We start from the raw sequence: 112876 nt of genomic DNA, 5'->3' as shown, positions 1-112876 counted from the left end.
GACCCACTTCCACGCCGACCACGTCGCCGGGTTGCCCGGAGTGCTGCGCGGGCGTGCGGTCGGGGCGATCGAGACGACGGGGTTGGAGGAACCGGTGGACCAGGTCGAGTTCGTACGGAAGGAGGCGGCTGCTCGGCACATCCCGCTCACCCGTGCCGTCGCCGGGGAGGAGCGGCGCACCGGGCCTTTGTCCTGGCGGGTGTTGTGGCCGCCGCCGCCCGGGGCGCCGACCCCGGACGGGCCGAACGACGCCAGCGTCACCCTGCTCGTCCGGTCGGGCGGACTGCGCGTCCTGCTCCTCGGCGATCTCGAACCCCCGGCCCAGCAGGCGCTGTTGAGATCGCCGGAGGGGGCGTCGGTGGCCGGCGTGGACGTGTTGAAAGTCGCTCATCACGGGTCGGCGTACCAGGATCCGGAGTTGATACGCGCGGTGGCGCCACGGCTCGCGCTGATCTCCGTCGGCGCGGACAACACGTACGGCCACCCGGCCCCCAGCACGGTCGCGGCGTTGAACGCCCTCGGCGCGGTGGTGCTGCGGACCGACCGGGACGGGGCGTTGGCGGTCACGGGGACGGGCGAGGAGGTGCGGGTGGCGAGAGACTGAGGGCATGGACTCCGTGCAGATCGATGCCTATCTCCGCCGGCTGGGATTCGAGCGTCCGGCGAGTGCCGGCGGTTCCGCTGCCGGCCTCGCCGTCGATCCCGGCGATGGACCCGCCGCGGGACCGGTCGGCGAACCCACCGTCGACCTGTTGCGCGATCTGCATCTGCGGCATCTGCGGGCCGTGCCGTTCGAGAACCTCTCGGTTCATCTCGGCGAGGAGATCGTGCTGGAGGAGGCGCGGTTGGTGGAGAAGATCGTGGGGGCTCGGCGGGGCGGGTTCTGCTACGAACTGAACGGGGCGTTCGGGGCGTTGCTCACCGCGCTCGGCTTCGAGGTCACGTTGCTGGCGGCGCGGGTGCACGGGGGCGAGGGGCGGCTCGGGATCCCGTACGACCATCTCGCGCTGAAGGTGCGGACGGTGGACGGCAGCGAGTGGCTGGCCGACGTCGGGTTCGGGGCGCACAGCCACTATCCGCTGGCGTTCGGGGAGCGGGGGGAGCAGGCGGATCCCGGGGGCGTGTTCCGGATCGTCGGGGCGGACGGGGACGCGGACGCGAGCGCGGGCGCGGACACGGACGGGGGCGCGGAGGCGGAGGGGCAGGGGCAGGCGGAGGGGGCGGCGGGGGAGGGGGTGGGGGCGGGGGAAAGGACAGACCTGGACGTCGTCCGAGGCGGCGAGGCCCAGTACCGCATCGAAGTGCGGCCGCGCGTGCTCCGGGACTTTGTCGCCGGGGCCTGGTGGCACAGCACCTCGCCGGCCTCGCACTTCACGCGGTCGCTCGTGTGCTCGCGGGTCACGGAGGACGGCGGGAGGATCACGCTCAGTGGGCGCACCTTCAAGGTGACGGGCGGGGACGGGGCTCGGGAGGAGCGGGAGTTGGGTACGGACGAGGAGGTGCTGGCGGTCTACCGGGAGCGGTTCGGGATCGAGCTCGACTGTGTGCCAACTGTGCGGAAAACCGACCAGTATGGCTAATTCCCGTGATGTGGTCCTGAGTTGCCTCGAAAGCCGCATCGGTGATCGAATGCATCTTCGGCAACAGTGATGTCGAGGCGTGCAGAGGTGGCGTTGATGTTCGGCCGTGGGCGTGGAAACCGTACGAACCGGGTGCAGCGGTCGAGTCCCCTGGCGGCGGTGCAGACTCCGCCGAGTGCCGGGGTGCTGAGCTGTCGGGTGCTCGATCCGGTCAACGAGCCGGTGCGGCATGCGGAGTTCGCGGTGAGCGACGCGCAGGGGCGCAAGGTGGTGTGCGGGGAGACGGATCCCTTCGGGGCGTTCGTGACCACGGTGCCGGCGGGGGAGTACCGGCTCGCGGTGTCGGCCGAGGGGTACACGCCGTACCGGGCGAGTGCGACCGTCGCGGAGAGCACGCTCGCCTCGTTCGGCGATGTGACCCTCCAGTTGGCGCAGCCCCTGGAGCTGCCGGCGGTCGGTGACTGGGACATCGAGCCGGCGCACTCCTCGATCGCCTTCACCGCGCGGCACATCGGGCTCGCGCGGGTCCACGGGCGGTTCAACACCTTCGCCGGGGCGATACGGATCGCCGAGCCGGTGGGGCAGTCGGCGATGCATGTGGTGATCGACGCGTCGTCCATCGACACCAATGTGCGGATGCGCGACGACCATCTGCGGTCGGCGGACTTCCTGGACGTGGCCCGTTTCCCGACGCTGGAGTTCTACAGCGAGCGGTGTGTGCACAAGGGCGGCAACCGGTGGGCCGTCACCGGGGCGCTGACGCTGCACGGGGTCACGCGCACGGTCACGCTCGACACGGAGTATCTCGGCCTCGGCAACGGGATGGAGGGCGAGGTGCGTGGGGCTTTCCGGGCCACGACCGAGCTGCACCGCGACGACTTCACGGTGAGTTGGCAGACGATGCTGGCGCGGGGGATCGCGGTGGTGGGGCCGAGCATCCGGATCGAGCTGGACGTGCAGATCGTGCGCAAGGGCTGACGGGCGCGGGCGCACATGCGGTGGCGGGCAGAATGGGCCCGTGAGCGATGTGAGACATGTGCTGGTGCTGCCCGATCGTGATGCCGCCGAGGAGGCGGTGCGGGCGCTGGGGGAGCGGTTCGCGGTCACCGAGGAGCCGCGGTTGGTGCGGGACGCGCTGGCCGGTGAGGACGATGCCGAGGACGCGCAGTGGCTGGTGGTGCTGCGGGACGAGGCAGGACGGCTGGATCCGGCGGAGTTGGACGCGTTCGCCGGGGAGTGGGACGGCTGGCGCGAGGAGCCGTAGGCCTGCCGGCGGTGGCGGGTGGCAGCGGCCGTGACGGTGGCGGTGGCGGTGACTGTGGCCGTGGCAGTGGCCGTGACGGTGGTGGAGGTCGCTGACGCGGTCCGCCGAGGGTGGTCGGCCGGCGTTGTCAGTGCCGCGTGCCATGCTTGTCGCAATGGCCAGGAAGACTGCTGAAGACGACCCTCTCGCCCCGGTGACGCTTGCCGTGGGCCAGGAGGACCTCCTGCTCGACCGTGCCGTGCAGGAGGTGGTGGCCGCCGCCAAGGCCGCCGACGCCGACACGGACGTACGTGACCTCACCTCGGACCAGGTGCAGCCCGGCACGCTCGCCGAGTTGACCAGTCCGTCGCTCTTCGCGGAGCGCAAGGTCGTGGTCGTACGCAACGCGCAGGATCTGTCCGCCGACACGATCAAGGATGTGAAGGGGTATCTCGGGGCGCCCGCCGAGGAGATCACCCTGGTGCTGCTGCACGCGGGCGGAGTGAAGGGCAAGGGGCTGCTCGATGCCGCGCGCAAGGCGGGGGCGCGGGAGGTGGCCTGTCCGAAGATGACCAAGCCGGCGGATCGGCTGGCCTTCGTGCGGAGCGAGTTCCGGGCCACGGGGCGGTCGGCCACGCCCGAGGCCTGCCAGGCGCTCGTTGATTCGATTGGGAGCGATCTGCGGGAGCTGGCGGCCGCGGTCTCTCAGTTGGTCTCCGACATCGAGGGGACGATCGACGAGGCGGTCGTCGGGCGGTACTACACGGGGCGTGCCGAGGCGTCGAGTTTCACCGTCGCCGATCGGGCGGTGGAGGGGCGGGCGGCCGAGGCGTTGGAGGCGTTGCGGTGGTCGTTGTCGACCGGGGTCGCGCCGGTGTTGATCACCAGTGCGTTGGCCCAGGGCGTGCGGGCGATCGGGAAGCTGTCGTCCGCTCGGGGTGGGCGGCCGGCCGATCTGGCGCGGGAGTTGGGGATGCCGCCGTGGAAGATCGACCGGGTCCGGCAGCAGATGCGGGGGTGGACGCCGGACGGGGTGTCCGTCGCGTTGCGGGCGGTGGCCGATGCGGATGCGGGGGTCAAGGGGGGCGGGGACGATCCTGAGTACGCGTTGGAGAAGGCGGTCGTGATCATCGCGCGGGCGGCTCGGTCGCGCGGCCGGTAGTTTTCGCCCCCGCCGCCCCTACCCGTCCCATCCCAGGGGCGCTGCCCCTTCGACCCCGCCGGGGCTGCGCCCCGGACCCCGATCGGCCCTGAAGGGGCCTCGTCCTCAAACGCCGGACGGGCTGAAAAACCAAAGACCAAGGCCAAAGACCAAGGCCAAAGACCAAGGCCCGAGACCAGGCGCGCGGCGCAGTCGTCGGCCCGCCTCGGCGCATGCCGAAGGCCCCGGCCTGTCGCCCGGGGAAGGGCGAAAGCCGGGGCCTTCGGGATCAAGCTGGTGGATTCCGCGCCCGCGTGGCGAACGCAGTCGTGCGCGGTATCCGTAGGTGCCGGTCGGGGGCGGGAGAGAGGGCCCGCCCGGGTCCTTCCGGTGTTCACATCAATGTGTCAGCCCTTGAGGGCAACGACCTTCGAAGCAAGCGCCGACTTCTTGTTGGCGGCCTGGTTCTTGTGGATGACGCCCTTGGAGACGGCCTTGTCGAGCGCACGCGCGGCAGCGCGCTGCAGCTCGGTGGCCTTCTCGACGTCACCCGCGGCAGCAGCCTCACGGGCCTTGCGGACCGCGGTCTTGAGGGAGGACTTCACGGCCTTGTTGCGCAGCCGGGCCTTCTCGTTGGTCTTGATCCGCTTGATCTGGGACTTGATGTTCGCCACGAATGAGCCTTTTCAGGTTCAGGCACGGGACCGCGAGGGCCTCGTGCCAGGTGATTTCTTTGGGTGTGTCCCGTGCTGAGAGGGCATGAGACACAGCTGCCAACGTTACCAGGGGCCCACCGGATGGCCCAAACCGGTCGCAGGTCCCCGCCCGTGGGACCATGGAGCCTACGTATCGATCCGACCCGAGGCACAAGGCGCCTCAAGAGACAGGACCCTGCGTGCCCGCGACCCCTGACATTGTGCCCGCGCCGAGCCGTACCGCCCCGGCTCTGATCCGCAATTTCTGCATCATCGCGCACATCGACCACGGCAAGTCCACCTTGGCCGACCGGATGCTCCAGCTGACCGGTGTGGTCGAGCAGCGACAGATGCGCGCTCAGTACCTCGACCGTATGGACATCGAGCGCGAGCGCGGCATCACGATCAAGTCCCAGGCGGTGCGTCTGCCCTGGGCCCCCACCGAGGGGCCCGACAAGGGCACCACGCACATCCTCAACATGATCGACACCCCGGGGCACGTCGACTTCACCTACGAGGTCTCGCGGTCGCTGGCCGCGTGCGAGGGGACCGTTCTCCTCGTCGACGCCGCCCAGGGCATCGAGGCCCAGACTCTCGCCAACCTCTACCTGGCGATGGAGAACGACCTCACGATCATCCCCGTACTCAACAAGATCGACCTGCCGGCCGCCCAGCCGGAGAAGTTCGCCGAGGAGCTGGCGAACCTGGTCGGCTGCGATCCCGACGACGTGCTCAAGGTCTCCGCCAAGACCGGGCTCGGGGTCGACGCGCTGCTCAACCGGGCGGTGCGGGACATCCCGGCGCCGGTCGGTGTCGCCGACGCGCCCGCCCGGGCGATGATCTTCGACTCGGTGTACGACTCCTACCGGGGCGTCGTCACGTATGTACGTGTCATCGACGGGCAGCTCAACAAGCGTGAGCGGATCCGGATGATGTCCACCGGCGCCACCCACGAGCTGCTGGAGATCGGCACCAACTCGCCGGAGATGCTCGGCGCCGACGGGCTCGGGGTCGGCGAGGTCGGCTATCTGATCACCGGTGTGAAGGACGTCCGCCAGTCCAAGGTCGGTGACACGATCACCACCCTGCACAACGGCGCGACCGAGGCGCTGGGCGGGTACAAGGACCCCAAGCCGATGGTCTTCTCGGGCCTGTATCCGCTGGACGGGTCCGACTACCCGGAGCTGCGCGAGGCCCTCGACAAGCTCCAGCTCAACGATGCCGCGCTCGTCTACGAGCCGGAGACCTCCGCCGCCCTCGGCTTCGGCTTCCGCGTCGGCTTCCTCGGGCTGCTGCACCTGGACGTGGTCCGGGAGCGGCTGGAGCGCGAGTTCGGGCTCGACCTGATCGCGACCGCGCCCAACGTGGTCTACCGCGTCGACATGGAGGACGGCAGCGAGCACGTCGTCACCAACCCGAGCGAGTTCCCCGAGGGGAAGATCGACAAGGTCTTCGAGCCCGTCGTCCGCGCGACGATCCTGGCGCCGTCGGAGTTCATCGGCTCGATCATGGAGCTGTGCCAGACCCGGCGCGGCACCCTGCTCGGGATGGACTACCTGTCGGAGGACCGGGTCGAGATCCGGTACACGCTCCCGCTCGCGGAGATCGTCTTCGACTTCTTCGACCAGCTGAAGTCCAAGACCAGGGGGTACGCCTCGCTCGACTACGAGCCCACCGGCGAGGTGGACTCCAGTCTGGTCAAGGTGGACATCCTGCTGCACGGCGACAAGGTCGACGCGTTCTCGGCGATCACGCACAAGGACGCGGCGTACGCGTACGGCGTGCGGCTGGTCGCCAAGCTGCGCGAGCTGATCCCGCGGCAGGCCTTCGAGGTGCCCATCCAGGCCGCCATCGGCTCCCGGGTGATCGCCCGCGAGACCATCCGCGCCATCCGCAAGGACGTCCTCGCCAAGTGCTACGGCGGCGACATCTCCCGTAAGCGCAAGCTGCTGGAGAAGCAGAAGGAGGGCAAGAAGCGGATGAAGATGGTGGGTTCCGTGGAAGTTCCGCAGGAGGCCTTCATCGCCGTGCTGTCCAGCGACGAGAACGCGGGATCGGGCAAGGGCAAGAAATAGTCCCGTGCCGTACCGATTTCCCGGGCCCGTCGCGCTGCCGCGCGGCGGGCCCGGTGTCGTCGGTCGGTGGACCGGGCGTCGCTCCTGGTGGGAAGTGGCTGTCCGCCGCCCCTTACGCGGTGGCCGGTCGCGCTTTACTCTGATCCCCTGCTCGATAGTTACTCGCGAGTTAAACAACAGCCGCACTTGAGCCAGCCGCCGCACTGTCGCGGGCCCGGAGGATGTCGTGAGCGACACACAGACCCTGATCGAGAACCGTCCGCCGAGCGTGGCGACCCTCTTCCTGGAGCGCGTTTCGGCCACACCGGACGCCGAGGCGTACCGCTACCCCGTACCGCCGGCCGCCGGCGAGGGCCCGGACGACTGGAAGTCGCTGACCTGGGCCCAGGCCGCCGAGCGCGTCTACGCCATCGCGGCCGGCCTGATCGAGCTGGGCGTCCAGCCGGAGCAGCGCGTCGCGCTCGCCTCCTCGACCCGCGTCGAGTGGATCCTCGCCGACCTGGGCATCCTGTGCGCGGGCGCCGCCACGACCACCGTCTATCCGCAGACCAACGAGGACGAGTCGGCGTTCATCCTCGCCGACTCCGACAGCCGGGTGCTGATCGCGGAGGACGCGGCGCAGCTGGCCAAGGCGGTCGCCAGGCGCGCCGAGCTGCCCGACCTGACGCACGTGATCGTGATCGACCCGACCGGCGTCGAGTCCGGTGACTGGGTGCTCACCCTCGCCGAGCTGGAGCAGCGCGGCGCCGAGCACCTGGAGAAGAACCCCGACCTGATCAAGGAGCGGGTCGGCGCGATCACCAAGGACCAGCTGGCCACCCTGATCTACACCTCCGGCACCACGGGCCGCCCCAAGGGCGTCCGGCTTCCGCACGACAACTGGTCGTACATGGCGAAGGCCATCGCCGCGACCGGGCTGATCAGCGGTGAGGACGTGCAGTACCTGTGGCTGCCGCTCGCGCACGTCTTCGGCAAGGTGCTCACGTCCGGGCAGATCGAGGTCGGGCACGTCACCGCCGTCGACGGCCGCGTCGACAAGATCATCGAGAATCTGCCGGTCGTGAAGCCGACGTACATGGCGGCCGTCCCGCGGATCTTCGAGAAGGTCTACAACGGGGTCGCCGCGAAGGCCCGGGCGGGCGGCGGCGCCAAGTACAAGATCTTCCAGTGGGCCTCCGAGGTCGCCCGCGAGTACGCCAAGGCCGCCCAGGACAACTTCCGGCGCACCGGCACGGCCTCGGTCCCCTTCGGGCTCGGCGCCAAGCACAAGGTCGCCGACGCGCTCGTCTTCGCCAAGATCCGCGAGGCCTTCGGCGGCAACCTGCGCGCCTGCGTCTCCGGCTCGGCCGCGCTCGCGCCCGACATCGGCTACTTCTTCGCCGGCGCCGGCATCCACATCCTGGAGGGCTACGGCCTGACCGAGTCCTCGGCGGCCTCCTTCGTGAACCCCGGCGAGGCGTACCGCACCGGCACGGTCGGCAAGCCGCTGCCCGGCACGGAGGTCCGCATCGCGGAGGACGGGGAGATCCTGCTGCGCGGGCCCGGCATCATGGAGGGCTACCACGGGCTGCCCGAGAAGACCGCCGAGGTGCTGGAGTCGGACGGCTGGTTCCACACCGGCGACATCGGTGAGCTCTCGCCCGACGGCTACCTGCGCATCACGGACCGCAAGAAGGACCTCATCAAGACGTCGGGCGGCAAGTACATCGCGCCCGCCGAGGTGGAGGGGCAGTTCAAGGCGGTGTGCCCGTACGTCTCCAACATCCTCGTGCACGGCGCCGACCGGAACTTCTGCACCGCGCTGATCGCCCTCGACGAGCCGTCCATTCTGGAGTGGGCCAAGGAGAACGGCCTGGAGGGCAAGTCCTACGCCGAGGTGGTGGCCGCGCCCGCGACCGTCGCCATGGTCGAGGGTTACGTCAAGGAACTCAACGAGGGTCTCCAGCGCTGGCAGACCATCAAGAAGTTCCGCCTCCTGCCGCGCGACCTCGACATCGAGCACGGGGAGATCACGCCCAGCCTGAAGCTGAAGCGGCCTGTTGTGGAGCGGGAGTACAAGGCCCTCATCGACGAGATGTACGCGGGCTCTCGCGAGGCGTAGCGGAGAAAGGGGCGGGGGCTGTTCGGCGGCTGACGGTTCGTCGTGGCTGGTCGCGCAGTTCCCCGCGCCCCTGGGTCAGTTGGGGCGGCCTCTGCCCAGAAGGTGCCGCAGCTCCCTTACGTGGGCGCGTAGCGTCGGCACGTCGAGCGGTTCGCCGACCTCCAACTGGCGCTCCAACTCCGCCAGTTGGGCGTTCGCCCTGGTGTAGTCGGCCTGTTCCTGGGCCAACAGCCGCTCCAGCTGCACGTTCTTGCGGTGCAGGTCCAGGAACACGTTGACCTTGGCCCTGAGGACCCATGGGTCGAAGGGCTTGGTCAAGTAGTCGGCGGCTCCCGTGGCGTAGCCGCGGAAGGCGTAGCCGGAGTCGTCCTCCGCGCCGGTCAGGAAGATGATCGGGACGTCCTTGGTCTGGTCGAGCCGCTTGATGTTCGCGGCGGTCTCGAAGCCGTCCATGCCGGGCATCCGGACGTCGAGCAGCACGAGGGCGAACTGCTGGCGCAGCAGCGCCTTCATCGCCTCCTCGCCCGAACGCGCCCGGACGATCGGCTCGTTGAGGGACCCCAGGACGGCCTCCAGCGCGATCAGGTTGTCCTCCATGTCGTCGACGAGGAGGATGCTGGCGCGCTCTTCGGTCGTTGCCTCAGCGCTCATGGTGACTGTGCCTCATTCGGTGTCCGGCGGGACCGTGGCTTCCCCTGTCGTGCCCGGTCCCGGTGCGACGGTCTCCGGGACGGCATCGGCCACTGCCTCGTCCGTGCCCTCCGGATCGAGGAGCGCGCAGACGACGGTGAGCAGTTGGTCGACGTCCACCGGCTTCGGTACGTAGTCGTTGGCGCCCCGCGCGATGGACTTCTCGCGGTCTCCCGGCATCGCCTTCGCGGTCAGCGCGACGATGGGCAGGCCGGTCCAGCGGGGGGCGCGGCGGATGGCGGCGATGGTCTCGTAGCCGTCCATCTCCGGCATCATGATGTCCATCAGGACGAGTTCGACGTCCGGGTTGCGCTCCAGCGTCTCGATGCCCTCGCGGCCGTTCTCCGCGTAGAGGACCGGCATGCCGACGCGGCCCAGGACATGGGTGAGGGCGAAGACGTTGCGGATGTCGTCGTCGACGATCAACACCCGCCTGCCGGGCAGCACTTGGCCGGCCCGGCCCGCCTTCCACGCCTCCAGTTTGGTGGGCGCCGGCCACGAGTCGTCGGGGTCGTGCGTGGCCTGGAACGGCTCGGCCGAGAGCTGTTGCGGCACCGGCACCGCCGGGTCCTCCGGGGTCGCCACGGTCGCCGGATGGCCGGGGGTGACGACGGGGACGTACAGCGTGAAGGTGGAGCCCTGGCCGGGGCGGCTCTCGGCGATGATGCGGCCGCCCAGCAGGCCCGCGATCTCGCGGCTGATGGACAGGCCCAGGCCGGTGCCGCCGTACTTGCGGTTGGTGGTGCCGTCGGCCTGCTGGAACGCCTCGAAGATCACCGGGAGTTTCTCGGCGGCGATGCCGATGCCGGTGTCGGTGACCGCGAAGGAGATGACGTCACCGCTGTCGCGCACGTAGCGGTGCTCGGGGTCCTTGATCCGGGTCACCCGCAGCTCGACCCGGCCGGTCGCGGTGAACTTGATCGCGTTGGAGAGCAGGTTGCGCAGGATCTGCTGGAGGCGCTGTTCGTCCGAGTGCATCTCGCGCGGTACGTCCTCGCCGACGGCCACCTCGAAGGCGAGCCCCCGGTCGAGGGTGAGCGGGCGGAAGGTGGCGTGGACGTAGTCGAGCAGCTTGATCAGCGGCAGCTTCTTCGGGCGTACGTCCATCCGGCCGGCCTCGATCTTCGACAGGTCGAGGATGTCGTTGATCAGTTGGAGGAGGTCCGAGCCGGAGCGGTGGATGGTGGTGGCGAACTGGACCTCCTGGTCGGTGAGATGGCCGTCGGGGTTGTCGGAGAGCAGGCGGGCCAGGATGAGCAGGGAGTTCAGCGGGGTGCGCAGCTCGTGCGACATGTTCGCCAGGAACTCCGACTTGTACTGGGAGCTGGTGGCCAACAGGGCCGCCTTCTCCTCCAGTTCGGCGTTCGAGCGCTGCAACTCCGCCTGCTGTTTCTGGAGTTCGTCCGAGCGTTCCTGGAGCTGCATGGCCAGGCGCTGGGACTCGCCGAGCAGGGACTCGGTGCGCGAGTTGGCGATGATGGTGTTGATCGCGACGCCGATGGTGTTCACGAACTGGTCGAAGAAGGCCAGGTGGACGTCGGAGAAGCGGGAGAAGGAGGCCAGCTCGATCACGCCGAGCAGCTTGTCCTCGAAGAGGATCGGGATGATCACGACGCTGGCCGGTGCGGCCTCGCCCAGCCCGCTGTTGATCTTGATGTAGTCCGGCGGGGCCTCCTCCACCAGGATCCGCTTCTTCTCGCGGGCCGCCTGGCGGACCAGTCCGTGCACCGGCATGCCGCCGGTGTCGACGGTCGCGCCCTGCGCCGACCCGTAACCGGCGATGAACGCCAGCCCCTTCGTGGGAACGGCGGTGTGCAGGGCCGCGCCGTCCTCGTCCGGGTCGGCCAGGAAGAACGCACCGTACTGGGCGTTCACCAGCGGCGTCAGCTCGCGCAGGATCAGGTCGGCGACCTCCATCAGGTCGCGGTGGCCCTGCATCAGCGCGGCGAGGCGGGCCAGGTTGGACTCCAGCCAGTCCTTCGCGCGGGTCGTCTCGCGGAGGTTGGCCACCATCAGGTTGATGTTGTCCTTCAGCTCGGCGACCTCGCCCTGCGTCTCCACCGTGATCGAGCGGGACATGTCGCCCTGCGCCACCGCGGAGGCGACCTCGGCGATCGCGCGGACCTGGGTGGTCAGGTTCGACGCGAGTTCGTTCACGTTCGTCGTCAGGCGCTTCCAGGTGCCGTACACGCCCTCCACCCGTGCCTGGCCGCCGAGTTGGCCCTCGGAGCCGACCTCGCGGGCCACCCGGGTGACCTCGGAGGAGAAGGAGGACAGCGTGTCGACCATCGTGTTGATGGCGGTCTTCAGCTCCAGGATCTCGCCGCGGGCGTCCACGTCGATCTTCTTCGACAGGTCGCCGTTGGCCACGGCCGTGGTGACCTGGGCGATGTTCCGTACCTGTGAAGTCAGGTTGTCGGCCATGTAGTTGACGTTGTCCGTGAGGTCCCGCCACACGCCGGAGACGCCCAACACCTGGGCCCGGCCGCCCAGTCGGCCGTCGGTGCCGACCTCGCGGGCCACGCGCGTCACCTCGTCGGCGAAGGCCCGCAGCTGCTCCACCATCGTGTTGACGGTGTCCTTCAGCTCCAGGATCTCGCCACGCGCGTCGACCGTGATCTTCTTCGAGAGGTCGCCGTTGGCCACGGCGGTGGTGACCTGGGCGATGTTCCGGACCTGCGAAGTCAGGTTCAGGGCCATGAAGTTGACGTTGTCGGTGAGGTCCTTCCAGACGCCGGAGACCCCGCGCACCTGTGCCTGTCCGCCGAGGTTGCCTTCGGTGCCGACCTCGCGGGCGACGCGGGTGACCTCGTCGGCGAAGGCGGAGAGCTGGTCCACCATCGTGTTGATCGTGGACTTCAGCTCCAGGATCTCGCCCTTCGCCTCGACCGTGATCTTCTTGCCGAGGTCGCCCTGGGCCACGGCGGTGGAGACGAGGGCGATGTTGCGGACCTGCGACGTCAGGTTGTCCGCCATGAAGTTGACGTTGTCGGTGAGGTCCTTCCAGACGCCGGAGACCCCCCGCACCTGGGCCCGCCCGCCGAGGTTGCCTTCGGTGCCGACCTCGCGGGCGACCCTCGTCACCTCGTCGGCGAACGCGGAGAGCTGGTCCACCATCGTGTTGATGGTCGACTTCAGCTCCAGGATCTCGCCCTTCGCGTCCACGGTGATCTTCTGCGACAGGTCGCCGTTGGCGACGGCGGTCGTCACCTGGGCGATGTTGCGGACCTGCGAGGTCAGGTTCGAGGCCATGAAGTTGACGTTGTCGGTGAGGTCCTTCCAGACCCCGGAGACACCCCGCACCTGGGCCCGGCCGCCCAACTGCCCCTCGGTGCCCACCTCGCGGGCCACGCGCGTCACCTCGTCGGCGAACGCGGACAGCTGGTCCACCATCGTGTTCACGGTCAGCTTCAGTTCGAGCAGCTCACCGGTGGCCTCGACGGTCACCGTCCGGGTCAGGTCGCCGCGCGCCACCGCCGTCGTCACCAGGGCGATGTCCCGCACCTGCGCGGTCAGCCGGGACGCCATCGTGTTGACCGCTTCGGTCACATCGCGCCAACTGCCGGACAGACCCGTCACCTTGGCCCGGCCGCCGAGCCGCCCCTCCGTGCCCACCTCGCGCGCGACCCGCGTCACCTCGCCGGTGAACAGCGACAGCTGGTCCACCATCTTGTTCACGGCCCGGCCAAGGCGCCGCAGATCACCGCGCAACTGCCTGCTGCCGTCGTGCAGATCGACCCGCTGGGTCAGATCGCCGCCGGCCACCGCGTCCAGCACGCGCGTGGCGTTGGCCGCCGGCGCCACCAGGGCGTCGAGGAGCTGGTTCACGTCGTTGACCCGGGAGGTCCAGGCGCCCTGCCCCGGACTGGCGCTGACCCGCTCGTCGAGCCGTCCGTGCCGCACCAGCTCCCGCTTGACCCGCTGCACCTCGGAGTTGAAGTGGGTGCTGCGGTCGATGATCTGGTTGAAGGCGGCGGTCAGTTCGGCCACCAGCCCCTGGCCGGTCTCCGGCACCTTGGTGAAGTCACCGTCCCGGGCCGCGATCATCGCGGCGAGCAGCGGGCGCAGCTCCGATGCTCGAAGTTGCTCCGGTTTGTGACCGTCTTCGAGCACACGTGTACCACTGTTCTCACTCATGGCGGCCCACTTCGGTAACTCGGCGCTTATGGGCGTGGCCAGTCTGTCACTCTGTCGGCGTCTACTGAGGTGTATTCGTGCGAACCGTTCCGGGAGCTGTCGATGGGGGCCATTCCGACGCAACGGGAGACCGCCTTCCGCGCCTCCGATGCGCCCGCGCACGGGAGCGCGGAGGGGCGCGGGAGCGTGGAGCAGCGCGGAGGCGTGGAGCAGCGCCCGGGCGGTGTGCGCCCGCGCGCGCAGAAATCCGCCGCGCTCCCCGGCAGTCCTCTCGCGCCCGGCACCGCCCGCGCGATCGTGCGCGCTGCGCTCACCGAATGGGCCGAGGTCGCCCTGCCCGGCACCGAGCACCTCACCGACCGGCTCGCCGACGACGCCGTGGTCGTGGTCAGCGAGCTGGTCACCAACGCCGTCGTGCACGCCGGCACCGACGTCGAGGTGGCCTGCCGGATGGAGGAGGCGAACGGTGACGTCGTCGTCGAGGTCTGCGACCACCACCCCTCCCGCGCGCCCCGCGACACGGACGCCTCCCACGCACCCCGCGACACGGACCAGCGGGAGCCGCACGAGGCCCCGGAGCACGGCCGCGGACTGCGCCTGGTCGCCACCCTCGCCGAGTCCTGGGGCGTCACCTACCGCAGGGGCGCCAAGACGGTCTGGGCGCGGCTGTCCGCCGAGGGCACCACGGCCGCGGACGGCATCGAGGAGTACACCGGCCGGCACGCCGTGACCCACGGCCTCGACGCCGCCGAGATCCTCGCCCCCGAACCCCTGCGCGCCGAGTACGACCGCGAGTGGCTGGACCGCGGCGCCCTGTCCTTCCTCGCCGAGGCCTCCGACCTGCTGGCCGGACAGCTCGACGAGAACCTCGTCGCCGCCCTCGCCGGCCAGCTGATCGTGCCGCGGCTCGCCGACTGGTGCGCGGTCTGGCTGGAGGACGAGGCCACCGGACGCGGCGGCTGGGCGGACGGCAGCGGCGGCACCGGACTGCGGCTCGCCCGCGTCTGGCACGGCAGCGAGAACCGCATCGAGGAACTGCGCCGGGCCCTGGAGAAGGACCCGCCGCACCCCGCCGACGCCTCCCGGCCGGGACCCGCCGGCTACCCCTGGCCCGAGGGTGCGCTGGGCCCGCACGGCACGGCACTCGCGTACCGGCTGATCGCGGGCGGCCGGCCGCTCGGCACGCTCGTCATCGGGCGGTCCGGACTCCTGCGCTTCCCCGACGAGGTCACCGGGCTGATCGAGGACCTCAGCCGCCGGGTCGCGCTCGCCGTCGGCGCGGCCCGCCAGTACGCCCGCCAGGCCACCATCAGCCGGGTCCTGCAACGCGGCCTGCTGCCCGTCGCCGTCGCCGAGATCCCCGGCGTGCACAGCGCCCTCGTCTACGAGCCCTGCGACAAGGGCGGCCCCAGCGGCGACTTCTACGACCTCTTCCCGGCCGGCGACGGCCGCTGGTGCTTCGCCGTCGGGGACGTCCAGGGCAAGGGCCCCGAGGCCGCCGTCGTCATCGGCCTGGCCCGCCCCTGGCTGCGGCTGCTGGCCCGCGAGGGCTACCGCGTCGCCGACGTCCTGGACCGCCTCAACCGCCTCCTCCTCGACGACGCCACGGAGGCCGCGGACGCTGCCGCGCGGGCCCTCGTACGCCCGCCGGCCCCCGGCGACGGCCCGCAGACCCGCTTCCTGTCCCTCCTCTACGGCGAACTGGCACCCTTCGACGGCGGAGTGCGCTGCACCCTCGCCTCCGCCGGACACCCCCTCCCGCTGCTCCTCGGCCCCGACGGCACCGTGGTCACGGCCGCGCGCCCGCAGACGCTCCTCGGCGTCATCGAGGACGAGACGTACACCAGCGAGACCTTCGAACTGCGCCCCGGCGACACCCTGCTCTGCGTCACCGACGGCGTGACCGAACGGCGGTCGGGACCCCGCCAGTTCGACGACGCCGACGGCCTCGCGACGGCGTTCGCCGGCTGCGCGGGACTGAGCGCCGAGCTGATCGCGGAGCGCATCCGCCGCCTGGTCCACGAGTTCGGCGGCAAGCCACCGGAGGACGACCTCGCGCTGCTGGTCCTCCAGGCGGAACAGGCCTGAGCAGCGTAGAGGAAGTCCTACCGGAAACGGCCGGGCGAGGACCGGGCCGCCGTGCTGGACAATGGAACGCATGCCTTCCGCACTCCCCGACGGTGAACCGGTCCCCGACGACGGCGCCCTCCCGCAGGCCGCGCTGGCCGGCGCCGCCGACCGCCCCCTCGGGTTCTATCTGCACGTCCCGTACTGCGCGACCCGCTGCGGCTACTGCGACTTCAACACCTACACCGCGACCGAGCTGCGCGGCACCGGCGGCGTCCTCGCCTCCCGCGACAACTACGCCGACACCCTGATCGACGAGATCCGCCTGGCCCGCAAGGTGCTGGGCGACGACCCGCGCCCGGTGCGCACGGTGTTCGTCGGGGGCGGCACCCCGACCCTGCTGGCCGCCGACGATCTCGTACGGATGCTGGGCGCGGTCCGCGACGAGTTCGGCCTCGCGCCCGACGCGGAGATCACCACGGAGGCGAACCCGGAGTCCGTCGACCCGCGATATCTGGCCACCCTCCGCGCGGGCGGCTTCAACCGGATCTCCTTCGGCATGCAGAGCGCGAAGCAGCACGTACTCAAGATCCTGGACCGCACCCACACCCCCGGCCGCCCCGAGGCCTGCGTCGCGGAGGCCCGCGCGGCGGGCTTCGAGCACGTCAACCTCGACCTGATCTACGGCACCCCCGGCGAGTCCGACGACGACTGGCGGGCGTCCCTGGAGGCGGCCCTGGGCGCCGGCCCCGACCACGTCAGCGCGTACGCCCTGATCGTCGAGGAAGGCACCCAGCTGGCCCGCCGGATCCGCCGCGGCGAGGTCCCGATGACCGACGACGACGTCCACGCGGACCGCTATCTGATCGCGGAGGACATGCTCTCCGCCGCCGGTTTCGACTGGTACGAGGTCTCCAACTGGGCCACCTCCGACGCCGGCCGCTGCCTCCACAACGAGCTGTACTGGCGCGGCGCCGACTGGTGGGGCGCGGGCCCCGGCGCCCACTCCCACGTGGGCGGGGTGCGCTGGTGGAACGTGAAACACCCGGGCGCGTACGCGGCGGCCCTGGCGGCGGGACGATCGCCGGGCGCGGGCCGCGAGCTCCTCTCGGACGAGGACCGGCGGGTGGAGCGCATCCTGCTGGAACTGCGCCTGCGCGAGGGCGTACCGCTGTCGCTGCTGCACGAGGAGGGCCTGAAGGCCGCACACCGGGCGCTCGCGGACGGGCTGCTCCAGGAGGGCCCGTACGCGGAGGAGCGGGCGGTGCTGACGCTGCGGGGGCGGTTGTTGGCTGACGCGGTGGTGCGGGACCTGGTGGACTGAACCGTCGGGGTGCTCGGCGGTCAGTCGCCGGGTGCCGTGACGAAGTCGATCAGTTCCTCCACCCGTCCCAGCAGCTCCGGCTCCAGGTCCTTGTACGACCGCACCCGGCCCAGGATCGCCTGCCAGGCCGCACCGGTGTTTTCCGGCCAGCCGAGGGCTCGGCACACGCCCGTCTTCCAGTCCTGGCCGTGCGGGATCCGGGGCCAGGCCTCGATGCCGAGGGAGGACGGTTTCACGGCCTCCCAGATGTCGATGTACGGGTGGCCGACGACCAGGGCGTGCTCGCTCGTCACCGCCTGGGCGATACGCCACTCTTTGGTGCCGGGCACCAGGTGGTCCACCAGGATGCCGAGCCGGGCGTCGGGTCCCGGGCCGAACTCGTCCACGATGGCGGGCAGATCGTCCACGCCCTCCAGGTACTCCACGACCACGCCCTCCACGCGCAGGTCGTCGCCCCACACCCGCTCGACCAGTTCCGCGTCGTGCCGCCCCTCGACGTAGATGCGCCCGGCACGCGCCACACGCGCGCGTGCGCTCGGCACGGCGACCGAACCGGATGCCGTGCGGGAAGGACGGGCGGGGCCCGAGGCGGGGCGTACGAGGGTCACCACGCGGCCCTCCAGGAGGAACCCGCGCGGCTCCAGCGGGAAGACCCGGTGCTTGCCGAAGCGGTCCTCCAGGGTCACCGTGCCCGCCTCGCAGCGGATCACCGCGCCGCAGAAACCGGTGCCGGGCTCCTCCACGACCAGTCCGGCCTCCGCCGCGACCTCGGGGACGGGCTTCGGCTTCTTCCACGGCGGGGTCAGATCGGCGGAGTACTGGCGCATTCGGATGACGATAGGAGAAGCGGCCCGGTCACCGTCACGACACGCCGAAACGGGCCGCCAACGCGTCTCGCTGCCCCCGCACGAACCCCGCGTCCACCACCGCCCCGTGCCCCGGCACGTACAGCGCGTCCTCGCCGCCGAGGTCGAGCAGGCGGTCGAGGGCGGCGGGCCAGTGGGACGGTACGGCGTCGGGGCCCGCCTGGGGTTCGCCGGACTCCTCGACCAGGTCGCCGCAGAACAGCACCGCGGGGGAGTCGGGCAGGGCAGGGACGAGGACCGCGAGGTCGTGGGCCGTGTGGCCGGGGCCGACGTTCGCCAGCAGGACCTGGCGGCCGTCGCCCAGGTCGAGCGTCCACTCGCCGGAGACCTGGTGGCGCGGCGCGACGAGGGTGTCCGCGGCCTCGGTCGCCGCCCGCTCGTCCAGCCCGTTGCGCACCGCGTCCGCCCGCAGCTCCTCGCGCGCGTGGACGGACATCACGTCCAGGCCCACCGCGCCGAAGACCTCCGCGCCCGCGAACGCCGCCGCCCCGAAGACATGGTCGAAATGCGGGTGCGTGAGCGCGAGATGAGTCACACGGTGGCCGGCGAGCGCCTGCGCGCGCGTCCGCAGCAGCGCGCCCTCCGCCAGGCTCGACCCCGAGTCGATCACGAGCGCCGTGCCGTCCCCGACGACCAGCCCCGCCGTGCAGTCCCAGCCGGGCAGCCGGCACCGGCCGACACCCGCCGCCAGCCGCTCCCACCCCAGCTCTTCCCAAGTCACCGTCATACGGCGACGCTAGCTCTACGGGGTCGCTCCGCAGGCCGTCCTTGCCCGGGGAGTACCCCTCCGCCGTACACTGGCCGGGGAATGCTGGCACTCGGCTGGACAGAGTGCCAGGCGAAGCGCCCAGGGGACGAGTTCGGGAGGTGTGCGCGATGTTGAGTGAACGACGGCTCCAGGTGCTGCGCGCCATCGTCCAGGACTATGTCGGCACCGAGGAGCCGGTCGGGTCGAAGGCCCTCACCGAGCGGCACAACCTCGGCGTCTCCCCGGCGACGGTGCGCAACGACATGGCGGCCCTGGAGGACGAGGGCTTCATCGCCCAGCCGCACACCAGCGCCGGGCGCATCCCCACCGACAAGGGCTACCGGCTGTTCGTCGACAAGCTCGCCGGCGTCAAGCCGATGAGCGGCCCCGAGCGGCGCGCCATCCAGAACTTCCTGGACGGCGCCGTGGACCTCGACGACGTCGTGGCCCGCACGGTACGGCTGCTCGCGCAGCTCACCCGGCAGGTCGCCGTCGTGCAGTACCCCTCGCTGACCCGCTCGACCGTGCGCCACGTGGAGCTGCTCGCACTGGCTCCGGCCCGGCTGATGCTGGTGCTGATCACGGACACCGGCCGGGTCGAGCAGCGCATGGTGGACTGCCCGGCGCCCTTCGGGGAGACCTCGCTCGCGGATCTGCGGGCGCGGCTCAACAGCACGGTCGCGGGCCGCCGGTTCTCGGACGTCCCCCGGCTCGTGGAGGACCTCCCCGACGCCTTCGACGTCGAGGACCGCGGCACGGTCTCGACGGTGCTCTCCACCCTCCTGGAGACACTCGTCGAGGAGAACGAGGAGCGGCTGGTGATCGGCGGAACGGCCAATCTCACCCGTTTCGGACATGACTTCCCCCTCACCATCCGCCCCGTTCTGGAGGCCTTGGAGGAACATGTCGTACTCCTCAAGTTGCTTGGCGAGGCAGGGGATTCGGGCATGACCGTACGCATCGGTCACGAGAACGCCTACGAGGGACTCAACTCCACTTCCGTGGTGTCGGTGGGCTACGGTTCGGGCGGCGAGGCAGTCGCCAAGCTCGGCGTGGTCGGACCGACCCGCATGGATTACCCGGGAACGATGGGAGCGGTACGCGCAGTGGCACGGTACGTCGGACAGATCCTGGCGGAGTCGTAAGTGGCCACGGACTACTACGCCGTTCTCGGCGTGCGCCGCGACGCGTCGCAGGATGAGATCAAGAAGGCGTTCCGTCGGCTCGCGCGCGAGCTGCACCCGGACGTCAACCCGGATCCGAAGACCCAGGAGCGGTTCAAGGAGATCAACGCCGCCTACGAGGTGTTGTCGGACCCGCAGAAGAAGCAGGTCTACGACCTCGGCGGCGACCCGCTCTCGCAGGCCGGCGGCGGTGCCGGCGGCTTCGGCGCGGGCGGCTTCGGGAACTTCTCGGACATCATGGACGCTTTCTTCGGCACGGCCTCGCAGCGCGGCCCGCGCTCGCGGACCCGCCGGGGCCAGGACGCCATGATCCGGCTGGACATCGAGCTGGACGAGGCGGCCTTCGGCACCACGAAGGACATCCAGGTCGACACGGCGATCGTCTGCACCACCTGCAACGGTGAGGGCGCGGCGCCGGGGACCTCGGCCCAGACCTGTGACATGTGCCGCGGTCGCGGCGAGGTGTCCCAGGTCACCCGGTCCTTCCTCGGTCAGGTCATGACCTCCCGCCCCTGCCCCCAGTGCCAGGGCTTCGGCACGGTCGTACCGACCCCGTGCCCGGAGTGCGCGGGCGACGGCCGGATCCGCTCGCGGCGCACGCTGACGGTCAAGATCCCGGCCGGCGTCGACAACGGCACCCGGATCCAGCTCGCGGGCGAGGGCGAGGTCGGCCCCGGCGGCGGCCCCGCCGGCGACCTGTACGTGGAGATCCACGAGCTGCCGCACGCGATGTTCCAGCGGCGCGGTGACGACCTGCACTGCACGGTGACCCTCCCGATGACCGCGGCCTCCCTCGGCACGAAGGTGCCGCTGGAGACGCTGGACGGTCTGGAGGAGGTCGACATCAGGCCCGGCACCCAGTCCGGCCAGTCGATCCCGCTGCACGGCCGCGGCGTCACGCATCTGCGCGGCGGCGGCCGGGGCGACCTCATCGTGCACGTCGAGGTCATGACCCCGAGCAAGCTGGACCCGGAGCAGGAACGCCTGCTGCGCGAACTGGCCCAACTGCGCGGCGAGGAGCGGCCCACGGGGCAGTTCCAGCCGGGGCAGCAGGGGTTGTTCTCGCGGTTGAAGGACGCGTTCAACGGTCGGTGACGGGTTGCCGGGGGTTGTCGCCCCCGGACTCCGTACCGGCGGGAAATGGCCACCGACATCCCGCCGGTGCCGTGAGATGCCGTAGGCCTATGCCCTGCCGAAGGCCGATTCGGACTTGTTCGGAGGACGTGACAACATGCCGTCATGTCCTCCGCACTGACCGATCTCTTCCCTCACCCGATCGTGCAGGCGCCCATGGCGGGCGGCGTCTCCGTGCCGCGGCTCGCCGCCGCCGTGTCCGAGGCCGGCGGGCTGGGGTTCCTCGCCGCCGGGTACAAGACGGCCGACGGCATGTACCAGGAGATCAAGCAGATCCGAGGGCTCACGAACCGTCCCTTCGGCGTGAACCTGTTCATGCCGCAGCCGGACAACGCCGACCCCGGCGCCGTCGAGATCTACGCCCACCAGCTGGCCGGCGAGGCCGCCTGGTACGAGACCGAGCTCGGCGATCCGGACAGCGGCCGGGACGACGCCTACGACTCCAAGCTCGCGGTGCTGCTCGACAACCCGGTGGCGGTGGTCTCCTTCCACTTCGGCATCCCGAGCCGGGATGTGCTGGACTCGCTGCGCCGGGCCGGCACCTTCACCGTGGTCACCGTGACCACCGCCGAGGAGGCCCTCGCGGTGGAGCGGGCCGGCGCCGACGCGGTGATCGCGCAGGGCGTGGAGGCCGGCGGCCACCAGGGCACCCACCGGGACATCCCGGAGAACGACGGCTCCGGCATCGGCGTGCTCTCCCTGGTCGCCCAGGTCCGCGAGACCGTCACCCTGCCGATCCTCGCCGCCGGCGGCATCATGCGCGGCGGCCAGATCGCCTCCGTCCTCGCGGCGGGCGCGAGCGCGGCCCAGCTCGGCACGGCGTTCCTCGCCACCGCCGAGTCCGGCGCCGCCGCCGTCCACAAGCAGGCGCTGACCAACCCCCTGTTCGCCCGTACGCAACTGACCCGCGCCTTCTCCGGCCGCCCCGCCCGCGGCCTGGTCAACCGCTTCATGCGCGAGCACGGCCCCTACGCCCCCGCCGCCTACCCGCAGGTCCACCACCTCACCTCGCCGCTGCGCAAGGCCGCCGCCAAGGCCGGGGACGCGCAGGGCATGGCGCTGTGGGCGGGACAGGGCCACCGCATGGCCCGCGAACTCCCCGCCGGACAGCTGGTGGAGGTCCTGGCCGCCGAACTCGACTCGGCGAAGACAGCGTTGTCGGGCAAGGGCGGCTTCCGGTGACCGCGCCGGTGTTCGTGGTCGACTCCCTGGAGGGCGTGGGCCCCGGGTCGGTCGTCGAGGTGACCGGTCCCGAGGGACGGCACGCGGTTTCGGTACGACGGCTGCAGCCCGGCGAGGACGTGGTGCTGACCGACGGTCTGGGCCGGGGCGCGGCCGGTGCGGTCCTGCGCACCGAGGGCAAGGACCGGCTCCTCGTCGAGCCCTCCGACTTCCCGGTGGAACCCGAACCCACCCCCCGTATCACCGTCGTCCAGGCCCTGCCCAAGGGCGACCGCGGCGAGCTGGCCGTCGAGACGATGACCGAGACCGGCGTCGACGCGATCGTCCCCTGGGCCGCCGCCCGCTGCATCACCCAGTGGAAGGGCGAGCGCGGCCTCAAGGCCCTCGCCAAGTGGCGGGCCACCGCCCGCGAGGCCGGCAAGCAGTCCCGCCGGCTGCGCTTCCCGGAGGTCGCGGACGCGGCGACGACCGCCCAGGTTGTCGCACTTCTCGCCAAAGCCGACTTCGCCGCCGTCCTGCACGAGGACCGCGCCTACCCCAGCGACCCGCTGGCCACCGCCGAACTCCCCGCCACGGGCGAGATCGTGCTGGTCGTCGGCCCCGAAGGCGGTGTCTCTCCCGAGGAGTTGACGCGCTTCGAGGAGGCCGGCGCGAAGGCCTACCGCCTCGGGCGTAGCGTGCTGCGTACCTCGACCGCGGGCACCGCGGCGACGGCCCTGCTCCTCGGCCGCACCGGCCGCTGGTCCTGAACGTCCTCCCGGGGGAACCCATGGAACTCGCCCAAGTCCGCCTCCTCGTCACCGACTTCGCCGCCTGCTACCGCTTCTACGCCGAAGTCCTCGGCCTGAAGCCGCAGTCGGGCGCGACCGAGGGCCCGTACGAGAAGTTCAGCCCGGCCACCGGTTCGGCGGGCATCGCCCTCCAGGACCGCGCCATGATGGCCGAAGTCCTGGGCGAACTCGGCGACTCGGCCACCGGCCACCGCTCCCTCGTCGTCCTGCGTGTCGACAACCTCGACACCTACTGCGCCCAGATCACCGAGCGCGGCGCCACCCTCCTGCACGGCCCCGCCCCCTTCACCGACCGGATGCGCGTCGCCCATCTCAAGGACCCCGAGGGCAATCTGGTGGAACTTCAGGAGTGGTTGCTGCTGCGCGGCTGACGGCCACCGGGCGGATGTTCGGACCCGGAAGGTTGTCGTTGTGCCTCCCAAGGTGACCACATGCGGTCTACCGTGGTGCCGTGCCAAGTGGCAGGCTGCCCTCCATGGGGGCATTGAGGCGGATTTGGCTTCGGCCGCGCGGACCGCGGGTGCTGGCCGTGGCCGGGCTCGTGGTGCTCGGTGTCGGCGGGGCCGTCGGGTGCGATCCCAACGGGCTGAGCACGGCGGCGGTGGCGTACACGACCGACCAGACCGCGACCAAGGAGCTGGAGCGGAAGAACGTCGACGTCCAGTGGCTCAGCTGCACCGCCAACTACGGCAACGACAAGGCCTACACGCCCGGGAAGTCGACACCCGAGGCGAGCGAGACGACCGTCGCCAACGTGGACTGCCAGGGCGAGACCAAGGACGGCCGGAAGATCACCGTCACCGGGACGGTCACCCGCGCGGTCAACGGCTCCTGCGTACGCGGTCAGTTGGTCGCCAAGGTGGGCGGCAAGGAGTGGTTCCGGGTGAACGGCCTCGGCAACTGCAACGCCACCCCGTCCCCGGTCAACCCGCCCGCCACCTACCAGCAACCCGGCGAACCCACGGTCACGGTGACGGTCACCCGGACGATCTACTGCCAGGGCGACCCCAGTTGCTGGCCCGTCGAGGGCAAGTGACCCGGTCGGACAGTCCGTGGCCAAGTGATCCAAACCCCTGTGCCCGGTGAGCGCGACTGCATAGAGTGATCGGGTGACACAGCCCGCGGCCCACGCCTATCTCCGGTATCCGCATCTGCACGGCGACTCGGTGGCGTTCACCGCCGAGGACGATGTGTGGCTCGCGCCCCTCGACGGTGGTCGGGCCTGGCGGGTCAGTGCCGACAACGTGCCGGTCAACCATCCGCGCATCTCGCCGGACGGGACGACCGTCGCCTGGACGTCCGGCCGGGACGGCGCGCCCGAGGTGCATGTCGCGCCGGTCGACGGCGGCCCCGCCAAACGCCTTACGCACTGGGGGAGTTCGCGTACCCAGGTGCGCGGTTGGACCCCGGACGGAGAGGTGCTCGCGATCAGCGCGCAGGGTCAGGCGAGCCTGCGCCGCAGCTGGGCGCGGGCCGTCCCGCTGGACGGCGGACCGGCCGCCACCCTGCCGTACGGGCCGGTCGGCGATGTGGCCTTCGGGCCGTCCACCGTGCTGCTGTCCGCGCCGATGGGCCGCGAGGCCGCCTGGTGGAAGCGGTACCGGGGCGGTACGGCGGGCAAGTTGTGGATCGATCCGGACGGCGACGGTGAATTCGTGCGCCTGCACGAGGAGTTGGACGGGAATCTGGAGACCCCCGTGTGGGTGGGGGACCGGATCGCCTTCCTCTCCGACCACGAGGGTGTCGGTGCCGTCTACTCCTCCCTCGCCGACGGGTCCGACCTGCGCCGCCACACACCCGTCGACGGCTTCTACGCACGGCACTTGGCGGGCGACGGCGGCCGACTCGTCTACTCCAGCGTCGGCGAGCTGTGGGTCCTCGACGACCTCGACGGCGCCGAACCCCGCCGCCTCGACATCCGGCTCGGCGGCCCGCGCGTCGACCTCCAGCCCTTCCCCGTGAACGCGGCCCGCTGGTTCGGCTCCGCCCACCCCGACCACACCGCCCGCGGCAGCGCGGTCGCCGTCCGCGGCGCCGTGCACTGGGTCACCCACCGCGCGGGCCCCGCCCGCGCGCTCGCCGCCGAACCCGGCGTACGGGCCCGCCTGCCGCGCACCTTCCGCGCCGACGGCGAGGAGCACGTCGTCTGGGTGACCGACGCCGAGGGCGACGACGCCCTGGAGTTCGCCCCCGCGACCGGCAGCGCCCCCGGCGCCACCCCGCGCCGGCTCGCCGCGGGACAGCTCGGCCGGGTCCTCGACCTCGCCGTGGCGCCCGACGGCAGCCGGGTCGCCGTCGCCGCGCACGACGGACGCGTCCTGCTCGTCGAGCGGGACAGCGGCGAGGTCCGGGAGATCGACCGCAGCCCCGACGGGAACGTGTCAGGCCTGGTCTTCTCGCCCGACTCCGGCTGGCTCGCCTGGTCCCACCCCGGCCCGCGCCCGCTGCGCCAGCTCCGGCTCGCCAACACCACCGACCTCTCGGTCACCGAGGCCACCCCGCTCCGCTTCCGCGACTACTCGCCGGTCTTCACCCTCGACGGCAAGCACCTCGCCTTCCTCTCGGCGCGCTCCTTCGACCCGGTCTACGACGAGCACGTCTTCGATCTGGCCTTCGTCGGCGGCTCCCGCCCGCACCTGATCACGCTGGCCGCGACGACCCCGTCCCCGTTCGGGCCGCAGCGCCACGGCCGGCCCTTCGAGGCCCCGGACAAGGACGAGACGCCCGACAGCGAGGGCGCCCCCAGCACCCGTATCGACCTCGAAGGGCTCGCCGACCGGATCGTGCCGTTCCCGGTCGAGGCCGCCCGCTACTCCACCCTGCGCGCAGCCAAGGACGGCGTGCTGTGGCTGCGCCACCCGGTGCGCGGTGTCCTCGGCGCCTCCCGGGCCACCCCGGACGACCCCGACCCGCGGACCGCGCTGGAACGGTACGACCTGGTCCAGCAGCGCATCGAGCACCTCGCCTCGGACGCCGACCACCTCACGGTCAGCGGCGACGGCAAGCGGGTCCTGCTGTGGACCGACGGCAAGCTCAAGGTCGTCCCCAGCGACCGGCGCGCCTCCGGCGACGACGACAGCGACACGAACATCACCGTCGACCTCAGCCGCGTCCGCCAGACCGTCGACCCGGCCGCCGAGTGGCGCCAGATGTACGACGAGACCGGCCGCCTCATGCGGGACAACTTCTGGCGCCCCGACCTGGGTGGCGTCGACTGGGCCGGCGTCCTGGACCGCTACCGCCCCGTCCTGGACCGGGTCGCCACCCACGACGACCTCGTCGACCTCCTGTGGGAGGTGCAGGGCGAGCTGGGCACCTCGCACGCCTACGTCACCGCGCGCGGCGGCCACGGCGACGGCGAGCGCCAGGGCCTGCTCGGTGCCGACATCTCCCGTCACGAGGACGGCAGTTGGCGCGTCGACCGGGTCCTGCCCGCCGAGACCTCCGACCCCGACGCCCGCTCCCCGCTGGCCGCACCCGGCGTGGCGGTCCGCGCGGGGGACGCGATCGTCGCCGTGGCGGGCCGCCCCGTGGACCCGATCACCGGCCCGGGCCCCCTCCTGGTCGGCACGGCGGGCAAACCGATCGAGCTGACGATCCTCCCGTCGGGCGGCGGCGACCAGCGCCACGCGGTCGTGGTCCCGGTCTCGGACGAGGAACCCCTCCGCTACCACGCCTGGGTCGCCGACCGCCGCGCCTACGTCCACGAACACTCCGCCGGCCGCCTCGGCTACCTCCACGTCCCCGACATGCAGGCCCCCGGCTGGGCCCAGATCCACCGCGACCTCCGGATCGAGGTGGCTCGCGAGGGCCTCGTCGTCGACATCCGCGAGAACCGCGGCGGCCACACCTCCCAACTGGTCATCGAGAAACTGGCCCGCCGCATCGTCGGCTGGGACGTCCCCCGCGGCGTCCGCCCCTACAGCTACCCCGAGGACGCCCCCCGCGGCCCCGTCGTCGCCATCGCCAACGAGTTCTCCGGCTCCGACGGCGACATCGTCAACGCCGCGATCAAGGCCCTCGGCATCGGCCCGGTCGTGGGCACCCGCACCTGGGGCGGAGTCATCGGCATCGACAACCGATACAACCTGGTCGACGGCACCCGAGTGACCCAGCCCAAGTTCGCTTTCTGGCTTGAGGGTTACGGGTGGGGCGTGGAGAACCACGGCGTGGACCCGGACGTGGAGGTCGTGCAGAGGCCTCAGGATTACGCGGCGGGCAGGGACCCCCAACTGGACGAGGCAATCCGCTTGGCCCTTGAGTCACTGGAGACCAGCCCGGCCAAAACCCCGCCCGCTTTGCCCACCTAAAGGGGCGCGGGGAACTGCGCGACCAGCCACAACGCACGCGCACCCGACAACGCTACGATGCCCCCATATTCGATCAATCTGTGCGAGGAGCGGCCACATGCCAGGGGACCCTCAAGACGACTGCCTGTTCTGCAAGATCGCCGCAGGACAGATCCCGGCCACCATCGTCCGTGAGACACAGACCACCGTCGCGTTCCGGGACATCAACCCCCAGGCCCCCACCCACGTACTGGTCATCCCCAAGGCCCACTACGAGAACGCCGCCGAACTGGCCACCGCCGAACCGACGGTCGCCGCCGACGTACTGCGCGAGGCCGGCGAAATCGCCGCCGAGGAGAAGCTCGACAGCTATCGCCTCGTGTTCAACACCGGCACCGGCGTAGGCCAGACCGTCTTCCACGCCCACGCCCACATCCTGGGCGGCCGAGGCATGACCTGGCCCCCCGGCTAGGTCGCCAAGTCGCCATGTCCGTACGCGAACTCGTGGTCCTCGGCACAGCCAGCCAGGTCCCCACCCGCCACCGCAACCACAACGGCTACCTCCTCCGCTGGGACGCCGAAGGCATCCTCTTCGACCCCGGCGAGGGCACCCAGCGCCAGATGCTCCGCGCGGGCGTCGCCGCGCACGACCTCAACCGGATCTGCGTGACGCACTTCCACGGCGATCACTCCCTCGGTCTCGCCGGCGTCATCCAGCGCATCAACCTGGACCGGGTCCCGCACGAGATCACCGCGCACTACCCGCGCTCGGGGCAGCACTTCTTCGACCGCCTGCGCTACTCCACCGCCTACCGCGAGACGGTCGGCATCACGGAGGCCCCCGTGGACGCGGACGGCGTACTCGTCACCACACCCTCGTACACCCTGGAAGCCCGCAAGCTGTCCCACCCCGTCGAGTCCTACGGCTACCGCCTCACCGAACCCGACGGCCGCCGCATGCTCCCCGACCGCCTCGCCGAGCACGGCATCAAGGGCCCGGACGTGGGCCGTATCCAGCGCGAGGGATCGGTCGGCGGCGTCTCCCTCGCCGAGGTCAGCGAGACGCGCCGCGGCCAGCGCTTCGCGTTCGTCATGGACACCCGTCTCTGCGACGGCGTCCACGCCCTCGCGGAGGGCTGCGACATGCTGGTCATCGAGTCGACGTTCCTCGACGCGGACGAGCAACTCGCCGTGGACCACGGTCACTTGACCGCGGGGCAGGCGGCGGAGGTGGCGCGCGAGGCCGGCGTACGGCATCTGGTCCTCACCCACTTCAGCCAGCGCTACTCCGACCCCGACGAGTTCGAGCGGCAGGCACGGGCGGCGGGCTACGAGGGGGAGCTGACCGTGGCGCACGATCTGCTGCGGGTGCCGGTTCCGAAACGGCGATAAAACACCCGTACGATACTTCGATGCCTCTCCCCAAAGCCGAACTGCACCTGCACATCGAAGGCACCCTGGAGCCGGAGCTCGCCTTCGCGCTCGCCGCCCGCAACGGTGTCGCGCTGCCCTACGCGGACACCGAGGAACTGCGCAAGGCGTATCTCTTCGACGACCTCCAGACCTTCCTGAACCTCTACTACGAGCTGATGGCCGTCCTGCGCACCGAGCGGGACTTCGAGGACCTGGCGAACGCCTATCTCGCCCGCGCCGCCGCGCAGGGCGTACGGCACGCGGAGATCTTCTTCGACCCGCAGGCGCACCTCGCGCGGGGCGTGGACATGGGCACGGTGGTGAACGGCCTGTGGCGGGCGCTGGGGAGCAGCGAGGCGCAGCACGGCGTCTCCACCCGCCTCATCCTGTGCTTCCTGCGCGACCAGTCCGCCGAGTCGGCCATGGAGACGCTGGAGGCCGCGAAGCCGTACCTCGACCGGATCGTCGGCATCGGCCTCGACTCGGCGGAGGTCGGCCACCCGCCGGTGAAGTTCCGCGAGGTCTACGAGGCCGCCGCGGCCCTCGGTCTACGACGGGTCGCGCACGCCGGTGAGGAGGGTCCGCCGGAGTACATCACCGAGGCCCTTGACGTCCTCGGCGTCGAGCGGATCGACCACGGGCTGCGCTGCATGGAGGACGAGACACTCGTCGCCCGCCTGGTCCGGGACCGGGTCCCGCTGACCCTGTGCCCGCTGTCCAACGTGCGGCTGCGCGCGGTGGACGTCCTGGCCGAGCACCCGCTGCCCGCCATGCTGGACGCGGGTCTGCTCTGCACGGTCAACTCCGACGACCCCGCCTACTTCGGCGGCTACGCGGGCGACAACTTCGACGCGGTGCGCTCGGCGCTGGGTCTGAGCGAGGACCGGTTGCGCGAACTGGCCCGCAACTCGTTCGTCGCGTCCTTCCTGGAGGACGACGAGGAGCTGCGGGCGCGGTACCTGGCCGAGGTCGACGCGTACGAGTTCTAGTCGTACGAGTTCTAGGCGGCCGGTGTCGTGTCGTACGCGTGCGGGACGGGCGTGTCCACGGAGATCGTCTCCACGGGGATCTCCACGACCGGCAGTTGACGCCTGCCGAAGCCCAGCGCGACCGCGGTCATCGGTACGGCGATCACCAGCAGCCCGACGGCCAGGATCGCCCCCATCGCCGGGAACCCGGCCCGCGCGGCCAGCACGCTCCCCGTCAGCGGTCCCGCCGCCGTCCCGAGCGAGGACGCCGAGCCGACCAGGACGGCCCAGCGTCCGCGTGGGTCGAGGGAGGCGGCGAGGCCGATGACGTAGGACAGGACGACCGGGTAGAGCAGGTTCCAGGCGATCTCGCCGGTCGCGAAGGTCGTCAGGTCGGTCGCGGACGCGCTCAGCAGGATGCAGAGCGCGATGACGGCCGTACCGGCGCCGATGGGCAGCGCGCGGCCCAGGCGGGGGCCGAGGGCGCCCGCGACCGTCACGCCGAACAGGCCCGCGCCGAGCGCCACGGCGAAGACCGCGCCGACGGTGGTCTCCGTCAACCGCGCCTGGTCCAGGCCGATCCGGCCGCTGACGCCCCACAGGGAGTTCTGCACGAGGGACCAGCAGGGCATGGTGACGGCGAGGAGCAGTCCGGCGCGGAAGTGCGGGAGGCGGCTGCCGTCGAGCACGGCGTGGGTGGTCGCCGTGCGGAGCGGGAGGCGGCCGGTGAGCGGCCAGACGAGCAGTGCGGTGAGAGCGATCGCGGCGAGTGGCTGGCCGTGGCCCGGGCCGAGGTGCGGGACCGTCAGATAGACCGCGCCGGCGAGCGCGGAGACGCCGAGCAGGCCGACCGTGGTGGTGCGGTGCGGGTCGGGCTGGGCGGCGATGCCGGTGGCGGCGACCGTGGTGGCCGTACCGGAGCCGAAGCCGCCGACCAGCGCGCCCAGGACGACCGCGGGGACGGCGGTGGTGAGGGCGGCGGTGCCGTAGCCGAGGACGGCGAGGGCGAGGCCGATGCGGGCGAGGGTGCGGGGGCCCACGCGGTCGACGCGGGAGGCGAGCACGAAGCCGGCGGCGGCCGAGCTCAGCAGCAGGGCGCTGCCGAGGGCGCCGGCCTGCGTGGCGCTCAGCGGCAGCCCGGAGTCCAGGCGGCCGACGGTGGTCGGGAGGAGGTAGGGAGCGAGGTACCCGGCCGTGAAAAGGGCGACGAGGGGCCAGGCGATGGTGCGGGGGGCGAACACGGGCGTTCCCAGGGCATGCGAAAGAAGCGGCTCATGAAGGGGGTTGGGCGCAGGCCGTCGACGGACAGGAACGCGCGAGGAATTTGTATCAAGCACGCGGTTCCGGAAAGAAGCCCGGGATGTGTGATGTGGCGCACGTTGCGTTTGGGGCGGGGGAGGTCGGGTAGCAGAGAGCGACGCCGAGGTGAACTTAGCCTGTCCGACCAGGGCTAACGCCAGTGCACCGCGCCTCCCGCGCCCGGGGTCGCCGACTCGATCTTCTCCCTGATCTCCCGCATGACCGTCACGATCCGCTCCTCGTGCTCGGTCGTCAGCCGGGCCACCGGCACCGCGCAGCTGATCGCGTCCTGGGCCGGGGTGTCGTAGCGCAGCGCGAAGCCGAAGCCGACGATGCCGAGGACGCCCTCCTCGCGGTCGATCGAGTAGCCGCGGGCGCGGATCAGGGCGAGGTCGGAGGCCAGGGACTCACGGGTGGTGCGGGTGTTGGGCGTGAGGGCCTCGTACGGGCCCTCGGGCAGGTCCTCGTCCGGGCGCTGGGCCAGCAGCGCCTTGCCCAGCGCGCCCACGTGCGCCGGCAGCCGCCGCCCGACCCGCAGGATCGTGCGCAGGTACTCGTGCGACTCCCGGGTCGCGAGATACGCCACGTCCCACCCGTCGAGGCGCCCCATGTGGATCGTCTCGCCGAGCGCCACGGAGGCCTCGTCGAGATACGGGCGTACGGCACGCACGCGCGGGTCGGAGTCGAGGTAGGTGGTGCCGGTGAGCAGCGCGTGGATGCCGATGCCGTAGAGCGAGCCGGTGACGTCGGTACGCACCCAGCCGCGGCTGATCAGGGTCTGGAGCAGCGCGTACATCGAGCTGCGCGGCACGCCCAGCTCGTCGGCGAGCTCCTGGAGTCGCGCGGGACGGTCGCCGCGCGCGGCGAGCAGTTCGAGCAGCTCGACCGTGCGGGCGGCGGACTTCACCTCGCGGACGCCACCGGGCTCTGACATGCGCCGATGGTAGCGAGCGTGAGCGCCCCATTGACGGTCGTGGTTCGCGTATCTAATCTCTGTCTTCATACGTGGATAACGTCTACATGGGGAGATGGCCTCAGGTGCCTAAGGTGAACGGCGCGACGGAGACCGTGGTGCGCAGGCTGCGGGACGGGATGACGGGCGGTGTGCTCTCCTTCCCGCTCACCTCCTTCCACGAGGACGGCTCGCTCGACCCGGACGGCTTCCGCGCCCATGTGGCGGCGCAGATCGCCGCCGCACCCGGCGCCGTCTTCCCGGCCTGCGGCACCGGCGAGTTCTTCTCGCTGGACGAGGACGAGTACCGCACGGTCGTCGCCGTCACCGTCGAGGAGGCGGCCGGCCGCCTGCCCGTGGTCGCCGGCGTCGGCTACGGCTGGGCGCAGGCCGTACGGTTCGCGCGCATCGCCGAGGAGGCGGGAGCCGACGCCCTCCTGGTCCTGCCGCACTACCTCGTCGCCGCCCCGCAGGACGGACTGGTCGCGCAGCTGGAGCAGATCGCCGCCCGCACCTCGCTGCCGCTCATCGCCTACCAGCGCGGCCAGGTCGCCTTCGGGATGGACGCGTTCCGGCGGATCACGCGGATCCCCGGCGTCATCGGCCTCAAGGACGGCCACAGCGACCTCGACCGCCTCCAGCGCCTCACCCTGGCCGCCCCGGAGGACTTCCTCTTCTTCAACGGCGCCTCCACCGCCGAGATCCAGGCCCGCGCCTACGCCACTGTCGGCGTCCCCGCCTACTCCTCCGCCGTGCACGCCTTCGCCCCCGAGATCGCGAACGCCTTCTTCGCCGCCCTGAGCGCCGGCGACGACGGCACGGTCGACAAGCTGCTGCGCGACTTCTACGTCCCGCTCGTCGAACTCCGCGACCGGGTACCGGGATACGCGGTCTCGCTGGTCAAGGCGGCGGCCCGACTGCGCGGCCGGCCCGTCGGTCCCGTCCGCGCCCCGCTCACCGACCCCTCGGCCGCCGACCTGGCCGACCTCAAGGCCCTCCTCGCCGCCGGCCTCGACCTCGTAGGAGCCGCCCTGTGAACCTCACCATCACCGACGTCCGGCTCACGCCGATCCTGATCGCCGACCCGCCCCTGCTCAACACACAGGGCGTGCACCAGCCGTACACCCCCCGGCTGATCGTCGAGGTGGAGACGGCCGACGGGGTCACCGGCGTCGGCGAGACGTACGGCGACACCAAGTACCTGGAGCTGGCCCGGCCGTTCGCCGAGAAACTGAAGGGCCGTCAGGTCACGGATCTGAACGGGCTGTTCACGATCGCCGACGAGGTCTCCGTGGACGACTCCCGGGTCTCCGCTCAGGTCGACGTCGGCGGGCTGCGCGGGGTCCAGACCGCCGACAAGCTGCGCCTGTCCGTCGTCTCCGGCTTCGAGGTCGCCTGCCTCGACGCCCTCGGCAAGACCCTCGGCCTGCCCGTGCACGCGCTGCTCGGGGGCAAGGTGCGGGACGCCGTCGAGTACAGCGCGTACCTGTTCTACAAGTGGGCCGACCATCCGGCGGGCGTGGCCTGCGAGAAGGACGACTGGGGGGCCGCGGTCGATCCGGCGGGGGTCGTCGAGCAGGCGCGGAAGTTCAAGGAGCGGTACGGGTTCACCTCGTTCAAGCTCAAGGGCGGGGTCTTCCCGCCGGACGAGGAGATCGCCGCCGTACGGGCGTTGGCCGAGGCCTTCCCCGGACATCCGCTGCGGCTCGACCCCAACGGCGCCTGGTCCGTGGCGACTTCGCTCAAGGTGGCGCAGGAGGTGGGCGACCTCCTGGAGTACCTGGAGGACCCGGCCCTCGGTACGCCGGCCATGGCCGAGGTGTCGGCAGGGACCGGCGTCCCGCTCGCCACCAACATGTGCGTGACGACCTTCGCCGAGATCAGGGAGGCGTTCTCGCGGGACGCCGTCCAGGTCGTCCTCTCCGACCACCACTACTGGGGCGGCCTGCGCAACACCCAGCAACTCGCCGCCGTCTGCGCGACGTTCGGCGTCGGGGTGTCCATGCACTCCAACACGCACCTGGGGATCAGCCTGGCCGCGATGACCCATGTCGCGTCCACCGTCCCCAACCTCCACCACGCCTGCGACTCCCACTACCCCTGGCAGTCCGAGGACGTCCTCACCGAGCGCCTCACCTTCGTGGGCGGCAAGGTCACCGTCTCCGACGCGCCCGGCCTCGGCGTCCAACTCGACCACAACAAGCTGGAGTTGCTCCATCGGCGGTGGCTCGACGACGACGGGTCGCTGCGCGAGCGGGACGACGCGGCGGCGATGCGGGTCGCGGAACCGGGGTGGGAGACGCCGAGCGTGCCTCGCTGGTAGGCACGGGCGGCGGTCGGGGCGGGGCGGCCGGATCCGGACGCGGGCGGCGGCCGGGCGCCAACGCGGTGACGGCGCGGCGGCACGCGGTGGACCTGCGGCTCCCGTCCCCGGCGCGACCCACGGGCGGGCCTGCTGCGACGGCCGGTTGTCGGTGGTGTGGTGCACACTGGCCTGATCCGCACCATGTCAGGGAGTGCACCGTGATCGCGCCCAATGGGAAGGGACCCTCGCCCGTCACCTCGGGACCGCAGTGTCAGGCCGAGGTCGACCCGCTGGCCGCCGTGCGCGCACCGGACGATCCCCCCTGGGACGTGTACCTCACGGGCACGGTCTTCCTCGACATCGTCTTCACGGGTCTGGAGACCGCCCCGGTGCGCGGGACCGAGTCCTGGGCGCGCGGGATGGGGTCGAGCCCCGGCGGCGTCGCCAACATGGCCACCGCCCTGGCCCGCCTGGGCCTGCGCACGTCCCTCGCCGCGGCCTTCGGCGACGACCACTACGGGGAGTACTGCTGGGACGCCCTGGAGCAGGGCGAGCACATCGACCTCTCCACCTCCCGCACGGTTCCCGGCTGGCACTCCCCGGTCACCGTCTCCATGGCCTACGAGGGCGAGCGCACGATGGTCTCCCACGGCCACGAGCCGCCCTCCGAGGCCGTGGCCGTCGCCAAGACCGGCGTCCTGGACAACCCGCCCCGCGCGCGTGCCGCCGTCGCCTCCCTCACGCCCGGCGAGCACGCCCCCTGGATCGCCGAGGCCGCGCGCCGGGGCACCCGCGTCTTCGCCGACGTCGGCTGGGACGAGACCGGCGCCTGGGACCTGGCGGGCCTGCCCGACCTCGAACACTGCGAGGCCTTCCTGCCGAACGCGGAGGAGGCCATGCGCTACACGGGCGCCAAGTCCCCGCGCGCCGCCGCCCACGCCCTCACCGAACACGTGCCGCTCGCGGTGGTGACCCTCGGCGCGGAGGGCGCCTACGCGGTCGACCGGCGGACCGGCGAGACCGCCGAGGTGCCCGCCATCGCCGTGGAGGCCCTCGACCCCACCGGCGCCGGTGACGTCTTCGTGGCCGGCTTCGTCACCGGCACCCTGGCCGACTGGCCGCTCGCGGACCGCCTCGCCTTCGCGGGCCTCACGGCGGCGCTGTCCGTCCAGGAGTTCGGCGGCTCGCTCTCGGCGCCCGGCTGGTCCGAGATCGCGGCCTGGTGGCGCAAGGTCCAGTCCGTCGAGGCCCAGGACCCGACGGCCCTCCAGCGGTACGCCTTCCTGGAGACCCTCCTCCCGGAGGCGGCGGCGAGACCCTGGCCGCTGCGCCGGGCGGTGCCGACGATCGGCTTCGGCAGATCGACCTGACCGTTCAGGACGCGGAGGATCGGCCCCTCAGCGCTCCTCGGCCCGCCCCAGTACCTCGCTGACCTGCTCATGGACCACCTCGCGCACCTGCGCCGGCAGTGACCCCAGCGCCGTACCGTCCAGCGCCTCCAGGACCGCCTCCGTGCCGGTGTCGCACGGAACGGACTCGCTGATCACCTCGTACCCCTCCCGCACGGCGACCCGCAGCAGGGGGCGTGTGCCCGTGGGGGCGTGGACCGCGGAGGCGACCACGTAGGGCGGGGGGCCGCCCGCCGCCTCGGGGAGCTTGCGGTAGCCGCTGGCGACCGGGGCGCGCCAGTGCAGGCTCAGGAGGAGGGGCTGCTTGGCCAGCAGCTCGGCCAGGTCCGTGCGGACCGGGCCCTCCGGTGTCAGGACCAGGGCGCGGGCGCCCAGCACCAGGGCCGCGGGCAGCAGACACCGCAGCGTGCTGCCGACGATGTTCCCGCCCACCGTCGCGGTCCGCCGCACGGCCCCCGTGCCTATCCCGGCCGCCGCCCGCCGCAGCACCTCCGGCACCCGCTCGTCGACCTGGTGCAGCAGCACCGCCGCCCCCAGCTCCTCGGCGCCGAGGACGTTCGCCTCCGGCACCTCGCGCAGGGACACGGCCTGTTCCGGGAAGCCGTCCCGTTGCCAGCCCGCCCACACGAGGGTGGCACCACCGACGGGTATCGCCCCCTCGGTCAGGCACCGCTGTGCCTCGGACACGGACGTGGGCAGACGCAGGAGCACGGCCTACCTTCTTTCTCCGGACGGGCGAGACGGGCGTCGCCGTCTTCGAACGCGTGTAGCGGCGCACGAATAGTGGTGACGGAGCGCATTCTTCCCACGCGCGGGGGGAGCATGCAGGGCTCATCGCTTCACACAGGGCGCCCACACCCGCGAAAAGCCCTACGGCGTTGTCAGTGCACCGACGTACTCTTGGAACCGCGAGGCCGCCCTCAGCTACGCGGCCGTGACGAGGAGGAATCGCAGGCCTACAGAGCCGGCCCATGACTCAGACACCCACAGCTCCCACCCCCGCGCAGGGGCAGGCCAGAGCACAGTTCACGGTCCCTGCCCAGCACCCGATGGTCACCGTGCTGGGTTCCGGCGACGCCCTCCTGCGCGTGATCGAGAAGGCCTTCCCGGCGGCCGACATCCACGTCCGGGGCAATGAGATCAACGCGGTCGGCGACGCCGGTGAAGTCGCCCTCGTCCAGCGCCTGTTCGACGAGATGATGCTGGTGCTCCGCACGGGCCAGCCGATGACGGAGGACGCAGTGGAACGCTCGATCGCCATGCTGAGGGCGAGCGAGAACGGGAAGAGCGACGGCCAGGAGACCCCGGCCGAGGTCCTGACGCAGAACATCCTGTCCTCGCGCGGCCGCACCATCCGCCCCAAGACCCTGAACCAGAAGCGGTACGTCGACGCGATCGACAAGCACACGATCGTCTTCGGCATCGGTCCGGCCGGCACCGGCAAGACCTACCTCGCCATGGCCAAGGCGGTGCAGGCCCTGCAGGCCAAGCAGGTCACCCGCATCATCCTCACCCGCCCCGCGGTCGAGGCGGGCGAGCGGCTCGGCTTCCTGCCGGGCACGCTCTACGAGAAGATCGACCCCTACCTGCGCCCGCTGTACGACGCGCTGCACGACATGCTGGACCCGGAGTCGATCCCGAAGCTGATGGCCGCGGGCACGATCGAGGTCGCCCCGCTGGCGTACATGCGCGGCCGTACGCTCAACGACGCCTTCATCATCCTGGACGAGGCCCAGAACACGAGCCCCGAGCAGATGAAGATGTTCCTCACCCGGCTCGGCTTCGAGTCGAAGATCGTGATCACCGGTGACGTGACGCAGGTCGACCTGCCGAGCGGCACCAAGAGCGGTCTGCGCCAGGTGCAGGACATCCTCGAAGGGGTCGACGACGTCCACTTCTCGCGGCTGTCGTCGCAGGATGTCGTACGGCACAAGCTGGTCGGCCGTATCGTCGACGCGTACGAGAAGTACGACAGCGAGAACGGTACGGAGAACGGCACCCACAAGGGCGCCCGTAACAAGCGGAAGTAGACCAGCACGACCATGTCGATCGACGTCAACAACGAGTCCGGAACCGAGGTCGACGAGCAGGCGATCCTCGACATCGCCCGCTACGCGCTCGCGCGGATGCGTATCCACCCGCTCTCCGAGCTCTCGGTGATCGTCGTGGACGACGACGCCATGGAGCAGCTGCACATCCAGTGGATGGACCTGCCGGGGCCGACCGACGTGATGTCGTTCCCGATGGACGAGCTGCGTCCGCCGGCGAAGGACGACGAGGAGCCGGTGGCGGGGCTGCTCGGGGACATCGTGCTGTGTCCCGAGGTCGCCAAGAAGCAGGGCGAGGAAGCGCCGACACAGCACTCCATGGACGAGGAGCTCCAACTGCTCACCGTCCATGGGGTGTTGCACCTGCTGGGTTACGACCACGAGGAGCCGGACGAGAAGGCCGAGATGTTCGGTCTGCAGGCCGCCATCGTGGACGGCTGGCGTGCGGAGAAGGGCATGACCGGCCCCTCTCCGGCTCCGACCGTCTCATGAGCCCGCAGATCGTCGCGGGCGCCGTCGCGCTGGTCGTCGTCGCCTGGCTCGCCGCCTGCGCGGAGGCGGGCCTCGCGCGCGTGTCCAGCTTCCGCGCCGAGGAGGCCGTCAAGTCCGGCCGCCGGGGCAGCGCGAAGCTGGCGCAGGTCGCGGCCGACCCGACCCGCTATCTGAACGTCGCCCTGCTGGTCCGCGTGGCCTGCGAGATGGCGGCCGCCGCGCTGGTGACGTACGCCTGTCTCCAGGAGTTCTCCGGCACCACCGAGGCCCTCCTGGTCGCGATCGGCGTGATGGTCCTGGTGTCGTACGTGGCCGTCGGGGTCTCCCCGCGCACCATCGGCCGCCAGCATCCGCTGAACACGGCAACCGCGGCCGCGTACGTACTGGTGCCGCTCGCCCGGATCATGGGGCCGGTCCCGTACCTGCTGATCCTCATCGGCAACGCGCTCACCCCCGGCAAGGGGTTCCGCCGCGGTCCCTTCGCCTCCGAGGCGGAGCTGCGCGCGCTGGTCGACCTCGCCGAGAAGGAGTCGCTGATCGAGGACGACGAGCGCCGCATGGTGCACTCGGTCTTCGAGCTGGGCGACACGCTCGTACGGGAGGTCATGGTCCCGCGGACCGACCTCGTCGTCATCGAGCGCTACAAGACGATCCGTCAGGCCCTCACCCTCGCCCTGCGGTCGGGTTTCTCGCGCATCCCGGTGACCGGGGAGAGCGAGGACGACATCGTCGGGATCGTGTACCTGAAGGACCTGGCCCGCAAGACGCACATCAGCCGGGACGCGGAGAGCGAACTGGTGTCGACGGCCATGCGCCCCGCCGCCTTCGTGCCCGACACGAAGAACGCGGGCGATCTGCTGCGCGAGATGCAGCAGGACCGCAATCACGTCGCCGTCGTCATCGACGAGTACGGCGGCACGGCCGGCATCGTCACCATCGAGGACATCCTGGAGGAGATCGTCGGCGAGATCACGGACGAGTACGACCGTGAACTCCCGCCGGTCGAGGAGCTCGGCGACGACCGCTACCGCGTCACGGCCCGCCTCGACATCACCGACCTCGGCGAGCTGTACGGCCTGGAGGAGTACGACGACGAGGACGTGGAGACCGTCGGCGGCCTCCTCGCCAAGGCCCTGGGCCGAGTGCCCATCGCGGGCGCGTCCAGCGTGGTCGAGCTGCCGGACGGACGTGAACTGCGCCTGACCGCCGAGGACTCGGCCGGCCGCCGCAACAAGATCGTCACGGTCCTGGTGGAGCCGGTGGACCCGGCCGACACCGAGGCGAAACCGAAGGAGTGACGGGGGAGTGGGGCGGAGGTGACGGAGGCCGACGAGGGACCGGTGGCCCGGATGCGGGTGACCAACAGCGGTACGGCGATGCTGGAGCTGATCCTGGAGCCGTACGGCAGCGACCACTGGCTGAAGCCCGGCGAGACGTTCGTGGTGGTGACGTACGGCTTCGAGGACAGCGAGCCCTTCGAGGTCGAGCACGAGCCGGCGACGGTGACGGTCAACCTCGGCGGCCACGGCTGTGTGACCGACCTGCACGGCGTCGAGATCGACTGCGCCCACGGGCGACCGGAGAGGAAACGACCGCATGACCCCCGACGAACTGCGTGGCTTCTGTCTCTCCTTCAACGCCGCGGTTGAGGACTTCCCCTTCACCCCCGAGACGTCCGTCTTCAAGGTGCTCGGGAAGCTGTTCGCGCTGACCCGCCTCGACGGCAGTCCGCTGACCGTGAATCTCAAGTGCGACCCCGAGGACGCGGTGCGGCTGCGGGAGGAGTACCCCGGGCTGATCATCCCCGGGTATCACATGAACAAGCGGCACTGGAACACGGTCACGGTCGACGGCGAGCTCCCGGACCGGGTGGTCCGGGAGCTGGTGGAGGACTCGTACGACCTGGTGGTGGCCGGTCTACCGCGCGCCGAGCGGCTCCGCCTCGACCGCCCCTGAGCGGGTCCGCAGGCCCAGCGCGACCAGCGCGGCGGCGGCCAGCACGATCACCGAGTCGATCGCCAGGACCGTGTGCACACCGGACAGCAGGTCGTCCGAGGTGGTGGCGAGGACGCCCAGGAGCGGGATGCCGACGGTGAGGCCGATCTGCTGGGTGGAGGTGACCAGGCCGGTGGCCAGGCCCTGTTCCTCGTCCGGGACGCCCGAGGTGACGGTGACGCCGTAGGAGATGATCGCGCCCAGGTGGCACATGCTGGCCAGCGAGACGGCGGTCGTGGCGAGCCAGACCGACCAGGTGTGGGCGTTCAGCCCCAGCAGGGCGGCGACCAGCGCGCCCTGGCCGGCCAGCGAGAGGGCGAGGGTGCGGCGGGCGCCGAGCCGGCCGATGACCTTCGGGGCGTACGCGCCCGCCACCGCCGACAGCACGCCCTGGACGCCGAAGACCAGGCCCGTCTCGAAGGCGGACAGGCCGAGGACCTCCTGGAAGTACAGGGTCAGCACGAAGACGACCGTCGACATCATCGAGAAGGTGACCAGGCCGCCGATGTTGCCCCACGCCACCGTGCGGCGGCGCAGCATCGGAAGCGAGACCAGGGGCTGGGCGGTACGGGACTCGACGGCCACGAACGCGGTCAGCAGCAGGACGCCCGCGACGAGGGTGACGATGACGTCCGCGCCGCCGAAGCCGCGGTCGGCGGCCGTGGACAGGGCGTAGATCAGGGCGAGCAGGCCCGCGGTGACGGTGATCGCGCCGGGGATGTCCAGGCGCGGACGGTCGGGGGTGCGGGACTCGGGGAGCAGGCCGGGGGCCAGCGGCAGGACGATCAGGGCGAAGAGGGAGAGCAGGCCCATCGTCGAGCGCCAGCCGAGCGCGTCGGTCAGCACACCGCCGGCCACCATGCCGACGGTGAAGCCCAGCGAGAGCAGGGTGCCGGAGATGCCCAGGGCGCGGTCGCGGGCCGGGCCCTCCGGGAAGGTCGTCGTCAGCAGGGACATGCCGGTCGGCACGATCGCCGCCGCGCCCAGCCCCTGCAGTGCCCGCCCGGCCAGGAAGGACGCCGGGTCCCAGGCGAAGGTGGCGAGCACCGAGGCGGCGCCGAACAGCGCGAGCCCGGTCAGGAACAGTCTGCGGCGGCCGTAGAGGTCGCCGATGCGGCCGAAGAGCAGCAGGAACCCGCCGGACGGGAGCGCGAACGCCGTCACCGCCCACTGCAGGGCCGAGGTGCTCATGCCCAGGTCCGGGCCGAGGACCGGCAGGGCGACGTTGAGGACGGAGAAGTCGAGGGCGACCATGAACTGGGCCGCGCACAGGACGAACAGAACGAGCTTGTCCCGCGTGGACAGCCGGGGAGTGCCGTGCGAAGGGGTGGACGGAGTGGTCGGGGTCGTGGTCTCGATCGCCATGGCAAGAGCATCGGGCGGCCGGAATAAGCGTGGGGAGTCGGAACTTATCGTGGTGGTGGCACCACCAGACAGAGGGGGATCTGTACGTGGCTGAGGACGTGGGCAGGAGCCATCGGCGGACCGAGTTGCGCGAGTTCCTGATGAGCAGGCGGGCCCGGGTGAGTCCGGCCGAGGCGGGACTGCCCGACGGCGGCGCCCGGCGCCGTACCCCGGGGCTGCGCCGCGAGGAGGTCGCGGTGCTGGCCGGCGTGGGTGCCTCCTGGTACCAGTGGCTGGAGCAGGGCCGGGACATCTCGGTCTCCCCGCAGGTCCTGGACGCGGTGGCCCGGGTGCTGCGGCTGAGCGGCACCGAGCGCCGGCATCTGTACGTACTGGCCGGACTGAACCCGCCCGTGCCCGAAGTGGCCCCGGAGAAGCGGGACATGTGCGAGGGACTGCGCCGGCTGATCGACACGTGGATGCCGTATCCGGCGCACATCATGGACGCGTACTACAACTGCGTGCAGTACAACGCGGCCGCCGCGATCGTGCTCGGCATGCGGCAGGAGGGCACGCAGAACTGCCTCGTCGACTTCTTCACCGACCCGCTGTACCGGTCCCGCTCCAAGAGCTGGGAGAAGAACGCGCGGACGGTCGTCGCGCAGTTCCGGGCGGCCTCCTCGGCGCGGCCCGACGACGAGGGGTACCAGGAGCTGCTGGACCGACTGCACGCGGACAGCCCGGAGTTCGCCGCGCTGTGGGCGGAGCGGGACATCGAGGACGCCGGGCAGATCCGCAAGGAACTGGACCATCCGCTGGCCGGACTGCTGGTCGTGGAGTCGACGGCGATGCGGGTGCCGGCCCGCCCCGACCTGACGATCGTGCTGCACACCCCGCTGGACGAGGCGAACACCGCGGCCAAGCTGGAGTGGCTGGCCTCCCCGCAGGCGCGGCGCGGGGCGATGTACCCCGTGGCGGGCTGACGCGAGCCGCCCCGGGTGACGCGGGTACCCCGTGGCCGGGTGGCGAGGGCGGCTCTTCGTATGCTCTGGGCATGACCGACAGCAACGCGCTCGACCCCGAGGACCGCAAGATCGTCACCCTGGCCCGCTCCGCGCGGGCCCGCAACGGTGTGCCCGAGGGGGCGGCCGTACGGGACGACACCGGCCGTACGTATGTCGCCGGGACCGTCGAGCTTCGGTCACTGAAGCTGAGCGCGCTGCGCACCGCGGTGGCGATGGCGGTGGCTTCCGGGGCGAAGTCGCTGGAGGCGGCGGCGGTCGTCACGGAGGCCGACGCGGTGCCGGAGGAGGATCTCGCGGCCGTGGCTGACCTGGGCGGAGCCGGGACGCCCGTACTGCTGGCCGGACCAGACGGCACCGTGCGCAGCACCGCGACCGCAGGCTGAAAATCGCTCTTTTCAGAGTCGGCCGGAATTCAACCTTGCCGCCTCCGTGTCTCTCACGCATCAATGGAACCGTCAGTTCCGACGGACCGTCAGATTCCGGCGACAGCTCCACCACCCCCCACTCGGCGCCCCGCACCGCGCCCCGCCGACGGCCCGTTCGGACCTCTCCCATCCATCCCCACATGGCAATTCCCGCACGGGAAGGGAGCCGGATCCCCATGAACGGCAAACGAATCAGTACAGGTGCGGCGATGGCGGTAGGGGCCCTCGCGGCCGCTTCGCTCGCGTTCGCGCCCAGCGCCCTCGCCGTCACCCCGCAGGAGGCGACGATCAACGCCGACTGCGGCATCTTCGGCGGTGGCCAGGCCACGCTCACAGCCACCCAGGACGGCACGGCGGCCACCATCACCGTCACGTCCGCGATCACCGCTCCGATCGCCCTGTCGGAGGACTCCATCTCCTCCACGCTCACCCTGGTGAACGCGAGCGGCGGCACCACCGCCTTCACCGGTACGGAGAACCCGGCGATGGCCACCGGCGACCCCGTCACCGTCGGCCCGCTCAACGGCACCGTGGCCTCCGGCGACAGCCTGGAGGCGTTCGGCGGCTCGCTGCAGATGACCATCTTCGGCATCAACGTCACGTGTACGGCGACCGCGGCGCAGTCGCCGGGGCCGTTCGTGTTCGACTGATGTAGTTCCTTGATGAGCCGTCAGTTCCTGTGCTCCATACAGGAACTGACGGCTCATCAGTTCGTTTCGGCGTCTCCATTGACTTCTCACGCGATCCGCACATCAATGCCCCCAGCGAGCACAGAGAAGAGGGGGCACACCCATGGGTTCGCACAACCGAAGACGCCGCTGGGCGTCACTGCTCGCGGGAACCGCACTCGCGGTGACCGCGGGCGGCGCGCTGGCCTGTCCGGCCGGCGCAGCGGGTACGAACGTGGACTTCGGCACGCACTGCATCCCGCCCGCCATCGCCGGCATCCCGCCGATCGACGGCACCACCACCGCCAACGTCTCGGTGGACAACACCAGCCCGAAGGTCGGCGACACCCTCACGGTGACCTACACCGTGGTCAAGCCGGCCGCCAACAACCCGACGGCCATCGCCCTGCCGGCCGACATCATGACGCCCACCGGAAAGGTCACCCTCGGCGGCGCGCAGACCGGTTCCGTGACCGTCACCGGGCCCAAGAAGAACGACCCGGTGCCCGGCAACGGGGCCTTCCCGTCGTTCTCCATGACCGGCACCTTCACGGTCACCGCGCCCGGCGCGATCACCCTCTCGCCCGGCGACTACAACATCCACACCAGCTACATCCTGGAGCTGGACACCCCCTGCACGGTGATCACCCCGCCCGCGCCGGTCTCCCAGACCGTCACCGCGACGGACGCCAATCCCACCAACAACCGTGCCATCTCGCTGGGTTCGGCCTCCGGGAACCCCGGTGACAGTGTCACCGTGAGCGGCACCGACTTCACGCCGGGCGCGACCGTCACCCTGGCCGGGCGCTCCGGGTCCACCCAGACCGCGGACACGGCGACCGTCACCGCCGGCAGCAACGGCGCCTTCAGCGGCTCACTCGTCGTCAACGACAAGACGACGACCGGGATCGTGGCCTACGAGGGCAGCGCGTGGAACGCCGAGAAGGGCGCGGGACCCGCGGCCTACCTCGTCAACGACACGACACCCGTGCCGGACGGCAGCCAGAAGCTGACCACGACCGTGAAGGCGGGGACGCTGTCGATGTCCCAGGCCGGCGACTCCGTGGCACTCTCGGCGGTCGACTTCGGTCAGGGCGGGGCCTCCACCGGGGCCCTGAACGCCGTCACCGTCAAGGACTACCGCGGCGGCCCCGCGGGCTGGTCCCTGACCGGCAAGGTCACCGACTTCACCGGTCCCGGCGCCAAGATCGATGCCGGGAAGCTGAGTTGGAACCCTGCCTGCGCCACCAAGGCGGGCAGTCCCAGCACCTGCCAGGCCGGTTCCGCCGGCTCGGTGGGCCTCTCGGGCGCGACCCTCGCGGCGGCTCCCGACGGGACGGTCACCGGCGGTGAGTTCACCGTCGACGCCGGACTGTCGCTGGACGTACCGGCGTTCACGCCTCCGGGCTCGTACTCCGGAGTCCTGACGCTCACGCTCAGCTGACGGCAAGGGCGTCCGCACCCGCCCGCCCCACTCCCTCCCGTCCTTCTTCTCGTCCTTCTGCTTGTCCTTCTTCTTGTCCATGGTCTCGTCCGTGGGGGTCCGCACCCATGCGCAAGCTGTACGTCCTCCTCCTGGGCCTCCTGCTCGCCTGGCAGGCCGCGCCCGCGCACGCCGCCGACAACGGCAGCTGGTCCGTCTATCCCGTCTCCTCGGCCGTCGCCGCGCGGCCCTACTTCTATCTCTCCGCCGATCCCGGGCAGACCATCGACGACAAGGTGGTCGTCGCCAACAAGACGGGGAAGCCGCTGACCTTCCGGCTGTACGCGGCCGACGCCTACAACACCGCCCGCGACGGCGGGTTCGCGGTGCGCACGGTCGACGAGAAGCAGCGGGGCGTGGGGGCCTGGGCGAAGCCCGCGAAGACCCGGGTCACCGTGCCGGCCCACAAGACGGTCACCGTCCCCTTCACGCTGACGGTGCCCGAGGGTGCCGAACCGGGCGACCACCCGGGCGCGTTGGTCGCGCTGGACGAGCGGATCGACAAGGGCGACGGATCACTGGCCCTGGGTGTGCAACGCGCCGTCGCCGCCCGGGTGTACCTCCGGGTGGGTGGGCCGACCCTCCCCGCGCTCGCCGTCGAGAACGTCCGCGTCACCCACCACCAGCCACTGGTACCGGGGTTGGGGGACAGCGACGCGACGATCTCCTACACCCTCCGCAACACTGGCAACGTCACCCTCGATCCGAAGGTGACGCTCAAGGCGCAGGGCCTCTTCGGCCGTACGCTCCTGTCCCGCGGTCTGACCCGGATCCCCGCCGAACTGCTGCCAGGGCAGAGCGTGAAGCTCAGCGAGCCGTGGAAGGGCGCACCCCAACTCGACTGGGGGGACGTCACGTTGACCGCGAGCGCACCGGGTACGCGGCAGTCGGGGAGCGCCTCGTTCTTCGCGCTGCCCTGGCTCGCGGCGGCGCTGCTGCTGGCCGTGGGGTTCGTGGGCGGAGTACTGGCGGTCAGAGCGCGTCGGGACCGCGCTCACCCGTCCGCACGCGTACGACCGTCTCGACCGGCATCGCCCACACCTTCCCGTCCCCGATCTTCCCCGTCCGCGCGGCTTTGACGACCGCCTCCAGAACGGACTCCGCGTCGGCGTCCTCGACGACCACCTCGATCCGGACCTTCGGTACGAGGTCGACCTGGTACTCGGCGCCCCGGTAGACCTCGGTGTGGCCGCGCTGACGGCCGTACCCGCTGGCCTCGGTCACGGTCAGACCGTGCACGCCGAGCTCCCGCAGGGCGGTCTTCACCTCGTCGAGGCGGTGCGGCTTCACGATCGCGGTGATGAGCTTCATGGCGCGCACCATACGGCCCGGGCCGGTCCGTCCCGGGCCCCGGGTGCACGCTTGTACGGCGTGGGCTCGTGGATCAGGGAGAATGGGCGCCATGAGCGTTCGCACCCAGTCATCCGAGCAGCCGGCCGAGTCCGCCCACCGCGCCGGCTTCGCCTGCTTCGTGGGCCGCCCCAACGCGGGCAAGTCCACCCTTACGAACGCTCTGGTCGGCCAGAAGGTCGCGATCACCGCGAACCAGCCGCAGACCACGCGGCACACGGTACGCGGGATCGTGCACCGGCCCGACGCCCAGCTGATCCTGGTCGACACCCCGGGGCTGCACAAGCCGCGCACGCTGCTGGGCCAGCGGCTCAACGACGTCGTGCGCACCACCTGGGCCGAGGTCGACGTGATCGGCTTCTGCCTGCCGGCGAACGAGAAGCTCGGCCCCGGTGACCGCTTCATCGCGAAGGAACTGGCGGGGATCAAGAAGACCCCGAAGGTCGCCATCGTCACGAAGACGGACCTCGTCGACTCCAAGACCCTCGCCGAGCAGCTCATCGCCATCGACCAGCTCGGCAAGGAGCTCGGCTTCGAGTGGGCGGAGATCGTGCCGGTCTCGGCGGTCGCGGACCAGCAGGTCGACCTGCTCGCCGACCTCCTCGTCCCCCTCCTCCCGGAGGGCCCGGCCCTCTACCCCGAGGGCGACCTCACCGACGAGCCCGAGCAGGTCATGATCGCGGAGCTGATCCGCGAGGCCGCGCTGGAGGGCGTCCGCGACGAGCTGCCGCACTCCATCGCCGTCGTCGTCGAGGAGATGCTCCCCCGCGAGGACCGCCCCGCCGACAAGCCCCTCCTCGACATCCACGCCTTCGTCTACATCGAGCGCCCCAGCCAGAAGGGCATCATCATCGGCCCGAAGGGCGCCCGCCTGAAGCAGGTGGGCATCAAGTCCCGCAAGCAGATCGAGGCGTTGTTGGGCACGCCGGTCTTCCTGGACCTGCACGTAAAGGTGGCGAAGGACTGGCAACGCGACCCTCGCCAGCTGCGCAAGCTGGGCTTCTAAGCTTCCTCGCCCCCGCCGTCCCCGCCGGCCGTGGGTGACAGATGTCATGCGCGGTGGTGACAACTCCACGTGAGAGCAGGTGACTTGGCACTCCCGGCCGATGGTGCCCCGACGGCAGAGTGAGTGCACGAGGAGCCCTGGCCGTGAGCAGCCGGGGCACCACGGACGAGGAACCACCGGAATCCAGGATCGGGGGCAATACAGATGATGCGTACAGGACTGGCCATCGGCGTCACGGTCGGCGCACTGGTCTTCAGCGGCCTGATGGTCGCGACCGGTTCGGCAACCGCCGCTGATCGGCACGGCACAACCGAACTCGCCGGTCACCACGAGAATGTCGAACCGAGCGGTCACTTCGAACCCGACGGTCACTTCGAGGGGAGCAGCCTTCCCGCAGGGAGCAGCGGCCATGTCGACAGAGGTTGACCGGTCCGGTGCGACGGACGCTCGCGGCCCTCGCCGCGGGGTCGGTTCTCGCCGGCGTCACGCTGACCGGTTGCGGGCTGTCCGACCCGGGCCCCGCGCCGCCGAGCCCGTCCCGTGGACTCACCCGCGCCGAGGAACTGCGGATCTCCGACGCTGAGCAGCGACTGGTCAAGCGCTGCATGAACCGGCTGGGGTTCGCCTACTGGGAGTGGCATCCGCTGACCCTGGAGGAGAGCCGCCCTGTCGGCTACGTCCAGGACGACATCGCCTGGGCGCGCGAGCACGGATACGGCAGCGCCATCGACGCGAAGGCCACCTGGGCGAGACTGCACAATCCCAATGGCTCGTTCCGTCGTTCACTCTCGGGCAAGCGGGCTCAGGCGTACGACGCGGCCCTGGACGGCGGACCGGACACTCCGGTCCTCTCGGCCGAGGTCCCTGGCGGCGGCACCATCCGCCGCCGGGCGGGTGGCTGCGCGAGGGAGGCCGAAGAACGGCTCTACGGAGACATCGAGACCTGGTTCCGCGCGGACAAGGTCGCCGACAACCTCCGCCTCCTCTACGTGCCCGACATGATGCGTGACCAGCTCTTTCAGAAGGCGCTGCGGCGCTGGTCCGCCTGCATGCGCGGGTCGGGCCGCCACTACGACGACCCGGGCGAAGCCCAGGAGACGGCCCGGGAAACGACTCGGGACCTGACCGGCGCGGCTTTCGCGAAGGCGTTCAAGGCCGAGAAGGACATCGCGGTGGCGGATGCGAGCTGCGCCCGCGAGACCTCGCTCAAGTCCGTCGGCCGGGCTCGTGAGGCCCACTACATCGGGCAGTTGAGCAAGCGGTACAGGGACGAGCTGGTCACCCACCGACGCCTTCAATGGCAGGCGCTGGCCCGCGCCGAGAAACTCGTCGGGCCCCGCCCCTGACCTCCGCGGTGACGTGCCGCGGAACAGCACGCCTCGAACGAGGCGAACAACCAGGAGGAAGCATGCGCAAGTTACCCATGTTCGTCGCGACCCTCGGCCTGGTGGCCGTCGGCCTGACGGTGCCGGTGACGACGGCCCAGGCGGGGGAGAAATCCGTACAGGTGGGCGGCTGCGACGACGACTGGCCGGGCCGGACCGGAAAGGTCTACGCATGGGCCGATGTGAACTGCGAGGGCACGCTCCTCGGCGAGGCCCTGGGCGACGACTCGAACTGGGCTGACGGCAGCGGAGCCTTCACCGGCAGCGACAACGACCGAGCGTCCTCGGTGATGAACGCCGGAGTCAGCGGCCCCGGGGTCGAGGACGTGGTCGCGTTCTACCTCAACTCCGGCTACCGGGACAACGACGGCTACGGATGCCTCGCCGCCGGCGAGGCCTACGCGGACAGGCTGACCGACGACTACTACTACCGGCCGGGCGTCGGTCGGACCAACATCACCATCAACGACAGCATCTCGTCCCACCAGTGGGTGTACTCAAGCGGTTGTGCGGCGGCCAGCTGGATCAGCTGACCGAGGCGACACGTGACATCGGGCTCAGCTGCTGCTCGGCGTCATGTCCTGAAGGCCGACCACCCTCAGCAGTCGTAGGCGTTCGTACGACTCCGTTCCCGGGCGGGCCGTGTGGATGACGAGGCGGTGGTGGTCGGAGGCCAGGAGGATCTCGCAGTCGAGTTCCAGGAGGCCCACCAGCGGGTGTTGGAAGCGTTTGGTCGTGGACCGGCGTACCGCCACCTCGTGTTCGTCCCAGAGGGTGGCGAACTCCTCGCTGGACGCCCGTAGTTCGGCTACCAGCGCGGCCGGTTCCGGGTCGTCGGGGCGGGCCGCGGCGACCGCGCGGAGGTCGGCCACGTGGGCGCGGGCGTGGTCGGGGCGGTCCTCCGGAGGGAAGAACGTGCCGCCGTCCGCGTACAGGAAGAAGCGGCGCAGCATGTTGCGCTCCCGGGGCGGACGGGCGAGCGCGTCTCCCGACAGCGCCTTCGACATCGCGTTCTGCGCGAGCAGCTCACCGCAGTCCGTCACCACCATCGCGGGGGTGTCGTGCAGGCGGTCCAGGACCAGGAGGAGGCCCGGGCGGACGTGCGTCGACGGGCTGTCGCGGCGCGGAGGCTCCTCGCCCGCCAGGTGGAACAGGTGGTCGCGTTCGTCGTCCGTCAGGCGCAGGCCGCGTGCCAGGGCCGTCAGCATCTGGCGGGACGGGTGCGGGCCCCGGGACTGTTCCAGGCGGGTGTAGTAGTCCACCGACATGCCCGCCAGCTGCGCCACCTCCTCGCGGCGCAGCCCCGGCGTACGGCGGCGCGGGCCGGCCGTGAGGCCCACGTCCGACGGGTCCAGCCGGGCCCGGCCGCGGCGCAGGAAGTCGGCGAGTTCGGTTCGGTCCACCCCTCCAGCGTGCGGCATGCGGTCCGGCTTATCCAGGGACCGCCGATCCCCCGATCAGCAGGTCTCTCCCGGTCCCGGCCCCGGCGCCGGAGGGTGGTCGGTGACGAGAGGAGCACATCATGCTGACGTTGGTGACAGGCACGACCGGTCAGGTGGGCCGGCGGTTGGTCCCGAGGCTGCTGGACCAGGGCCGGCCGGGGGAGGTGGTACGGGTCCTCGTGCGGGACGCGGCCAGGGGCGAGCGGTTCGCCGAGCTGGGCGCCGAGGTCGTGGTCGGCGACCTGCGCGACGAGGAAGCGCTCGGCAAGGCGGTGGCCGGGGCGGACGCGGTACTGAACGTCGCCGCCTCCTTCCGCGGGGTGCCGGACGAGGAGGCCTGGGCCGTCAACCGGGACGCGGCGGTCGCCCTGGGACGTGCCGCGCTGGCCTCCGGAGTCGAGCGGTTCGTGCAGGTCAGTACGGGGATGGTGTACGGCGTCGGGCGGGGCCGCCCGCTCGTCGAGGAGGACGAGAGCCGGCCCGGCGGCCAGATGTGGGGCGCCTACAACGAGTCGAAGGTGGCGGCGGAGCGGGAACTGCTCGCCCTGGAGGGCATGGACGTGCGCGTCGGCCGACTCCCCTTCGTCTACGGCGAGGGGGACCCGCACCTGGCCAACGCCCTGATGTGGGCCGGGAACTGGGCGCCCGCCCAGCGACTGCAGATGGGTCATCACGCGGACGTCGCCCAGGGCCTGCTGCGGCTGCTGTACGCGCCGGGAGTCGCCGGGCGGATCTACAACATCGCCGACGACGCTCCCGTCACGACGGTCGAGCTGTACCAGCTCAACGGCGTCGACGTACCCGCTGGACTACAGGACAACCCGGACCCCGACCCGTGGTTCGGCATCATGTCCACCCAGCGGATCCGCCGGGATCTGGGCTACCGGCCCATCTATCCGAGCGTCTGGTCCGCCAGGGACGCCGGAGCCCTCTGAAACCGTCGTACCCCGTCGGGGCCCTCAGTCCACGCCCCTGATCCGCCGCACCAGTACCGCCCCCGCCAGCCCGACCACCGCCGCCACCAGGTACAGCATCCGGTAGCCGCCCAGGTACGTCACGATCGGCGCGGCGAGGGCGGGGGCCGCGACCTGGGGCAGGGCGTTCGCCACGTTGATCACGCCGAGGTCCTTGCCCCGGTCCCCGGCCTTCGGCAGGACGTCCGTCATCAGGGCGAAGTCGACCGAGGTGAAGACGCCGAAGCCGATGCCGAGGACCGCCGCCGCGACGATCGCGCCGGGCCAGGTCTGCCAGACCGCGAGCCCGGCCGTCGCCACCGCCATCAGGATCCCGGACCAGATCACGAACGGCTTGCGCCGGCCCAGCCGGTCCGACCACACCCCGCCGACGACGACCGTGGCGAGCAGCGTCAGCCCGTTCACCGCGGTCAGGATCAGCACGCCCTGGTCGGGGTCGTCGTAGTGCAGGCGGTCGCGCAGGTAGTACAGGAGGTAGAGCAGCACCAGCGCGTTGCTGAGGTTGATCAGGAACCGGGTCAGCCACGCCCAGCCCAGATCCGGATACCGGCGCGGGCTCAGCCAGAAGCCCGCGAGGAACGACCGCCACGACCACGGCGGCCGGTCCGACACCGGCAGCCGCAGATCCGGGTACTTCAGGACGTACGGCAGCACGCCCACGACCGTGAACACCGCGCAGGCCGCGTACCCGGCCCCGATGCCCCCGACCACCGTCGCAAGGCCCGTCCCGCCGACCACGCCGAGGATCTGCGCGGCCCCCAACCACCCGCCCACCGACCCGCGTTGGAGCCGGGGCACCCGGTCCGGCACCGCCGCCGTGACCGCCGCGAAGGCCGCGTTCAGGGTCAGCTGGACCAGGCACCAGCCCAGCGCCATCGTCCACACCCCGCCCGCCCCCGCGAGCAGCAGCAGGGACAGCGCGCCGCCCGCCGCCCCGGCCACGATCCACGGCGTACGGCGGCCCCAGCGGCCCGTCGTCCGGTCCGACAGGGCGCCGAAGAACGGGTTGGCGGCGAGCGAGACCAGCGCGCCCGCGCCGGTCACCCAGGCCAGCATCGCCTCCTTGGACATGCCGGAGCCCGGCGCGAAGTCCTTCGCCTGCGAGGCCAGCAGGATCTGCAGCGGGCCGTACCAGCCCACCCAGATCGCCCCGTTGGCGAGCGAGAGGGACACCGTCCAGCCACGCCCGACCCGTTCGACGGGCTCGGCGAGCGCGGCCGGGGAGCCTTGGGAGTCCTGCGAGCGGGAGTTCTGGGAGTCCTCCAAGGGTGCCGTCATCTCTGCGCCTTCTGCGCCCGGAGCAGGTCCTGGAACCACGTGTACGAGGCCTTCGGCGTGCGCACCTGCGTCTCGTAGTCGACGTGCACCAGACCGAAGCGGCGCTGATAGCCCTCCGCCCACTCGAAGTTGTCGAGCAGCGACCAGGCGAAGTAGCCGCGCACGTCCACGCCGGCCGCCACCGCGTCGTGCAGGGCCCGGACATGGCCGTCCAGGTAGGCGATCCGGTCCTGGTCGTCGATGCCCTCGTAGGAGCAGCCGTTCTCGGTGATGACGACCGGCGGGAGGCGGTCGCCGTAGCGCTCACGGAAGCCGGTGAGGAGTTCCGTCAGGCCCCCGGGGACCACGGGCCAGCCGAAGTCGGTCCGCGGGACACCCTCGATCTCCCTTACGGAGAAGGGGAGTTCGGCGGGCATGGTGAGTCCGCCGAACTCGATCTCCGCGCCCTGCGGGGCGCCCACCCGGGTCGGCGCGTAGTAGTTGATGCCGTACCAGTCGAGGGGTTCCGCGATCACCTTCAGGTCCGACTCGACGTCGCCGGGCATCAGGTCGCCGATGCCGTCCGGGTACTGGCCGAGCAGGAGCGGGTCGGAGAAGAGGCGGTTGAGCAGGAGGTCGTAGAACTCCGCCGCCTCCACGTCGGCCGCCTCCTCCGAGGCCGGCCAGGTCGGGCCGTGCGAGTTGGCGATGCCGATGTCGTCCGCACCGGCCGCGCGCAGGGCGCGTACCGCCAGGCCGTGCGCGAGGAGTTGGTGGTGGGCGACCGGGAGCGCGTCGAAGAGCAGCTTCTTTCCCGGCGCGTGGGCGCCCAACGCGTGGCCCAGCAGGGTGTGTTCGGCGGGTTCGTTGAGGGTGATCCACTTCTTCACCCGGTCACCGAGCCGCTCCGCGACGACCGACACGTACTCCGCGAAGTGCGCGGCGGTGTCCCGCTCCAGCCAGTCCCGGGTGACCGGCAGGTCCCAGTGGAAGAGGGTGGGGACCGGGCGTACGCCGGCCGCGCACAGCTCGTCCACGAGACGGTCGTAGAAGTCCAGGCCGCCCGGCGAGTTCACCCTCGGCCAGGAGATGGAGAAGCGGTACGCGTCCACGCCCAGGCCGGCCAGCAGGGCCACGTCCTCGCGGTAGCGGTGGTAGTGGTCGCAGGCCACCGCCGCGGTCGAGCCGTCCTTGATGTGCCCCGGTCCGGCCGTGAAGACATCCCACACCGACGGTTCGCGCTCGTCCACGGCCCCCTCGATCTGGTGCGCCGAAGTCGACACACCCCACAGGAAACCGTCGGGGAACCGAGGGATCGGATGCGCCGCTGCACGCGGATCAGTCGCCATGGGCGGGATCATCCTTACCCCTCGGTAGGGAAGTCAACGCCCCCGCGTGAACTGCCGGTTACGCCCCTCCCCGGGGCCCTCCCTAGGCCCCTTCCTTCAACACCCTGGAGATCAGCTCGCGTTGCTCGTGGGTGAGCCGGGGATCGGCCGCGTACACCGTCTTCCCGTCCACGGTGATCTCGTAGCTGAAGCCGTCCGGCACCCCCAGCGGCCGGCTGCCCCGGCCGCCGGACAGCGCCTGTTGAGCCAGGGCCTGCCATTCGAGGGCATCGGGCCGCCCCGAGGTGTCCACCTCCGCGTGCCGCTCGATGCCCGCGAACCCGCCCGTGCGCCGTACCTGAATACGCATGGGCCCTGTCTAGTACGGACTCACGAAATCCGCACCCCGACCTGCTCCCACGCCTTCGACACGGCCTGGAGCTCCTCGCCCCCGTCGCCGTAACGCTCGCGCGCGGCCTTCGCCGTCAGCCTGGCGAAGTCGGCGAACAGGGCGCTGCTGGTGAGCTCGCCGCCGGTCAGGACGTCGTACCAGACCTGGCCCGCCTTCTCCCAGGCGTTGCCGCCGAGCGCGTTCGCCACCAGGTAGAACGCGTGGTTGGGGATACCGGAGTTGATGTGCACGCCGCCGTTGTCACGCCCGGTGCGGACGTAGTCGTCCATGGTCGCGGGCTGCGGGTCCTTGCCGAGTACGTCGTCGTCGTACGCGCTGCCCGGTTCCTTCATGGAGCGCAGTGCCTTGCCGGTGACGCTCGGGGCGAGCAGGCCCGCGCCGATCAGCCAGTCGGCCTCGGCGGCGGTCTGGCCCAGCGTGTACTGCTTGATGAGCGAGCCGAAGACGTCGGACATCGACTCGTTCAGGGCGCCGGGCTGGCCGTAGTACGTGAGGTTGGCCGTGTACTGGGTGACGCCGTGGGTCAGTTCGTGGCCGATGACGTCGATCGGGATGGTGAAGTCGACGAAGATCTCGCCGTCGCCGTCGCCGAACACCATCTGCTCGCCGTTCCAGAAGGCGTTGTTGTAGCGCTCGTCGAAGTGGACGGTCGCGTCCAGCGGGAGGCCTTCGGCGTCGATCGAGTGGCGTCCGTAGGCCTTGAGGTAGAGCTCGAAGGTGGCGCCGAGGCCGGCGTATGCGCGGTTGACCGTGGCGTCCTGGCCCGGGTCGGCGCCCTCGGCGCGGACTTTGGTGCCGGGGAGGTCGGTGCGGTGTTCGGCGTCGTAGATGGTGCGGAGTGGCTGGTCCGACGCGGCCGTTTCCTGGGGCGTCGGGGCCAGGGAGAACTCGGTGGTGACCCTTCGCCTGCCGCGGAGTTCGCTGTCGCGGATCAAGGTTTGTTGGGCTGGGCCGGAGAGGTTGGGATCGTCGTTCCTGGCCAGGTGGTCGAGGATGTGTGGCGGAACGACGGTGCAGAAGACGGGCTTAAAGCCCCCGTTTGTCGTCATGCTCGGCACCTTGGCACCGCGTTATGCCGGTGTCACTAGCTGCAACCATGATTGGTGAAATATCAGGATGCTCCCGCCGTGGATGGTTGCGCTGTGTTAGGCAGTGCGGCCCGGTGGGGGCTGGTCGCGCAGTTCCCCGCGCCCCTAAAAACACCGCAGTCCCGCATATTGATACAGGGGCGCCTGTTCATGAGAGCTCCGCTAGCATGCTCTGCATCATGCGTTTCGGGCTGCTCCTTCTTAGCTGCCGCGGCGAGGGCCTGTAAGACAGGTCGACTCCCTCCCCGCGGAGCTTGGCGTTGCGTCGTCGGCCGTCCTTCCGGACATCCTGAGGAGCTCCCCGATCATGGTGAATCGCCAGCAGCCCAGCCGTATGCCGATCCACAAGTACGGCCAGTACGAGCAGGTCGACATTCCGGACCGCACGTGGCCCGGCAAGCGCATCACCGCCGCCCCCCGCTGGCTCTCCACCGACCTGCGTGACGGCAACCAGGCCCTGATCGACCCGATGTCGCCCGAGCGCAAGCGCCGGATGTTCGACCAGCTGGTGTCGATGGGCTACAAGGAGATCGAGGTCGGGTTCCCGGCCTCCGGTCAGACCGACTTCGACTTCGTGCGCTCGATCATCGAGGAAGAGGGCGCGATTCCGGACGACGTGACGATCTCCGTGCTGACCCAGGCGCGTGAGGATCTGATCGAGCGGACCGTGGAGTCGCTGAAGGGTGCCAAGCGGGCGACCGTGCATCTGTACAACGCGACCGCGCCCGTCTTCCGGCGTGTGGTCTTCCGTGGGTCCAAGGACGACATCAAGCAGATCGCCGTCGACGGGACGCGGCTGGTGATGGAGTACGCCGAGAAACTGCTGGGCCCCGAGACCGAGTTCGGGTACCAGTACTCGCCGGAGATCTTCACCGACACCGAGCTGGACTTCGCGCTGGAGGTCTGCGAGGCGGTGATGGACGTCTACCAGCCGGGTCCGGGTCGCGAGATCATCCTCAACCTGCCTGCCACGGTGGAGCGTTCGACGCCGTCCACGCACGCGGACCGCTTCGAGTGGATGGGCCGCAACCTGTCCCGCCGCGAGCACGTCTGCATCTCCATCCACCCGCACAACGACCGCGGTACGGCGGTGGCGGCGGCCGAGCTGGCGCTGATGGCCGGCGCCGACCGCGTCGAGGGCTGTCTGTTCGGCCAGGGCGAGCGCACCGGCAACGTCGACCTGGTCACCCTGGGCATGAACCTGTTCTCGCAGGGCGTCGACCCGCAGATCGACTTCTCCGACATCGACGAGATCCGTCGTACGTGGGAGTACTGCAACCAGATGGAGGTCCACCCGCGCCACCCGTACGTGGGCGACCTGGTCTACACGTCCTTCTCCGGCTCCCACCAGGACGCCATCAAGAAGGGCTTCGACGCCATGGAGGCCGACGCGGCCGCGAAGGGCGTCACGGTCGACGACATCGAGTGGGCCGTGCCCTATCTGCCGATCGACCCGAAGGACGTGGGGCGCTCCTACGAGGCCGTCATCCGGGTCAACTCGCAGTCCGGCAAGGGCGGGATCGCGTACGTCCTGAAGAACGACCACAAGCTGGACCTGCCGCGCCGGATGCAGATCGAGTTCTCGAAGCTCATCCAGGCCAAGACGGACGCCGAGGGCGGCGAGGTCACCGGCGGTGCCATCTGGGCGGTGTTCCAGGACGAGTACCTGCCGAACCCGGAGAACCCCTGGGGCCGCATCCAGGTCCGCACCGGCCAGTCGACGACGGACACGGACGGGGTGGACACGCTCACCGTCGAGGCGACCGTCGACGGCGAGGACACCGTCCTGACCGGTAGCGGCAACGGTCCGATCTCGGCCTTCTTCGACGCCCTCCAGTCCGTCGGCGTCGACGTACGCCTGCTGGACTACCAGGAGCACACGCTGGCCGAGGGCGCCTCCGCCCAGGCCGCCTCCTACATCGAGTGCGCGATCGGCGACAAGGTTCTGTGGGGAATCGGGATCGACGCGAACACGACGCGTGCGTCACTGAAGGCCGTCGTGTCCGCCGTCAACCGCGCGACCCGATAGTCACTCTGACCGGCGGTTTCGGGGCCTTGATCGTCGTATACGGCGATCAAGGCCCCGCTTTTTTCGGCCACCCGGACGTGGAGGTCACGGAAAGGTCTCTTCCGGGGTGATGACTACGCCTCATCTATGTGGCTAACATCACGCAGGTGCGGCGATGTTGCCGCGGCATTACGGAGGTGCGACGTGCTGCCAGTACGGGGACGAGACGGCCGTGCTTCCCGGCTTGCCCGGATCCTGGGCACGCGCACCGCGTGGACACCCGTCGGCGACGGGGAGTTCTTCTGCCCCGGCTGCGGGGGCGACCGCAACTACCAGCGGCTGACCGGCCGCCGCCGCTTCATCCTGCTGGGTGTGCCGGTGCTGCCGCGCGGTGAGACCGGGCCGGTCGTGGAGTGCGGCGCCTGCCGCCGCCACTTCGGCACGGACGCCCTCGATCACCCGACCACCACCCGTTTCTCCGCGATGCTCCGCGACGCCGTGCACACCGTCGCCCTGGCGGTCCTCGCCGCGAGCGGCAGCTGCTCCCGTACGGCCCTGGAGGCCGCCGCCGGGACGGTCCGCGCGGCCGGCTTCGACGACTGCACGCAGGAGCAGCTGAACGCGCTCGTGGAGGCGCTGGCCGCCGACACCGGCCGGGTCTACGGCCAGCCGTGCGGTGCCGGACTCGCCATAGAGCTGCACGAGGCCCTCGACCCGCTCGCCCCGCACCTCGCTCCGGTGGGCCGCGAATCGATCCTGCTGCAGGGTGCCCGCATCGCCCTCGCGGACGGTCCCTACACCCCGGCCGAGCGCGAGGTCCTCACGACGGTGGGCGGGGCCCTGACGATCTGCGCGGACGATGTGACCCGGCTCCTGGAGTCGGCGCGCACGCCGTCCTGACGCATTCCGGGGGAGTGGGAGACACCCGTCCGGGCGAACCGCCCGACGCCGTTCGTACGGTCGTCGAGGGCGTCGCCCCGCCGTTCCCAGGGCGGACCGTGGGGATTCCGCAGGCATCGACGCGGGTGTAGTCGCGCGAGCGCGCGCAGGTCGAGATCGCCGACACCGGGGAGCATGTGACGGAAGGTCAGAGTCGCACGGCCCTAGGGAGATCGATGACCATCCTGAGCCGCACCCTTGTCGTCGCCGCGGTCCTCGCGGCCCCCCTCACCGCGACCCCGCACGCCTCCGCGGCCGGCTGTACGTCCTCCGTGCCGTACGTCTCGGGGCAGGGCGGCTACGACACGTACCGGATCCCGGCGGCGGTCACCACCGGGCGGGGCACGGTGCTCGCCTTCGCCGAGGGACGGCGCACCGGCGCGTCCGACACCGGCAACATCGACGTCGTTCTCAAGCGCTCCGCCGACGGCGGCTGCACCTGGGGCTCGCTCCAGGTCGTCACCGAGGGGGACGGGGACACCCGCGGCAACCCGGCGCCGGTGCTCGACCCGCTCACCGGCGCCGTCGTCCTGGTGACGTCCTACAACAGCGGCCTGGTCACCGAGCCGCAGATCATGCGGGGCGAGGTGACGCCCGAGCAGAGCCGCCGGGTGTTCGTGCAGCGCAGCTGGGACGACGGCCGCACCTTCTCCGCGCCGGTCGACATCACGGCCCAGGTCAAGGAGCCGAACTGGCGCTGGTACGCCACCGGGCCCGGCCACGCCGTCGCCCTCGCCAGCGGCCCGCACGCCGGCCGTCTCGTCGTCCCCGCCAACCACTCCGCCGCCCCGCCCGAGGGCTCCACGGACACCGGTCAGGAGCGCAAGTACTACGGCGGCCACGCGATCTACAGCGACGACGGCGGCACCACCTGGCACATCGGCTTCGTCGACTCCTCGTACGAGGGCTACGACAACGCCAACGAGACCAGCGTCACCGAACTCCCGGACGGCAGGCTCTACTTCAGCTCCCGCGACGAGGGCGGCAGCAGCAAGGGCAACCGGCTCGACAGCTACTCCTCCGACGCCGGCCAGACCCTCGACCGCCCCTACCGCCAGCAGCCCACCCTCGGCGATGTGCCGGCCGTCCAGGGCAGTGTCCTCCAACTCCCCGAGCCGGGCGCCCCGTTGCTCTTCTCCGGCCCGTCCGTGCCCACCGCCCGCCAGGCGATGGCGATCTGGCGCAGCACGGACGGCGGCGCGACCTTCACCAAGGCGCTGACCCTGTCGACCCAGCGGGCCGCCTACTCCGACCTGGTGCGGCTCGGCTGGGAGACGGTCGGGCTGCTGTACGAGACGGGTGTGGCGGGTACGTACGAGACGATCGAGTTCCGCCGGCTGCCGACCGACAGCCTCTGAGCGACCCGGGACCTCTCGGCAGCTGGGCGCTACAGCAGTCCGGCCGCCGCCAGGAACTTGCCCACCCGGCGTACCTCCTCCGGCGACAGCGGTACCTGGGGCTCCGCCGTCGCCGGGCAGTCGATGATCCCGCGCAGGTGCAGCGCCGCCTTGAAGGCGCCGAGGGCCGAGGAGCTGCCGCCCATCCGGGCCCGGTCGCCGGCGCCGACCAGGTGGAACAGGGCGCACAGGCGGTCCTGTTCGGCGCGGGCGCGGTCCCAGTCGCGGGCCTGGCAGGCCCGGTGGAGGCGGACGTAGCCGTGCGGGTCGACGTTGGCGAGGCCGGGGACGGCGCCGTGGGCGCCGAGTGCGAGGGCGGAGTCGACGAACAGTTCGGAGCCGGTCAGGACGCTGAAACCGGTGAGGGCGCGGGCGCCGGTGACGACCTCGCGGAAGCCGGCCAGGTCGCCGCTGGAGTCCTTGAGCCCGGCCAGCGTGCCGTCGGCGGCCAGCTCCAGGACCAGGTCCGCGGGCAGCTTGCTGTGGACGGCGACGGGGATGTCGTAGGCGACGACCGGTACCGGACTCGCGGCGGCGATCAGCCGGAAGTGGCGGGCGATCTCGGCGGGGTGCGTGCTCGTGTAGTACGGCGCCGTCACGACCACGGCGTCCGCGCCGGCCGCGGTGACGGACTCGACGTGGTCGAGGACCCTCGGGGTGGTCATGTCGATGACGCCGGCGAGGACCGGGAGCTGCCCGCCCACGTGGCCCACCACCGACTCGACGACCTGTCTGCGCCGCCGGTCGGTCAGGTAGGCCGCCTCCGAGGAGGAGCCGAGCACGAAGAGCGCGTCCACCCCGCCGCCGACCAGATGGTCGACCAGCCTGAGCAGGGAGGGGATGTCCACCTCGCCGTCCGGTGTCAGGGGGGTGCAGACGGGCGGGACGACACCGGTGAGCGGGGTGGGGAAGGTCATCAAGGCTCCCTGGGGTGGTTCTGCCGCACGAGATCGCGGGTCGACTGGTCCTCCTCCACAGGATGGTGGCAGCGGTAGCGGTGTCCGGCCTCCGACGCGGCCGAGAATTCCGGCATTTTGGACATGCACTCCTCGTCGGCCTTCCAGCAGCGGGTGCGGAAGGGGCAGCCGCTCGGCGGCCGGGTGGCCGAGGGGACCGGGCCGGTCAGCGGGATCGGGTCGACGGGGTCGAGCAGTCCGGGCGTGGCCGAGAAGAGCGCGCGGGTGTACGGGTGCCGGGCGCGGTCGGTGACGTCGGCGGCCGGGGCCTCCTCGACGATCCGGCCGAGGTACATGGTGATCACGCGGTCGCTCATCCGCCGTACCGTCTGGATGTCGTGCGAGACGAACACCAGGGCCAGGCCCAGGCGTTCGCGCAGGTCCAGCAGGAGGTTGAGGATCTGGGCGCGCACCGACACGTCCAGGGCGCTGGTCGGCTCGTCGGCCACCACCAGGTCGGGGTCCAGGGCCAGCGCCCGGGCGATCGCGACGCGTTGGCGCTGGCCGCCGGAGAGCTGGCCGGGCAGCGCGTCGGCGACGGACCGGGGCAGACCGACCAGGCCCATCAACTCCCTTACCCGCGCCTCCCGTTGGGCCTTCGTGCCGCGCTCGTGCACGTCCAGCGGGTCGCGCAGGATCTGCCGGATCGGCAGCCGGCGGTTCAGGGCGGTCGAGGGGTCCTGGAAGATCATGCCGACGCCGGACCCGATCGCCGCCCGGCGCTCGCCGTCCGGCATCGACCACAGGTCCCGCCCCCGGAAGGCCACCGACCCGGCCGTCGGCCGCTCCACCCCCACCAGCACCTTGGCCAGCGTCGACTTGCCGCACCCGGACTCCCCGACCACACCGACCGTCTCGCCGGGCGCGACGGACAGATCGGCACCGGTCAGGGCGTAGACCCGGTCCCGGGTGAAGAGCCCGCCGCTGCGGGCCTTGTGCACCACGTGGGCGTCGGACAGCTCGACGATCGCGTTCACTGGGGGGCCTCCGGCGTCGTGCGTCTGATCGGCGGGGGTGTGGTTCACGCCAGAGCCTCCGCCGGGGTCGGTTCGGGGGCCGGGTGGTGGCAGGCCGTGGTGTGGGTCGGGGGGCCCAGCAGGTCGGGGCGGGTGGTGCGGCACAGGTCGCTCGCCAGGGGGCAGCGGTCGGCGAAGCGGCAGCCGGCGGGGAAGTCGGCGGGGGAGGGGACGACGCCCTTGATCTGGGTGAGGCGTTCGGCCGCCGACTCCAGCGAGAGCACGCTGCCGAGCAGGCCGCGCGTGTAGTGGTGGGCCGGTGCCTCCACCAGGTCGGCGGTCACGCCCGTCTCCACGATCTGTCCGCCGTATATCACCACCACCCGGTCGGTGACGTCCGCGACGAGCGCCAGGTCGTGCGAGACGAGGATCAGCGCGAAGCCCAACTCCTCGCGCAGGCGCAGCAGCAGCTGCATCACCTGCGCCTGCACGGTGACGTCGAGCGCGGTGGTCGGCTCGTCGGCGACGATGAGTTTCGGGTCGCGGGACAGGGCCATGGCGATCAGGACGCGCTGGCGCTGGCCGCCGGAGAGTTCGTGCGGGTAGCTGCGCAGGGTGCGGTCGGGGTCGAGGCCGACCAGGCCGAGGAGTTCGGCGGGACTGCGGTGACCGCCGCGGCGGACGACCTGCTTGAGCTGGGCGCGGATCGTCATCGCGGGGTTGAGGGAGGAGAGGGCGTCCTGGTAGATCATCGCCATCTCGTGGCCGAGCAGGCGGCGGCGTACGCGCATCGGCTCGGCCAGCAGATCCCGCTGCTCGAAGCGGACTTGGCCGCGGACGCGGGCGCCCTTGGGCTCCAGGCCCATGATGGTGAGCGCGGTGAGCGACTTGCCGCAGCCCGACTCGCCGACCAGACCCAGGACTTCGCCGGGCTGCACCTCGAAGCTGATGCCGTCGACGATGTCCACGCCGTGGTGCCGGCCCTCGAAGCCGACGGCGAGGTTCTCGACGGCCAGTATCGGCAACTGCCCCTGGGGGAGCGGCCGGGCGCGGGAGCGCAGGCGCTGGGCCGCCGCGGCCAGACCGGGTAGCTCCAGCACCTCGCCGGTGCCGGGCTCGGCGGTCTCGAGGCGGTCCTTGTCCGCGGCCGTGTCTGCGTTCCCGGCCGGGGCGGGTGTCGTCGCCTCGCGCGCCGAGGGCGCCGCCCACGCGTCGGACACGCCCTCGGACAGGACGTTCAGCGACAGGACGGTGATCAGCATCAGCAGCCCGGGGAAGACCGTCGCCCACCAACCGCCGGTCAGCACCATGTTCTTGCCGTCCGCGATGACGCTGCCCCAGGAGGGGTCCGGGGGCCGCACGCCCGCGCCGATGAAGGACAGCGAGGCCTCGAAGACGATCGCCTCGGCGACCTGGACCGTGCAGAACACCAGCACGGGGGCGGCGCAGTTGACCGCCACGTGCCGCAGCACGATGTGCGGGGTCCGCGCGCCGATCACCCGCTCCGCGGTCACGTAGTCCTCGCCGTACTGGTCCAGCACGTTCGCCCGCACGACCCGCGCCACCGGCGGGGTGAACAGGAACGCGATCGCGCAGATCAGTACGGTGATGCCACCGCCGAACACGGCCACCAGGACGGCCGCCAGCGCGATGCCCGGGAACGCCATCACCACGTCCAGACAGCGCATCAGCGTCTCGTCGACGCCCCGGCGCGAGGTCGCCGCGACCGCGCCGAGCACGGCACCCACGACGAGGGCGAGCGCGGTGGCGCCCAGGCCGATCGCCAGCGACCAGCGGGCCCCGTACATCAGCCGGCTCAGCAGGTCCCGGCCGAGGCTGTCCTGGCCCAGCCAGTGTGCGGCGGACGGGTGTCCGGTGCCGTCGACCGGGGCCTGCTGGGCGAGCGGGTCGTCGGGCGCGAGCAGCGGGGCGAACAGCGCCACCAGGACGACGACCGCCAGGAAGCAGACGGCGACCTTCGACAGCGGCGGCAGCCGGCGCCAGCCGCGCAGCCGGACGCCGGGCCGGGAGAGCGCGTCGGCCAGGCCTTTGCGCGTGAACGGGGTGTTCATGTGGCCGCATCCCTCAGTCGCGGGTTGACCAGCAGATACAGGACGTCGATGACGAGGTTCACGACGACCAAGCCGATCGCGGTCGTGATCACCACGCCCTGCACGACGGCCGGGTCGCCGTTCTGGACGGCGTCGATCATCAGCTTGCCCATGCCGGGCAGCGCGAAGATCGTCTCGATGACGACCGCGCCGCCCAGCAGATAGCCGACCCGCAGACCGAGCACGGTCAGCGGGTTCATCAGGGCGTTGCGCAGCACGTTGCGGCCGACCACGACATGCGGCGGCAGCCCGCTGCCGATCGCCGTGCGGACGTAGTCCTTGTCCAGCTCCTCCACCACCGACGTCCGTACGATCCGGGTGAGTTGGGCCGCCACCGGCAGCGAGAGCGCCAGCGCCGGGAGCGCCATCGTCTTGAGCCAGCCGGTGACGGAGTCCGCCGGGTTGATGTAGCCGCCGGCCGGGAACCAGCCCCGGTCCACGGCCAGGTACTGGATCATCAGCAGCGCCAGCAGGAAGCCGGGGGCCGCGACGCCGGTCAGCGACACGACGCGGACGATCTGGTCCGGCAGCCGGTCGCGGTAGATCGCCGCGGTCACCCCGCCCAGGAGCGACAGCACGACCGCGATACCCAGGCCCAGGAAGGTCAGTTGGAGGGTGAGCGGCAGCGCGGTGGTGACCTGGTCGAGCACCGGCGCGCGGGTCAGGGTGCTGGTGCCCAGGTCGCCGTGGATCAGGTCGCCCACGAAGTCGACGTAGCGCACGGGCAGCGGGTCGAGCAGGCCGCTGCGCTCGCGGAAGTCGTGCAGCTGCTGCGGGGTGGGGTTCGCGCCCTGGAAGAACGCGGACGCCGGGTCGACGTCCGAGAAGCGCATCACCAGGAACACGAACAGGACGATGCCGAGCATCAGCGGCACGAGCAGCGCGATGCGCCGGACCAGGATCCGTACGACAGCTGTCATGACGTCAGACCCACTTCGCCTGGAGGAAGTTGACGCCCGGGTAGGGCTGCGGCTTTATGCCGGTGAGCTCGTGCGGGTCCCAGGCGGTCATCAACTCGTTGTGGACGACCGGGTAGAGCACGGCCTGTTCGGCGACGACGTCGACGTAGTCCTGGATCATCGTCTTCTTCCGCGCCGGGTCGGACTCCCGGGTGGCCAGGTCCATGTCCCTGAACAGCCGCTTGGCGACCGGGTGTTCGGCCCAGCGGGCGTAGCCCATCCAGAGGTTCTGCGGGCCGTAGTTGTAGTGCATGATCAGGTCGGCGTCGAGGCCGAACTGGTTGGGGTTCGAGGCGGCGGCCACGACCTGGTAGTCCTGCTTCTGGTCCAGCTTGGTGAAGACGGCGGTGGTCTCCTGCGGGGAGAGAGTCGTCTGCACGCCGATCGCGTCCCAGGACGCCTTGATGGTCGGTAGGCAGTCGACGATCCAACTCAGGTTCACCGCGAGGATGTCGACCTTCAGCCCGCTGACCCCGGCGGCCTTCAGCAGCGCCTTCGCCTTCGCGGGGTCGTGGCGGTAGACGGTCTTCGCCGGCCGGTAGGCGGGGTTGCCCTCGTTCAGGAACGACGAGGACGGCTTCCCGTGTCCCTTCAGCGCCACCTGGACGATCGTGTCGGTGTCGATCGCGTAGCGCAGCGCCTGCCGCACCCGCACGTCGTCGAAGGGTTTGTGCCGGGTGTTGAACATCAGGAACAGGTTGTTCATCCCGGCCCCGCCCGCGACCGTCATCCCGCCGTCCCGGAGCCGGGCGATGTTGGCGTACGGGATGTTGTCGGAGATCTGCGCGCCCGCGCTCGCGCCGGAGACCCGGGCCACGCGGGAGGCCGCGTCGACGATCGTCAGCCAGTTCATCTTGTGGAAGGCCGGCCGGCGCGGGCCGTTGTAGGCCTCGAAGGCGGCGAAGGTGGTGTTGGCCTTCGGGTGGTGCGCGGTCTGCCGGTACGGTCCCGAGCCGACCGCCAGACCCCGGATCGCGTCGTCCCAGCCGCCGGGCCGCGAGAACACGTGCCTGGGCATGACCTTGGCCAGCGTGAGCCGCGAAAGCCCGTCCGGGAAAGGGAACTTGAGCACCAGCTCGACCGTGCGCGCGTCGACCTTCCGGACCTCCTTCAGCCAGCTCGCGAAGAAGCCCTTGGCCAGGGTCTGCGTCCCGGGGTCGAGGATCCGGTCGAACACGAACACCACGTCGTCGGCGGTGACCGGCTCGCCGTCGTGGAAGGTGGCGCCCTCGCGCAGTGCGAACCGCCAGGAGGTGGCGTCCGGGTCGTTCGGCACCTCGGTGCCGAGCGCCGGATAGGGCACCCGGGTGATCGGGTCGGTGTCCAGGAGCCCTTCGTAGATGTGGTTGTTGGCGGCCATGGAGAATGCCGACGCCGTCTGCGTGGGATCCCAGCTGCCGTCGTTCCCGTACCCGATCACCGCGGTCAGTGCCCGGTCCTTGCCGCCGCCCCCGGTGTCATTGGTCGACTCCGGCCCGCAGGCCGCCAGGGACGACGACAGGGCAGCGGCCGCGCCCACCGCGCCGGTGTGCTTCAGGAAGGTCCGGCGGTGCACGGTTCCTCCAGCCGAGGATGAGGAGATACGACGTCCTACGTCCTGACGTCAGCGCGACCATAGGTGGGGTCCTGGGGACGGTCAAGACATCGCACACTAATGGGCGTATCCGTCACAGGTCGGACCAATGGCGCTTTGAAATGGCTGGAGTTGATGACCGGTCAGGTCGGGGCGATACCTACCGGGGTGTCTGCTCGGACGCCTGCTCGGGTGCGGTGAGCTGGGCGGCGATCGCCGCCCCGTCCAGCCACACGTTCTCGCGGGCGATCTTTCCGTCCTTGAACTCGAAGACGTGCAGCATCCGGAAGGTCACGCGCCGGTTGTTGCCGGGGATCCCCAGCAGGGAGCCGGGGACCACGCCGGTGATCAGGTCCTCGACGGTCGCGCCGTTCTCCGAGTAGTACGTGTGGGTGCGCTCGTCCTTCTCGGAGCGGAAGTCCTTCAGCAGCTGCAGATAACGCTCCCGGGCCGCCGGAATCCCGTAGGCCGGACCGCCCGGCCAGCCGACCGCGTCGTGCTCGATGTCCTCGCTGTACATGGAGACCGCGAGCTCCGCGTCCCCGATCCGCTCGGCCTCCATGTGGGTCTCGATCAGCGCTTCCATTTCGGCGGGTGTCATGGCGCCCATGGGGCACTCCCTCTCGTTCGTGCCGCGCACTCTGGGGTGCGCGGCCCCCGTTGGTGAGACGCTGCTACCATAATGAGAATACATTCTCATGACAAGAGGGACATCTCATGACCGATGAGGGCGCGGAGGTGCGCGGGCTCGACGGGCGCCGCAACCAGAAGCTGCGCACCCGGCGTGCGCTGGTCGACGCCGCGGTCGAGCTGGTGCGCGAGGGCAGACCGGTCACGGTCGCCGACGCCGCGCACAAGGCCCAGGTCTCGGTGGCCACGGCCTACCGCTACTTCTCCAACCCGCAGGACCTGCTGCGCGAGACGCAGACCGTCGCCCGCGGCTTCGAGGCCCTCGCCGATCTGCCCGACGACCCGGCCGAACGTCTCGACCTGGTCGTCTCCCGCACCGCCGATCTGCAACTGGGCGACGAGGCGGTGTGGCGGGCGGTGCTGCGGGCCGCCCTGGAGCGCTGGACGGACCCCGCCGCCGACCCGGGTACGGGCGCCGGCGCGAACACCGACACCGAGGCGGTCCCCACCCGCAACCGCCTCCGCTTCGACCTCACCCGCGCCGCCCTGGAACCCCTCGCCGACACCCTCCCGCCCGACCTGCACCGCCGCCTGACCATGGCCGCGACGATGGTCTACGGCGTCGAGGCACTCGTCTCCACCCGCGATGTCTGCGGACTGGACCCCGAGGAGTCCAAGGACGTGATGCGATGGGCGGCCCGGGCCCTGCTGGAGGCGGTTCAGCGGGAGGCCGCGGAGCGGTGAGGCGGCTCGCGCGGGCGAGCGCCGGGACGGGAACCGAGGGGGTCCGCATGGGTGAGCTGTGGGACGAGCACGACGCCGGGGTGCTCCGGCTGCCGTCGGGGCGACTGATCCGGGGCCGAGGTCTGCGCCACCCGCTGGATCCGGCGGCGCCGACACCCTCGTACGCCCTCTATCTCCTCGGTCGGCGGCCGGCGGTCGTCCCCTGGGAGTCACGGTGGCTGCGCTGGCCCGATTTTCGACTGCCCGTCGACCGGGTGGACGCCCGCGCGGCGCTCGTCGAGGTCTGGGAGCGGGCGGGGGACGAGCGGGTCGAGGTCGCCTGTGGTGGCGGGCGGGGGCGTACGGGGACGGCGCTGGCCTGTCTGGCGGTGCTGGACGGCGTACCGGCCGGGGAGGCGGTCGCGTACGTGCGGGCGCACTACGACCGGCGGGCGGTGGAGACGCCGTGGCAGAAGCGGTACGTGCGGGGGTTCGCGGGGCCCGTCACAGGGTCAGGCGCATGATCACGCGGTCGGCCCCCGGTCCGAAGTAGTCGACGCGGACGTCCTGTTCGGCGGTGAAGCCCAGGGACGCGTAGAGGTCGATCGCCGCGAGGTTGGCGGGGTCCACGGTGAGGCACACCTCGCGCACCCGGTCGGACCGTAATCGGCGCAGCACCTCCAGCATCAGCCGCCGGCCGTGACCGCGGCCGCGCTCGTCCCGGGTGATGCCGAGCCCCAGGATCCAGCTCCGGGTGGCGTCCGGGGGCGTGCCCACGAGGACGTACCCCTTCAGCTCGGTGCCGTCGTCGAGGACCAGCAGGTGCCTCGGGTACACGTCGTACAACTGGCGCAGCACGAAGTAGGGGTAGGGCTCGTCGGGGAAGGCCTCCCGGTCCAGATGGGCCAGCGCGGCGAGGTCCGCCTCGTCGACTCCGCGCAGTCGCAGCTGTCGGGTCGAGGGGCGTGCGGGCAGAGCAGTCATGCCACCTCCTGGTGAAGGTCCGGGGCACGTTGACCACTTACGAGTGAATTAGGACCTGGGTTCCGATCAGCATGGCTGTGAATCTTCGGCGTGCTCAAGTGCTGTTCAGGACCAAATCCCTTTGTCGATCTGACCACTCAGGAGTTCTTGTAGTACGTCGCCGATTTGGCGTAACGTCCTTGTAGTTGCCGCGAGTTGTGCCCGGCGAGGTATCCTCAGGCATGACCTCCAGAGTTCAGACGGACTCCGACGTGCTCAATGACGACGCGCCATGGGACGAATTCGACCCCCGGGCGTATGTCGATCAGAACTACCGCGATCTTCTGGACGCGGACGCGGAGATCCTCACTTTCGTACGGGAGCACTTCAGTAACCACTTCCGTGAACATTTCGATCGGCCGATTCGTGGTATTGACATCGGTGCGGGAGCCAATCTCTATCCGGCGCTGTCCATGCTCCCGTGGTGCAAGGAGATCACCCTGCTGGAGCGGGCGCGCAAGAACGTCGGCTATCTGCGCGGCCAGCGGCAGAACTTCGCCGAGAGCTGGGACAGCTTCTGGAAAGTGCTGCGCGAAGATCCCCGCTACCAGGCGATCGACGCCGGTCTGAGGGAGAGATTCCGGGCCACGGTCCAGGTCGAGAAGGGCAATCTGTTCGCCATGGAGCGACGAAAATTCTTCGGTCTGCGTCGTGATCCACGCCGTTGGCAGATCGGAACGATGTTCTTCGTGGCCGAATCCATCTCCACCTCGCACGAGGAGTTCCGGCGCGGAGTCGCGTGCTTCATGGAGGCGCTGGAGCCCGGAGCGCCTTTCGCGGCCGCGTTCATGGAGGGATCGAGAGGGTATGACGTGGGCGACCGGCATTACCCGGCGTGCAACGTGGACGAGACACAGGTGAAGGAAAGCTTCCGGGACTTCGCGCAGAAAGTGGAGACACGGCGCCTGGGAGAATCGAGTCATTTGGTGCGTCCGGGGCACACGGGAATCATTCTGGCCTGCGGTCAGCGGGACCGTATTTCCTGAATTCCGGATTCGCGGATTCCGATCGGGCGGCGGACGGCACGACCTGGGCGAGGGGGACGGCGGATGCAGATCAAGCCGCGTGTACATCTGCTTCAGATCTGGCAGGCGATTGCCCGCCATTCCTTCGCCGACGGCCGGTGGGACTGGGGGGACTGGGGGCGGCTCAGCAGCGTCGCCGACGCCGAGCGCCTGCTGTGCCTGATGTACCCCGCCACGGAGATCCCCGAATTCCGGCTCGACGAGCCCGACACCACGCAGAAGGACGTCCTGCGCGACCTCAGACCGGCCGGCGGCCGGATGGAGATCCCGGCCGCCCTGGTCCGGGCCCTCAGCGAGTTCATGCACCGGCACTCCACCGCCGACGGCAGCCCCACCTTCGCCGGCGACTACTACTTCTCCGCCGAGGATCCGCTGCAGGAGGTCACGCCGGAGCAGCGGGAACTCGGTGTCGTCGACTCCTTCAGCATGTCCGTGACGCTGTGCCTGGCCACCCTCGGCTTCCTCGACAAGTTCGCCCGCACCACGCTCCGTTCCGACCTGCGCGCCGAGGTCGTCGCGCTCAGGGCGGCCACCAGCGAGCGGCTCACCGCTGCCATGGTCGGCCTGCTGCGGTCCTTCACCGTCAACGTCTTCGACGCCGACACCACCCAGGGCCGGCGGCTGTGCCGCAACCTCGGCCAGCCGCGGCTGACCGAACGGGCTGTGCTCCAGCAGTTCCGGGAGCGCTTCAAGCCGCTGCGTGCCACCATCGCCAACCGCATCACGCTGGGCATCAGCGACACCGAGGACGCCCTGAAGAACGAGAGCATGCTCTTCGAATGCGGCTGGGCGTGGGGCGTGGTGAAGAGCGCGCCGGAGGTCCCCCTGAGCGGCGGGACCGGCACCGGGAGGACCAGCACCGGGACCGCTGCCGACACCGGCACAGGTGCCGATCCCGAACCCGCCAAGCCGGTCGGGGCCCAGGCCGACGGTGTCGCCGACCCCGTGCCCTACCTCTACTTCACCGTCGTGGCCCTCGACGGCATCCAGGACCTCTCCTCGGACCGCACCCTCACCCTCGGGCTGCTCAACGAGGAGCAGCAGACGCTCGCCGAGGCGCTGCGCCTGCGCTGGACGGTGACCCAGCAGTACTGGTCGGAGATCGCCCGGTTCAGCGACGAGCGCTGGCCGTTGGAGGACATCCCCTGGCGGGTCACCGGCCAGCGGCTGGAGTCCGAGTACTTCTCGCTCTCCGTCGCCGCGATCGTCGTCCACGACCTGGTGCGCCGCCGCGCGGGCGACGAGGACCTCGCCCGCACCGTCGACGTCATGGAGCGCCTCGCCGAACGCGGCCGCATCACCAGCCCGTTGACCCGCGACGACCAGGCCCTGCGCCTGCACAGCCCCGGCGTCACCCTGCCCCTCCAGGGCAGCGAGCGGCTCGGCCCGCCCCTGCAGTGGACGGTCACCGATTTCTCGGCCCAACTCCTCAAGAGGACCGTCCAGTTGGCCGGACTCTCCCGCAGTACCGCCACCCAGGACCGACTGTTGCGCCTCGCCGACGAGACCTTCGACCACCTGTGGCAACGGCGCATCGAGGACGGCGAGGGCGTCGACCTCTGGGACGACGTGAACGCCGTCTACTCGACCGCGCCCAAACGCGAGGGCCCGCTGTCCTGGAGCATCACCGAACGCCTCACCGAGTGCATGGTCGTCGCGTACAACTTCTACACCCGCGAACCGATCCGCAGCCCCCAACTCGCGCTCCTGGCGACCGACTTGCTCAGCGAGGCCAACCACCGCTTCGGCAAGGAGGAGATGCAGTCGGCGGTCGGCTCCGCCGGGCCCACCGAGAGCGACTGGGCGAAGTCGCTGCGGACCATCGAACTGCGGCTGCGCCGCGCGGGCGAACTCGTCGCCACCCAGCCCGGCACCGCGAGCGCCATCGCGCTGGCCGTGCTCGGCGAACTCGACACCCTCGCACGGGCCCGCGGCGCGGCAGCGGGAGAGGGGTGACCGTGCTCGTCCTCGCCGCCTCCGACAAGGGAGGCACCGGCCGCTCCGTCACCAGCGCCAACCTCGCCTACCACCGCGCGCTGGCCGGGGACGACGTGGTCTACGTCGACTTCGACTTCGGCTCGCCCACCGCCGCGGCCGTCTTCGACGTACCCGACGTCCTGCGCGGCGCCCGCGACGGCGGACTGCACTCCTATCTGGAGGGCCGGGCCGCCGAGCCCGTCCGGATCGACATCTGGCGCCGCACCGAGCACCCCGTCCTGCGCCGCAGGCCCAATGGCTCGGGCCGCCTCGTCCTGCTGCCCGGCGACGCAGGCGGCGGCGAGTTCGCCACCGACGAGGACGCCCTGCGCCGCTGCGTGGACCTGCTGCTGCGCCTGCACACCGAGTTCGACGTGATCATCGTGGACCTCAGCGCGGGCCGCAGCTACGCCATGGACATGGTCCTGGAGGCCACGGCACAGCGCGAGTTGCGCGACCTGCCCGCCCGCTGGGTCGTCTTCCACCGCTGGACCCGCCAGCACGTCATCGCCGCGTCCGGCCTGGTCTTCGCGGAGCGCGGCATCATCGAGGGCGGCGCCGAACGCGGCCACGACAAGGACGCGCTCCAGGGCTCCATCCGCTTCGTCCGGGCCGCCGTACCCGACCCCGACTCGGCGCTCTGGTCCCACGTACCGCCCGCCCAGTCCGCCTGGATGCAGATGTACGACGAGAAGCTGCGGCGGCTGGCCGCCGACCTCGGCATCGGGGACAGCGTGGTGCTCGGGACCGTACCGCTGGAGCCGATACTCCTGCTGCGCGAGCAACTGATCACCGAGGAAGAGGTCGTCTCCACCCAGATCGCCACCGCGGACACCCTGGAGGTGCTGGAGGAGATCGCCCGCCGCCTGACCGACGACACCCACTGGGGGCAGCCGTGACGGAGGCCGTCTTCCGGGAGACCGCGGCCGAACCCCGCACCCAGTCGGTGCCGCTGGCCCATCTCTCCCTGGAACTCGGGCACTTGTACCTGGAGGACCTGGAAGGAGGCCCCGCGCGACTGCGCGAGCACTTCCAGCGGGTACGACCCTGGGCGGACGCGGCACGCGCCGACACCGCCGCCCGGACCGCGGGCCGCACCCCGCGGATCAGCACGTGCTTCCTGATAGACGACTACTTCACCCGCTTCTCCACCCCGGCCGACCTGCTCCCGATGATCCTCGAAGAGGCCGGACGGGCCGGGCTCGTCATCGACTACCTGGCCCGCGAGTCGGCCTGCGCCGTCGCCGACAAGGTGCCCGTCGCCCAGGCCGTCGCGGACCGCCTGGTCGAGTCACCGCCCCCGGGCAGCTACGGCGCCCGGCCCCCGGTCAGCCAGTCGGGATGGCTCGCCAACGGACAGCGCACCCCTGTCGCCCGCCCCGCCCAGGCCATGCGCAGGGCCGCCCCCTGGCAGCCGCCCAGCGAGACAGCAGCCCGGCGCCACTCCGTCTTCGTCGACGTCGAGTTGTGGGACCAGGACCGTGACGGCAACCGCGTCTGGTCCTGCGCCTTCCTCGCCGCGGTCTGGCAGCTGGCCCGCCTCGGCCTGCTCCGCAACGAGGGCGAACCCGTCCTGACCGCACTCGACGTGACCACGCGAGACGGACGCCCGCCCGAATTCCCGGGCGCCTGGGACGAGTTACCGCCCCTGCTCCGACTCGACCCGGCCGCCGCCCCGTTCAGCGCCTACCGCACCTGGTCCGTGCTGCCCTCGCGGTTCCTGTCCGTCGAACACGCGGTGCGGGTCGTCCTCGACCAGACCGACGTGGACGCCGGAGCCCTGCGCCAGGCGACCGAACGCGCCGGCCGCGAGGGCCTGTCGACCCCCGACTCCGTCGCCGACCGCGTCTCGTACGTGTTCTACGCGGGGCCCTGAGATGACGGCCCCGCCCGGCACGGCGAGCGCGGTCCTGAGCTGCGGCGAGGTGCTCACCTGCATCCTGCCGTCCCAACAGCCCCTCGACGCCGAGTCGGCCGCGGCACTGCTGAGCCTGCGCACCGACGAACGCGTCCTCGTCTCCGAACGCCCCAACCTCTACGCGCTCTCGCCCGAGACCCTCACGGGCGTGGACTGCGCGCTGCCCACCGCCAACGGGGCGAAGGTGCGCGTGGTCGGCACGGTCGCGGTCCGCGCGACCCTCACCGAGGGCCGCGTGCTGCAGACCACCGCCTACTTCAGGGCGCCGGCCGACGGCCCCGAACGGCGTCGCGCCTGGGGCCACTACCTGATGCGGCCCGGCTGGGTGGAACCGCTCGGCCGACTGCCCGAACAGGAGGCGGCCGACGGCATCCTGAACGGCGGACGCCCGGGCGAACTGGACCTCGGCCTGATCGCCGACGGCCTGCTCCGCGAACTCCTGCGACACCCGCTGCTTGACCAGGCCGTGCCGTTCAAGAAGTCCCGCCGCACGCGCCTTCGTTGGGCCGCGCTGTCCGCCCCGCCCGGCCTCCAACCCGGTGTCGACCCCGGCCCCTCGATCCAGCGCTTCACCCTCGGCGAGGGCGACCTGCGCACCATCCGGCTGTCCGTGCCCGACGGGACGAAGCCGGTGGCCGTGGCCGGGCTGTGCGAGGACTTCGCGCTGCACGACTGGCTGCTCACCACCGTGGTCCGCCTGCTCGACGGCCGGCTCGGATCGGTCGAGGCGCCCACCGCGCTGACGGCACTGCGCCCCGCCGTCGAGCACCTGATGCACCTGTGGATGCCCCGCGCCCGCGGGGACCGCACCCTGAGCACGTTGTGGGACGTACTGGAACAGGAGCCCGGATTCACCCGGCAGTGGCAGAGCATCTCGCAGCGGATCCGGGATCAGCTCGCCCTGCTGAACACCCTTGCACCGCGCCGAGTCCCGACGGGGGAGACACCATGAACGGAGCACCGGTGACCACGACCACGACGACCACGACCGTCGCCCCACCGCACCGGACCAGCCGGCCGATACGGCCCGAACCGAGGGGATTACGTTTCCCGCCGGTCCTGGTGAAGATCCTCGTGACCGCCCTGGTCTTCCTCGTCGCCTACCTGGTCACCAACACGCTCGACCAGGACCAGGGCGACGTCTGGAACCTGACCGCGTCCATCGTCATCGGCGGGGCGGCCCTGATCGTGCAGTACCTGGTCGACTTCGAACGCCGCCTCGAGCAGATCGAGGCCGGCCAGGCCCAGTTGATCAGGGACGTGCAGGACAACCTGACCAGTCACCACGTCGGCCTGACCGAACTGGTCGACGACCGCTTCGCCCGGATCAGCGAGGCGACCGAACTCTTCAGCAACGTGGACCGTTCGGTGCTGCGCTCGGACGGGGTGGTCAAGCTCGCCCGCAGCGCGACGGAGTGCGGCCAGTTGAACAACGAGACCGTGAAGACCTTCGCCAGCGAGGAGATCGAACGGCTCGCGGGCCTCCTGGAGAACCTGAGCAACCGCAGCACGGACTGCCTGGGCGAGAACCAGGACTGGCTCATCGGCCTCACCCACTGCATCAAGCACAGCCTCGACGCCACCAGCACCTCCGTGGACCGCGACTTCTGGGGCAGCGAGCCCGCCGCCCGCTATCTGGAGGCCCAGAGCGACGCGGTCCAACGCGAGGTGGAGATACGCCGGTTGTTCCTCGTCAACGTCCCCGAGGAGATCGACGACGAACTCAGGGAACTCTGCAACAACCAGCGCGCCCTGGAGATCGACGCCCGTGTGGTGGCCTTCTCCGAGCTGCCGCCCTGGGCCCAACTGGGCACCAAGAGCGACTTCATCGTCTTCGACCGTGAACTGTCCTACGAGATCGACCAGGACACCAAGGACGTCAACGCCAAGACCACGCTCAATGCCCGCCCCTCCCATGTGGAGCACCGCATGCGGCAGTTCACTCGCCTGTGGGAGGCGACGACGAACCTGCCGCACCACGGCATTCCGCCGACGGACGAGTGACGCTGCCGGGTCGCCGGATCGCTACGAGGTCTCGCCCAGTACGTCGGCCACCAGCGCCGCCGCCTCGGCGATCAGGGCGTCGTCCCAGGGGCGGTCCCGGTCGGGGGTGGTCGACAGGATCGCCAGCACGATCGGGGCGCCCTCGGGCGTCCAGGCGATGCCGACGTCGTTGGTGGTGCCGTACGAGCCGGAGCCCGTCTTGTCGCCGACCGTCCAGGTGTCGTGGAGGCCGCGACGGATGCGGTTGGCGCCGGTCGTGTTGTTCAGGAGCCAGTGGGTGAGCAGGTCGCGGTCCGGGCGGTTCAGGGCCTCGCCGAGGACCAGCCGGCCGTAGTCGCCGCCGATCGCGCGCGGGCTCGTGGTGTCCGTGATCCGCCCCGGCTCGGCCGAGTTGAGCTCCGGCTCCCACCGGTCCAGGCGGGTGACGCGGTCGCCGAGCGAGCGCGCGAAGCGGGTGATCGCGGTGGGGCCGCCGAGCAGGCGCAGCAGGAGGTTGGCCGCCGAGTTGTCGCTGTAGCGGACGGCCGCGTCGCAGAGTTCCTCGACCGTCATGCCGTTGGCGAGATGTTCGTCCGTGCCGGTGATCGGGGCGCCGTCCACCAGGTCGGCACGCGTGTAGTGGATCCGGCGGGCGAGGACCTCGCCGTCGCGGTCCAGGTCGCGCAGGACGGCCCCGGCGGTGAGGGTCTTGAAGACCGAGCAGATCGGGAAGCGCTCGTCGGCGCGGTGGGTCACGGTCTTCCGCGTACGGACGTTGTGCGCGAACACGCCCAGGCGGGCACCGTGTTGGCGCTCCAGCCGGTGGAACTGGTCCAGTCGGTGCTGCCGGTCGTCCGTGGCCGCCCGTGCCGGAGCGCCGGCGAGGAGGACGGCGGAGGCGGCGGTGCCGGCGGCGAGCAGGGTGCGCCGGGTCGGCGGGGACTTCGGGTGCTTCGAGGACTTCGAGGACTTCGAGGACTTCGGGGACTTCGGGGGCTTCGGAGACTGGTACGAGCCTTGGATCGTGCTCTCCTTCGGTCGATGGCTGTCGACGATCTCTCCATTGTTCGACGCCGTGACTCATTCCTTGGTTGCCCGGCCGTAGACCATCGGCGGACGGCGGGGCGGGCCCGCGGGCGCCACAGTGAAGGGTATGGAGAAGACGAAGGGGATCAGTCGGGCACAGTTCCTGACGGGGGCGGCGGCCCTCGGGGCGACGGCGGCGGTGCTGCCGTCGGGGGTGGCCGAGGCCGCGGTCGGGGGTGAGGCCGGACGGCGAAAGGGGCTCCGGCACCGCGGTGTCGTCTACACCGTCGGCGCGGGCGAGACGCCGGGGACCGCGTGGAGCGCCGCCCGGATGCGCCGGGACATCCGCGTCATCCGCGACGAGCTGCACGCCGACACGGTCGACGTCACCGGCGACGGTGTCGAGCGACTCACGAAGACCGCCGCCGAGGCCGCCGAGCGCGGGCTGCACGTCTGGCTTCAGCCGACCCTCGGGGACGTCCCGGAGCGGGACATCCTGGAGCACCTGGCCGAGTGCGGCCGGTTCGCGGAGCGGCTGCGCAGGCAGGGCGCGAGCGTGGACTTCAGCGTGGGCTGCGAGTTCTGGCTGTTCGTGCCCGGGATCGTGCCGGGGGACACGGTCCTGGACCGCGTGGAGAACCTGCTCAACGGCACCTTCGACCCGGTGAAGATGCAGCGCCGGCTCGACCGTTTCACCGCCAAGGCGGCGGCGCTCGGCCGGTCCGTCTTCCACGGCCGGCTCAGCTACGCCGCCGCCCAGGACGACCAGGTCGACTGGCGCCTCTTCGACGTCGTCGGCATCGACTACTACTCGTACTTCCGCCAACCCGCCGACTATGTACGGGAGTTGCGCAAGTACCGGCGCTGGGGCAAGCCCGTCGCCATCACCGAGTTCGGCACCTGCGCCTACGTCGGCGCCCCCGAGACGGCCGGCATGGGCTGGAACATCGTCGACTACGACAAGGGGCAGATCAAAGGCCACCACGTCCGCAGCGAACACACCCAGGCCGCCTATCTCGTCGACCTCGTCCGGGTCTTCGAGTCGATGGGCCTGTACGCGGCGATGGCGTTCGAGTTCGTCACCCCGGACGCCCCGCACCGCGCCGACAACCCGCGCTACGACCTCGACCTGGCGAGCTACAGCATCACCAAGACCATCAAGGACCGCCCGAACGACCCGCGTTCGGACTGGCACTGGGAGCCGAAGGAGGCGTTCCACGCACTGGCACGGCAGTACGGGAAGGCCTGCGTGGCGGCGGCTCGCTAGGACAGGGGGGCGAGGGGCGCCCGACCGAACAGGCGCCCCTCGCCCGGCCGCTCAGTCGCAGTGGACGTCCCGGCTCGGCCGCTCTCCCGTCGCCAGGAAGCGGGAGACCGTCCGGTCGCCGCACGCGTTGCCGTTGTCCAGATAGGCGTCGTGGCCGGTGGAGTCGACGGTGACCATGACGGCCCGCTCCCCGAGGGCCGAGCGCAGCTTGAGCGCGCCGCTGAGCGGGGTCGCCACGTCGTGCTCGTTCTGCACGAGCAGGATGTTCGACGGCCCCCGGTCGGTGATCCGCACCGGTGGCTGCGTGGGCGGGAAGGGCCAGGTGGCGCACAGCATCGCGTTGGCGGGCATGCCCGCGGTCAGCGGGTACTTGGCCCGGCTCTCCGCAACACCCTTCTCGTACACGGCCGTCGACGTCGGCCACGCGCTGTCGTTGCAGAGGGTGGCGGCGCCGACCGCGGCCACGTTCTGCAGCACCGCCTCCGGGGGTGCCTCGGGGGCGGGCGGTACGGTGCCCTGCCGGGCGGCGAGGATCAGTTCGGCCAGGGCGGGGAAGTCGTCCGGGTCGTAGAGGTCGTTCAGCATGGCCTGGCGCAGCGCGTTGCCGTCCAGGACCTCCGGGTTGGCGCCGGGCCAGGGCAGCGGCGCGCGGTCGAGGCGGTCGGCGAGGCGCAGGAAGTCCGACCGCACCGCCGCGGGCGTCTTCGCCAGCCGGTGCGGGTTGTCCGGCGCGGCGGCCCACTTCGCGAACTGGGTGAACAGGTCCTCCACACCGGGCGCGAACCCGGCGAGCCAGGCGCGGGAGAGCTGGGTCCGGCCGAAGTCACCGGTCGGGTCCAGGTTGGAGTCCAGGACGATCCGGTCGGTGCGCTGCGGGAACAACTGGGCGTAGACCGCGCCGATGTACGTGCCGTACGAGACGCCCCACGCGGAGATCCGGCGTTCGCCGAGCGCGGCCCGGATGCGGTCGATGTCGCGGGCGTTGTCCGCCGTGCTGATGTGGCGGATCAACTCCCCGCCATTGCGCGCGCAGGCCTGCGACATCCGCCGCGCGGCGGCCATGTTCTCGGTGACCGATCCGTCGGCGGCGGGCCAGGGCCGCAGCGTCGTCAGGGCGAGGTCGCCGTGTTCGAGGCCGCAGTCGGCGGCGGTGGACGGCGCGTTCCCGCGCGGGGCGAAGCCGATCAGGTCGTAGCTGTCGCGCACCTTCTGCGGCATCTTCCGCCCCTTCTCGGCGGGGTCGTCGAGGCTGCTGCCGCCCGGACCGCCGGGGATGATCAGCAGGGCGCCCCGGCGGGCGGACGGCTTCTCGGCGGCGATCCGGGAGACAGCGATGTCGATGTGCCGGCCGTCGGGATCGGCGTAGTCCAGGGGGACTTGGAGGGTCGCGCACTCCTGGCGCGGGTCGGAACCGGCGCCGCACGCCGACCAGTCGAGCGCCTCGGCCTTCGCCGGCGTCGAGGCGTGCGCCGCGAGGGGTGCGGTGAGGCCGAGGAGCAGGGTGGAGACGGCGATCAGGGAGCCGTTGCGGAGGGTCTGCTTCATACGGAGGAGCCTCGCGGATCTTGCCGAACCCGCACATCCGGGCAACTCGCCTGTTTCCACGGGGGGTTACCCCAGTAGCCGTCTCGGGGTCACCCCCGCCCTCAGACATCCCGCCGGTCCACCGCCACCACCGCCACGACGGCCCCCGCCACCGCCCACACCGCGAACACGACCCACCCGCCCGCGACCGACGTCGGATACCGCGCGGCCAGCGTGTACGGCTCGCGTCCGTATCCGATGTCGACGAGCCGCATCCACGCGTTGTACGGCAGGGCGTTCCGGACGCACGCGGTCCAGTGGTAGCGCTCGGTCACGAAGGCCGGTGCGAGCAGCAGGACGCCGGTCGTCAGGACCATCGTCGTCGCGCCGTGCCGGATCAGCGCGCCCAGCCCCATGCCGACCAGCGCGCACACCGGGGCGAGCAGCGCCGAGGCCGCGATCACGCGTACCGCGCCGGGCTCGTCGATGGACACGCCCGCGTCCCTCCCGGCCAGGATCGCCTGCGTCACGGCGAAGGAGACGCCCGCGACGACCGCGCCGAACACCGTCATCACCGTCGTCACCACGGCGACCTTCGCCGCCATCAGCGCCCGCCGGTCGGGGACGGCCGTGAACGTCGTACGGATCAGGCCCGTCGCGTACTCGCCGACCACCGTGATCGCGCCGATGCTCGCGCACGCCAGGATCGTGATCATGGCCGCGCCCAGGGTGAAGGCGTCCCGCAGCGCCCAGAAGACGAAGTCGTCGTGGATCGGCTTGCCGTAGTGCGGGTAGTTGACGAAGTCGGCGCGGGCCGCGTTCGCGTTGAAGGCGATCACGGCCAGGGCGCCGGCGCCGAGGGCCCAGTAAGTGGAGCGCAGGGAACGGAGTTTGAGCCACTCGGAGGCGAAGAGGTCGAGGAAGGAGGAGGTGGGGCGGGACGTGGTTCGAACGGTCGCCGATGTCGTCATCGTCGGGCCTCTCCCCTGCCCGCGCCCGCTTCTCGGGTCTCCCACGGTTCCGCGCCCGCTTCCGCCCCCGCCAGGTACTCCACACTGTCCGCCGTCAGTTCCATGAACGCCCGCTCCAGCGACGCTGCCTGAGTCGTCAACTCCCGCAACAGGAAACGGTGTTCAAAGGCCAGCTCGCCCACCCGCCCGGCGCTCACCCCGCCGACACGAAGAGTTTCCTCGTCGTACGGCGTCACCTCGGCCCCCTCCGTCGCCAACACCATGGCCAATGGCCCCGCGTCCGGCGTCCGTACCGTCACCGTCGGTGCGGTGCCGCGGGCGGCGAACTCGGTGAGGCTCTCGGCGGCGATCAGCTCACCGCGTCCGATGACGACCAACTCGTCGGCCGTGTGCTCCATCTCGGACATGAGGTGGCTGGAGACGAAGACGGTCCGTCCTTCCCGGGCCAGTCGCCGAAACAGCTCCCGCACCCACAACACCCCTTCCGGATCGAGCCCGTTGAGCGGCTCGTCGAAGAGCAGCACCGGCGGCTCGCCGAGCAGCGCGCCCGCGATGCCGAGCCGTTGCCGCATGCCGAGCGAGAACGTGCCGACCCGGCGCCGGGCCGCCGCGCCGCTGAGCCCCACCTCGGCGAGCACCTCGTCCACCCGGCCGGGCGGTATGCGGTTGCTCCGTGCCAGCGCCCGCAGATGCGCCCACGCGCTGCGTCCGCCGTGCACGTCGTGGGCGTCGAGCAGGGCGCCGACGTGGCGCAGGCCGCGCGGGTGCCGGCGGAAGGCGTGGCCGTCGACCGTGGCGGTGCCACCGGTCGGCTCGACGAGCCCGAGCAGCATCCGCAGGGTCGTGGTCTTGCCGGCGCCGTTCGGGCCGAGGAAGCCGGTGACATGGCCGGGGCGGACGGTGAAGGACAGGTCGCGTACGGCGGTGGTGGGGCCGTACCGCTTGGTGAGGTGCTCGACTTCGATCATGCCCACCACGGTCCCGCGATCCGCCGGTACCGGTCATCGCCCGGCGGCTGACAGTCGTACGCCCGTGCTGTCGACCGGAGTCGTACGTCCCCGGGCCGATGACCGCACCCATGGCGCGTGTCTACGATCGCCGCATGTCCGCCGTCGAACCGTCGCCGCCCCTGCACAAGCGCGTACCCCCGGGTGCCTGGACGGCGCTCGCGTGGTGCGCGGGGGAGTCGTTCACCCTGCTCTCCCGTGTCCAGTTGCCCGGCGAGGTCGAGCCGGACGAATGGGCGGCGGTCCAGCTCTACCGCTGGGACGGCCTGATCACCCTCGCCCTGTCCACCGCCCTTGCCCTGTACGGCGGTCGGCTGCTGGCGCGCCGGCCGCTCGGCGCTCTCACGGCCCTGCTGCTCGCGTCCGTCCTCGCGACGACCCCGCTGGGCGTGGGCGCGATACCGATGGCGCTGTTCGTCGGCCCCATGGTCGCCCTGTACTTCGTCGCGGCGGCCCGCCCGCGCCGGACCGCGACCGCCGCGCTCGCCCTGGCCCTCGGCACCCTCGCCGCCTATCTCGCCGTCCGCCTATTGAACGGTTGGAACGTCGGCACCTCGGCGGAGCTGGCCGTGACCCTCGTCGCCGTCATCGCCTGGCTGCTCGGCACCTCCTCCCACCAGGCCCGCGTCCACGCCGAACGGCTCAGCGCCGAGCACGCGGACCGGGCCGTGACCGCCGAACGGCTGCGGATCGCACGGGAGATGCATGACACCGTCGCCCACAGCATCGGCATCATCGCCCTCCAGGCGGGCGCGGCGGCCCGGGTGGCGACCACCCGCCCGGAGGCGGCCCTGACCGCGATGCGGGCCGTGGAGAACGAGGGGCGCGAGACGCTGGCCGGGCTGCGCCGGATGCTGGTGGCGCTGCGGGCGGCGGACCGGGCCGCCGACGGTTCCGCACGTGCCGCCGCCCTTCCCGCAGGTCTGTCGGACGTGGACCGGCTGGCCCTCACGACCACCGCCGCCGGCGTCCGCGTCGAGGTGACCCGGCTCGGTGAGGCACGTCAACTCCCGCCGGACATCGACCTGTCGGCGTTCCGGATCGTCCAGGAGTCCGTCACCAACGTCGTACGGCACGCGGACACGCACGCGTGCCGGGTCACCCTCGACTACCGCGACGACGAACTCGCCCTGGAGATCACGGACGAGGGACGGGGCCGGGGAAGCGCGACCGACACCGGCTTCGGTCTGGCCGGCATGCGGGAGCGAGTCGCCCTGCTGCACGGCGAGTTCACCGCCGCCCCGCGTCCCGGGGGCGGCTTCCGGGTCGCCGCCCGGCTGCCCGTCCCGGCGCCCGTCCGATGACGGACCGGGCCGTGCGGGTCCTCCTCGCCGACGACCAGGAGCTCATCCGTACCGCGCTGAGCATGGTCATGGCCGACCTCGACGACGTGGAGGTGGTCGGCGAGGCCGCCACCGGCGGGGAGGCGGTGCGGCTGACCGCCGAACTCGCCCCGGACGTCGTGGTGATGGACATCCGGATGCCGGAGATGGACGGCATCGAGGCGACCCGCAGGATCGGCGCCGCGGGCTCGGCCGCCCGGGTCGTCGTCCTGACCACCTTCGACGACGACGAGTACGTCTACGGGGCACTGCGGGCCGGCGCGTCCGGCTTCCTGGTCAAGGACATGGCCCTCGACGACATCATCGGCGCCGTGCGGATCGTCGCCGCCGGAGACGCGCTCATCGCCCCCGCCGTCACCCGCCGCCTGATCCACGACTTCGCGAGCCGGCCCGAACCGGCGCGCCCGCGCCGCGAGTTGAAGGGCATCACCGACCGCGAACGCGAGGTGCTGACCCTGGTCGGCGGCGGCCTGTCCAACACGGAGATCGCCGCCGAACTGTGCATCACCGTGGCCACCGCGAAGACGTACCTGACCCGCCTGTTCACCAAACTCGACGCCAGGGACCGGGTCCAGCTGGTGATCACCGCCTACGAGGCGGGACTGGTGTCGGTCGGGCAGCCGCACTCCCGGCCGCGCCCCTGAAGGCAGCCGGCAGGCCTCTGCGTCGGCACGCCCCCGAAAGAGACTCCCGCCGAGTCTAGGTGCGTGACGTCACCGCGACGACACGAAGCGTGAAACTCGGGCGCGCGGGGGAGCACCGTGGAGGCACGCCCGTCGGAGTGCGGTGCCATCGGTGAAGGAAGTGCGCAGATGAAGCCCCCCGTCGGCAGCCACGTCATGGACACGCGCACCGGAAGGATCGGCATAGTCATGGGACACGAAGGACCGTACATCCAGCTCAGGCCGTACGGCGGCGGCCGCGAGTGGGACGCCGAACCGGACGCCGTGCGCGGCGCCACCGCCGCCGAGCGGAGCGGCGCGGCGGCCGGGGGCGCCGACGCCCGCGGTCGCGGTGAGGTCCCTTGAAGGGCAGGGCCCGTGGCACGGCCGCCGTAGGCGAGAATGGACCCCATGAGCCTGTTCCGCGACGACGGCATCGTGCTGCGCACCCAGAAGCTGGGTGAGGCGGACCGGATCATCACCCTGCTCACCCGCGGACACGGACGCGTGCGGGCCGTGGCGCGCGGAGTGCGGCGCACCAAGTCGAAGTTCGGCGCCCGGCTGGAGCCGTTCTCCCATGTCGACGTGCAGTTCTTCGCGCGCGGCAGCGAGCTGGTCGGGCGCGGGCTGCCGCTGTGCACGCAGAGCGAGACCATCGCTCCCTACGGCGGCGGGATCGTGACCGACTACTCCCGCTACACCGCCGGGACGGTCATGCTGGAGACCGCCGAGCGGTTCACCGACCACGAGGGCGAGCCGGCGGTGCAGCAGTACCTGCTCCTCGTCGGAGCCCTGCGCACGCTGGCCAACGGCGAGCACGCGCCGCACCTCGTGCTCGACGCCTTCCTGCTGCGCTCCCTCGCCGTCAACGGCTACGCCCCCAGCTTCGGGGACTGCGCGAAGTGCGGAATGCCGGGTCCCAACCGGTTCTTCTCGGTCGCCTCCGGAGGTTCGGTCTGCGTCGACTGCCGGGTGGCCGGCAGCGTCGTACCCTCGCCGCAGACCCTGGAACTGCTGGGCGCGCTGCTCACGGGAGACTGGGAGACCGCGGACGCGTGCGAGCCACGGCACGTCCGGGAGGGGAGCGGGCTGGTGTCGGCCTACCTCCACTGGCATCTGGAACGCGGGCTGCGCTCGCTGCGTTACGTAGAGAAGTAAGCCGCAAGAGGAGACGAGAAGGTCATGGTCGTACGCGGGATCCTGGGGCGTCAGCGCCGTGAGTACAGGGCGCCGGAGCCGCACCCGTCGGGCGCCCGGGCGCCGAAGCTGCCGGGTGAGCTGGTGCCGAAGCATGTGGCGATCGTGATGGACGGCAACGGGCGGTGGGCCAAGGAGCGCGGTCTGCCGCGTACCGAGGGCCACAAGGTGGGCGCCGAGCGGGTGTTGGACGTGTTGCAGGGCGGGATCGAGGCGGGTGTCGGCGCGATCTCGCTGTACGCGTTCTCGACGGAGAACTGGAAGCGGTCGCCGGACGAGGTGCGCTTCCTGATGAACTTCAACCGTGACTTCATCCGCAAGACCCGGGACACCCTGGACGAGTTGGGGATCCGGGTGCGCTGGGTGGGCCGGATGCCCAGGCTGTGGAAGTCGGTGGCCAAGGAACTGCTGATCGCGCAGGAGCAGACCAAGGACAACGACAGACTGACCCTGTACTTCTGCATGAACTACGGCGGCCAGGCCGAGATCGGCGATGCGGCCAAGGCGTTGGCGGTGGACGTGAAGGCCGGCCGCCTGGACCCGTCCAAGGTCAACGAGAAGACCCTCGCGAAGTACCTGTACTACCCGGACATGCCGGACGTGGACCTGTTCCTGCGGCCGAGCGGTGAGCAGCGCACCTCCAACTTCCTTCTGTGGCAGAGCGCGTACGCCGAGCTGGTCTTCCAGGACGTCCTGTGGCCGGATTTCGACCGCCGTGATCTGTGGCGGGCCTGCGTCGAGTTCGCCTCCCGTGACCGGCGGTTCGGCGGCGCGGTCCCGAATGAGGATCTTTTGGCCATGGAGCGGGACATCGCGGGGAATCCGGCCATCTCGTAGCCACCCGGGATTCATGGGGATCGTCGACGATCCGGCCATGAAACGCGTCACCCCCGTCCTCGCCCTGTGCGCCCTGCTGGCCGCGGCCGTTCCCTCCCAGGCCGCGGACCAGCCCGCACACCGCGACAGCTACGGCACGAAGGCCGTCTACGCCCCCGAGCAGAGCGCGCGCCGCTACGAGCGCGTGCCCGCCGGCTTCACCCCCGTCTTCACGGAGAACGTCTCCCGGCACGGCTCCCGCTCCGCCACCGACAGCGAGGACGGCGACCTGATCCTCGCCCTGTGGGACAAGGCGCAGGCCGCCGGTCAACTCACCGGCAAGGGCGAGGAGTTCGGCCCGAAGGTCGAGGCCCTGCTGGCCGAGATGGCGAAGATCGGGTACGGCAACCTGAGCGCCCGCGGCAAGGAGGAGATCCAGGACACGGCCGTCCGCATGGCCGACCGGCTGCCCTCCCTCTTCAAGTCGATCGCCGCCAAGGGCGAGAAGATCGACGTGGTCAGCTCCGGACAGGGCCGCGCGGTCGACAGCGGCAACCTGTTCGCCGCGGCCCTCGGCGACACGGACCCGGACCTGAAGTCGCTGATCGGCGCGACCCGCACCGACAAGGACCTGCTCTACTTCCACAAGGCGGACGGCGGCGCGGCCTACCGCGACTACATAGCCAACGACCAGCGCCTCGCGGCCACTTTGAAGTCGATCACCGACCAGCCGAAGACGCACCGGGCGGCCCGCAGCGTCCTGCTCCGCCTCTTCGCGCCGGCCTTCGTGAACGCCCTCAGCGGCGCCGACCAGGTCGCCGCCGCGCAGGCCGTCTACAACCTGTACGCAATCGCCCCCGCGATGAGCGAGGAGAGCCCCGGCGGCAAGGGCTGGGGGATGCAGCGGTACATCTCCACGTCCGACGCGGCCTGGTTCGGCTACCTCTCCGACGCCGAGGACTTCTACGAGAAGGGCCCCGGCTTCTCGGACAGCGACATCACGTACAAGATGGCCGGCGTCCTGCTCGACGACTTCTTCACGCAGATCGAGGCGGAGAAGGCCGGCACCAGCACCCTCGGCGCCGAACTCCGCTTCACCCACGCCGAGGAGATCATCCCGCTGGCCGCCCTGATGGGCCTCCCGGGCAGCACGAAGCCGGCGAAGCCGGGCCAGCCGTACACGTACGCCGACAACCCCTGGCGCGGCGCGAATGTCGCCCCCCTCGGCTCCAACATCCAGTGGGACGTCTTCAAGAAGGGCGGCCAGTACCTGGTCCGCATGCTCTACAACGAGAAGGAGACGTCCTTCAAGCCGAGCTGCCACCCGATCAGGAAGGGCAGCAAGTTCTACGACTTCGCAGAACTGGAACGCTGCTTCGGGCGAAGCTGAACTTCTGGGGCAAGGGTGGGCGCAGTTCCCTCAGGGGCGCGGGGCTGTATCGATATGCGGCTCCGCCGCGTGGGCGCGACCAGCCACGGCGAGTCCGCAGCCGACAAGGATCCCGCACCCCTACGGCGCCTAGTCGCTCACCCAGCCGCGCAGTCGGAACACGTGCCGAAGATCTCCACCGTGTGCGCCACATTCACGTACCCGTGCTCCGCCGCGATCGCCTCCGCCCACTTCTCCACCGCAGGCCCCTCGACCTCCACCGCCTTGCCGCAGACGCGGCAGACCAGGTGGTGGTGGTGATCGCCGGTGGAGCAGCGGCGGTACACGGACTCGCCGTCGGACGTGCGCAGGACGTCGACCTCGCCGGCGTCAGCGAGGTTCTGGAGCGTGCGGTAGACCGTGGTCAGACCGACCGAGTCGCCCTTGTGCTTGAGCATGTCGTGCAGTTCCTGCGCGCTGCGGAACTCGTCCACCTCGTTGAGCGCCGCCGACACGGCGGCACGTTGCCGGGTGGAGCGGCCCTTCACGGGCGGTCCTACGGTGGTCACCGGTTGCCTCCTCCACGTCTGAGCGCCTGTCGGGCCATTGTGCCAGCCCGCGCTGTGCCCGGTCAGACGCCGACCCCGTCCCCGGCCCCCCGGGTGGCCGGAATCGCGCACTCCGCCGGATCTCCGGCGGGCCGCGCGGCCGCCGCAGCCCGGGCCCGTCGCCGGGCCACCGGGGCGGCCACCGCGGTCAGCACCAGGAACGCCCCGATGGTCAGCAGCACGATCGTCGCGCCGGGCGGCACGTCCTGGTAGTACGAGGTGACCGTGCCGCCGATGGTCACGGTCACGCCGATCGCCACCGCGATCGCGAAGGTCGCCACGAAACTACGGCTGAGCTGTTGCGCCGCCGCGACCGGCACCACCATGAGCGCGCTCACCAGCAGCAGCCCGACCACACGCATCGCGACCGTCACCGTCACCGCCGCCGTGATCGCCGTCAGCAGGTTCAGGACGCGCACCGGCAGCCCGGTGACCCGCGCGAACTCCTCGTCCTGGCTGACCGCGAACAGCTGCCGGCGCAGCCCCACGGTGACCAGCACCACGAATCCCGCGAGCAGACAGATCGCCGTGACGTCCGACTCCGAGACGGTCGACAGGGACCCGAAGAGGTACGAGGTCAGGTTGGCGTTGGAGCCGCCGGGCGCGAGGTTGATGAACATCACGCCGCCGGCCATACCGCCGTAGAAGAGCATCGCGAGGGCGATGTCGCCGCGGGTGCGGCCGTACCAGCGGATCAGTTCCATCAGGATCGCGCCGAGCACCGAGATCAGCGTCGCCATCCACACCGGCGAGGTGTTCAGCAGGAAGCCGAGGCCGACGCCGGTCATCGCCACGTGGCCGATGCCGTCGCCCAGCAGGGCCTGGCGGCGCTGGACGAGGTAGATGCCGATCGCGGGGGCGGTGATGCCGACCAGGACGGCGGCGAGCAGGGCCCGCTGCATGAAGGCGTAGTCGAGGAAGTCCATCAGCTCAGCAGTCCCGTGTGTACCGACGCGTGCGGGTGTACGTGGTCGTGGCCCGGCAGGGCGTGCTGGCCGAGCGCCTTCGGGGGCGGTCCGTCGTGCAGCACGCAGCCGTCGCGCAGGACGACCGCCCGGTCGATCAGGGGCTCCAGGGGGCCCAGTTCGTGCAGGACGAGCAGCACGGTGGCGCCGGCGGCGACCTGTTCGCGCAGGGTGCGGGCCAGCACCTCCTGGCTCGCGAGGTCGACGCCCGCCATCGGCTCGTCCATGATCAGCAGTTCGGGTTCGGGGGCGAGCGCGCGGGCGATCAGCACCCGCTGGTGCTGGCCGCCGGAGAGCTCGTTGACCGAGTCCTTCGCGCGGTCCGCCATGCCGACCAGGTCGAGGGCCCGGCGCACCGCCGCGTGATCGGCCTTGCGCAGCACCCCGAAGCGGGCCCGCGACAGCCGCCCGGACGCGACGATCTCCGTGACGGTGGCCGGCACCCCGCCCGCCGCCGTGGTGCGCTGCGGTACGTACCCCACGCGCCCCCAGTCGCGGAAGCGTGCCCGCTCGGTGCCGAACAGCTCGATCTCCCCGGCGCTGACCGGGACTTGGCCGATGACCGTGCGGATCGCGGTCGACTTGCCGGAGCCGTTCGCGCCGAGCAGCGCGACGACCTCACCGCGGCGCACGGTGAGGTCGATGCCGCGCAGGACGGGGCGCGAACCCAGCTCGGCGCGGACACCGCGCAGCGATATGACGGGCTCGGCCATGTCGTCCTCCGTGCTGATCATGGGGTTGATCACTTACTTCCCAGGGCCGTCCGCAGCGCCTTGAGGTTGGCTTCCTGGACCGAGAAGTAGTCCTTGCCGCGGGACTTGGAGGTGATGCCCTCGATCGGGTCGAGGACGTCGGTCTTCAGGTTCGCGTCGGCGGCGATGGTCTTCGCGGTCTTGTCGCTGACGAGCGTCTCGTAGAACACCGTGGTGACGCCGTCGGCCTTGGCCATCTTCTCAAGGTCCTTCACACGGGCCGCGCTGGGCTCCGACTCGGGGTCGAGGCCGTTGATGGCCTCCTCGGTCAGGCCGTAGCGCTCGGCGAGGTAGCCGAAGGCGGCGTGGGTGGTGATGAAGACCTTGGTCTTCGTGTTCGCGAGCCCGTCCTTGAACTTGACGTCGAGCGCGTCCAGCTTCTTCACCAGGGCCGCGGTGTTGGCCTTGTAGTCGGCCGCGTGGTCCGGGTCGGCCTTCTCGAAGGCCTTGCCGACGCCCTCGGCGATCTGGGCGTAGCGCACCGGATCCAGCCAGACGTGCGGGTCGAGGCCGGCCAGGTCCTCGTTCTCGGAGCTGTCGTGCTCGGCCGCGTGGCCGCCGACCTCGTTGCCGTGCTTCTCCAGCGTGGTCAGGGAGGCGGCGTCGATCTTGGTCTTGACCTCGGACTGGGAAACCGCGTCGTCGACGGAGGGCTGGAGGTTCTTGAGGTAGAGCACCGCGTCGGTCTCCTGGAGCCGCGCGGTCTGCTGGGCGCTGATCTCCAGGTCGTGCGGCTCCTGGCCGGGCTGGGTCAGGCTGGTGACGCTCACATGGTCCCCGCCTATCTGCTCGGCGAGGTAGGCCATCGGGTAGAACGACGCGACGACGTCGAACTTGTCCGTGTTGGCGGCGGCCGCGCTCTCGCCGGAGCAGGCGGAGAGGGTGCCGAGGCCGAGTGCGGTGACGGCGGCGACCGCGATCCCGGATATGTGGTGTCGTCGTACGTTCATGACAGTCATTTTCAACAAATATGGAAACCGTTGTCAACAAGCCGTGATGAGAGGCCGGTGAGAGTGGGCGGCGGGGTTCCTGACTGCCGGACCGATTTGGTTAGGGGGGAGGCCCCGCCGGTACGCTGAAGCATTCGCTCTGAAGCGTCTCGCTTCCTCGTCCGTCGTCGTAATGAAGAGAGCACCGTGGCCGCCGACAAGATCGACACCATCGTCAGCCTGAGCAAGCGCCGTGGCTTCGTATTCCCCTGCAGTGAGATCTACGGCGGCCAGAAGGCCGCCTGGGACTACGGGCCGCTGGGTGTCGAGCTCAAGGAGAACCTGAAGCGTCAGTGGTGGCGCTACATGGTGACGTCGCGCGAGGACGTGGTCGGTATCGACTCGTCCGTCATCCTGGCCCCCGAGGTCTGGGTCGCCTCCGGTCACGTCGCCACCTTCTCGGACCCGCTGACCGAGTGCACCGCGTGTCACAAGCGGTTCCGCGCGGACCACCTCGAAGAGGCCTACGAGGCCAAGCACGGCCGTCCGCCGGAGAACCACCTCGCGGACATCAACTGCCCCAACTGCGGCAACAAGGGCCAGTTCACCGAGCCCAAGCAGTTCTCCGGCCTGCTCTCCACCCACCTGGGCCCGACGCAGGACACCGGCTCCATCGCCTACCTGCGCCCCGAGACCGCCCAGGGCATCTTCACCAACTTCGCCCAGGTGCAGACCACTTCGCGACGCAAGCCGCCGTTCGGCATCGCGCAGATGGGCAAGTCCTTCCGCAACGAGATCACGCCCGGCAACTTCATCTTCCGGACCCGCGAGTTCGAGCAGATGGAGATGGAGTTCTTCGTCAAGCCGGGCGAGGACGAGAAGTGGCAGGAGTACTGGATGGAGCAGCGCTGGAACTGGTACACCGGCCTGGGCCTGCGCGAGGAGAACATGCGGTGGTACGACCACCCCAAGGAGAAGCTCTCCCACTACTCCAAGCGCACCGCTGACATCGAGTACCGCTTCCAGTTCGGCGGCAACGAGTGGGGCGAGCTGGAAGGCGTCGCCAACCGCACCGACTTCGACCTCAGCGCCCACTCCAAGGCCTCCGGCCAGGACCTCTCCTACTTCGACCAGGAGGCCGGGGAGCGCTGGACGCCGTACGTCATCGAGCCGGCGGCCGGTGTCGGCCGCGCGATGCTCGCCTTCCTGCTCGACGCGTACGTCGAGGACGAGGCGCCCAACGCCAAGGGCAAGCTGGAGAAGCGCACGGTGCTGCGCCTGGACCACCGCCTGGCCCCGGTGAAGGTCGCGGTGCTCCCGCTGTCCCGCAACCCGGAGCTGTCCCCGAAGGCCAAGGGCCTGGCCACCGCGCTCCGCCAGAACTGGAACATCGAGTTCGACGACGCGGGCGCGATCGGCCGCCGCTACCGGCGCCAGGACGAGATCGGCACGCCGTACTGCGTGACGGTCGACTTCGACACGCTGGACGACAACGCGGTGACGGTCCGCGAGCGCGATTCGATGAAGCAGGAGCGCGTGTCGCTCGACCAGATCGAGGGGTACCTCGCGGGTCGCTTGATCGGTGCCTAGGGCACAACTGGCCCTGGATGGCAGTGCCGCTTTGGACCTGTAACGGGGTCCGCGGCACGGCGAGGGTGGTCGGCATGAGCATCTCGTTCCTGCTGACCACCCTTGTCGTTGTCGCCACCCCCGGCACCGGTGTCGTCTACACCCTGGCCGCCGGTCTCTCCCGTGGGCGCCGCGCGAGCGTCCTCGCGGCGTTCGCCTGCACGCTCGGGATCGTGCCGCACGTGCTGGCCACCGTCGTCGGGCTGGCCGCGCTGCTGAACGCCAGTGCCGCCGCCTTCCAGATCCTCAAGTACGCCGGTGTCGCCTATCTGCTCTACATGGCGTGGGTGACGGTGAAGGACAAGGCGGTGATCGACGTCGACCAGGACAGCGCGCCCCGGTCCGCCGGCCGTGTGATCGTCCGGGGCGTTCTGATCAACATCCTCAACCCGAAGCTGACGATCTTCTTCTTCGCGTTCCTGCCCCAGTTCGTGAGCCCTGGCCAACCCCACTCCGTCGTGCGGATGTTGGCGCTCAGCGGGGTCTTCATGCTGGCGACCTTCGTGGTCTTCGCCGCGTACGGCGTGCTGGCCGCGTCCGTCCGCAGCCACGTCACCTCCCGGCCGAGGGTGATGACATGGCTGCGGCGGAGTTTCGCGGGGTCGTTCGTGGCGTTGGGGGCGAAGCTGGCGTTCACCGCCCGCTAGACGTCAACGTCCTTGCAGGGACTTCACGTTGTTGCCGAACGTCCAGTTCTTCGAGCCGTCCCAGTTGATCGACCAGGTCATCAGGCCCTTGAGCGAGGTGCCGTAGTGGCGCCAGGCCTGCGAGACCAGGGTCGGTGACATGTAGCCGCCGCCCGCGCCGGACTGGGCCGGCAGACCCGGGACCTGCTTGTCGTACGGGACCTTGATCGTCGTACCCTGCACGACCAGGCCCTTGTTGAGGCAGTCGGTCTGGGCGGTGAAGCCCGCGACGGTGCCGGCCGAGTAGGAGTCGCCGGAGCAGCCGTACATGCTGCCGTTGTAGTACTGCATGTTGAGCCACCACAGGCGGCCGTTGTCGGCGTACTTCTTGACGATCGGCAGGTACGCGCCCCAGATCGAGCCGTACGTGATGCTGCCGCCGGTGACGTACGCGGTCTCCGGGGCCATCGTCAGGCCGAAGTTGGACGGCATCTGGGCCAGGATGCCGTCGATGATGCGGATCAAGTTGGCCTGGGACGTGGAGAGTTGGCTGATGTTTCCGCTGCCGACCAGGCCCGTCTCGATGTCGATGTCGATGCCGTCGAAGTTGTACTTCTTCAGGATCGGCACGATCGTCGAGACGAACTTGTTGGCCACGGTGGTCGAGCTGAGGTCGATGCCCGCCGCGGCGCCGCCGATCGACATCAGGATCGTCTGGCCGGAGGCCTTCGCCGCGCACATCTCCGCCGGGGTCGCCACCTTCACGCCCGCGTCCATGCCGTCCTCCCACAGGGCCGTTCCGTCGGAACGGATGACCGGGAAGGCCGCGTTGATCACGTTGTAACCGTGGCTTGCGATCGCGGAGTTGGTGATCGGGGTCCAGCCGAAGGGCGGGTGGACGCCGTTGGCGGAGCCGTCCCAGTTCTCCCAGTAGCCCTGGAGGACCTTGCCGGCCGGACGGGACTTCACGGCGCAGGTGTCGGCCGCCGAGGCGGCCGGGGCGGTGGCGATCGAGAGGGGGACGAGGAGAGCGGCCGTGGTGAGGCCGGCGGCGAGCAGGCGCAGCGTGCGGCGGAGCATGCGGATCCTCCCGGTGGGGGTGCGGCGAGGTGTCGTAGGCATGACAGTGCTTGGCACGACAGTGCGCGTGGTCCAGACCTCCCGTCAATAGGTATGGACCAATCCGTGGGGCGATCCGGGGGTGATCCGGGGATGATCTGACAGATGTTGGAATGACAGATATTGAAATCTGTCAGCTGTCATGCCATGGTGGAGGGCATGACGACGACCCCCACCCGAAACCTCGGCACCACCGGTCCCCGCGTCTCCGCCCTCGGCCTCGGTTGCATGGGCATGTCCGCGCTGTACGGCGAAGCGGACCGGAGCGAGTCCATCGCCACCATCCACGCGGCCCTCGAAGCGGGCGTGACGCTCCTCGACACCGGCGACTTCTACGCCATGGGCCACAACGAGATGCTGATCGGCGAGGCCCTGCGCACCGCCCCCGCCGCGCTGCGCGAACAGGCGCTCACCAGCGTGAAGTTCGGCGGACTGCGCGACCCGGACGGCGGCTGGACCGGCTACGACGGCCGGCCCGCCGCGGTCAAGAACTTCGCCGCCTACTCCCTCCAGCGCCTCGGCGTCGACCACATCGACGTCTACCGCATCGCCCGGGTCGACCCGGACGTGCCGATCGAGGAGACGGTCGGCGCGATCGCGGAGCTGGTCGAGAAGGGACACGTACGCCACATCGGCCTCAGCGAGGCGAGCCCGGACGCCATCCGGCGGGCCGCGGCCACCGCGCCCATCTCCGACCTCCAGATCGAGTACGCGATCATCACCCGCGACATCGAGCGGGAGATCCTGCCGACCACCCGCGAACTGGGCATCGGCATCACCGCGTACGGCGTGCTCTCCCGCGGGCTGATCTCCGGCCACTTCACGCAGGACCGGCAGCTCGGCGCGCAGGACTTCCGCTCCTTCTCGCCCCGCTTCCAGGGCGACAACCTCCGGCACAACCTCGAACTCGTCGAGGCGCTGCGCAAGATCGCCGAGCAGAAGGGCGTGACGGTCGCGCAGATCGCCATCGCCTGGGTCCTCTCGCGCGGCGAGGACATCGTGCCGCTGGTCGGCGCCCGCACCCGCGAGCGGCTCACCGAGTCGCTGGGCGCGCTGGACGTCACGCTGGAGGCGGCCGACCTGGCGGCGATCGAGGAGGCCGTGCCGGCGGACGCGGCGGCGGGCACCCGCTACCCGGCCGTGCAGATGGCACATCTCGGTACCGAGCAGTGATCCCGGCTACGGGTATCGATCAGTGATTCTGCCTGCGGGTACCGTCTAGGCCATGGCACCGACCACCCAGGCCCTGACCGCCGAGCGCATCCTCGAGGCGACCGAGGAGGTGCTGCGCCGCCACGGCCCTGCCAAGGCCACCGTGGTGGACGTGGCCCGCGCGCTCGGCGTCAGCCATGGCAGCGTCTACCGGCACTTCCGTACGAAGGCCGCGCTGCGGGAGGCCGTGACCAAGCGGTGGCTGGACCGGACGGCCGAGGCGCTCTCCGGGATCGTCGACGAGGCGGACCGTGATCCGGAGAGCCGGTTGCGCGACTGGCTCGCGGGGCTGTTCGCGGCCAAGCGGCGCAAGGCGAGCGCCGATCCCGAGCTGTTCGCCACCTACAGCGTGCTGGTGACCGAGTACGGCGGAGTCGTCAGCGACCATCTCGCCGAACTGACCGGGCAGTTGACCCGGATCGTCCAGGCGGGCGTGGACACCGGCGCGTTCACCACCTCCGACGCCCTCACCTCCGCCACGGCCGTCTTCCAGGCCACCGGCCGCTTCCACGACCCCGGTTACGCCAAGGAGTGGGAACGGCCGGGCGCGCAGGGGGAGTTCGAGGCGGTCGTGGACCTGTTGGTGCGGGGGCTGCGGGGCTGACAATCGGGTCCATGGACAACGGATCCACGACCCGGCCCCGACGTGTCGCCGTCATCGGAGTGGGCGTCCTCGGCGCCTGCGTGGGCTGGAACCTGTCCCGGCAGGGTGCCGAGGTGGTCCTCCTCGACGCGGGCCGGCCGGGCGAGGGCGTCACCAACTGGTCCTTCTCGTGGGTCAACGCCAGCAACAAGACCGTGCGCAGGTCCTACTACGACCTGAACGTCGCGGGCATGGCGGCGCACCGCGAGCTGGCGGCGACCATCGGGCCGGACTCGTGGTGGTATCCCACAGGGCATCTGCGCTGGGCCGACGACCCGGCGGCGGAGGCGCGGTTCCTGAACACGGCGGAACTGCTGGCCGGTTGGGGCTACCGGGTGGAACTCTCCACCGGGGCCGAGGTGCGCCGCCGCCTCGAACCGGCTCTCGCGCTGCCCGACGAGGTGCCCGTCGTGCTCTACCCCGACGAGGCCTGGGTGCACGGCCGCCATCTCGTCGGCCGCCTGGTCGGCCAAGCGGTCACGGCCGGCGCCGAGTTGAGGTCCGGCACGGAGGTCCGTGACATCGGGACCGGTGCCGACGGGGGCGTCCGGAGCGTGACGCTGTCCGACGGGACCACGCTCGCGGTCGACGCCGTCGTGAACGCGGCGGGCCCCGACGCCTCCCGCATCGCCGGGTTCGTCGCACGCGACCTGCCGATGCGCCGCGAACCCGGTGTCGTCACGCGGATCGACTGCGTCCCGGTCCCGATCCACCGGGCCATGCACGCGCCCCACATCGAGATCCGCCCCGACGGCGACGGATCGATGGTCCTGCACAGCCGCGAGGTCGACGCACTCATCGACACCGGCGAGGAGGATCCCGCGGAACTGGCCCGGCTGCTCCACGCATGGGTACGCCAGGTCGTCCCCGAACTCGCCGACTCCCGCATCACCGGCACCCGGGTGGCCTTCCGCCCCATCCCGGCCGACGGATTCCCCTCGGTGGGGGCGGTGCCGTCCGTGCCGGGCTACCACGAGGCCGTCTCCCACAGCGGCATCACACTCGGGCCGGTGCTGGGCCGGTTGCTCGCGGCGGAGATCCTCGACGGGGAGAAGAGCGAACTGCTGGCGGACTTCCGGCCGGAGCGGTTCTCAGGTCAGGCCTAGCCCTCTGCCGCGCACTCCCAGAACTCTCGCATCAGGGCGGGCGGGACCGGGCTGGTCATCGCCACCTGGGTCAGCAGGATCGTGACCGTGCCCGTCGGGGGAATCACGTGCGCCGCCGTTCCGGTGCCGCCTACCCAGCCGTAGCGGCCGGGGACGTTCCAGGGGTCGATGGGAGTGACGTCGACCGCGCCGCCGTAGCCCCAGCCCTGGCCCTCCAGGAACAGGGTCGAGGCGTCGCGCTGGGCCGCGGTGAGGTGGTTGGTGGTCATGCGGCTCACGGAGGTGGGGGAGAGGACCGGGGTGCCGTCAGGAGCCGCGCCGTCGTTCGCGAGCATGCGGCCGAAGGCCAGGAGGTCGTCGGCCGTCGAGACCAGGCCGCCGGCGCCCGAGGGGAAGGCCGGGGGCCGGCTGAAGCCGCCGTCCGGGGTGTCCGACTGGTTCAGGGTGCCCTGCTCGCCCGGGGTGTAGGCGGTGGTGAAGCGGGCCCGCTTCGACTCCGGCACCGTGAACGCCGTGTCCGTCATGCCCAGAGGTCCGAAGAACCGCTCCGTCAGGAAGTCGGGGAAGGACGAGCCCGAGGCGCGGGCGACCAGGACGCCCTGGAGGTCAGAGCAGGTGTTGTAGAGCCACGCGGCGCCCGGCTGGCGCAGCATCGGGATCCGGGACAGGGCGGCGAGCCACTCGTCGGGGCCGGGCTGGAGGTAGGGCGCGCGGCCGTCCTGCTGGAACGCGAGGAGCGTCTGGACGGCCGGCAGCGAGAAGTCGTCCGGGAATCCCCAGCCGGCCCGGAAGCTCAGCAGGTCCTCGACCGTGATCGGACGCTCCGCCGGGACCACGTCCTCGACCGGCGAGGCGGGCGTGCGGACCACCGTCGGCTTCGCCAGCTCCGGCAGCCACTCCTCCACCGGCGCGTCCAGCGCGAGGCGCCCGTCCTCCACCAGCGCCAGGACCGCCGCCGCCGTGACCGGCTTGCTGACCGAGGCGACCCGGAAGATCGAGTCGCGGGCCATCGGGGCGGTGCCTTCGACGTCGACGGAGCCGACGGCCGCCACCTCGACGTCGTCGCCGCGGGCCACCAGGCCCACCGCCCCCGGCACGGTGCCGTCGTCGACGTGTCGCCGCAGGGTGTCGTGGAGAGAGCTCATCGGTCGGCCTTCCGGTCCGGGGAGTCGTATCGAATGCGTCGGGTACGACTCTCCTCGCCTTGTGAACTCATCGCTCTCCCGGGCGGCCGTCTCCGGGGCGGTCGCCCCTCGGCCGGCCGTCCGTCGTCTCCCCGCTCAGTCGTCGGACGGGTCCACCGTCGCCTGGTGTGCCTCGGCCAGGTGCTCCTCCGCCTTCAGCCACGGCAGGAACTGCGCGCTCTTCTTCCAGCCGCAGGTGTCGCACTTGATCGTGCGTTGCGCGCCTTTGCGCTGCACGCGGACGATGTGTTCCCGCCCGTGCTGGTCCCAGCGGCTCACTTTGCTCGTGTTGATCTGCAACATGCGCCTCGCCTCCGCTCAGGAGTCTCCGGCAAGGAGTGTGCAGCAATATCAACATCAACAGTGCTCAATTCACGCCGAGTTGTCCAAGCTGTGAGCATGACAGCCGCGGTGGCACCCGGCGGATCGTCCGTGTCGTCCCGCTGTCAGCCGATCGTGCGCGGCAGCCGCAGGCTGAGCAGCCCGGTCAGCACCACTCCGGCCAGCTGCACCAACAGCGTTGTCACCAGGGCGTCTCGCATGCCCATGCCCGGAATCAGCGACAGGAAGAGCGTGCCGAGCGTGGCCACGCCGAGCGCCAGCGCGGACTGCTGGGTGGTCACCATCACGCCGGCGCCCACACCGGCCCGGGCCGCCGGTACCTCCGACAGGATGATCCGGAAGATGATGGGCAGTTGGAGCGCCTGACCCGCACCGGCGACCGCCGCCCCGGGCAGCAGCTCGACGAAGCCGAGGTGCGGCCACGAGCGCCACGCGGCCAGCACGATCAGACCCAGGCCCACCGCCTGGATCACCGAACCCGCCGTCACGACCCGCGTCCCGTACCGGGTCACCAGCCGCGGCCCGGCGAGCGAGGCGAAGAAGAAGGTCACCGCCAGCGGCACCAGCGCCAGCCCCGCGTCGACCGGGCCGAGCCCCGCGCCGCGCTGCAACGCCACCGCGATCACGAACATGAACCCGCTGAAGCCGATCGCGAACGGCAGGATCATCACCAGCCCGCGCCGCAGCGAGGTCAGCGCCAGCAGACTGGGCGGCACCAGCGGCGTCCGCCCCTGCCGGTCCGCCCTGCGCTCCACCGCGTAGAACGCGGACACGATCCCCGGGAACGCGGCCAGCGACAGCCACGTCCACAGCGGCCAGCCCGCCGCGCGCCCCTCCGTCAGCGGCACCAGCAGCGCCAGCAGCGACGCGCCCAGCAGGAACGTGCCGGGCACGTCCACCGGCTCGGGGTGCTGGGAACGCGTCTCCGGTACGACCTTGACGGCCAGGAACAGACCGACGATGACGACCGGCACGTTCACCAGGAACACCGCGCGCCAGCCGGTGCCGGCGATGTCGGCGGCGACCAGGACCCCGCCGAGGATCTGCCCCGCCACCATGGCGAGGCCGGCGGTGGCGCCGTACAGGCCCATCGCCTTGGCGCGGCGCGGGCCGTGCGTCGCGGCCTGGATGGTGGCGAGGACCTGCGGGAGCATCGCCGCGGACGCCGCGCCCTGCGCGATCCGCGCGGCGACCAGCGTCCAGGCGGTCGGTGCGAGGCCGCAGGCCAGCGAGGTCACGCCGAACGCGGCCATCCCGCCCAGGAAGAGCCGCCGCCGGCCGAACAGGTCGCCGAGCCGGCCGCCGAGGACCAGGAGGACGGCGTACGAGACCCCGTAGCCGGCGACGACGAGTTCGAGGACGGCCTCGCTCGCCGAGAGGTCCTTGCCGATGGTCGGCAGCGCGACGTTGACGATGAAGAAGTCGATGAGCGGCAGTGCCGCGGCCAGCAGCACCGTGAACAGGCCGAGGCCGCCCAGCGCCGGCGGCGCTGGGGTCTCGGTCCGGTGCGAAGTGACGGTTTCGGTCATGATGACGAGCTTGCGCCCGCGCGCAGACTGGTACCAGAGTCTTCTTATCCTGGTAGCGGGACCACCTGGCAACAGGGTCCGCGGTGCGGCACGCTGGAGAGTATGACGACCATGGCTCAGGAGATCGCTCAGGGGAAGGCCCGGGAGAAGGCTCAGGAGCCGGCACTCGACGGCACGGCCCCGCCGCGGGGTCCGGCCGTGTCGGCGATCCGCCGGCACGAACTCGCCGCGTTCCTGCGTCACCGCCGCGAGCACATCACCCCGGAGCAGGTCGGGCTGCCCCGCGGCTCCCGCCGCCGCACGCCCGGGCTGCGGCGCGAGGAGGTCGCCCACCTCTCCGCGGTCGGCGTCACCTGGTACACGTGGCTCGAACAGGCCCGGGACATCCAGGTCTCCGTGCAGGTGCTGGACGCCCTCGCCCGCACCCTGCTGCTCGACCCGAGCGAGCGGGCCCACGTCTTCCAGCTCGCCGGGGCGGTGGATCCGGCGCCGGCCACGTCCTGCGCGTCGATCACCCCGGCCCTCCAGGCCGTCCTCGACCAGCTGGAGCCGATCCCGGCCTGTGTGCAGAACAGCCGGTACGACATCCTCGCCTACAACCGCACCTACGGCCTGCTCCTGTGCGACCTGGCCGAGGTGCCGGCCGAGGACCGCAACTGCATGATCCTCTCCTACACCAACCCCGACTGGCAGTCCTCGATCGTGCACCTCGCGGACGCCCAGCGCATGATGGCCGCCCGCTTCCGCGCCTCGATGGCCGGCCATCTCGCCGAGCCCACCTGGAAGACCCTCCTCAAGCGGCTGCGCGCCGAGTCCGAGGACTTCCGCGAGGCCTGGGAGCGGCACGAGATCGTCGAACACCGCGGCAAGCGCAAGGAGTTCCGCAACCGCTACGTCGGCCGCGTCACCGTCGACCACACCGATCTGTGGCTCGGCCCGCAGGTCGGCCCGCGCATGGTCACCTACCTGCCGGTGGACGGGGAGTCGAGGCGGCGGCTGGAGCGGCTGCACGAGATCGCGGTGGCGAAGGCCGAGGAGCGGGCGGGGGAGAAGGAACAGGCGGTGCGCTGACCGCGGGGTACTACGCGCTGACCCGGGCCGCTTCGCGCAGTTCGACGGACTTCAACTGCTCGGCCGTCCGCTCCGCCGTCCCGCGCGCCCAGCGCCCACTGGTCAGCACCCCGAGTCCGAGCACGGTGAGCCCGCAGCCGACGAGGATCCACCAGCCCGGCACCGAGGCCGACACGAAAGTGGTCCTGTACGCCGACGAGTTGATGCCGGACGCCAGCACCGCGCCGATCACCGCGACGCCCAGCGTCTGTCCGAGCTGGCGGCTGGTGGAGGCGACCGCGGCGGCCACGCCGGCCTGCGCCCTCGGCATCCCCGACACCGCCGTGTTGGTGATCGGCGCGTTCACGAAACCGAAGCCGATGCCGAACACGGCGTAGCCGATGAAGAGCGTCACGTTCGAGGTCTCCGCGTCGAACGCGGCGAACATCACCGCGCTCACCGTCATCGCCGTCCCCGCGATCAGCAGCGAGAGCCGCGGCCCCCGGCTGCCGACCAGCCGCCCGGACACCGGCGCGCACAGGAACATCGGCACCGCCATCGGCAGCATCCACAGACCCGCGTGCAGGGCGCTCAGGCCGCGCACGTTCTGCAGATACAGCGTCGACAGGAACAGGAAGCCGCCCAGTGCCGCGAACGCGCCGATCGCGATCACGGTGGCGCCGCTGAACGGGGCCGAGCGGAAGAAGCGCAGGTCGATGAGGGGTTCGTCGCGGCGGGGCTCGTACCAGAGGAGTCCGAGCAGCGAGGCCAGCGCGATCGCCGCGAAGGGGAGGACGGTCGCCGCGCCGGAGGTCGGCGCCTCGATGATCGCGTACGTCAGCGAACCGAACAGGGCGATGACCAGGAACTGGCCGACCGGGTCCGGGCGGCGGGCCTTGGGGGCACGGGACTCGGGGACGTAGCGCAGGGTGAGCAGCAGGGCCGCGAGGCCCACCGGGAGGTTGGTCCAGAAGATCGAGCGCCAGCCGATGGAGTCCACCAGTACGCCGCCGATCAGCGGGCCCGCCGCCATCGATATGCCGACCACCGCGCCCCATACGCCGATCGCCTTCGCGCGCTCCCGCGGGTCCGTGAACGTGTTGGTGATGATCGACATCGCCACCGGGTTGAGCATCGAGCCGCCGACGGCCTGGATCATGCGGAAGGCGATCAGCGCGTCGAGGTTCGGGGCGAGGGAGCAGAGCAGCGAGCCGAGGCTGAAGACCACCAGGCCCACCATGAACACGCGTTTGCGGCCGATCCGGTCCGCCGTCGACCCCGCCAGCATCAGCAGCGAGGCGAGGACCAGGGTGTACGCGTCGATCGTCCACTGGAGGCCGGCGGTACTCGCGTGCAACTCGTCCTGCATCGACGGGAGGGCGACGTTCAGGATGGTGACGTCGAGGCTCACGATCAGCAGGCTCATGCAGCAGATCGCGAGCACCAGCATGCGGCGGCGGGGGCTGAGCTCGGGCATGGGTTCCATCGTACGCTCGTGTCGATAGTGTGTCTAACTAATGACCGTTACAAGATCTTCGGCCCGGGTGCGCTGCGGTGTGCGTGACAATAGGGGAATGTCCACGACCGCCGCGCCCCTGATGATCGGGCCGCACATTGTTCAGCCGCCCGTCGTCCTGGCCCCCATGGCCGGGATCACCAACGCGCCCTTCCGCACGCTGTGCAGGGAGTTCAGCGGAGGCAAAGGGCTGTTCGTCAGCGAGATGATCACCACTCGGGCGCTGGTCGAGCGCAACGAGAAGACGATGCAGCTGATCCGCTTCGACGCGACGGAGACGCCTCGCTCGATCCAGCTGTACGGGGTCGATCCGGCGACGGTGGGCAAGGCCGTGCGGATGATCGCCGACGAAGGGCTCGCCGATCACATCGACCTGAACTTCGGGTGCCCGGTGCCGAAGGTGACGCGCAAGGGTGGTGGGTCCGCGCTTCCCTACAAGCGGAACCTGCTGCGGGCGATTCTGCGCGAGGCGGTGTCCGGGGCCGGGGAGCTGCCGGTCACGATGAAGATGCGCAAGGGGATCGACGACGACCACATCACCTACCTCGACGCGGGGCGGATCGCGGTCGAGGAGGGTGTCACGGCGATCGCGTTGCACGGGCGTACGGCCGCTCAGCACTACGGCGGCACGGCCGACTGGGAGGCGATCGCCCGGTTGAAGGAGCATGTGCCGGAGATTCCCGTGCTCGGCAACGGGGACATCTGGTCGGCCGAGGACGCGTTGCGGATGGTGCGGGAGACGGGCGTCGACGGTGTGGTCGTGGGGCGTGGGTGCCTCGGGCGGCCGTGGCTGTTCGCGGATCTGGTGGCCGGGTTCGAGGGGCGGCCGGACGATGTCGCGCGGCCGTCGTTGCGTGTGGTCGCCGATGTGATGGTGCGGCACGCGACGCTGCTCGGTGAGTGGATCGGGGACGAGGCGCGGGGCGTCATCGACTTCCGTAAGCATGTCGCCTGGTACCTGAAGGGGTTCGCGGTCGGCAGCGAGATGCGCAAGCGGCTGGCCGTCACGTCCTCTCTGGCCGAACTGCGGGCCGGGCTGGACGAGTTGGAGCTGGATCAGGTCTGGCCGAGCGGGGCGGACGGGCCGCGTGGGCGTACGTCGGGGAACAACCGGGTTGTGCTGCCGGATGGTTGGCTGAAGGACCCGTACGACTGTGCCGGGTTGAGCGAGGACGCGGAGCTGGACACGTCCGGGGGGTGACGCCGGGATTTCCTCGCCCCCGCCGCCCCTACCCGTCCCATCCTCCAGGGGCTCTGCCCCTTCGACCCCGGTTCCGGGGGCCAGCCCCCGGGCCCCCGCTCCTCAAACGCCGGAGGGGCTGGAATCAAAGGGGGGCTGGAACTTGCTGTCAGCTCTTCTTGGGGTGAGGGGTGGAGCCGTATGCCGTCAGGAACTTGTCTCGGAAGGCGCTCATTTTCCAGACGGGGGCGTTGTGGGCGGGGCGGAGGCCGTCTGACCAGTTCCAGTCGGCGATCTTGTCGAGGACCTTCGGGTCCTTGGCGACGATGGAGATCGGGACGTCACGGCTGGCGTGGTCGCCGCTGACCCGGGCGATCGGCTGGTGGTCGCCGAGGAAGACCAGGACGGTGTTCTCGTCGCCGTAGCGCTCCATCCACTGGGTGAGCGCGGTCACCGAGTACTGCACCGACTTGCCGTACTCCTGGCGGGACTTGGTGGGGTTGGTGATGACGTCCGAAGCCTTCTTGCCGGCCTTCTGGATCGCGTTGAAGACCGTGCCGTCGCCGAGCTTGTCCCAGTCGACCATCCTCGGGATCGGCGCCCACGGCTGGTGGCTGGAGGTCAGGATGATCTCCGACATCAGCGGCTTGTCGCGCTTCTTGCTGTGCTCCAGCTTCTGGTACGCCTCGAGCGCGTACTGGTCCGGCATCGTCGACCAGCTGAACTTCGGCCCCTTGTAGCCCAGTTGGAAGGCATTGCGGACCGAGTCGAGGCCGTAGTAGCTCTGCTCGGGCCACGCCTTCTGCACACCCGGCATGATCCCGACCGTGTCCCAGTCGCCCGTCTTCTGGAACGCCTTGGTGAGACTGAGGTGGTCGCTCGCCATCACCGTGCGGTAGCGCTGCTGGTTGTCGATCCACAGCCCCGACATCGTGGTCGAGTGGCCGAGCCAGCTGCTGCCGCCGTACGTCGCCGAGGTCAGCCACCCGCTCTTCGCGTGGAAGCCGGCCTTCGCGAGCGCCTTGGTGCTCACGTCGAGCGTCTTGTCCACGCCCGGCGCCATGATCGGGTCCTCGATCGCGCTCCGGCCGTAGCTCTCGATGAAGGTGAAGATCATGTCCTTGCCACGCAGGTCGGGCACGAGCTGGGAGGGCGGCGTGTTCCCGAACGCGTCGACCTTCGCCACCTTCTGGAACTCCGCCTCGTCCCGCAACGTGTCCTGCACCCGCTGCACCTGGATGCTCAGGGCCTTCGCCTGCCGGTCGGCGGCGATCGGCACCCCGGAGATCTGCAGACTCAGCGCCGAGCAGAGGACCCAGGCGACGGTGGCTACGAGGGTGGCCCGGGTCGCGACCTGCTTGTTGCGCGAGAGCAGGTTGCTGAGCCGGACCATCGCCAGCGCCATGACCGTGAGCAGCACGATGACCAGGACGACCGCGCCGACACTCGCGCCGACCGCCACCGCCTTGCCCATCGAGTCCTGGATGTACGCCTGCGCGTCCGGCAGCAACTCCCAGTCCAGGACCAGGTTGAAGCCCCGGCCCAGGTACTCGAGGAAGCCCATGTCCAACAGGTTCACGATCGTCATCGCGCCCAGCGCCACTCCGGACACCACGGCGACGATGAGCCGCGGCCGGCGCGGCAGTGCCAACGCCACGGCCGCCCCGAGGATCGCCTCCACCGGAATCCGCGTGAACCGGTCCGGCTGCAGCGCGTTCATCCGGTTCGGCAGCATGAGGGCCCCGAGAACGAGCACCGCACAGAGGATCGTGATCGACCACCGGACGGCCCGCACGGCCGAGGGATGGCTTTCACGGAGCGCGGCGAGCCGGGCCCGCAGCCCCTTCGGCCGGGTCTCACCCGCCTCCGACTCGGCCTTCGGATCGACCTCGGGTGACGTGTCCTGCTGCTGACTGAGGCGCGTGAAGACAGGCACCCGAGGGTTCCTTCCGTGGCGAGACCGGTGACTCCATCTCGTACGGCCGCCTGCGAGGGGCCGTTCACGGGGATACGTAAATACCGGGCAAATGCCCGGTCAACGTTCAGGTGAGGCGCCTTTAGGGGCGCGGGGAACTGCGCGACCAGCCCCCACCGGCCGGCAGCCGCCCACGCCCCTCAACCACCCCACCCCTCAGGCGCCCCCAACCGCGGTAAGCAGCGCAAGAGGAGCCGCCGCCGAACGAGACTCCCGCACACACGCATGCGGATACGGCACCGGCTCCGCATGCGTATCCCGGCCATACCCCGCAAGAACCTCCGGCAGCCGATGCCCCGTCGCCGTCGCCGCATCCACCAACGCATGCGCCACCGACCGCGCCTCGTCATGCAACCCGTACCGCGCCAACCCCAGCGTGATCAACGCGTTGTCGTGCGGCCACACCGACCCCCGGTGGTACGACAACGGGTGATACGCCGACTGACCGGACGCGAGAGTCCGAACTCCCCACCCCGAGAAGAAGTCCGGTTCCAACAGCCGCCGCCCCACAGCCTCCCCGTACTCCTTGTCCAGCAGCCCGGACCACAGAAGGTGACCCGCGTCCGAGGCAAGGGCGTTCACCTGCCGCCCCTCCCCGTCCAGCGCCAGCGCCGGGAAGTTGAGGTCCCGCATCCAGAAGTCCCGCTGGAAACGGTCCCGGAGGTCGCCCGCCGCCTGCTCCAGCAGCGCCGCGTACGTCTCGTCCTCCCACACCGTGCGCGCGATCCACGCCGTACGGCGCAGCGCGTCGTACGCGTAGCCCTGCGCCCCCGCCGCCATCACCGGTCCGCTCGCCCGCGTCCCGTCGGCGGAGCAGATCGCGCCGGGGGAGTCCTTCCAGTTCTGGTTCGCCAGGCCGCCCTGGTCCGCGCGGTAGACGAGGTAGCCGCGTGAGGTGAGGCCGCCGTGGTCCAGCATCCAGCCGATCGCCGCGCGGGCGTGTGGTTCCAGGCGGCGGGCCAAGTCCGCGTCACCTGTCTGTTCGACGTACGCGCCCAGGAGGACGAGGAACAGGGGCGTCGCGTCGACCGAGCCGTAGTAGCGGCCGAACGGCACCTGGCCGAAGTGCGCCAACTCCCCGTGCCGTACCTCGTGCACGATCTTCCCGGGCTGCGACACCGAGGTCGGGCCCGTCTCCGTCGCCTGAGTCGCGGCCAGGGCCGGGAGCGTCGCGGCGGCGAGCTGGGGGCGGTAGGGGAGGCTGAAGAGGGACGTGAGCAGGGCGTCTCGGCCCAGGAGGGTCAGGAACCAGGGGGCCCCGGCGGCCGGCACGCGCAGTTCCTCGCCGTCCGGGCCCGTCGCCGGGACCTGGAGCGAGGCAAGGTCGGCGAGGCCACGTGCGCAGGCCGCCGCCAGCTCCGGCCAGCCGGTCGGGAAGGGGACGCCCTCGACGAACTCGCCTTCCAGAGCCAGGAGTTGTTCGTTCATCGCGGCCGGGGACGCCGGTACGCGCCGGGTCCGCTTGTCTCCGTGCGGGCGGGCCATCACCCGTAACGTTAGCTCCGTGGTGCCGTGCGGGGCCAGTTCGAGGGTCCAGACCAGGCGGCGGGCGCCGGTGCCGGTCTCCTCGACGCCGTCCGGGGCGGGCTCCGCCGTCACCGTCGTACACGAGCGCCACTCGCCGCGCTGGTAGCTGAACTCCACTCCGTCGTCGAGGACTTGGCGGGAGCGGGTGGCGCCGATCTTGGTGTAGGTGCGGTGGTCGGAGCGCAGCTCGAACTGGTCGGTGAAGTCGGCGTCCACGGTCATCGCGAGGCGGACCGTGGTGGGGGAGGGATGGTTGCTCGTCACTCGCAGGGATTCGACGAACGAGCCGTCTCCCACCGCCTGTTCGCGGAAGAGCGTGCACTTGGGCGGCTCCTGGCGGCCGCCGCGCGGGACGAGGACACAGCGTGCCGTGTCCCCGTCCGCGACCGGCGTGAGCGACTCCGGAACCGCGCCGTCGACCGTCAGTTGCCAACGGCTCAGATGCCTCGCGTCGCGCACGAACAGTCCGTCCGGGGAACCGGCCCCTCGGACGCCGCTGATGTCCCCGCCGTCGCCCACGGCCGCGAAGGTCCCGCCGTGCACGAGCAAATGATGCCGGTCCGTCATCCCCGTTCCCCTCCCTTGTCCCTCATCTCGAACGTGTCGACGCCCGTGGAGGACACGCCGTGTCCGGGGCGCGTGTGGAGCAGGTCGAGCGCGAGCGCGGCGGTCCAGCCGAAGCCGAGGGCTCCGCAGGCCTCGCCGGTGTACGGGTCGACGTACTCCGCGAAGTCGGTGTCGGCGGCCGTGCGCAGGAGCGCGTCCCGGAGCGAGTCGGCCGCCGTCAGTTCGCCGTGCACCCGCAGGCCGCTCTCCAGCAGCCAGTTGGTGTTGAACCACGCAGGCCCGCGCCAGTACCGGTGCGGGTCGAAGGCCTCGCCCAGGAGGTCGTAGCTGGGGGTGAGGCGGGTGCTGTCGCCGAGGCCGAAGTGCCGGCCGCGGAGGGTCCGGAGGAGCGCGGAGACGATGGGCCGCGGGAGGCCGGGCAGGAGGAGCGGGATCAGGCCCGAGACGCTGCGCTCCGGGATCAGGGTGCCCGCACGGTCCCCGTCGCGCAGATCCCGGCACAGGAACATCCCGCTCGCCGGGTCCCACAGGCGGTCCACCAACGCCGTCGTCAGACGCTCCGCGCGGGCGTGCCGGGCCGTGCCCGTCGCGCCCAGTTCGCGGGCGATCCTGGCCAGGGCGTGCTCCGAGGCGATGAGGAGGGCGTTGAACGCCGGGTCCTCGACGGCGAATCGGCCGCCCCCGTCGGCGTACTCCCGGTCCCTATAGTCCGTCGCCAGGCGTACGTACCGGCCGTAGTCGAGGTCCGTCGGGCGGTCCTCGGCGGCGCCGTGGTCGAGGTCGGCGCGGCGGAAGGAGCGCGCCGGGGCCGGGGTGACGCGGGCCAACGGGGCGTCCCAGCAAGGGCTGTTGTCCATACCCTGTTCCCAGGGGTGCACCACGGACGCGAGTCCGCCGCCGCCCAGGTCCCGGCGGTGCAGCAAGTAGCGGTGCCAGGCGGCCAGTCGGGGGTACACCCCGGCGAGGAAGCCACGCGCGCGGGAGAGGCCCGGGTCGGCGCTGTGCACCAGCCACGCGGCCAGCGCGTGGACCGGTGGCTGCACGATGCCGGAGGTCTGTACGGTGCGCGGGGCGCCCGCCGCGTGCCCCGCGGTCGAGGAGCGCCAGAAGTCGGGGCTCGGGAAGTACGCGTCGAGCGGGACGGAGGGGTTGAAGACGATGTGCGGGACACGCCCGTCCGCCCACTGGGCGCTCAGCAGCGTCTCCAGCTCCGTCTGGGCCCGTAACGGCGACAGGTGCCGCAGGCCGATCGCGATGAACGCCGAGTCCCACGACCACTGGTGCGGATACAGGCTGCGCGAGGGGACCGTGGACGTGCCCGTCCAGTTGGCCTCCAGCACCCGTGCGGCCCTGCGGTGCAGCGAATCCGACATCGGGGGCGGATCGTGCGGATCGTATACAAGCGTGCCCTCGGTGGGGCGGACGGTGAGTTGGGCAGTGCGATCCACTCGGGGCTCCCCGAAAGACGTGCGGCAGACCGGTTCGGTCTTGGCTACCGTAGGGTTACGTCTATTTAACACGCAAAACTCAATATGTAATGCAGGGTTGAGAAACACAAGGGGGTGCGCATGACCGCTCGGGACCAGATTCGGGGTCAGCATCGGGGTCAGGCTCGCGCCGGCGATCTGCTCGAACTCGTACGAAGCGGACGGGCGACCACCCGCGGCGCCCTCCAGCAGGCCACCGGGCTGTCCCGGGCCACCGTCGGCCAGCGCCTGGACCGGCTCTTCCGCGCGGGCTGGCTGCGCGAGGGCGCCGGCGGCCCGGTCGACTCGCCCCTGGGCGGGCGCCCCTCCATCACCCTGGAGTTCGACGACGAGCACGCGGTCGTGCTGGCCGCCGACCTCGACACCCGCCACGCCCGCGCCGCCCTGCTCACCCTGACCGGCGAGATCCTCGCCGAGCGGGCCGGGGTCCTCGTCGTCGAGGACGGTCCGGACGTGGTGCTGGGTGCGCTGGGTGGCTGGTTCGCCGAGCTGCTGGACAAGGCGGACCGGCCCGCGCGCTCGGTCTGCGGTATCGGGCTCGCGGTGCCGGGACCCGTCGACAGCGAGACCGGCCTGGTCGTGCAGCCGCCGATCATGCCGGGCTGGGACGGCTACGACATACGAGGGCGGCTGTCCCGCGCCTTCGCCGAGCACACGGGTGGCCCGGCCGGCGTCCCCGTGCTCGTCGACAACGACGCGAACCTGATGGCGTACGGCGAACAGCGCACCGGATACCCGGACTGCTCGGCCTTCGTCCTGGTCAAGGTCTCCACCGGCATCGGCGCCGGGGTCGTCGTGGACGGCTCGGTCTTCCGGGGCATCGACGGCGGCGCCGGGGACATCGGGCACATCCGGGTGGGCGCCGAGGCGCTGTGCCGGTGCGGGTCCTACGGCTGTCTCGCCGCCGTCGCCAGCGGTTGGGCCGTGGCCCGACGGCTCACCGAGGGCGGGGTCGAGGCCGCGTCCGGCTCGGACGTGCGGGAGCTGCTGGCCGCCGGGCACCCTGAGGCCGTGGGCCTCGCGCGGGAGGCCGGGCGGCAGGTGGGGGACGTACTCGCGACCGTGGTGACGCTGCTGAACCCGGGTGTGCTGATGATCGCCGGGGATCTGGCCGGAACTCCCTTCCTCACGGGCGTGCGCGAGCTGCTGTACCAGCGGGCGCTGTCCCGCTCGACGGCCCGGCTGGAGATCGTCACCTCGCGGCTCGGCGAGCGGGCCGGGCTGGTGGGGGCGGGTGCGCTGGTCGTGGAGCATCTGTACGCGCCGGAGCGGGTGGAGGAGCGGTTGCGGGCGCTGGGCGTCTGACGGTGTGTGACAGGTGCGTTTCGCTCCCGAGACGCGTCCGCATGGTGAAATCCGGGCGGCTGTGGCAGCGTGATTCTCGCCACCTTTGATAGGGGTGGCGCTCAGGTGAGCGGATCATGGCTCGGCTGCACTTCTCCAAGGGGTGGCACTGAGTGCCACCCCTTGATCGTTCATCGATCGAAATCAGACGTGTCGCGAGCCGCTCATGTGAGCGGAATTCCTGATGTTCGGGCGTTGATTCGTTCAAGAAGTGAAAACATCGGCTGCTCTGCGCTTGCCAAGCTTTGACTTTCGATCCGGTGGCGGACGACCGGTTACAGGCGCATGACGCGCAAGTGGACGTACCCAGGCGCCTTCGATCTGGGTAAGTTCCTGGCTGTCAGGGCAGCCACCCGCGTCCCGAGGAGTCGAGACCCGTGTCGGAAAACAAAGATCCCCACGTAGCGAAGTTCGTTTACGACTTCACCGAGGGAAACAAGGACCTCAAGGACCTGCTGGGTGGCAAGGGTGCGAACCTCGCCGAGATGACCAACCTCGGTCTCCCCGTTCCCCCCGGGTTCACCATCACGACGGACGCCTGCAAGGTCTACCTCGACAGCGGGGACGAACCGGCGGCACTGCGTGACGAGGTGAGTGCGCACCTCGACGCCCTCGAAGCGCGGATGGGGAAGCAGCTAGGCCAGGCCGACGACCCGCTGCTGGTGTCGGTCCGGTCCGGGGCGAAGTTCTCCATGCCCGGCATGATGGACACCGTCCTGAACATCGGGCTCTCCGACAAGTCCGTGCAGGGCCTGGCCAAGCAGGCCGGCGACGACCGCTTCGCGTGGGACTCCTACCGCCGCCTCATCCAGATGTTCGGCAAGACCGTCCTCGGCGTCGACGGCGACCTCTTCGAGGAGGCGCTGGAGAAGGCCAAGGAGACCAAGAAGGTCGCGGTCGACACCGAGCTGGAGGCCGCGGACCTGAAGAAGCTGGTCACCTCCTTCAAGAAGATCGTCAAGAAGGAGGCGGGCCGGGACTTCCCGCAGGACCCGCGCGAGCAGATGGACCTCGCCATCCACGCGGTCTTCGACTCCTGGAACACCGACCGCGCCAAGCTCTACCGCCGCCAGGAGCGCATCCCCGGCGACCTCGGCACGGCGGTCAACGTCTGTTCGATGGTCTTCGGCAACCTGGGCCCCGACTCGGGCACGGGCGTCGCCTTCACCCGCGACCCCGCCAGCGGCCACCAGGGCGTCTACGGCGACTACCTCCAGAACGCGCAAGGTGAGGACGTCGTCGCGGGCATCCGCAACACCGTCCCGCTCGCGGAGCTGGAGGCGATCGACAAGACCTCGTACGACCAGCTGATGCAGATCATGAAGACGCTGGAGAACCACTACAAGGACCTCTGCGACATCGAGTTCACCATCGAGCGCGGGCAGTTGTGGATGCTCCAGACCCGCGTCGGCAAGCGCACGGCGGGCGCCGCCTTCCGGATCGCCACGCAACTCGTCGACCAGGGCCTGATCGACGAGACCGAGGCCCTCCAGCGCGTCACCGGCGCCCAGCTCGCCCAGCTGATGTTCCCGCGCTTCGACGAGCACGCGAAGGCCGCGCAGGTCGGCCGGGGCATCGCGGCCTCGCCGGGCGCGGCCGTCGGCAAGGCGGTCTTCGATTCGTATACGGCGGTCAAGTGGTCCCGCTCGGGCGAGAAGGTCATCCTGGTCCGCCGCGAGACCAACCCCGACGACCTCGACGGCATGATCGCGGCCGAGGGCATCCTCACCTCGCGCGGCGGCAAGACCTCCCATGCGGCCGTCGTCGCGCGCGGCATGGGCAAGACCTGTGTCTGCGGCGCGGAGGAGCTGGAGGTCGACACCAAGCGCCGGCGGATGACGGTGCCTGGTGGGCACGTGGTGGAGGAGGGCGACCTGATCTCGATCGACGGATCGAGCGGCAAGGTCTACCTCGGTGAGGTGCCGGTGGTCCCGTCCCCGGTCGTGGAGTACTTCGAGGGCCGGATGCACGCGGGCGCCAACGACGCCGACGAGTTGGTCGAGGCGGTCCACCGGATCATGGCTTTCGCCGACCGCAAGCGTCGCCTCCGAGTCCGTGCGAACGCGGACAACGCCGAGGACGCCATGCGCGCCCGTCGCTTCGGGGCGCAGGGCATCGGACTGTGCCGTACCGAGCACATGTTCCTGGGCGACCGGCGCGAGCTGGTGGAGCGGCTCATCCTGGCCGACACGGACGAGGAGCGCGAGGAGTCCCTCAAGCAGCTTCTCCCGCTCCAGAAGCAGGACTTCGTCGAGCTCTTCTCCGCGATGGACGGCCTCCCGGTGACGGTCCGTCTGCTGGACCCGCCGCTGCACGAATTCCTGCCGGACATCACGGAGTTGTCGGTGCGGGTGGCGTTGGCCGAGTCCCGCAAGGACCCGCACGAGAACGAACTGCGCCTGCTCCAGGCGGTCCACCGCCTGCACGAGCAGAACCCGATGCTGGGGCTGCGCGGTGTACGTCTCGGGCTGGTCATCCCGGGCCTGTTCACCATGCAGGTACGGGCGATCGCGGAGGCCGCCGCCGAGCGCAAGAACGCCAAGGGCGACCCGCGCGCCGAGGTCATGATCCCGCTCGTCGGCACCGTCCAGGAGCTGGAGATCGTCCGCGAGGAGGCCGACCAGGTCATCGCGGAGGTGGAGGCGGCGACGGGCACGGACCTGAAGCTGTCGATCGGCACGATGATCGAACTGCCGCGTGCGGCACTGACGGCGGGGCAGATCGCGGAGGCGGCGGAGTTCTTCTCCTTCGGCACGAACGACCTCACCCAGACGGTGTGGGGCTTCAGCCGCGACGACGTCGAGGCGAGCTTCTTCACCGCCTACCTTGAAAAGGGCATCTTCGGCGTCTCCCCCTTCGAGACGATCGACCGCGACGGCGTCGGCTCCCTGGTCAGGTCCGCCGTGGAGGC

The 112876-nt window shown here is 70.9% G+C and carries 103 protein-coding genes (2 of these 103 only partly in view); 65 read left to right on the top strand and 38 right to left on the bottom strand.

The window, feature by feature from the left end; all coding sequences use genetic code 11:
- The 5 genes from ACWD5F_RS13570 to holA form a co-directional block, all read left to right on the top strand.
- Positions 1 to 604, top strand: partial view of a ComEC/Rec2 family competence protein gene (locus ACWD5F_RS13570; protein WP_451253964.1) — the final stretch only. 1988 nt of this gene lie to the left of the window's left edge; the window shows 604 of its 2592 coding nt (coding positions 1989-2592); its start codon lies beyond the left edge, outside the window; the stop codon is at positions 602 to 604.
- Between the two features lie 4 nt (positions 605 to 608).
- Positions 609 to 1580 carry an arylamine N-acetyltransferase family protein gene (locus ACWD5F_RS13565; RefSeq protein WP_451253962.1) on the top strand — a complete coding sequence of 324 codons (972 nt, stop codon included), beginning with the start codon at positions 609 to 611 and terminating at the stop codon, positions 1578 to 1580.
- Positions 1581 to 1676: 96 nt separating this feature from the next.
- A complete protein-coding gene (locus ACWD5F_RS13560) occupies positions 1677 to 2558 on the top strand; it encodes a YceI family protein (protein ID WP_451253960.1) in 882 nt (293 codons plus the stop codon).
- Between the two features lie 40 nt (positions 2559 to 2598).
- Entirely contained in the window at positions 2599 to 2844 is a 246-nt protein-coding gene (locus ACWD5F_RS13555) for a hypothetical protein (protein WP_123999908.1), read from the top strand.
- A gap of 154 nt (positions 2845 to 2998) precedes the next feature.
- Positions 2999 to 3985, top strand: coding sequence for a DNA polymerase III subunit delta (gene holA / locus ACWD5F_RS13550; RefSeq protein WP_451253958.1), 987 nt, complete (start codon positions 2999 to 3001; stop codon positions 3983 to 3985).
- A gap of 386 nt (positions 3986 to 4371) precedes the next feature.
- Here the strand turns inward: holA and rpsT are convergent, their stop codons facing one another.
- The gene (gene rpsT / locus ACWD5F_RS13545; RefSeq protein WP_123999906.1) at positions 4372 to 4638 is read right to left on the bottom strand and encodes a 30S ribosomal protein S20; all 267 of its coding nucleotides are present in this window, start codon (positions 4636 to 4638) and stop codon (positions 4372 to 4374) included.
- 221 nt (positions 4639 to 4859) lie between these two features.
- Here rpsT and lepA point away from each other — a divergent pair, with 221 nt between their 5' ends.
- Together lepA and ACWD5F_RS13535 are read left to right on the top strand one after the other, a co-directional pair.
- The gene (gene lepA, locus ACWD5F_RS13540) at positions 4860 to 6734 is read left to right on the top strand and encodes a translation elongation factor 4 (protein WP_451253956.1); all 1875 of its coding nucleotides are present in this window, start codon (positions 4860 to 4862) and stop codon (positions 6732 to 6734) included.
- Positions 6735 to 6960: 226 nt separating this feature from the next.
- A complete protein-coding gene (locus ACWD5F_RS13535; protein WP_451253954.1) occupies positions 6961 to 8835 on the top strand; it encodes an AMP-dependent synthetase/ligase in 1875 nt (624 codons plus the stop codon).
- Positions 8836 to 8910: 75 nt separating this feature from the next.
- Here ACWD5F_RS13535 and ACWD5F_RS13530 read toward each other — a convergent pair whose 3' ends face one another.
- Positions 8911 to 9486, bottom strand: a complete 576-nt coding sequence (locus ACWD5F_RS13530; RefSeq protein ID WP_451253952.1) for a response regulator — start codon at positions 9484 to 9486, stop codon at positions 8911 to 8913.
- 12 nt (positions 9487 to 9498) lie between these two features.
- Positions 9499 to 13662: a HAMP domain-containing protein gene (locus tag ACWD5F_RS13525; RefSeq protein WP_451253950.1), complete on the bottom strand. Its 4164-nt coding sequence runs from the start codon at positions 13660 to 13662 to the stop codon at positions 9499 to 9501.
- Positions 13663 to 13764: 102 nt separating this feature from the next.
- Here ACWD5F_RS13525 and ACWD5F_RS13520 point away from each other — a divergent pair, with 102 nt between their 5' ends.
- Together ACWD5F_RS13520 and hemW are read left to right on the top strand one after the other, a co-directional pair.
- Positions 13765 to 15750 (top strand): SpoIIE family protein phosphatase, encoded by a 1986-nt coding sequence (locus ACWD5F_RS13520; protein ID WP_451253948.1) that lies wholly within the window; start codon positions 13765 to 13767, stop codon positions 15748 to 15750.
- Between the two features lie 70 nt (positions 15751 to 15820).
- A complete protein-coding gene (hemW, locus tag ACWD5F_RS13515) occupies positions 15821 to 17053 on the top strand; it encodes a radical SAM family heme chaperone HemW (protein WP_451253946.1) in 1233 nt (410 codons plus the stop codon).
- A 20-nt stretch (positions 17054 to 17073) separates the two neighbouring features.
- On the opposite strand, the gene ACWD5F_RS13510 is transcribed toward hemW, so the two are convergent.
- Both ACWD5F_RS13510 and ACWD5F_RS13505 read right to left on the bottom strand, forming a co-directional pair.
- A complete protein-coding gene (locus ACWD5F_RS13510; RefSeq protein WP_451253944.1) occupies positions 17074 to 17880 on the bottom strand; it encodes a DUF3097 domain-containing protein in 807 nt (268 codons plus the stop codon).
- A gap of 34 nt (positions 17881 to 17914) precedes the next feature.
- Complete coding sequence (locus tag ACWD5F_RS13505) at positions 17915 to 18646, bottom strand: MBL fold metallo-hydrolase (protein WP_451253942.1); 732 nt, start codon at positions 18644 to 18646, stop codon at positions 17915 to 17917.
- 149 nt (positions 18647 to 18795) lie between these two features.
- Here ACWD5F_RS13505 and hrcA point away from each other — a divergent pair, with 149 nt between their 5' ends.
- The 10 genes from hrcA to ACWD5F_RS13455 all read left to right on the top strand — a co-directional run bounded on the left by hrcA (position 18796) and on the right by ACWD5F_RS13455 (position 29649).
- Positions 18796 to 19812 (top strand): heat-inducible transcriptional repressor HrcA, encoded by a 1017-nt coding sequence (gene hrcA / locus ACWD5F_RS13500; protein WP_401720902.1) that lies wholly within the window; start codon positions 18796 to 18798, stop codon positions 19810 to 19812.
- Positions 19813 to 20946, top strand: a complete 1134-nt coding sequence (dnaJ, locus tag ACWD5F_RS13495; RefSeq protein WP_401720899.1) for a molecular chaperone DnaJ — start codon at positions 19813 to 19815, stop codon at positions 20944 to 20946.
- 144 nt (positions 20947 to 21090) lie between these two features.
- Positions 21091 to 22167 (top strand): nitronate monooxygenase, encoded by a 1077-nt coding sequence (locus ACWD5F_RS13490; RefSeq protein ID WP_451253939.1) that lies wholly within the window; start codon positions 21091 to 21093, stop codon positions 22165 to 22167.
- A complete protein-coding gene (locus tag ACWD5F_RS13485) occupies positions 22164 to 22916 on the top strand; it encodes a 16S rRNA (uracil(1498)-N(3))-methyltransferase (RefSeq protein ID WP_451253937.1) in 753 nt (250 codons plus the stop codon). Before ACWD5F_RS13490 ends, ACWD5F_RS13485 begins: the two co-directional genes overlap by 4 nt.
- Positions 22917 to 22936: 20 nt before the next feature.
- Entirely contained in the window at positions 22937 to 23329 is a 393-nt protein-coding gene (locus ACWD5F_RS13480; RefSeq protein WP_401720891.1) for a VOC family protein, read from the top strand.
- 104 nt (positions 23330 to 23433) lie between these two features.
- A complete protein-coding gene (locus ACWD5F_RS13475; RefSeq protein ID WP_451253935.1) occupies positions 23434 to 23994 on the top strand; it encodes a hypothetical protein in 561 nt (186 codons plus the stop codon).
- Positions 23995 to 24067: 73 nt separating this feature from the next.
- Positions 24068 to 27268, top strand: coding sequence for a S41 family peptidase (locus ACWD5F_RS13470; protein ID WP_451253933.1), 3201 nt, complete (start codon positions 24068 to 24070; stop codon positions 27266 to 27268).
- Positions 27269 to 27365: 97 nt separating this feature from the next.
- On the top strand, positions 27366 to 27719 hold the full coding sequence (locus tag ACWD5F_RS13465; RefSeq protein ID WP_451253931.1) for a histidine triad nucleotide-binding protein: 354 nt from the start codon (positions 27366 to 27368) through the stop codon (positions 27717 to 27719).
- Between the two features lie 14 nt (positions 27720 to 27733).
- Positions 27734 to 28639: a ribonuclease Z gene (locus tag ACWD5F_RS13460; protein WP_451253929.1), complete on the top strand. Its 906-nt coding sequence runs from the start codon at positions 27734 to 27736 to the stop codon at positions 28637 to 28639.
- A 20-nt stretch (positions 28640 to 28659) separates the two neighbouring features.
- Positions 28660 to 29649 carry an adenosine deaminase gene (locus ACWD5F_RS13455; protein WP_451253927.1) on the top strand — a complete coding sequence of 330 codons (990 nt, stop codon included), beginning with the start codon at positions 28660 to 28662 and terminating at the stop codon, positions 29647 to 29649.
- Between the two features lie 11 nt (positions 29650 to 29660).
- On the opposite strand, the gene ACWD5F_RS13450 is transcribed toward ACWD5F_RS13455, so the two are convergent.
- Positions 29661 to 30869: an MFS transporter gene (locus ACWD5F_RS13450; protein WP_451253925.1), complete on the bottom strand. Its 1209-nt coding sequence runs from the start codon at positions 30867 to 30869 to the stop codon at positions 29661 to 29663.
- A 209-nt stretch (positions 30870 to 31078) separates the two neighbouring features.
- Positions 31079 to 31861: an IclR family transcriptional regulator gene (locus tag ACWD5F_RS13445; RefSeq protein ID WP_451253923.1), complete on the bottom strand. Its 783-nt coding sequence runs from the start codon at positions 31859 to 31861 to the stop codon at positions 31079 to 31081.
- Positions 31862 to 32019: 158 nt separating this feature from the next.
- On the opposite strand from ACWD5F_RS13445, the gene ACWD5F_RS13440 reads away from it, so the two are divergent.
- The 3 genes from ACWD5F_RS13440 (at position 32020) to ACWD5F_RS13430 (ending at position 35554) form a co-directional block, all read left to right on the top strand.
- Positions 32020 to 32916 (top strand): 5-dehydro-4-deoxyglucarate dehydratase, encoded by an 897-nt coding sequence (locus tag ACWD5F_RS13440; RefSeq protein ID WP_451254131.1) that lies wholly within the window; start codon positions 32020 to 32022, stop codon positions 32914 to 32916.
- On the top strand, positions 32913 to 34202 hold the full coding sequence (locus ACWD5F_RS13435; protein WP_451253921.1) for a glucarate dehydratase family protein: 1290 nt from the start codon (positions 32913 to 32915) through the stop codon (positions 34200 to 34202). The genes ACWD5F_RS13440 and ACWD5F_RS13435 overlap by 4 nt, the downstream gene beginning before the upstream one ends.
- A 200-nt stretch (positions 34203 to 34402) precedes the next feature.
- Positions 34403 to 35554, top strand: a complete 1152-nt coding sequence (locus tag ACWD5F_RS13430; protein ID WP_451253919.1) for a carbohydrate kinase family protein — start codon at positions 34403 to 34405, stop codon at positions 35552 to 35554.
- Between the two features lie 27 nt (positions 35555 to 35581).
- Here the strand turns inward: ACWD5F_RS13430 and ACWD5F_RS13425 are convergent, their stop codons facing one another.
- Positions 35582 to 36304 carry an FAD binding domain-containing protein gene (locus ACWD5F_RS13425; RefSeq protein ID WP_451253917.1) on the bottom strand — a complete coding sequence of 241 codons (723 nt, stop codon included), beginning with the start codon at positions 36302 to 36304 and terminating at the stop codon, positions 35582 to 35584.
- Positions 36305 to 36564: 260 nt separating this feature from the next.
- Between ACWD5F_RS13425 and ACWD5F_RS13420 the strand changes: the two genes are divergently transcribed.
- The 5 genes from ACWD5F_RS13420 to ACWD5F_RS13400 are packed head-to-tail and all read left to right on the top strand — an operon-like array spanning position 36565 to position 40089.
- Positions 36565 to 37623: a PhoH family protein gene (locus tag ACWD5F_RS13420; RefSeq protein ID WP_451253915.1), complete on the top strand. Its 1059-nt coding sequence runs from the start codon at positions 36565 to 36567 to the stop codon at positions 37621 to 37623.
- Positions 37624 to 37635: 12 nt separating this feature from the next.
- Positions 37636 to 38133, top strand: coding sequence for an rRNA maturation RNase YbeY (ybeY, locus tag ACWD5F_RS13415; RefSeq protein WP_401720854.1), 498 nt, complete (start codon positions 37636 to 37638; stop codon positions 38131 to 38133).
- Positions 38130 to 39431, top strand: coding sequence for a hemolysin family protein (locus tag ACWD5F_RS13410; protein ID WP_401720851.1), 1302 nt, complete (start codon positions 38130 to 38132; stop codon positions 39429 to 39431). The genes ybeY and ACWD5F_RS13410 overlap by 4 nt, the downstream gene beginning before the upstream one ends.
- 18 nt (positions 39432 to 39449) lie before the next feature.
- Positions 39450 to 39782 (top strand): hypothetical protein, encoded by a 333-nt coding sequence (locus tag ACWD5F_RS13405; RefSeq protein WP_451253912.1) that lies wholly within the window; start codon positions 39450 to 39452, stop codon positions 39780 to 39782.
- Positions 39730 to 40089 carry an MmcQ/YjbR family DNA-binding protein gene (locus tag ACWD5F_RS13400; protein WP_450353732.1) on the top strand — a complete coding sequence of 120 codons (360 nt, stop codon included), beginning with the start codon at positions 39730 to 39732 and terminating at the stop codon, positions 40087 to 40089. Before ACWD5F_RS13405 ends, ACWD5F_RS13400 begins: the two co-directional genes overlap by 53 nt.
- Here the strand turns inward: ACWD5F_RS13400 and ACWD5F_RS13395 are convergent.
- Positions 40051 to 41493, bottom strand: coding sequence for an MFS transporter (locus tag ACWD5F_RS13395; protein WP_451253910.1), 1443 nt, complete (start codon positions 41491 to 41493; stop codon positions 40051 to 40053). The genes ACWD5F_RS13400 and ACWD5F_RS13395 overlap by 39 nt on opposite strands.
- A gap of 140 nt (positions 41494 to 41633) precedes the next feature.
- Here ACWD5F_RS13395 and ACWD5F_RS13390 point away from each other — a divergent pair, with 140 nt between their 5' ends.
- The 5 genes from ACWD5F_RS13390 to ACWD5F_RS13370 all read left to right on the top strand — a co-directional run bounded on the left by ACWD5F_RS13390 (position 41634) and on the right by ACWD5F_RS13370 (position 46152).
- Positions 41634 to 42455: a helix-turn-helix transcriptional regulator gene (locus ACWD5F_RS13390; RefSeq protein WP_124000428.1), complete on the top strand. Its 822-nt coding sequence runs from the start codon at positions 41634 to 41636 to the stop codon at positions 42453 to 42455.
- A 71-nt stretch (positions 42456 to 42526) separates the two neighbouring features.
- Complete coding sequence (locus ACWD5F_RS13385; RefSeq protein ID WP_451253908.1) at positions 42527 to 42880, top strand: cytidine deaminase; 354 nt, start codon at positions 42527 to 42529, stop codon at positions 42878 to 42880.
- 218 nt (positions 42881 to 43098) lie between these two features.
- Positions 43099 to 43572 carry a hypothetical protein gene (locus ACWD5F_RS13380; protein WP_401720839.1) on the top strand — a complete coding sequence of 158 codons (474 nt, stop codon included), beginning with the start codon at positions 43099 to 43101 and terminating at the stop codon, positions 43570 to 43572.
- A gap of 142 nt (positions 43573 to 43714) precedes the next feature.
- Positions 43715 to 45034 carry a beta-xylosidase gene (locus ACWD5F_RS13375; protein WP_451253906.1) on the top strand — a complete coding sequence of 440 codons (1320 nt, stop codon included), beginning with the start codon at positions 43715 to 43717 and terminating at the stop codon, positions 45032 to 45034.
- A gap of 107 nt (positions 45035 to 45141) precedes the next feature.
- Complete coding sequence (locus ACWD5F_RS13370; protein ID WP_451253904.1) at positions 45142 to 46152, top strand: WxL protein peptidoglycan domain-containing protein; 1011 nt, start codon at positions 45142 to 45144, stop codon at positions 46150 to 46152.
- On the opposite strand, the gene ACWD5F_RS13365 is transcribed toward ACWD5F_RS13370, so the two are convergent.
- Positions 46046 to 46384, bottom strand: a complete 339-nt coding sequence (locus tag ACWD5F_RS13365) for a P-II family nitrogen regulator (protein ID WP_451253902.1) — start codon at positions 46382 to 46384, stop codon at positions 46046 to 46048. The genes ACWD5F_RS13370 and ACWD5F_RS13365 overlap by 107 nt on opposite strands.
- Before the next feature lie 82 nt (positions 46385 to 46466).
- On the opposite strand from ACWD5F_RS13365, the gene era reads away from it, so the two are divergent.
- The 4 genes from era to ACWD5F_RS13345 all read left to right on the top strand — a co-directional run bounded on the left by era (position 46467) and on the right by ACWD5F_RS13345 (position 49347).
- A complete protein-coding gene (era, locus tag ACWD5F_RS13360) occupies positions 46467 to 47429 on the top strand; it encodes a GTPase Era (protein WP_401720827.1) in 963 nt (320 codons plus the stop codon).
- 207 nt (positions 47430 to 47636) lie between these two features.
- Positions 47637 to 47855, top strand: a complete 219-nt coding sequence (locus ACWD5F_RS13355; protein ID WP_451253900.1) for a hypothetical protein — start codon at positions 47637 to 47639, stop codon at positions 47853 to 47855.
- Between the two features lie 8 nt (positions 47856 to 47863).
- Complete coding sequence (locus ACWD5F_RS13350) at positions 47864 to 48775, top strand: LptM family lipoprotein (protein WP_451253898.1); 912 nt, start codon at positions 47864 to 47866, stop codon at positions 48773 to 48775.
- A 62-nt stretch (positions 48776 to 48837) separates the two neighbouring features.
- Positions 48838 to 49347, top strand: coding sequence for a hypothetical protein (locus ACWD5F_RS13345; RefSeq protein WP_451253896.1), 510 nt, complete (start codon positions 48838 to 48840; stop codon positions 49345 to 49347).
- Between the two features lie 24 nt (positions 49348 to 49371).
- On the opposite strand, the gene ACWD5F_RS13340 is transcribed toward ACWD5F_RS13345, so the two are convergent.
- The gene (locus tag ACWD5F_RS13340; protein WP_451253894.1) at positions 49372 to 50217 is read right to left on the bottom strand and encodes a helix-turn-helix transcriptional regulator; all 846 of its coding nucleotides are present in this window, start codon (positions 50215 to 50217) and stop codon (positions 49372 to 49374) included.
- A gap of 119 nt (positions 50218 to 50336) precedes the next feature.
- On the opposite strand from ACWD5F_RS13340, the gene ACWD5F_RS13335 reads away from it, so the two are divergent.
- The gene (locus tag ACWD5F_RS13335) at positions 50337 to 51191 is read left to right on the top strand and encodes an NAD-dependent epimerase/dehydratase family protein (protein WP_451253892.1); all 855 of its coding nucleotides are present in this window, start codon (positions 50337 to 50339) and stop codon (positions 51189 to 51191) included.
- Positions 51192 to 51215: 24 nt separating this feature from the next.
- Here the strand turns inward: ACWD5F_RS13335 and ACWD5F_RS13330 are convergent, their stop codons facing one another.
- The 4 genes from ACWD5F_RS13330 to ACWD5F_RS13315 form a co-directional block, all read right to left on the bottom strand.
- The gene (locus ACWD5F_RS13330; protein ID WP_401720818.1) at positions 51216 to 52508 is read right to left on the bottom strand and encodes an MFS transporter; all 1293 of its coding nucleotides are present in this window, start codon (positions 52506 to 52508) and stop codon (positions 51216 to 51218) included.
- Positions 52505 to 53836, bottom strand: a complete 1332-nt coding sequence (locus ACWD5F_RS13325) for a GH1 family beta-glucosidase (protein WP_451253890.1) — start codon at positions 53834 to 53836, stop codon at positions 52505 to 52507. Before ACWD5F_RS13325 ends, ACWD5F_RS13330 begins: the two co-directional genes overlap by 4 nt.
- A gap of 82 nt (positions 53837 to 53918) precedes the next feature.
- Positions 53919 to 54185: a protealysin inhibitor emfourin gene (locus ACWD5F_RS13320; protein ID WP_451253888.1), complete on the bottom strand. Its 267-nt coding sequence runs from the start codon at positions 54183 to 54185 to the stop codon at positions 53919 to 53921.
- Positions 54186 to 54205: 20 nt separating this feature from the next.
- Complete coding sequence (locus tag ACWD5F_RS13315) at positions 54206 to 55276, bottom strand: M4 family metallopeptidase (protein WP_451253886.1); 1071 nt, start codon at positions 55274 to 55276, stop codon at positions 54206 to 54208.
- 346 nt (positions 55277 to 55622) lie between these two features.
- Between ACWD5F_RS13315 and leuA the strand changes: the two genes are divergently transcribed.
- The 3 genes from leuA (at position 55623) to ACWD5F_RS13300 (ending at position 59620) form a co-directional block, all read left to right on the top strand.
- Positions 55623 to 57344, top strand: coding sequence for a 2-isopropylmalate synthase (leuA, locus tag ACWD5F_RS13310; protein ID WP_401720807.1), 1722 nt, complete (start codon positions 55623 to 55625; stop codon positions 57342 to 57344).
- Between the two features lie 183 nt (positions 57345 to 57527).
- Positions 57528 to 58223, top strand: a complete 696-nt coding sequence (locus tag ACWD5F_RS13305; protein WP_401720804.1) for a TerB family tellurite resistance protein — start codon at positions 57528 to 57530, stop codon at positions 58221 to 58223.
- 215 nt (positions 58224 to 58438) lie between these two features.
- Positions 58439 to 59620 (top strand): sialidase family protein, encoded by a 1182-nt coding sequence (locus ACWD5F_RS13300; protein ID WP_401720801.1) that lies wholly within the window; start codon positions 58439 to 58441, stop codon positions 59618 to 59620.
- A 29-nt stretch (positions 59621 to 59649) separates the two neighbouring features.
- Here the strand turns inward: ACWD5F_RS13300 and ACWD5F_RS13295 are convergent, their stop codons facing one another.
- The 6 genes from ACWD5F_RS13295 to ACWD5F_RS13270 form a co-directional block, all read right to left on the bottom strand.
- Positions 59650 to 60576 carry a dihydrodipicolinate synthase family protein gene (locus ACWD5F_RS13295; RefSeq protein ID WP_451253884.1) on the bottom strand — a complete coding sequence of 309 codons (927 nt, stop codon included), beginning with the start codon at positions 60574 to 60576 and terminating at the stop codon, positions 59650 to 59652.
- Positions 60576 to 61592: an oligopeptide/dipeptide ABC transporter ATP-binding protein gene (locus tag ACWD5F_RS13290; protein WP_451253882.1), complete on the bottom strand. Its 1017-nt coding sequence runs from the start codon at positions 61590 to 61592 to the stop codon at positions 60576 to 60578. Before ACWD5F_RS13290 ends, ACWD5F_RS13295 begins: the two co-directional genes overlap by 1 nt.
- 44 nt (positions 61593 to 61636) lie before the next feature.
- Complete coding sequence (locus ACWD5F_RS13285) at positions 61637 to 63643, bottom strand: dipeptide/oligopeptide/nickel ABC transporter permease/ATP-binding protein (protein ID WP_451253880.1); 2007 nt, start codon at positions 63641 to 63643, stop codon at positions 61637 to 61639.
- Positions 63640 to 64602: an ABC transporter permease gene (locus ACWD5F_RS13280; RefSeq protein WP_451253878.1), complete on the bottom strand. Its 963-nt coding sequence runs from the start codon at positions 64600 to 64602 to the stop codon at positions 63640 to 63642. Before ACWD5F_RS13280 ends, ACWD5F_RS13285 begins: the two co-directional genes overlap by 4 nt.
- A gap of 4 nt (positions 64603 to 64606) precedes the next feature.
- Positions 64607 to 66196 (bottom strand): ABC transporter substrate-binding protein, encoded by a 1590-nt coding sequence (locus ACWD5F_RS13275; RefSeq protein ID WP_451253877.1) that lies wholly within the window; start codon positions 66194 to 66196, stop codon positions 64607 to 64609.
- Positions 66197 to 66374: 178 nt separating this feature from the next.
- Entirely contained in the window at positions 66375 to 66824 is a 450-nt protein-coding gene (locus ACWD5F_RS13270) for an ester cyclase (protein ID WP_451253875.1), read from the bottom strand.
- 107 nt (positions 66825 to 66931) lie between these two features.
- Here ACWD5F_RS13270 and ACWD5F_RS13265 point away from each other — a divergent pair, with 107 nt between their 5' ends.
- On the top strand, positions 66932 to 67588 hold the full coding sequence (locus tag ACWD5F_RS13265; RefSeq protein WP_451253873.1) for a TetR/AcrR family transcriptional regulator: 657 nt from the start codon (positions 66932 to 66934) through the stop codon (positions 67586 to 67588).
- 47 nt (positions 67589 to 67635) lie between these two features.
- Positions 67636 to 68091: a protein-tyrosine phosphatase family protein gene (locus tag ACWD5F_RS13260; RefSeq protein ID WP_401720778.1), complete on the top strand. Its 456-nt coding sequence runs from the start codon at positions 67636 to 67638 to the stop codon at positions 68089 to 68091.
- Here the strand turns inward: ACWD5F_RS13260 and ACWD5F_RS13255 are convergent.
- On the bottom strand, positions 68072 to 68551 hold the full coding sequence (locus ACWD5F_RS13255) for a GNAT family N-acetyltransferase (protein WP_451253870.1): 480 nt from the start codon (positions 68549 to 68551) through the stop codon (positions 68072 to 68074). The two genes, ACWD5F_RS13260 and ACWD5F_RS13255, sit on opposite strands and share 20 nt — an antisense overlap.
- A 221-nt stretch (positions 68552 to 68772) precedes the next feature.
- Between ACWD5F_RS13255 and ACWD5F_RS13250 the strand changes: the two genes are divergently transcribed.
- From ACWD5F_RS13250 to ACWD5F_RS13225, 6 genes are all read left to right on the top strand, one after another.
- On the top strand, positions 68773 to 69576 hold the full coding sequence (locus ACWD5F_RS13250) for an SCO2525 family SAM-dependent methyltransferase (protein WP_451253869.1): 804 nt from the start codon (positions 68773 to 68775) through the stop codon (positions 69574 to 69576).
- Positions 69577 to 69639: 63 nt separating this feature from the next.
- A complete protein-coding gene (locus ACWD5F_RS13245) occupies positions 69640 to 71571 on the top strand; it encodes an SCO2524 family protein (protein WP_451253867.1) in 1932 nt (643 codons plus the stop codon).
- Between the two features lie 2 nt (positions 71572 to 71573).
- Positions 71574 to 72491 carry an SCO2523 family variant P-loop protein gene (locus ACWD5F_RS13240; RefSeq protein ID WP_401721486.1) on the top strand — a complete coding sequence of 306 codons (918 nt, stop codon included), beginning with the start codon at positions 71574 to 71576 and terminating at the stop codon, positions 72489 to 72491.
- On the top strand, positions 72488 to 73468 hold the full coding sequence (locus tag ACWD5F_RS13235) for an SCO2522 family protein (RefSeq protein WP_451253865.1): 981 nt from the start codon (positions 72488 to 72490) through the stop codon (positions 73466 to 73468). The genes ACWD5F_RS13240 and ACWD5F_RS13235 overlap by 4 nt, the downstream gene beginning before the upstream one ends.
- Before the next feature lies 1 nt (position 73469).
- Positions 73470 to 74462 (top strand): SCO2521 family protein, encoded by a 993-nt coding sequence (locus ACWD5F_RS13230; protein ID WP_451253863.1) that lies wholly within the window; start codon positions 73470 to 73472, stop codon positions 74460 to 74462.
- Positions 74459 to 75514 (top strand): hypothetical protein, encoded by a 1056-nt coding sequence (locus ACWD5F_RS13225; protein WP_451253862.1) that lies wholly within the window; start codon positions 74459 to 74461, stop codon positions 75512 to 75514. The genes ACWD5F_RS13230 and ACWD5F_RS13225 overlap by 4 nt, the downstream gene beginning before the upstream one ends.
- Positions 75515 to 75535: 21 nt before the next feature.
- Here ACWD5F_RS13225 and bla read toward each other — a convergent pair whose 3' ends face one another.
- Entirely contained in the window at positions 75536 to 76414 is an 879-nt protein-coding gene (gene bla / locus ACWD5F_RS13220; protein ID WP_451254128.1) for a class A beta-lactamase, read from the bottom strand.
- On the opposite strand from bla, the gene ACWD5F_RS13215 reads away from it, so the two are divergent.
- Together ACWD5F_RS13215 and ACWD5F_RS13210 are read left to right on the top strand one after the other, a co-directional pair.
- Positions 76350 to 76598: a hypothetical protein gene (locus ACWD5F_RS13215; protein ID WP_451253860.1), complete on the top strand. Its 249-nt coding sequence runs from the start codon at positions 76350 to 76352 to the stop codon at positions 76596 to 76598. The two genes, bla and ACWD5F_RS13215, sit on opposite strands and share 65 nt — an antisense overlap.
- Before the next feature lie 48 nt (positions 76599 to 76646).
- Positions 76647 to 77786: an abortive phage infection protein gene (locus ACWD5F_RS13210; protein WP_451253858.1), complete on the top strand. Its 1140-nt coding sequence runs from the start codon at positions 76647 to 76649 to the stop codon at positions 77784 to 77786.
- Positions 77787 to 77837: 51 nt separating this feature from the next.
- Here the strand turns inward: ACWD5F_RS13210 and ACWD5F_RS13205 are convergent, their stop codons facing one another.
- The 3 genes from ACWD5F_RS13205 to ACWD5F_RS13195 form a co-directional block, all read right to left on the bottom strand.
- Complete coding sequence (locus ACWD5F_RS13205; protein WP_451253856.1) at positions 77838 to 79331, bottom strand: alpha/beta hydrolase; 1494 nt, start codon at positions 79329 to 79331, stop codon at positions 77838 to 77840.
- 101 nt (positions 79332 to 79432) lie between these two features.
- Complete coding sequence (locus ACWD5F_RS13200) at positions 79433 to 80281, bottom strand: ABC transporter permease (RefSeq protein WP_451253854.1); 849 nt, start codon at positions 80279 to 80281, stop codon at positions 79433 to 79435.
- The gene (locus tag ACWD5F_RS13195; protein ID WP_451253852.1) at positions 80278 to 81249 is read right to left on the bottom strand and encodes an ABC transporter ATP-binding protein; all 972 of its coding nucleotides are present in this window, start codon (positions 81247 to 81249) and stop codon (positions 80278 to 80280) included. The genes ACWD5F_RS13200 and ACWD5F_RS13195 overlap by 4 nt, the downstream gene beginning before the upstream one ends.
- A 134-nt stretch (positions 81250 to 81383) precedes the next feature.
- On the opposite strand from ACWD5F_RS13195, the gene ACWD5F_RS13190 reads away from it, so the two are divergent.
- The 6 genes from ACWD5F_RS13190 to ACWD5F_RS13165 all read left to right on the top strand — a co-directional run bounded on the left by ACWD5F_RS13190 (position 81384) and on the right by ACWD5F_RS13165 (position 86696).
- Positions 81384 to 82592 (top strand): sensor histidine kinase, encoded by a 1209-nt coding sequence (locus tag ACWD5F_RS13190; protein ID WP_451253850.1) that lies wholly within the window; start codon positions 81384 to 81386, stop codon positions 82590 to 82592.
- Positions 82589 to 83275, top strand: a complete 687-nt coding sequence (locus ACWD5F_RS13185; RefSeq protein WP_451253848.1) for a response regulator — start codon at positions 82589 to 82591, stop codon at positions 83273 to 83275. Before ACWD5F_RS13190 ends, ACWD5F_RS13185 begins: the two co-directional genes overlap by 4 nt.
- Before the next feature lie 168 nt (positions 83276 to 83443).
- Positions 83444 to 83659, top strand: a complete 216-nt coding sequence (locus ACWD5F_RS13180; RefSeq protein ID WP_451253846.1) for a hypothetical protein — start codon at positions 83444 to 83446, stop codon at positions 83657 to 83659.
- A gap of 45 nt (positions 83660 to 83704) precedes the next feature.
- Positions 83705 to 84451: a DNA repair protein RecO gene (gene recO, locus ACWD5F_RS13175; protein ID WP_401720735.1), complete on the top strand. Its 747-nt coding sequence runs from the start codon at positions 83705 to 83707 to the stop codon at positions 84449 to 84451.
- 24 nt (positions 84452 to 84475) lie between these two features.
- Entirely contained in the window at positions 84476 to 85327 is an 852-nt protein-coding gene (locus tag ACWD5F_RS13170) for an isoprenyl transferase (RefSeq protein ID WP_451253844.1), read from the top strand.
- 37 nt (positions 85328 to 85364) lie between these two features.
- On the top strand, positions 85365 to 86696 hold the full coding sequence (locus ACWD5F_RS13165) for a histidine-type phosphatase (protein ID WP_451253842.1): 1332 nt from the start codon (positions 85365 to 85367) through the stop codon (positions 86694 to 86696).
- A 137-nt stretch (positions 86697 to 86833) separates the two neighbouring features.
- On the opposite strand, the gene ACWD5F_RS13160 is transcribed toward ACWD5F_RS13165, so the two are convergent.
- The 4 genes from ACWD5F_RS13160 to ACWD5F_RS13145 form a co-directional block, all read right to left on the bottom strand.
- Positions 86834 to 87244 (bottom strand): Fur family transcriptional regulator, encoded by a 411-nt coding sequence (locus ACWD5F_RS13160; RefSeq protein WP_451253840.1) that lies wholly within the window; start codon positions 87242 to 87244, stop codon positions 86834 to 86836.
- A gap of 62 nt (positions 87245 to 87306) precedes the next feature.
- Positions 87307 to 88209 carry a metal ABC transporter permease gene (locus tag ACWD5F_RS13155; RefSeq protein ID WP_401720724.1) on the bottom strand — a complete coding sequence of 301 codons (903 nt, stop codon included), beginning with the start codon at positions 88207 to 88209 and terminating at the stop codon, positions 87307 to 87309.
- Positions 88209 to 88982, bottom strand: a complete 774-nt coding sequence (locus ACWD5F_RS13150; protein ID WP_401720722.1) for a metal ABC transporter ATP-binding protein — start codon at positions 88980 to 88982, stop codon at positions 88209 to 88211. Before ACWD5F_RS13150 ends, ACWD5F_RS13155 begins: the two co-directional genes overlap by 1 nt.
- A gap of 8 nt (positions 88983 to 88990) precedes the next feature.
- Positions 88991 to 89950: a metal ABC transporter substrate-binding protein gene (locus tag ACWD5F_RS13145; protein WP_451253838.1), complete on the bottom strand. Its 960-nt coding sequence runs from the start codon at positions 89948 to 89950 to the stop codon at positions 88991 to 88993.
- Between the two features lie 186 nt (positions 89951 to 90136).
- Between ACWD5F_RS13145 and ACWD5F_RS13140 the strand changes: the two genes are divergently transcribed.
- Entirely contained in the window at positions 90137 to 91519 is a 1383-nt protein-coding gene (locus tag ACWD5F_RS13140; RefSeq protein ID WP_451253836.1) for a glycine--tRNA ligase, read from the top strand.
- A gap of 74 nt (positions 91520 to 91593) precedes the next feature.
- Positions 91594 to 92205 (top strand): LysE family translocator, encoded by a 612-nt coding sequence (locus tag ACWD5F_RS13135; protein ID WP_451253834.1) that lies wholly within the window; start codon positions 91594 to 91596, stop codon positions 92203 to 92205.
- 3 nt (positions 92206 to 92208) lie between these two features.
- Here ACWD5F_RS13135 and ACWD5F_RS13130 read toward each other — a convergent pair whose 3' ends face one another.
- Positions 92209 to 93264 carry a chitinase gene (locus ACWD5F_RS13130; RefSeq protein ID WP_401720712.1) on the bottom strand — a complete coding sequence of 352 codons (1056 nt, stop codon included), beginning with the start codon at positions 93262 to 93264 and terminating at the stop codon, positions 92209 to 92211.
- Positions 93265 to 93462: 198 nt separating this feature from the next.
- Between ACWD5F_RS13130 and ACWD5F_RS13125 the strand changes: the two genes are divergently transcribed.
- From ACWD5F_RS13125 to ACWD5F_RS13115, 3 genes are read left to right on the top strand one after another with little or no spacing between them, the layout of a single operon-like run.
- Complete coding sequence (locus ACWD5F_RS13125) at positions 93463 to 94476, top strand: aldo/keto reductase (protein WP_451253831.1); 1014 nt, start codon at positions 93463 to 93465, stop codon at positions 94474 to 94476.
- Between the two features lie 52 nt (positions 94477 to 94528).
- Entirely contained in the window at positions 94529 to 95119 is a 591-nt protein-coding gene (locus ACWD5F_RS13120; protein WP_401720707.1) for a TetR family transcriptional regulator, read from the top strand.
- Positions 95120 to 95130: 11 nt separating this feature from the next.
- Entirely contained in the window at positions 95131 to 96264 is a 1134-nt protein-coding gene (locus tag ACWD5F_RS13115) for an NAD(P)/FAD-dependent oxidoreductase (protein WP_451253830.1), read from the top strand.
- Here the strand turns inward: ACWD5F_RS13115 and ACWD5F_RS13110 are convergent.
- The 3 genes from ACWD5F_RS13110 to ACWD5F_RS13100 all read right to left on the bottom strand — a co-directional run bounded on the left by ACWD5F_RS13110 (position 96261) and on the right by ACWD5F_RS13100 (position 99319).
- The gene (locus ACWD5F_RS13110) at positions 96261 to 97409 is read right to left on the bottom strand and encodes a serine hydrolase domain-containing protein (protein WP_451253828.1); all 1149 of its coding nucleotides are present in this window, start codon (positions 97407 to 97409) and stop codon (positions 96261 to 96263) included. The genes ACWD5F_RS13115 and ACWD5F_RS13110 overlap by 4 nt on opposite strands.
- Before the next feature lie 135 nt (positions 97410 to 97544).
- A complete protein-coding gene (locus ACWD5F_RS13105; RefSeq protein WP_123999823.1) occupies positions 97545 to 97751 on the bottom strand; it encodes a hypothetical protein in 207 nt (68 codons plus the stop codon).
- Positions 97752 to 97894: 143 nt separating this feature from the next.
- A complete protein-coding gene (locus tag ACWD5F_RS13100) occupies positions 97895 to 99319 on the bottom strand; it encodes an MFS transporter (RefSeq protein ID WP_401720699.1) in 1425 nt (474 codons plus the stop codon).
- Between the two features lie 102 nt (positions 99320 to 99421).
- Between ACWD5F_RS13100 and ACWD5F_RS13095 the strand changes: the two genes are divergently transcribed.
- Positions 99422 to 100390, top strand: a complete 969-nt coding sequence (locus ACWD5F_RS13095; protein WP_451253826.1) for a helix-turn-helix transcriptional regulator — start codon at positions 99422 to 99424, stop codon at positions 100388 to 100390.
- Positions 100391 to 100400: 10 nt separating this feature from the next.
- Here ACWD5F_RS13095 and ACWD5F_RS13090 read toward each other — a convergent pair whose 3' ends face one another.
- On the bottom strand, positions 100401 to 101846 hold the full coding sequence (locus ACWD5F_RS13090; protein WP_451253824.1) for an MFS transporter: 1446 nt from the start codon (positions 101844 to 101846) through the stop codon (positions 100401 to 100403).
- Positions 101847 to 101943: 97 nt separating this feature from the next.
- Here ACWD5F_RS13090 and dusB point away from each other — a divergent pair, with 97 nt between their 5' ends.
- Positions 101944 to 103086, top strand: a complete 1143-nt coding sequence (gene dusB, locus ACWD5F_RS13085; protein WP_451253822.1) for a tRNA dihydrouridine synthase DusB — start codon at positions 101944 to 101946, stop codon at positions 103084 to 103086.
- Between the two features lie 148 nt (positions 103087 to 103234).
- Here the strand turns inward: dusB and ACWD5F_RS13080 are convergent, their stop codons facing one another.
- The 3 genes from ACWD5F_RS13080 to ACWD5F_RS13070 all read right to left on the bottom strand — a co-directional run bounded on the left by ACWD5F_RS13080 (position 103235) and on the right by ACWD5F_RS13070 (position 108582).
- On the bottom strand, positions 103235 to 104800 hold the full coding sequence (locus ACWD5F_RS13080) for a CDP-alcohol phosphatidyltransferase (RefSeq protein WP_451254126.1): 1566 nt from the start codon (positions 104798 to 104800) through the stop codon (positions 103235 to 103237).
- 396 nt (positions 104801 to 105196) lie between these two features.
- Positions 105197 to 107134, bottom strand: a complete 1938-nt coding sequence (locus tag ACWD5F_RS13075) for an amylo-alpha-1,6-glucosidase (protein WP_451253820.1) — start codon at positions 107132 to 107134, stop codon at positions 105197 to 105199.
- The gene (locus tag ACWD5F_RS13070; RefSeq protein ID WP_451253818.1) at positions 107131 to 108582 is read right to left on the bottom strand and encodes an MGH1-like glycoside hydrolase domain-containing protein; all 1452 of its coding nucleotides are present in this window, start codon (positions 108580 to 108582) and stop codon (positions 107131 to 107133) included. The genes ACWD5F_RS13075 and ACWD5F_RS13070 overlap by 4 nt, the downstream gene beginning before the upstream one ends.
- A 120-nt stretch (positions 108583 to 108702) precedes the next feature.
- On the opposite strand from ACWD5F_RS13070, the gene ACWD5F_RS13065 reads away from it, so the two are divergent.
- The gene (locus ACWD5F_RS13065; RefSeq protein ID WP_451253816.1) at positions 108703 to 109926 is read left to right on the top strand and encodes an ROK family protein; all 1224 of its coding nucleotides are present in this window, start codon (positions 108703 to 108705) and stop codon (positions 109924 to 109926) included.
- A gap of 416 nt (positions 109927 to 110342) precedes the next feature.
- Positions 110343 to 112876 carry the 5' portion of a pyruvate, phosphate dikinase gene (ppdK, locus tag ACWD5F_RS13060; RefSeq protein ID WP_451253814.1) on the top strand. It continues 187 nt past the right edge of the window, so the window shows 2534 of its 2721 coding nt (coding positions 1-2534); the start codon lies at positions 110343 to 110345; the stop codon falls past the right edge of the window.

This window comes from Streptomyces sp. NPDC002499 (assembly GCF_053595415.1).
The sequence above is the reverse complement of the archived record's forward strand: the minus strand, read 5'-3'. Positions and strand labels throughout refer to the sequence as shown.

Bases quoted from the DNA above. Each gene is read 5' to 3' on its own strand.
- ACWD5F_RS13125 (WP_451253831.1), top strand. From the start codon at position 93,463: ATGACGACGACCCCCACCCGAAACCTCGGCACCACCGGTCCCCGCGTC.
- ACWD5F_RS13105 (WP_123999823.1), bottom strand. From the start codon at position 97,751: ATGTTGCAGATCAACACGAGCAAAGTGAGCCGCTGGGACCAGCACGGG.
- ACWD5F_RS13505 (WP_451253942.1), bottom strand. From the start codon at position 18,646: ATGACGGTGACTTGGGAAGAGCTGGGGTGGGAGCGGCTGGCGGCGGGT.
- ACWD5F_RS13280 (WP_451253878.1), bottom strand. From the start codon at position 64,602: ATGACAGCTGTCGTACGGATCCTGGTCCGGCGCATCGCGCTGCTCGTG.
- ACWD5F_RS13265 (WP_451253873.1), top strand. From the start codon at position 66,932: ATGACCGATGAGGGCGCGGAGGTGCGCGGGCTCGACGGGCGCCGCAAC.
- ACWD5F_RS13080 (WP_451254126.1), bottom strand. From the start codon at position 104,800: ATGCTGCCGAACCGGATGAACGCGCTGCAGCCGGACCGGTTCACGCGG.
- ACWD5F_RS13205 (WP_451253856.1), bottom strand. From the start codon at position 79,331: ATGAAGCAGACCCTCCGCAACGGCTCCCTGATCGCCGTCTCCACCCTG.
- ACWD5F_RS13230 (WP_451253863.1), top strand. From the start codon at position 73,470: ATGACGGCCCCGCCCGGCACGGCGAGCGCGGTCCTGAGCTGCGGCGAG.
- ACWD5F_RS13525 (WP_451253950.1), bottom strand. From the start codon at position 13,662: ATGAGTGAGAACAGTGGTACACGTGTGCTCGAAGACGGTCACAAACCG.
- ACWD5F_RS13145 (WP_451253838.1), bottom strand. From the start codon at position 89,950: ATGAACGTACGACGACACCACATATCCGGGATCGCGGTCGCCGCCGTC.
- ACWD5F_RS13365 (WP_451253902.1), bottom strand. From the start codon at position 46,384: ATGAAGCTCATCACCGCGATCGTGAAGCCGCACCGCCTCGACGAGGTG.
- ACWD5F_RS13100 (WP_401720699.1), bottom strand. From the start codon at position 99,319: ATGACCGAAACCGTCACTTCGCACCGGACCGAGACCCCAGCGCCGCCG.
- holA (WP_451253958.1), top strand. From the start codon at position 2,999: ATGGCCAGGAAGACTGCTGAAGACGACCCTCTCGCCCCGGTGACGCTT.
- ACWD5F_RS13255 (WP_451253870.1), bottom strand. From the start codon at position 68,551: ATGACTGCTCTGCCCGCACGCCCCTCGACCCGACAGCTGCGACTGCGC.
- dusB (WP_451253822.1), top strand. From the start codon at position 101,944: ATGTCCACGACCGCCGCGCCCCTGATGATCGGGCCGCACATTGTTCAG.
- ACWD5F_RS13285 (WP_451253880.1), bottom strand. From the start codon at position 63,643: ATGAACACCCCGTTCACGCGCAAAGGCCTGGCCGACGCGCTCTCCCGG.
- ACWD5F_RS13190 (WP_451253850.1), top strand. From the start codon at position 81,384: ATGTCCGCCGTCGAACCGTCGCCGCCCCTGCACAAGCGCGTACCCCCG.
- ACWD5F_RS13150 (WP_401720722.1), bottom strand. From the start codon at position 88,982: ATGATCAGCACGGAGGACGACATGGCCGAGCCCGTCATATCGCTGCGC.
- hrcA (WP_401720902.1), top strand. From the start codon at position 18,796: ATGTTGAGTGAACGACGGCTCCAGGTGCTGCGCGCCATCGTCCAGGAC.
- ACWD5F_RS13115 (WP_451253830.1), top strand. From the start codon at position 95,131: ATGGACAACGGATCCACGACCCGGCCCCGACGTGTCGCCGTCATCGGA.
- ACWD5F_RS13490 (WP_451253939.1), top strand. From the start codon at position 21,091: ATGTCCTCCGCACTGACCGATCTCTTCCCTCACCCGATCGTGCAGGCG.
- ACWD5F_RS13480 (WP_401720891.1), top strand. From the start codon at position 22,937: ATGGAACTCGCCCAAGTCCGCCTCCTCGTCACCGACTTCGCCGCCTGC.
- ACWD5F_RS13390 (WP_124000428.1), top strand. From the start codon at position 41,634: ATGAGCAGGCGGGCCCGGGTGAGTCCGGCCGAGGCGGGACTGCCCGAC.
- era (WP_401720827.1), top strand. From the start codon at position 46,467: ATGGGCGCCATGAGCGTTCGCACCCAGTCATCCGAGCAGCCGGCCGAG.
- ACWD5F_RS13370 (WP_451253904.1), top strand. From the start codon at position 45,142: ATGCGCAAGCTGTACGTCCTCCTCCTGGGCCTCCTGCTCGCCTGGCAG.
- leuA (WP_401720807.1), top strand. From the start codon at position 55,623: ATGGTGAATCGCCAGCAGCCCAGCCGTATGCCGATCCACAAGTACGGC.
- ACWD5F_RS13210 (WP_451253858.1), top strand. From the start codon at position 76,647: ATGGAGAAGACGAAGGGGATCAGTCGGGCACAGTTCCTGACGGGGGCG.
- ACWD5F_RS13180 (WP_451253846.1), top strand. From the start codon at position 83,444: ATGAAGCCCCCCGTCGGCAGCCACGTCATGGACACGCGCACCGGAAGG.
- ACWD5F_RS13095 (WP_451253826.1), top strand. From the start codon at position 99,422: ATGACGACCATGGCTCAGGAGATCGCTCAGGGGAAGGCCCGGGAGAAG.
- ACWD5F_RS13110 (WP_451253828.1), bottom strand. From the start codon at position 97,409: ATGAGCTCTCTCCACGACACCCTGCGGCGACACGTCGACGACGGCACC.
- ACWD5F_RS13375 (WP_451253906.1), top strand. From the start codon at position 43,715: ATGGGTTCGCACAACCGAAGACGCCGCTGGGCGTCACTGCTCGCGGGA.
- ACWD5F_RS13170 (WP_451253844.1), top strand. From the start codon at position 84,476: ATGGTCGTACGCGGGATCCTGGGGCGTCAGCGCCGTGAGTACAGGGCG.
- ACWD5F_RS13320 (WP_451253888.1), bottom strand. From the start codon at position 54,185: ATGCGTATTCAGGTACGGCGCACGGGCGGGTTCGCGGGCATCGAGCGG.
- ACWD5F_RS13185 (WP_451253848.1), top strand. From the start codon at position 82,589: ATGACGGACCGGGCCGTGCGGGTCCTCCTCGCCGACGACCAGGAGCTC.
- ACWD5F_RS13135 (WP_451253834.1), top strand. From the start codon at position 91,594: ATGAGCATCTCGTTCCTGCTGACCACCCTTGTCGTTGTCGCCACCCCC.
- ACWD5F_RS13385 (WP_451253908.1), top strand. From the start codon at position 42,527: ATGACCGACAGCAACGCGCTCGACCCCGAGGACCGCAAGATCGTCACC.
- ACWD5F_RS13225 (WP_451253862.1), top strand. From the start codon at position 74,459: ATGAACGGAGCACCGGTGACCACGACCACGACGACCACGACCGTCGCC.
- ACWD5F_RS13120 (WP_401720707.1), top strand. From the start codon at position 94,529: ATGGCACCGACCACCCAGGCCCTGACCGCCGAGCGCATCCTCGAGGCG.
- ACWD5F_RS13465 (WP_451253931.1), top strand. From the start codon at position 27,366: ATGCCAGGGGACCCTCAAGACGACTGCCTGTTCTGCAAGATCGCCGCA.
- ACWD5F_RS13155 (WP_401720724.1), bottom strand. From the start codon at position 88,209: ATGGACTTCCTCGACTACGCCTTCATGCAGCGGGCCCTGCTCGCCGCC.
- ACWD5F_RS13295 (WP_451253884.1), bottom strand. From the start codon at position 60,576: ATGACCTTCCCCACCCCGCTCACCGGTGTCGTCCCGCCCGTCTGCACC.
- ACWD5F_RS13355 (WP_451253900.1), top strand. From the start codon at position 47,637: ATGCGTACAGGACTGGCCATCGGCGTCACGGTCGGCGCACTGGTCTTC.
- ACWD5F_RS13520 (WP_451253948.1), top strand. From the start codon at position 13,765: ATGGGGGCCATTCCGACGCAACGGGAGACCGCCTTCCGCGCCTCCGAT.
- ACWD5F_RS13530 (WP_451253952.1), bottom strand. From the start codon at position 9,486: ATGAGCGCTGAGGCAACGACCGAAGAGCGCGCCAGCATCCTCCTCGTC.
- ACWD5F_RS13195 (WP_451253852.1), bottom strand. From the start codon at position 81,249: ATGATCGAAGTCGAGCACCTCACCAAGCGGTACGGCCCCACCACCGCC.
- ACWD5F_RS13065 (WP_451253816.1), top strand. From the start codon at position 108,703: ATGACCGCTCGGGACCAGATTCGGGGTCAGCATCGGGGTCAGGCTCGC.
- ACWD5F_RS13445 (WP_451253923.1), bottom strand. From the start codon at position 31,861: ATGTCAGAGCCCGGTGGCGTCCGCGAGGTGAAGTCCGCCGCCCGCACG.
- ACWD5F_RS13410 (WP_401720851.1), top strand. From the start codon at position 38,130: ATGAGCCCGCAGATCGTCGCGGGCGCCGTCGCGCTGGTCGTCGTCGCC.
- ACWD5F_RS13260 (WP_401720778.1), top strand. From the start codon at position 67,636: ATGGGTGAGCTGTGGGACGAGCACGACGCCGGGGTGCTCCGGCTGCCG.
- ACWD5F_RS13460 (WP_451253929.1), top strand. From the start codon at position 27,734: ATGTCCGTACGCGAACTCGTGGTCCTCGGCACAGCCAGCCAGGTCCCC.
- ACWD5F_RS13165 (WP_451253842.1), top strand. From the start codon at position 85,365: ATGAAACGCGTCACCCCCGTCCTCGCCCTGTGCGCCCTGCTGGCCGCG.
- ACWD5F_RS13420 (WP_451253915.1), top strand. From the start codon at position 36,565: ATGACTCAGACACCCACAGCTCCCACCCCCGCGCAGGGGCAGGCCAGA.
- ACWD5F_RS13440 (WP_451254131.1), top strand. From the start codon at position 32,020: ATGACGGGCGGTGTGCTCTCCTTCCCGCTCACCTCCTTCCACGAGGAC.
- ACWD5F_RS13475 (WP_451253935.1), top strand. From the start codon at position 23,434: ATGGGGGCATTGAGGCGGATTTGGCTTCGGCCGCGCGGACCGCGGGTG.
- ACWD5F_RS13245 (WP_451253867.1), top strand. From the start codon at position 69,640: ATGCAGATCAAGCCGCGTGTACATCTGCTTCAGATCTGGCAGGCGATT.
- ACWD5F_RS13455 (WP_451253927.1), top strand. From the start codon at position 28,660: ATGCCTCTCCCCAAAGCCGAACTGCACCTGCACATCGAAGGCACCCTG.
- ACWD5F_RS13345 (WP_451253896.1), top strand. From the start codon at position 48,838: ATGCGCAAGTTACCCATGTTCGTCGCGACCCTCGGCCTGGTGGCCGTC.
- ybeY (WP_401720854.1), top strand. From the start codon at position 37,636: ATGTCGATCGACGTCAACAACGAGTCCGGAACCGAGGTCGACGAGCAG.
- ACWD5F_RS13400 (WP_450353732.1), top strand. From the start codon at position 39,730: ATGACCCCCGACGAACTGCGTGGCTTCTGTCTCTCCTTCAACGCCGCG.
- recO (WP_401720735.1), top strand. From the start codon at position 83,705: ATGAGCCTGTTCCGCGACGACGGCATCGTGCTGCGCACCCAGAAGCTG.
- ACWD5F_RS13565 (WP_451253962.1), top strand. From the start codon at position 609: ATGGACTCCGTGCAGATCGATGCCTATCTCCGCCGGCTGGGATTCGAG.
- ACWD5F_RS13075 (WP_451253820.1), bottom strand. From the start codon at position 107,134: ATGACGGACCGGCATCATTTGCTCGTGCACGGCGGGACCTTCGCGGCC.
- ACWD5F_RS13130 (WP_401720712.1), bottom strand. From the start codon at position 93,264: ATGCTCCGCCGCACGCTGCGCCTGCTCGCCGCCGGCCTCACCACGGCC.
- ACWD5F_RS13200 (WP_451253854.1), bottom strand. From the start codon at position 80,281: ATGACGACATCGGCGACCGTTCGAACCACGTCCCGCCCCACCTCCTCC.
- hemW (WP_451253946.1), top strand. From the start codon at position 15,821: ATGCCTTCCGCACTCCCCGACGGTGAACCGGTCCCCGACGACGGCGCC.
- ACWD5F_RS13315 (WP_451253886.1), bottom strand. From the start codon at position 55,276: ATGACGACAAACGGGGGCTTTAAGCCCGTCTTCTGCACCGTCGTTCCG.
- ACWD5F_RS13330 (WP_401720818.1), bottom strand. From the start codon at position 52,508: ATGACGGCACCCTTGGAGGACTCCCAGAACTCCCGCTCGCAGGACTCC.
- ACWD5F_RS13395 (WP_451253910.1), bottom strand. From the start codon at position 41,493: ATGGCGATCGAGACCACGACCCCGACCACTCCGTCCACCCCTTCGCAC.
- ACWD5F_RS13560 (WP_451253960.1), top strand. From the start codon at position 1,677: ATGTTCGGCCGTGGGCGTGGAAACCGTACGAACCGGGTGCAGCGGTCG.
- ACWD5F_RS13090 (WP_451253824.1), bottom strand. From the start codon at position 101,846: ATGCCCGAGCTCAGCCCCCGCCGCCGCATGCTGGTGCTCGCGATCTGC.
- ACWD5F_RS13325 (WP_451253890.1), bottom strand. From the start codon at position 53,836: ATGGCGACTGATCCGCGTGCAGCGGCGCATCCGATCCCTCGGTTCCCC.
- ACWD5F_RS13250 (WP_451253869.1), top strand. From the start codon at position 68,773: ATGACCTCCAGAGTTCAGACGGACTCCGACGTGCTCAATGACGACGCG.
- ACWD5F_RS13270 (WP_451253875.1), bottom strand. From the start codon at position 66,824: ATGGGCGCCATGACACCCGCCGAAATGGAAGCGCTGATCGAGACCCAC.
- ACWD5F_RS13335 (WP_451253892.1), top strand. From the start codon at position 50,337: ATGCTGACGTTGGTGACAGGCACGACCGGTCAGGTGGGCCGGCGGTTG.
- ACWD5F_RS13380 (WP_401720839.1), top strand. From the start codon at position 43,099: ATGAACGGCAAACGAATCAGTACAGGTGCGGCGATGGCGGTAGGGGCC.
- ACWD5F_RS13300 (WP_401720801.1), top strand. From the start codon at position 58,439: ATGACCATCCTGAGCCGCACCCTTGTCGTCGCCGCGGTCCTCGCGGCC.
- ACWD5F_RS13510 (WP_451253944.1), bottom strand. From the start codon at position 17,880: ATGCGCCAGTACTCCGCCGATCTGACCCCGCCGTGGAAGAAGCCGAAG.